The 91035-nt window shown below is 73.0% G+C and carries 71 protein-coding genes and 3 pseudogenes; 36 read left to right on the top strand and 38 right to left on the bottom strand.

Features of this window, described 5'->3' with window-relative positions; genetic code table 11:
• Together ACFC1R_RS04425 and ACFC1R_RS04420 are read right to left on the bottom strand one after the other, a co-directional pair.
• Positions 1-1035: pseudogene (locus ACFC1R_RS04425) on the bottom strand (hypothetical protein); the annotation flags it as partial.
• Between the two features lie 249 nt (positions 1036-1284).
• Positions 1285-1998 carry an AAA family ATPase gene (locus tag ACFC1R_RS04420; protein WP_375932491.1) on the bottom strand — a complete coding sequence of 238 codons (714 nt, stop codon included), beginning with the start codon at positions 1996-1998 and terminating at the stop codon, positions 1285-1287.
• 202 nt (positions 1999-2200) lie between these two features.
• Between ACFC1R_RS04420 and ACFC1R_RS04415 the strand changes: the two genes are divergently transcribed.
• From ACFC1R_RS04415 to ACFC1R_RS04405, 3 genes are all read left to right on the top strand, one after another.
• Positions 2201-3070: a hypothetical protein gene (locus ACFC1R_RS04415; protein WP_375932488.1), complete on the top strand. Its 870-nt coding sequence runs from the start codon at positions 2201-2203 to the stop codon at positions 3068-3070.
• A 323-nt stretch (positions 3071-3393) separates the two neighbouring features.
• Positions 3394-4278: a RimK family alpha-L-glutamate ligase gene (locus tag ACFC1R_RS04410; RefSeq protein ID WP_375932485.1), complete on the top strand. Its 885-nt coding sequence runs from the start codon at positions 3394-3396 to the stop codon at positions 4276-4278.
• Complete coding sequence (locus tag ACFC1R_RS04405; RefSeq protein WP_375932482.1) at positions 4275-5108, top strand: RimK family alpha-L-glutamate ligase; 834 nt, start codon at positions 4275-4277, stop codon at positions 5106-5108. The genes ACFC1R_RS04410 and ACFC1R_RS04405 overlap by 4 nt, the downstream gene beginning before the upstream one ends.
• 108 nt (positions 5109-5216) lie before the next feature.
• Here ACFC1R_RS04405 and ACFC1R_RS04400 read toward each other — a convergent pair whose 3' ends face one another.
• The 3 genes from ACFC1R_RS04400 to ACFC1R_RS04390 all read right to left on the bottom strand — a co-directional run bounded on the left by ACFC1R_RS04400 (position 5217) and on the right by ACFC1R_RS04390 (position 8425).
• Positions 5217-5453, bottom strand: a complete 237-nt coding sequence (locus tag ACFC1R_RS04400) for a ferredoxin (RefSeq protein WP_375932479.1) — start codon at positions 5451-5453, stop codon at positions 5217-5219.
• On the bottom strand, positions 5450-6658 hold the full coding sequence (locus ACFC1R_RS04395; protein ID WP_375932476.1) for a cytochrome P450: 1209 nt from the start codon (positions 6656-6658) through the stop codon (positions 5450-5452). Before ACFC1R_RS04395 ends, ACFC1R_RS04400 begins: the two co-directional genes overlap by 4 nt.
• A gap of 336 nt (positions 6659-6994) precedes the next feature.
• Positions 6995-8425: a DUF2252 domain-containing protein gene (locus tag ACFC1R_RS04390; protein WP_375932870.1), complete on the bottom strand. Its 1431-nt coding sequence runs from the start codon at positions 8423-8425 to the stop codon at positions 6995-6997.
• 189 nt (positions 8426-8614) lie between these two features.
• Between ACFC1R_RS04390 and ACFC1R_RS04385 the strand changes: the two genes are divergently transcribed.
• Both ACFC1R_RS04385 and ACFC1R_RS04380 read left to right on the top strand, forming a co-directional pair.
• Complete coding sequence (locus ACFC1R_RS04385; protein ID WP_045301696.1) at positions 8615-9016, top strand: pyridoxamine 5'-phosphate oxidase family protein; 402 nt, start codon at positions 8615-8617, stop codon at positions 9014-9016.
• A 104-nt stretch (positions 9017-9120) separates the two neighbouring features.
• A complete protein-coding gene (locus ACFC1R_RS04380) occupies positions 9121-9288 on the top strand; it encodes a hypothetical protein (RefSeq protein WP_375932472.1) in 168 nt (55 codons plus the stop codon).
• Between the two features lie 456 nt (positions 9289-9744).
• On the opposite strand, the gene ACFC1R_RS04375 is transcribed toward ACFC1R_RS04380, so the two are convergent.
• Positions 9745-10248, bottom strand: a complete 504-nt coding sequence (locus ACFC1R_RS04375; protein ID WP_375932469.1) for an FBP domain-containing protein — start codon at positions 10246-10248, stop codon at positions 9745-9747.
• Between the two features lie 176 nt (positions 10249-10424).
• On the opposite strand from ACFC1R_RS04375, the gene ACFC1R_RS04370 reads away from it, so the two are divergent.
• From ACFC1R_RS04370 to ACFC1R_RS04360, 3 genes are read left to right on the top strand one after another with little or no spacing between them, the layout of a single operon-like run.
• The gene (locus tag ACFC1R_RS04370; RefSeq protein ID WP_375932466.1) at positions 10425-11270 is read left to right on the top strand and encodes an SDR family NAD(P)-dependent oxidoreductase; all 846 of its coding nucleotides are present in this window, start codon (positions 10425-10427) and stop codon (positions 11268-11270) included.
• The gene (locus tag ACFC1R_RS04365) at positions 11270-12544 is read left to right on the top strand and encodes an aminotransferase class I/II-fold pyridoxal phosphate-dependent enzyme (RefSeq protein ID WP_375932463.1); all 1275 of its coding nucleotides are present in this window, start codon (positions 11270-11272) and stop codon (positions 12542-12544) included. Before ACFC1R_RS04370 ends, ACFC1R_RS04365 begins: the two co-directional genes overlap by 1 nt.
• Positions 12545-12579: 35 nt before the next feature.
• Positions 12580-13311: a tyrosine-protein phosphatase gene (locus ACFC1R_RS04360; RefSeq protein WP_375932460.1), complete on the top strand. Its 732-nt coding sequence runs from the start codon at positions 12580-12582 to the stop codon at positions 13309-13311.
• A gap of 179 nt (positions 13312-13490) precedes the next feature.
• Here ACFC1R_RS04360 and ACFC1R_RS04355 read toward each other — a convergent pair.
• Positions 13491-14264, bottom strand: a pseudogene (locus ACFC1R_RS04355) (helical backbone metal receptor); the annotation flags it as partial.
• 362 nt (positions 14265-14626) lie between these two features.
• Here ACFC1R_RS04355 and ACFC1R_RS04350 point away from each other — a divergent pair.
• On the top strand, positions 14627-15583 hold the full coding sequence (locus tag ACFC1R_RS04350) for an AEC family transporter (protein WP_375932457.1): 957 nt from the start codon (positions 14627-14629) through the stop codon (positions 15581-15583).
• A gap of 220 nt (positions 15584-15803) precedes the next feature.
• Here the strand turns inward: ACFC1R_RS04350 and ACFC1R_RS04345 are convergent, their stop codons facing one another.
• Both ACFC1R_RS04345 and ACFC1R_RS04340 read right to left on the bottom strand, forming a co-directional pair.
• The gene (locus ACFC1R_RS04345; protein WP_375932454.1) at positions 15804-15947 is read right to left on the bottom strand and encodes a hypothetical protein; all 144 of its coding nucleotides are present in this window, start codon (positions 15945-15947) and stop codon (positions 15804-15806) included.
• A gap of 161 nt (positions 15948-16108) precedes the next feature.
• Positions 16109-16504, bottom strand: a complete 396-nt coding sequence (locus ACFC1R_RS04340) for a hypothetical protein (RefSeq protein ID WP_375932451.1) — start codon at positions 16502-16504, stop codon at positions 16109-16111.
• A 182-nt stretch (positions 16505-16686) separates the two neighbouring features.
• On the opposite strand from ACFC1R_RS04340, the gene ACFC1R_RS04335 reads away from it, so the two are divergent.
• The 3 genes from ACFC1R_RS04335 to ACFC1R_RS04325 all read left to right on the top strand — a co-directional run bounded on the left by ACFC1R_RS04335 (position 16687) and on the right by ACFC1R_RS04325 (position 19535).
• A complete protein-coding gene (locus ACFC1R_RS04335) occupies positions 16687-17577 on the top strand; it encodes a DUF6895 family protein (RefSeq protein WP_375932448.1) in 891 nt (296 codons plus the stop codon).
• A gap of 95 nt (positions 17578-17672) precedes the next feature.
• On the top strand, positions 17673-17804 hold the full coding sequence (locus ACFC1R_RS04330) for a hypothetical protein (protein ID WP_375932445.1): 132 nt from the start codon (positions 17673-17675) through the stop codon (positions 17802-17804).
• 252 nt (positions 17805-18056) lie between these two features.
• Positions 18057-19535: an MFS transporter gene (locus ACFC1R_RS04325; protein WP_375932442.1), complete on the top strand. Its 1479-nt coding sequence runs from the start codon at positions 18057-18059 to the stop codon at positions 19533-19535.
• A 76-nt stretch (positions 19536-19611) separates the two neighbouring features.
• Here ACFC1R_RS04325 and ACFC1R_RS04320 read toward each other — a convergent pair whose 3' ends face one another.
• Together ACFC1R_RS04320 and ACFC1R_RS04315 are read right to left on the bottom strand one after the other, a co-directional pair.
• The gene (locus tag ACFC1R_RS04320) at positions 19612-19878 is read right to left on the bottom strand and encodes a hypothetical protein (protein ID WP_375932439.1); all 267 of its coding nucleotides are present in this window, start codon (positions 19876-19878) and stop codon (positions 19612-19614) included.
• A gap of 417 nt (positions 19879-20295) precedes the next feature.
• Positions 20296-21408 (bottom strand): NAD-dependent epimerase/dehydratase family protein, encoded by a 1113-nt coding sequence (locus tag ACFC1R_RS04315; protein ID WP_375932436.1) that lies wholly within the window; start codon positions 21406-21408, stop codon positions 20296-20298.
• 248 nt (positions 21409-21656) lie between these two features.
• Between ACFC1R_RS04315 and ACFC1R_RS04310 the strand changes: the two genes are divergently transcribed.
• Positions 21657-22466 (top strand): DNA-formamidopyrimidine glycosylase family protein, encoded by an 810-nt coding sequence (locus tag ACFC1R_RS04310; RefSeq protein WP_375932433.1) that lies wholly within the window; start codon positions 21657-21659, stop codon positions 22464-22466.
• Positions 22467-22515: 49 nt separating this feature from the next.
• On the opposite strand, the gene ACFC1R_RS04305 is transcribed toward ACFC1R_RS04310, so the two are convergent.
• Entirely contained in the window at positions 22516-23151 is a 636-nt protein-coding gene (locus ACFC1R_RS04305; RefSeq protein WP_375932430.1) for a uridine kinase, read from the bottom strand.
• A gap of 111 nt (positions 23152-23262) precedes the next feature.
• On the opposite strand from ACFC1R_RS04305, the gene ACFC1R_RS04300 reads away from it, so the two are divergent.
• The 3 genes from ACFC1R_RS04300 (at position 23263) to ACFC1R_RS04290 (ending at position 24380) form a co-directional block, all read left to right on the top strand.
• Entirely contained in the window at positions 23263-23805 is a 543-nt protein-coding gene (locus tag ACFC1R_RS04300) for an HD domain-containing protein (RefSeq protein ID WP_375932427.1), read from the top strand.
• Positions 23806-23922: 117 nt separating this feature from the next.
• Positions 23923-24093, top strand: coding sequence for a hypothetical protein (locus ACFC1R_RS04295; RefSeq protein ID WP_375932424.1), 171 nt, complete (start codon positions 23923-23925; stop codon positions 24091-24093).
• Positions 24090-24380 carry a dsRBD fold-containing protein gene (locus tag ACFC1R_RS04290; RefSeq protein WP_375932421.1) on the top strand — a complete coding sequence of 97 codons (291 nt, stop codon included), beginning with the start codon at positions 24090-24092 and terminating at the stop codon, positions 24378-24380. The genes ACFC1R_RS04295 and ACFC1R_RS04290 overlap by 4 nt, the downstream gene beginning before the upstream one ends.
• A gap of 369 nt (positions 24381-24749) precedes the next feature.
• On the opposite strand, the gene ACFC1R_RS04285 is transcribed toward ACFC1R_RS04290, so the two are convergent.
• Positions 24750-26738 (bottom strand): tetratricopeptide repeat protein, encoded by a 1989-nt coding sequence (locus ACFC1R_RS04285; protein WP_375932867.1) that lies wholly within the window; start codon positions 26736-26738, stop codon positions 24750-24752.
• A gap of 164 nt (positions 26739-26902) precedes the next feature.
• Between ACFC1R_RS04285 and ACFC1R_RS04280 the strand changes: the two genes are divergently transcribed.
• Positions 26903-27970, top strand: coding sequence for a tetratricopeptide repeat protein (locus ACFC1R_RS04280; protein WP_375932418.1), 1068 nt, complete (start codon positions 26903-26905; stop codon positions 27968-27970).
• Here ACFC1R_RS04280 and ACFC1R_RS04275 read toward each other — a convergent pair.
• The 5 genes from ACFC1R_RS04275 to ACFC1R_RS04255 all read right to left on the bottom strand — a co-directional run bounded on the left by ACFC1R_RS04275 (position 27874) and on the right by ACFC1R_RS04255 (position 33388).
• Entirely contained in the window at positions 27874-28563 is a 690-nt protein-coding gene (locus ACFC1R_RS04275) for a hypothetical protein (RefSeq protein WP_375932415.1), read from the bottom strand. The two genes, ACFC1R_RS04280 and ACFC1R_RS04275, sit on opposite strands and share 97 nt — an antisense overlap.
• Complete coding sequence (locus ACFC1R_RS04270; RefSeq protein WP_375932412.1) at positions 28560-29864, bottom strand: hypothetical protein; 1305 nt, start codon at positions 29862-29864, stop codon at positions 28560-28562. Before ACFC1R_RS04270 ends, ACFC1R_RS04275 begins: the two co-directional genes overlap by 4 nt.
• Before the next feature lie 210 nt (positions 29865-30074).
• Positions 30075-30836 carry a hypothetical protein gene (locus ACFC1R_RS04265; RefSeq protein WP_375932409.1) on the bottom strand — a complete coding sequence of 254 codons (762 nt, stop codon included), beginning with the start codon at positions 30834-30836 and terminating at the stop codon, positions 30075-30077.
• Positions 30837-31077: 241 nt separating this feature from the next.
• Positions 31078-32694 (bottom strand): D-alanyl-D-alanine carboxypeptidase/D-alanyl-D-alanine-endopeptidase, encoded by a 1617-nt coding sequence (gene dacB, locus ACFC1R_RS04260; RefSeq protein ID WP_375932406.1) that lies wholly within the window; start codon positions 32692-32694, stop codon positions 31078-31080.
• Positions 32695-33061: 367 nt separating this feature from the next.
• Positions 33062-33388, bottom strand: coding sequence for a hypothetical protein (locus tag ACFC1R_RS04255; protein WP_375932403.1), 327 nt, complete (start codon positions 33386-33388; stop codon positions 33062-33064).
• A 154-nt stretch (positions 33389-33542) separates the two neighbouring features.
• On the opposite strand from ACFC1R_RS04255, the gene ACFC1R_RS04250 reads away from it, so the two are divergent.
• Genes ACFC1R_RS04250 through ACFC1R_RS04240 form a run of 3 tightly spaced genes read left to right on the top strand, consistent with a single transcriptional unit; the run spans position 33543 to position 37460 of the window.
• Positions 33543-35879 (top strand): FHA domain-containing protein, encoded by a 2337-nt coding sequence (locus ACFC1R_RS04250; RefSeq protein ID WP_375932400.1) that lies wholly within the window; start codon positions 33543-33545, stop codon positions 35877-35879.
• A 25-nt stretch (positions 35880-35904) separates the two neighbouring features.
• Positions 35905-36432, top strand: coding sequence for a hypothetical protein (locus tag ACFC1R_RS04245; protein WP_375932397.1), 528 nt, complete (start codon positions 35905-35907; stop codon positions 36430-36432).
• Positions 36433-36440: 8 nt separating this feature from the next.
• Positions 36441-37460, top strand: coding sequence for a serine/threonine-protein kinase (locus ACFC1R_RS04240; RefSeq protein WP_375932394.1), 1020 nt, complete (start codon positions 36441-36443; stop codon positions 37458-37460).
• Positions 37461-37632: 172 nt separating this feature from the next.
• Here ACFC1R_RS04240 and lysA read toward each other — a convergent pair whose 3' ends face one another.
• Both lysA and ACFC1R_RS04230 read right to left on the bottom strand, forming a co-directional pair.
• On the bottom strand, positions 37633-38997 hold the full coding sequence (gene lysA, locus ACFC1R_RS04235; RefSeq protein WP_375932391.1) for a diaminopimelate decarboxylase: 1365 nt from the start codon (positions 38995-38997) through the stop codon (positions 37633-37635).
• A 236-nt stretch (positions 38998-39233) separates the two neighbouring features.
• Positions 39234-40586, bottom strand: a complete 1353-nt coding sequence (locus ACFC1R_RS04230; RefSeq protein WP_375932388.1) for a streptophobe family protein — start codon at positions 40584-40586, stop codon at positions 39234-39236.
• 832 nt (positions 40587-41418) lie between these two features.
• Here ACFC1R_RS04230 and ACFC1R_RS04225 point away from each other — a divergent pair.
• Positions 41419-42678 carry a DUF6777 domain-containing protein gene (locus ACFC1R_RS04225; protein WP_375932385.1) on the top strand — a complete coding sequence of 420 codons (1260 nt, stop codon included), beginning with the start codon at positions 41419-41421 and terminating at the stop codon, positions 42676-42678.
• Positions 42679-42692: 14 nt separating this feature from the next.
• Entirely contained in the window at positions 42693-42911 is a 219-nt protein-coding gene (locus ACFC1R_RS04220) for a DUF2277 domain-containing protein (RefSeq protein ID WP_375932382.1), read from the top strand.
• A gap of 205 nt (positions 42912-43116) precedes the next feature.
• Here ACFC1R_RS04220 and ACFC1R_RS04215 read toward each other — a convergent pair whose 3' ends face one another.
• Positions 43117-43863, bottom strand: a complete 747-nt coding sequence (locus ACFC1R_RS04215) for a FadR/GntR family transcriptional regulator (RefSeq protein ID WP_375932379.1) — start codon at positions 43861-43863, stop codon at positions 43117-43119.
• 232 nt (positions 43864-44095) lie between these two features.
• Between ACFC1R_RS04215 and ACFC1R_RS04210 the strand changes: the two genes are divergently transcribed.
• The 5 genes from ACFC1R_RS04210 to ACFC1R_RS04190 all read left to right on the top strand — a co-directional run bounded on the left by ACFC1R_RS04210 (position 44096) and on the right by ACFC1R_RS04190 (position 49972).
• The gene (locus tag ACFC1R_RS04210) at positions 44096-45649 is read left to right on the top strand and encodes an amino acid permease (protein WP_375932376.1); all 1554 of its coding nucleotides are present in this window, start codon (positions 44096-44098) and stop codon (positions 45647-45649) included.
• On the top strand, positions 45646-47004 hold the full coding sequence (locus ACFC1R_RS04205) for a glutamine synthetase family protein (protein ID WP_375932373.1): 1359 nt from the start codon (positions 45646-45648) through the stop codon (positions 47002-47004). Before ACFC1R_RS04210 ends, ACFC1R_RS04205 begins: the two co-directional genes overlap by 4 nt.
• The gene (locus ACFC1R_RS04200) at positions 47001-47720 is read left to right on the top strand and encodes a gamma-glutamyl-gamma-aminobutyrate hydrolase family protein (RefSeq protein WP_375932370.1); all 720 of its coding nucleotides are present in this window, start codon (positions 47001-47003) and stop codon (positions 47718-47720) included. Before ACFC1R_RS04205 ends, ACFC1R_RS04200 begins: the two co-directional genes overlap by 4 nt.
• On the top strand, positions 47717-49090 hold the full coding sequence (locus ACFC1R_RS04195; protein WP_375932367.1) for an aldehyde dehydrogenase family protein: 1374 nt from the start codon (positions 47717-47719) through the stop codon (positions 49088-49090). The genes ACFC1R_RS04200 and ACFC1R_RS04195 overlap by 4 nt, the downstream gene beginning before the upstream one ends.
• 114 nt (positions 49091-49204) lie before the next feature.
• Positions 49205-49972 carry a 3-oxoacyl-ACP reductase gene (locus ACFC1R_RS04190; RefSeq protein ID WP_375932364.1) on the top strand — a complete coding sequence of 256 codons (768 nt, stop codon included), beginning with the start codon at positions 49205-49207 and terminating at the stop codon, positions 49970-49972.
• 127 nt (positions 49973-50099) lie between these two features.
• On the opposite strand, the gene ACFC1R_RS04185 is transcribed toward ACFC1R_RS04190, so the two are convergent.
• Complete coding sequence (locus tag ACFC1R_RS04185; protein WP_375932361.1) at positions 50100-52454, bottom strand: MMPL family transporter; 2355 nt, start codon at positions 52452-52454, stop codon at positions 50100-50102.
• A gap of 176 nt (positions 52455-52630) precedes the next feature.
• Here ACFC1R_RS04185 and ACFC1R_RS04180 point away from each other — a divergent pair, with 176 nt between their 5' ends.
• Entirely contained in the window at positions 52631-53272 is a 642-nt protein-coding gene (locus ACFC1R_RS04180; protein ID WP_375932358.1) for a TetR/AcrR family transcriptional regulator, read from the top strand.
• 125 nt (positions 53273-53397) lie between these two features.
• Here the strand turns inward: ACFC1R_RS04180 and ACFC1R_RS04175 are convergent, their stop codons facing one another.
• Together ACFC1R_RS04175 and ACFC1R_RS04170 are read right to left on the bottom strand one after the other, a co-directional pair.
• Positions 53398-57225, bottom strand: a complete 3828-nt coding sequence (locus ACFC1R_RS04175) for a SpoIIE family protein phosphatase (RefSeq protein ID WP_375932864.1) — start codon at positions 57223-57225, stop codon at positions 53398-53400.
• Positions 57226-57500: 275 nt separating this feature from the next.
• Positions 57501-58436 carry an ROK family protein gene (locus tag ACFC1R_RS04170; protein WP_375932355.1) on the bottom strand — a complete coding sequence of 312 codons (936 nt, stop codon included), beginning with the start codon at positions 58434-58436 and terminating at the stop codon, positions 57501-57503.
• Positions 58437-58886: 450 nt separating this feature from the next.
• Here ACFC1R_RS04170 and ACFC1R_RS04165 point away from each other — a divergent pair, with 450 nt between their 5' ends.
• The 3 genes from ACFC1R_RS04165 (at position 58887) to ACFC1R_RS04155 (ending at position 61776) form a co-directional block, all read left to right on the top strand.
• The gene (locus tag ACFC1R_RS04165) at positions 58887-59288 is read left to right on the top strand and encodes a hypothetical protein (RefSeq protein WP_375932352.1); all 402 of its coding nucleotides are present in this window, start codon (positions 58887-58889) and stop codon (positions 59286-59288) included.
• A gap of 146 nt (positions 59289-59434) precedes the next feature.
• Entirely contained in the window at positions 59435-60505 is a 1071-nt protein-coding gene (locus tag ACFC1R_RS04160) for a hypothetical protein (RefSeq protein ID WP_375932349.1), read from the top strand.
• A gap of 311 nt (positions 60506-60816) precedes the next feature.
• Positions 60817-61776, top strand: a complete 960-nt coding sequence (locus ACFC1R_RS04155; protein WP_375932347.1) for a diiron oxygenase — start codon at positions 60817-60819, stop codon at positions 61774-61776.
• A 40-nt stretch (positions 61777-61816) separates the two neighbouring features.
• On the opposite strand, the gene ACFC1R_RS04150 is transcribed toward ACFC1R_RS04155, so the two are convergent.
• From ACFC1R_RS04150 to ACFC1R_RS04115, 8 genes are all read right to left on the bottom strand, one after another.
• Positions 61817-62713 (bottom strand): C40 family peptidase, encoded by an 897-nt coding sequence (locus ACFC1R_RS04150; RefSeq protein WP_375932344.1) that lies wholly within the window; start codon positions 62711-62713, stop codon positions 61817-61819.
• A gap of 601 nt (positions 62714-63314) precedes the next feature.
• Positions 63315-66275: a non-ribosomal peptide synthetase gene (locus tag ACFC1R_RS04145; protein WP_375932342.1), complete on the bottom strand. Its 2961-nt coding sequence runs from the start codon at positions 66273-66275 to the stop codon at positions 63315-63317.
• 436 nt (positions 66276-66711) lie between these two features.
• Entirely contained in the window at positions 66712-68418 is a 1707-nt protein-coding gene (locus tag ACFC1R_RS04140) for an MFS transporter (RefSeq protein ID WP_375932339.1), read from the bottom strand.
• Positions 68419-68632: 214 nt separating this feature from the next.
• Positions 68633-72916, bottom strand: a complete 4284-nt coding sequence (locus ACFC1R_RS04135) for a helix-turn-helix domain-containing protein (RefSeq protein WP_375932336.1) — start codon at positions 72914-72916, stop codon at positions 68633-68635.
• A 233-nt stretch (positions 72917-73149) separates the two neighbouring features.
• A complete protein-coding gene (locus ACFC1R_RS04130; RefSeq protein ID WP_375932333.1) occupies positions 73150-73929 on the bottom strand; it encodes an SGNH/GDSL hydrolase family protein in 780 nt (259 codons plus the stop codon).
• A gap of 269 nt (positions 73930-74198) precedes the next feature.
• Positions 74199-75701 carry a M1 family metallopeptidase gene (locus ACFC1R_RS04125; protein ID WP_375932330.1) on the bottom strand — a complete coding sequence of 501 codons (1503 nt, stop codon included), beginning with the start codon at positions 75699-75701 and terminating at the stop codon, positions 74199-74201.
• Positions 75702-75841: 140 nt separating this feature from the next.
• On the bottom strand, positions 75842-76255 hold the full coding sequence (locus tag ACFC1R_RS04120; RefSeq protein ID WP_375932327.1) for a YchJ family protein: 414 nt from the start codon (positions 76253-76255) through the stop codon (positions 75842-75844).
• Positions 76256-76448: 193 nt separating this feature from the next.
• Complete coding sequence (locus ACFC1R_RS04115) at positions 76449-77117, bottom strand: hypothetical protein (protein ID WP_375932324.1); 669 nt, start codon at positions 77115-77117, stop codon at positions 76449-76451.
• A gap of 357 nt (positions 77118-77474) precedes the next feature.
• Here ACFC1R_RS04115 and ACFC1R_RS04110 point away from each other — a divergent pair, with 357 nt between their 5' ends.
• Entirely contained in the window at positions 77475-78491 is a 1017-nt protein-coding gene (locus ACFC1R_RS04110) for a hypothetical protein (RefSeq protein WP_375932321.1), read from the top strand.
• A 232-nt stretch (positions 78492-78723) separates the two neighbouring features.
• Here the strand turns inward: ACFC1R_RS04110 and ACFC1R_RS04105 are convergent, their stop codons facing one another.
• Entirely contained in the window at positions 78724-79998 is a 1275-nt protein-coding gene (locus tag ACFC1R_RS04105) for a serine hydrolase domain-containing protein (RefSeq protein WP_375932318.1), read from the bottom strand.
• A 321-nt stretch (positions 79999-80319) separates the two neighbouring features.
• Here ACFC1R_RS04105 and ACFC1R_RS04100 point away from each other — a divergent pair, with 321 nt between their 5' ends.
• Positions 80320-81393 (top strand): protein kinase family protein, encoded by a 1074-nt coding sequence (locus tag ACFC1R_RS04100; protein WP_375932315.1) that lies wholly within the window; start codon positions 80320-80322, stop codon positions 81391-81393.
• Positions 81394-81568: 175 nt separating this feature from the next.
• Here ACFC1R_RS04100 and ACFC1R_RS04095 read toward each other — a convergent pair whose 3' ends face one another.
• The 3 genes from ACFC1R_RS04095 to ACFC1R_RS04085 all read right to left on the bottom strand — a co-directional run bounded on the left by ACFC1R_RS04095 (position 81569) and on the right by ACFC1R_RS04085 (position 84355).
• Positions 81569-81997: a YrdB family protein gene (locus ACFC1R_RS04095; RefSeq protein ID WP_375932313.1), complete on the bottom strand. Its 429-nt coding sequence runs from the start codon at positions 81995-81997 to the stop codon at positions 81569-81571.
• Positions 81998-82519: 522 nt separating this feature from the next.
• On the bottom strand, positions 82520-83158 hold the full coding sequence (locus tag ACFC1R_RS04090; protein ID WP_375932310.1) for a DUF4360 domain-containing protein: 639 nt from the start codon (positions 83156-83158) through the stop codon (positions 82520-82522).
• A gap of 333 nt (positions 83159-83491) precedes the next feature.
• Complete coding sequence (locus ACFC1R_RS04085) at positions 83492-84355, bottom strand: hypothetical protein (protein WP_375932307.1); 864 nt, start codon at positions 84353-84355, stop codon at positions 83492-83494.
• A 426-nt stretch (positions 84356-84781) separates the two neighbouring features.
• On the opposite strand from ACFC1R_RS04085, the gene ACFC1R_RS04080 reads away from it, so the two are divergent.
• Both ACFC1R_RS04080 and dacB (ACFC1R_RS04075) read left to right on the top strand, forming a co-directional pair.
• On the top strand, positions 84782-84934 hold the full coding sequence (locus tag ACFC1R_RS04080; RefSeq protein ID WP_375932304.1) for a hypothetical protein: 153 nt from the start codon (positions 84782-84784) through the stop codon (positions 84932-84934).
• Between the two features lie 317 nt (positions 84935-85251).
• A complete protein-coding gene (gene dacB / locus ACFC1R_RS04075; protein ID WP_375932301.1) occupies positions 85252-86886 on the top strand; it encodes a D-alanyl-D-alanine carboxypeptidase/D-alanyl-D-alanine-endopeptidase in 1635 nt (544 codons plus the stop codon).
• A gap of 546 nt (positions 86887-87432) precedes the next feature.
• Here dacB (ACFC1R_RS04075) and ACFC1R_RS04070 read toward each other — a convergent pair.
• The gene (locus ACFC1R_RS04070) at positions 87433-87636 is read right to left on the bottom strand and encodes a cold-shock protein (RefSeq protein WP_375932298.1); all 204 of its coding nucleotides are present in this window, start codon (positions 87634-87636) and stop codon (positions 87433-87435) included.
• 1160 nt (positions 87637-88796) lie between these two features.
• Between ACFC1R_RS04070 and ACFC1R_RS04065 the strand changes: the two genes are divergently transcribed.
• Positions 88797-90389 carry a phytoene desaturase family protein gene (locus ACFC1R_RS04065; RefSeq protein ID WP_375932295.1) on the top strand — a complete coding sequence of 531 codons (1593 nt, stop codon included), beginning with the start codon at positions 88797-88799 and terminating at the stop codon, positions 90387-90389.
• Between the two features lie 502 nt (positions 90390-90891).
• Here ACFC1R_RS04065 and ACFC1R_RS04060 read toward each other — a convergent pair.
• Positions 90892-91035: pseudogene (locus ACFC1R_RS04060) on the bottom strand (sulfate adenylyltransferase small subunit); the annotation flags it as partial.

Genomic DNA, 91035 nt, shown 5'->3' with positions numbered 1-91035 from the left:
CGTGATGGCGGTGATGGTGCCGTTGTCGTCGATCTCGCGTGCGTGGGCCTGCCAGGTGCCGTCGGGGTTGCGGATCCGGTCCCAGACGGTGCCACCGGTCAGCGTGACGGCATGCAGGCTGTCGTCGGGGAGCGTGGCGGCCGCGGCGGCGGTGAGGCCATGGTTGTTGTCGACGATCCTCGCGTGCGCCTCCCAGGCACCGTTCGCCGAGCGCACCCGCTCCCACAGCGAGCCGTGCGGCGCGGCGGCCGGCGGGGGCGGCGGCGTGGAGGCGTCGACGATCCGGTCGTACCGGAAGGGCAGGTAGTCGTTCGCGTTCAGGTAGGCGCGGGTGTAGGTCGACTGCCGGGCCTTCGTCCCCGGGCGGGCCAACTCCAGTACCACGACGGCCGACTGCGCCGCGTCCGCCCACTGCTCGAACAGGACGACGTGCTGGTCCGTCTTGTCGATCATGTCGCCGGGCTGGAGCTCGTCCAGGCTGTCGAGCCGGGTGGCGAAGTCGGGCAGCGTCCAGGTGGTCTCGCCCCAGTTGTCGGCGCCGCTCGACGGCAGGTTCCAGGCCATGGAGACGTAGCCGGAGCAGTCGGTCCGGTAGGTTCCGTTGCCGTCCGTGTAGTACGCGGACTGGCTGTACGGGACGTTCTCCGCCACCCAGCTCTGCGCCCTGGCGATCACGTCCGCACGGGAGATCGGCTGACCGGCCCGCCCCAGCGGGTCGGTGATCGGACCGGCGGGGAAGCCCGCGGCGGCGGCGCCCGCGGCGAGTTCCTCGGCCGTCGCGGTGTCGGGGTTGGGGACCGTCGGCGTGAACGGGGTGAGCCTGTCCGAAGGCGTACGGACGCCGGGCCCGTCGGACGCCGGGGGCCCGCCGGACCCTGCCGCCCGCGGGGAGGCGGACCGGGAGACCGACGGTAAGTCGGCGGCGGCCCGGCCGGCGGCGGCGTACGAGACACCGGACGCGCCCGCATCGAGGCAGAGGGCGATGGCGACGGCGACCGACAGGGCAGGGGGTTTGCTGGTCATCGGCTTGCGCATGGGAGAGGTCTCCAGTGGCGGTGGCGACGGAGGCCCGTGCGAGGTCCTGCACGCCAACGCCGGGCCGACTGCGTGACCTCCGCCGGACGGGGCTCGAACCACCGGCCGCTGACCCCCGATCGGACTCCCGATGATCGGAGGGCCCGGCCGAGTCCCCCGTCCGGCGCGCCGTCCGACGGAGGATTCGCTCCCGGCAGTAACCCGAACGAACGAACCCGGAGTCGCCCCCGCCCGGCGCGCCGAGCCGGGTCAGCCGCCGAGGTGCCCGGGGGCGCCCGCCGTGAACTCGATCCCGCGCAGACCGCGGGCCGCCGCCCGGTCGAGCAGCACCGTGGAGGCGCAGCCCGCGGCGGCGCCCGAGCCGCCGGCCAGCTCGGCGTGCAGCCGGGCGGCGCTGCCGCGGTGCCGGGCGAAGGCGTACGCGGAGACCCGGCGGCCCCGGGCCTGCTGGCCCTGCCTGGCCTCGGCCGGGGTGCTGTCGAGCAGGACGAGGTGCAACCGGCGGCCCTGGCTCAGTGCTGTCCGGGCCAGCCAGGCGCGCACCCAGGGCAGGGTGCCGCAGTCGTGCACGACCAGCGGGCCGCCGGCCAGCAGCGCCCGGTGCAGCCGCCGGTAGTGGCGCAGCCGGACCAGCGGGCGGTACACCGCGTAGGGCAGGCCGGGCGGGAGCAGCCGGGCGTAGTGCTCGCGGCTCAGCTGGGAGTCGACGATCGGCGCTCGGGCGCACCGCCGCATCAGGGTGCTCTTCCCGCTGCCGGGAAGGCCGGTGACCACCACCAGATCGCCAAACGGGTAGCTCAGCACGGCCGGGCCGGTGGCGGCCGGGCTGCGCCGAAGGTCGTGCAGGCCGTGCGGGTGCAGGACGAACGGCCGCCCGGCGGTGCGGGGCTGCCTCGGTATGGGCCAGGCGCCGGTGTCCGCGGCGACGGGCCGGGTGGTGCTGGATCCGACGGTTCTTTGCACTGCCCCTCCTCGATCTCCCGGATTTCTCCTCAACCCCCGGTTGCTCAAGGGTTCACCAAGGAATGGTAATGCCGTGGTCCGACAGCGCCGGGGTGCGGAAGGAGACTGAGGCCGGGTCAGGTCGGATTCGGGACGGTCCTGTGACGTTTTGACTCCCCGCTGCGTTGATGCCAGCGGGAATCCGGGTGTGCGGAGGTCTTTGATGGTCGCGAGCGAGTGTGGCTGCGCCGGTGGCGAGGGTATCGGGGGCGGCGGTTCCGGCCGCGCGAAGCGAGCCGTGCTGGGCCGGTCCGAGGATGTCCGTTGGGCGGCCGGAGCGCTGGTCGCGGGGCTCGCGGTGGCGCACGGCTTCGGGAACTTCTATGCACTGACCGCCCGTCCGGAGGCGGCCGTGGTCCGGCGGGTCAACCTGATGAAGGGCCGGCCGCCGGGCCGGACCGGCAGCGTGACCACGGCCCCGGCCCGGATCCCGCTGCTCTTCGACTGGGCGCGGCTGCCCGCCGGGATCGGCCACCGGGAGGTGACCGCGCTGATCGACGCGCTGTTCACGCTGGGCCCGTTCGGCTTCCAGGGGCCCGCGCCCGACGACCTGCCGAGCCATCTGACGGCGGACTCGGAGGACGGGCGCACCGTCCAGGTGATCGCCCCCGGCTACTCCTGCCCGTCGAACGACTTCCTCTCCCAGGCCGTCTCGGGCAGCCGGGGGGACCTGCTGTTCATCACCTCGGCCAACCGCTCCCGGTTCGCGACCGGCGCGGCCGAGGAGCCCGCGCACTGGCGGGCGGCGGCCCTGCGGGCCGAGTTCGGCCAGGAGGCGGGCGTGCGGGTGCTGGAGCACGCCGACGAGGAGGCCGCACGGCGCAACCACCCGCTGCACGAGCCGATGTCCACCTCGGTCCTGGCCTTCCACCGGACCGACGGTGTCGACGAGCACGGCCGGCCGCGCCTGGTGCTCCAGCGGCACGGCTCGCTCCCGCTGGAGCAGATCCGGCAGGCCGCCGAGCGCTTCGGCTTCGGCCTCGCGCTCGGACCCGGTGCGCAGCAGCGGTTGGCGAAACGTCAGTACGACTAGGGTCCGTCCGCGGAGCCGCGGCGTCGCCCCGCCGGGAGTCCGGGGGCGGACCCCGGCCCGGCGGTTCCGGTGACGGCCCCGGTCGGCCCGCACGCCGTGCCGGTCCGGCTTCGCCGCCACCGCCCGGCGGACGGCGGCACCACGCGGCCGGGCTCCCGGCGGCTCCTCCATTCGTCGGTCGGCCTAAATCCATCTGTGGCGCGCTTGTTGCCGATTCATTACCGCCTGAGTGATCTTGTCCAGGCAATTCATGGCATCCTGGGGCGCTATGGTCGGCCGAGCCTGGCCGATCGGTGAAATGCGGGGGGACAGGGGTAGTACGCATGAGATTCTGCTTCTTGGTGGAGGAGCAGTACCGCAACGACGGTATGCCGCTCGACGTCGTGCGCCAACTGAAGGCGTGGGGCCACCGGGTGGACGTCCTGCGGCCCGGCGGTTCGCTGCTCGACCTCGGCGAGCTGGTCCGGGGCGGCGACCACGACGCCTGGGTGCTCAAGACCGTCTCCGGAGGCCCCGGCCTCGGGCTGCTGGAGGCCGCCGCCACCGTCGGACTGACCACCATCAACGACGCGCGCGCGATCCGGGGCGTCCGCGACAAGGCGCAGGCGGCCGTTCTCGCCGAGATCGCCGGCCTGCCCGTCCCGGCGACCTGGGCGGCGGCCAGGCCCGAGGACCTGGCCCGAATACCGGCGGACCGCTACCCGTTGGTGGTCAAGCCCGCCGACGGCAGCTCCGGCCGGGCCGTCCACCGGGTCGACCGCCCCGAGGAACTGGCGGCGCTCGGGGCGCTGGGGGAGCGCACCGAGGGCGAGGGCCTGCTGCTCGCGCAGCCGTACGTGCCGAACGCGGGCGTGGACCTCAAGGTGTACTGCGCAGCCGGTGAACTGTTCGGCACCGAGCGCACCTCGCCGCTGGCCGGGGACGGCGCGCCGGTGCGGGAGCGGCCGGTGGCGCTCGGCGCCGAGGTCGCCGCCATCGCCACGGCCGTCGGCGAGGTCTACGGCCTGGACCTGTACGGGGTGGACATCCTGCTCGGCCCCGACGGGCCCGTGGTGGTGGACGTCAACGACTTCCCGAGTTTCCGTCAGGTGCCGGACGCCGTGGCCAGGGTCTCGCGGGCGATCCTGCGGTTGGCGCGGAACGGCTCGTCCTGGCCGTCGCCGCTGCCGGCCGGCGTCCGGATCCCCGAACAGGTGGCCGCGGTATGAGGATCGGCCTGCTGACCGCCGCCCCCGACCACCCGCTGCTGGCGGACACCACGGCCCTGCTCACCGCGGCCGGGCACCGCGTCGAGCAGCTGGCCCCCGGTGACCCGCTGCCCGAACCGCCGTCGCTCGCCGACGTGTACCTGCTCAAGGCCCGCACCCCGGCGGCACTCGCGCTCGCCGGGCAGCTGGAGGACAGTGGCGTACCGGTCGTCAACTCGGCCGCCTCGACCGGGTTCTGCCAGGACCGGGTGCGGATGGCCGACCTCGCCGGGCGGGCCGGACTGCCGTTCGCCGCCACCACCGGGCTGCCCGACCTCGACGCCCTGGCGGCCCGCGGCCCGGTGCGGCACCCGCTCGTGGTGAAGAGCCGGCTGAGCCGGCGGGGCGACCTGGTCGCCCGGGTCGCGGACGACCGGCGACTGCGTGAACTCGCCGACCGGTGGCCGGGCGAGCCGGTGGTGGTCCAGGACCTGGCGCCGGGCTCGGGCTGGGACCACAAGCTCTGGGTGGTCGCGGGCGAGCTCTTCGCCGAGCTGCGCCACTCCGAACTCGCCGAGGGGGAGCGGCAGCCGTCCCGTGCCGTCGGTGAGCTCCCGCAGGGCTGGGCCGAGTTGGCGCTCAAGGTCGGTGCGGTGTTCGGGCTGGACGTGTACGGGGTGGACATCCTGGACGTCGGGGGTGCGCCACTGATCGTGGACGTGAACGCCTTCCCGGGGATCCGGGGGCAGCAGGGTGCGCCAACGGCCCTGGCGGAGCTGGCGGTCGCGGTGGGATCCGGACTCCGCCGGCCGAGCCGGATCGACCGGGCGGCGGCCGGCGGCGCCGCGTGACGGCGCCGCTGCGGGTCGGTGCGAGCCGGTGTCCCGGCAGCGGCACCGCAGGGCGCCGCAGCCGGGCAGCTGTCGTGCCGACCCGCAGCGGCTCGGAGCGGCCACCCGTTACAGCGGGGCCACCACTTCGCCGTCGGCGGCGGAGAGCACCGTGATGGCCTCCACCGGGCACATCTCCGCCGCCTCGGTGAGCCCGGGGCGGTCGTGCGACACCGGCCGCAGCGGCCTGGCCCGGCCGTCCGGTCCCAGGCCGAGGTCCTCGGGAGCGGTCCAGGTGCAGGCGCCGGTCCCCACGCAGCGGGTGCGGTCCACCCGGACGACCAGCTCCTGTCCGGCGGCGCTCACCAGGCCACCAGCAGCGATGCCGGGCTCCGGGTCAGCAGACCCTCCCGCCAGGGGATCTCCTCGAGCGGGCCGGCCAGGCGCAGGCCGGGCAGCCGCCTGGCCAGGTGGTGCAGACCCAACTCCAGTTCCATCCGGGCCAGCCAGGCGCCGAGGCAGTGGTGCGGCCCGGCGCCGAAGGTGAGGCTGGGGGTGCCGAGCGGAGCGAAGTGGTCGAGCGGGCCACCCGCCGGGTAGACCTCGGGGTCGTGGTTGGCCGTCCTGATGTCCGCGGCCACCACGCTCCCGGCCGCGATGGCCACCCCGCCGATCTCCAGGTCGGTCACCGCCCGGCGCAGCAGTCCGGGCAGAGCGGTGGCGTCACTGAGCGGGACGGCGCGCAGGATCTGTTCCGAGGCGGCAGTCGCGTCGGCCGGGTCCGCCGCGATCCGGGCCCACGCCTGGGGGGCCTCGGAGAGCAGCTGGACCAGGGCGTTGCCGAACGAGGTCATCGTGGTCTCGTGCCCCGCCACCACCAGTCCACAGACCAGGGTCGTGAGTTGGCCCTCGGTGACCCCCTCGGTCTCGGCCGCCGCCAGGAGCAGACTGCTGACCAGGTCGTCGCCGGGGTTCTTCCGGCGGTCGGCGATGAGCTGCTCGGAGAACGTGTGGAACTCCCGCATCGCCTGCCGGACCTGCTCGGCCGGGTAGGCGGAGGTGGACATCGCGTGGTCGCTCCAGTGGCCGAGGCGACGGAGGTCGAGGCCGTCCAGGCCCATCAGCCGGCTGATCACCGCGATCGGCAGCGAACGGGTCAGACCGGCGACCACGTCGACCGGCGAGCCGGCGGCCTCCAGGTCGTCGATCAGCTCCTCGACCACCGACTCCACCCACGGCCGCCAGCGGGCGATCGCCCTCGGGGTGAAGGCGCGCTGGACGGTGCGGCGCAGCCGCTGGTGCTCGGGGCCGTCGATGTTCAGCAGGCCGTCCGGGTCGTCCAGGAGGTTCGGTCCGGTGGAGGTCGGCGGCGCGTCCGGCGCGAACAGCGTGGCGCGGTCCAGGCGCGGATCGGTGAGCACCTGCCGGACATCCGCGTGCCGGGTCGCCAGCCAGGCCGGCGTGCCGTTGGGCAGTGCGGTGAGCCTGGGCGGGCCGGGCTCCGCGTGACGGAGGCAGTGCAGCGGGATCAGCGGTTGAGCGGGTGACACCGCACTGTGCTCGACAGTCATTCCGTCCTCCTCGCGGTCGGGGGAGGGCACGCCGTGTCGGCGCGCCGTTACCGACGGTAACTCGCCAAGTCTCCGGCAGGAAGAGTGTGAACAGGCCAATGGATCACTGAATGTCAGCCATTCGGGATCGATCGGGTGGCCCGGGGGACCGGCTGTTCGATGCCGTCGGCGCGTTGTTCGGCAGCGGGTCCCCCGGATCGGTGACGGCCGGTCCTACGGATCGGCGACGGTCGGCGCTATGGGCCGGTGGCGGCCGGCGCCATGGGCCGGTGGCGGCCGGTGCTACTGATCGGTGGCAGCCGGCCCCCCGATCGGTGACGCCCGGTCAGGCGCCGGTCAGACGCCGGTCTCGGCCGGGAGACGGCCGGAGCGTACGGCGGCGAGCAGCGCGGCGTGGTCGGCCTCGCTCTGGTCCGCGTACGCCACCGCGAACGCGGCCATGGCTCGGTCCAGCGCCTCGCCCTTGCCGCAGTACCCGGCGATCACGGCCGCGTCCGCGGTGTGCGCGTGGGCCCGGGCGAGCAGCGCGCCGGTCAGCCGGCCGTAGTCGTCCAGCTGCTCCGGCAGCAGGGCCGCCGGGTCGACGCTGCCCTTGCGGTTGCGGAACTGCCGCACCTGGTAGGGGAGTCCGTCGACCGTGGTCCAGCCCATCAGGACGTCGCTGACCACCTGCATCCGCTTCTGGCCGAGTACCACCCGACGTCCTTCGTGCGTCTCCGCGGGCGCCGGGTACCCCGCCCGGGCCAGGTGCGGCAGCAGGGCGGACGGCCGGGCCTCCTTGACCTGGAGCACCAGTGGCTCCGAGCGCCGGTCCAGCAGCAGCACGACGTACGAACGGGTGCCGACGCTGCCGGTGCCGACCACGCGGAACGCCACGTCGTGCACGCTGTAGCGGGCCAGCAGCGGGTGCAGCTCGACCGGGACCGTCTCCAGGTACCCGGCGAGCGAGTCGGCCACCGCGTCGGCCTGACGGTCCGTCACCTCACTGAGGACGGGCGGCGCCGCGGTGAACCTCCACTGGCCGTCCCTGCCCCGGACGGTGGACTTGGCGGCGAACTTGGCGCTGGTGTTGCGCAGTGCCTTCGCGCTCACCCCGCTCAGCACGTCGACCAACTCGTGGGCGTCGGCGAAGGACACCAGGTGATCGTCGGCGACGGCGTTCCAGGCGTCCTGCGCGGGGAGCCCGGCCAGCAGGCGCATCGTCCGCCGGTACGAGCGCACCGCGTCGAAGGCGGCTTCGCGGCAGACGTCCTCGCCGGCGCCGGACTGGCGACCCGCCAGCACCAGACTCGCGGCCAGCCGCTTGACGTCCCACTCCCAGGGGCCGGGGACGGTCTCGTCGAAGTCGTTGATGTCCGTCACCAGTCGGCCCCTGGCGTCGCCGTACAGGCCGAAGTTGGCCGCGTGCGCGTCGCCGCACAGCTGCGCCGTGATCCCGCTCGTCGGTCCGGCGGCCAGGTCGCAGGCCATCAGGCCGGCCGAGCCGCGCAGGAAGGCGAACGGGGAGGCAGCCATCCGGCCGACCCTGATCGGTACCAGGTGCGGGAGCCGTCCGGCGTTGGCGTCCTCGACGGCCTGCACCACGCTCGGGCGGTCCTCGGGCAGGGTGAACCGCGCGTGCGACTCGCGGGGGACCTGCTCGCGCAACTGCCGTCCGCGCCGCTTCTCCCCGCCCGGCGGCGGCCAGGGCGCGAAGCCCGCCACCGCGAAGGTCCTGGCGCCTTCGCGGACCGCCTGTCCCTCGGTCCCCGTTCTCGGCTCGACCAACCCCACCACTGCCGGACTCCGTTCCGTCACATGCCATCAGTCGGCGTTACCACCGGTGGGAACGCTACCTGTTGGGGCCGGTGGGTGGGGAGGTCAAGGCTGGAGGGTGGTGATGGTGGTGGGGTCGGTCGGTCGGACGGTGGAGAAGGGCGGGCGCGGGCGGCCGGGTGGGGGTCGTAGCATGCCGGTATGCCTCATGACCCGCGTGCGCTGGACGAGAACCTGCTCGACTTCTGGCGCGAGTACCACCTGTGCACCCTGACCACCCTGCGACCGGACGGTACCCCGCACGTCGTCCCGGTCGGTGCGACCCTCGACCCGGAGACCGGCACGGCGCGGGTGATCAGCGGCCGGAACAGCCGGAAGGTCCGCAACGTGCTGGCCGCCGGTCCGGAGGGGCTGCGGGTCGCGGTCTGCCAGGTGGACCGCGCGCGCTGGTGCACGCTGGAGGGCATAGCGGTGGTGCGCGAGGAGCCGGAGCAGGTCGCCGACGCGGTGCGCCGCTACGCCGAGCGCTACCGGCAGCCGAGGGAGAACCCGGAGCGTGTGGTCATCGAGATCACGGTGGACCGGGTCCTCGGGCGGGCCTGAGCCGTGCGGGCGGCGGGCGCTCAGCGATCGTTTATCGGCTGTTGAGGGCCGGGGGCGAGGATGACGGGGTCCGTCAGCCGAAGCCGCGAGGAGATGCCCGCCGAATGCCGTCCAACGACCTTGCCCACCCTGCCGATCACGTCCACGCCGACCACACCGACGCCGGGGACACCGAGAACTTCCGTACGCTGCTGAGCAGGCTGGTCAGTTCACTGGAGGCGGACCGGAAAGCCCTTGCGGGAGGCGGGACTCCCGCCCCGGCAGGACGGTAGTCGCAGTCCGCTGCGTGCCGGCGGACGGGCTCCGCACAACCTTGCCGGAGCCGGAGCCGGAGCCGGAGCCGGAGCCGGAGCCGGAGCCGGAGCCGGAGCCCGGATGTTGTGGCCTCCCGAGATCAGAAGCGGACTGCGGCGGAACCTTTTTGGATGAAGTAGCCGAAGTCCTGCGCACCGGGAGGTGCGGGCTGCGAAGCCGGTCGTCCAGAGATCTGGTTCGGAGACGGTGCCATCACGCGTGCTGCCGTTACACCACCGCCGGCACGGGGCCGGACGGCCGGGATTCGAACCCGGACAACGTCCACCAGAAGGGAAGTAGCCGTCCCCTTCGCACCTGGACGAGGAGAGCCTATCCGACCGCCGGCCCCGTCGGCCTCCGGTTTTCCGCCGGTCGTGGCCGACCGGAACAGAGCGGGATCACAGCGGACGACGGGGTCACAACGGGGCCGGTCCTCAGCCGAGTTGGAGGACCTGGTCCACGAAGGCGTCGAGGTTGAGCCGGGTCCGGAGGATCTGCTCCTCCAGCGTCAGCGACTCGCTGACGCGCTCCGCCAGCTGTGAGCGCTTCTTCCCCCGGACGTACAGCGAGCAGGCGAGGTCCGCGCACATGTAGGCACCAACGGTACTGCCGTCCCGGCCGGCCTGGCCCGCGCGGCGGGCGGCCAGCAGGGCGACCCCCGAACCGGCGTGGGCGGTGATGCACAGCGAGCAGAGGTTGCTCTTCAGCACGGTGCGGCGGATCCCGGTGGTGGCACGCAGGGTGATCCCGACCGGCCCGTCGGGGCGCTCGGCGACCAGGTAGGCCCGGTCGGGGGCGCCCGGGTCGCGCCAGCCCAGGAAGTCCAGGTCGTCCCACGGCAGGTCGGCCAGTCCACGGGGCAGGTGGAGCCGCTGTGCCTCCCCCTTGGTGCAGTTCACGAAGGAAGCGCGGATCTGTTCGTCGGTGACCGGTTTCATGTGTTCGGAAGCTAGCAGCAGGTCCTCCCGGCGTCGCCTGATTTTCCGGGGGGCTGTCGTTATGCTCATGCCGGTGCGATGATCAAGCCGGTCCTTGACCGAGCCGCCCCACGAGGGCGGCTGGATCCTGCCGCGTGCGCCACCCGCGCGGACGGCGGCCGAGCCCGAGGGGGCACATGGAACAGCGGAACGTCCTGATCACCGGCGGATCGGCCGGCATCGGACGCGCGTGTGTGGAACGGTTCGCCGCCGACGGCGACCGGGTCTGGTTCACCTACCACTCGGGGCGGGAGCGGGCCGTCGCCCTCGCCGAGGAGCTGAACCGCAAGCGGCCCGGGGCCGTCCGGGCCTTCCCCTTCCGCCAGGGCGAGTGGGCGGACCACGAGCGCCTGGTGAGCGAACTCCCCGGCCCGGTCGACATCCTGGTCAACAACGCCGGAGCCGGCTCGGCCACCGTCCAGCGCTACGCCGACGGGCCCGAGCACGAGCAGGACGCCGCGCTGCTGCGGATCAACGCGGTCGGGCCGCTCTGGCTGATCCAGCAACTGCTGCCCGGGATGCGGGAGCGCGGCTCCGGCAAGATCGTCAACGTCTCCAGCGTCGGCGGGGGAGTCTCCCAGTTCCCCGGCTTCCGGCTCGCCGACGGCATGAGCAAGGCCGCCATCGGCCACCTCACCCGGCAGTTGGCCGCCGAACTCGCCCACGAGAACGTCGACATCTTCGCCGTCTGCCCCGGAGCCACCGCGACCGGCATGTTCGAGGCCAGCACCCTCACCGGCCTCTCGACCGACGAACGCGCCGGACTGCTCGCCCGCCTGCCGCGCGGACGGCTGATCGAACCCGACGAGGTCGCCGAACTGGTCCACTGGCTGGCCGGACCGCACTCCGCCCTGCTGCACGGCGCCGTGATCGACGCCTCGATGGGGCTGGGCGTCCACCCGGGACTGATCACCGGAGCCGCGAACACGGCCGGCACCGGGCCCGCCGCACAGCCGACCGACCCGAACCCCGGGAGCCACTGATGGTGTCACGGACCGCCGCCGCCCTCACCGCCGCCTCACCGGCCATCGCCGAGGCCCACTTCCGCGCCGAGGCGCGGCCCTACCACCCCGAGCTGCGCCCGGACGGCTACCTCAACCTGGGCACCGCCGAGAACCGCCTGGTCGGCGACCTGCTCGCGGACCGCCTGGCCCGGCCGGGCGCACTGACCGAGGACGACACCCGCTACGCCGAACTCCACGGCAGCCCCGTGCTGCGCGAGCGGATCGCCGACCTCCTCACCCGCACCGGCCACTCCCGGGTCGACCCCGAGAACCTGGTGGTGGTCAGCGGCGCCACGGCCGCCCTGGACATCATCGCCACCATCCTGTGCGACCCCGGCGAGGCGATCGTCGTCCCCGCCCCGTACTACGCGGCCTTCGACACCGACCTCGGCGGCCGGTCCGGCGCCCGGGTGGTGCCCGCACTGATGGACGAGGCCGACGGCTTCGCGCTGTCCGCCCGGGCGGTCGACCGCACGGTCCGCGAGCTGGGCCGGGCGGGAGTCACCGTCCGGGCCGTGGTGCTGGCTTCGCCCTCCAACCCGCTCGGCCAGGTGCACAGTGCCGAGCAGCTGCGCGAACTCACCGAGGTCGCGGCGGCCCACGACCTCGACCTGGTCGGCGACGAGCTCTACTCGCACTCGGTGTTCGGTCCGACCCCGTTCACCAGCCTGCGCGACCCGGCGGTCGGCCCGGCGGGATCGGGCCGGACCCACACCATCTGGGGTTTCGCCAAGGACTTCGGCCTGCCCGGGTTCAAGACCGGTGTGCTCCACGTGACGGACCCCCGGGTCCGCGAGGCCGCCCGTGCGCTCTCCTACTTCGCCCCGGTCTCCACCGGTACGCAGGCCTTCCTCGCCGACCTGTTGGCCGACCCCGCGTGGACGGCCGACTACCTCGCCGAGAACCGCCGCCGCCTCGCCGCCTCGTACTCGGCCACCGCCGAGGCGCTGGCGCAGCAGGGCATACCCCACATCCCGGCCGAGGCCGGCTGCTCGCTCTGGCTGGACCTGCGGGCCCACCTGCCGGAACCGGGCTACGAGGGCGAACGCAGGCTCTGGCAGACCATCCTGGACCAGGCCAGGGTGAGCATCATCCCCGGCGAGATCTTCCATCCGAACGCCCCCGGCTGGTTCCGCCTCTGCCACACGCAGGACCAGGCGACGGTGGCCGAAGCCGTGGCCCGGCTGGGCAAACTGCTCGGTTCCGGTTCCGGTTCCGTTTCCGGGTTCGGCTCGCCGGCGCAGCCCTCCTGATGCCGGACCAGCAACCCGTACTCCGGAGTGACGTGATGACCAGACACCTGGCCTTCGACCGGCTGCACAACTTCCGTGACCTCGGCGGCTATCGCACCGAGGACGGTCGTACGGTGCGCTGGGGCAGGCTCTACCGGTCCGACTCGCTGGCCAAATTGACCGGCGGGCCGGACCGGGAGCGCTTCATGGCTCTCGGCATCCGCACCGTGATCGACCTGCGCTACCCCTGGGAGATCGAGGCCAGGGGCCGGGTGCCGGAAGAGCTCGGGACCGAGTACCACAACCTCAGCATCGAACACCGCCCGTACGACCAGGCGGCACTCGGCCCCGAGACCGACACCGCGCGCTTCCTGGCGGAGCGCTACGCGGAGGTGGCCGAGGACGGGGTCAAGGAGATCCGGCAGGTGCTGGAGGTGATCGCCGCCGACAGCGCGCCGCTGGTCTTCCACTGCGCATCGGGCAAGGACCGGACCGGAATCGTGGCCGCGCTCGTGCTCGACCTGCTCGGCGTCCCGGCGGAGACCGTCGTCGCCGACTTCGCGCTGACCGGGCTCGCCACCGAGCGGCTGGTCGCCGACTGGCGCGGAGCGAACGGCGGCCGCGAGCCGCGCTGGCCCGGGTACGGACAGGCCCCGCCCGAACTGATGCGGCTCTTCCTCGGCGAGCTGGCCGCGCGGCACGGGTCGGTGCGTGGCTACGTCCGCGAAGCACTCGGCCTCGGACCGGAGTTCGGCGCCCTGCTGCGGGAGCGGCTGCTCGACGGGTAGCGGCCGCTGCCTCAGGCGTGCGGGGATCCGCCCGTCCGGTGCGGCACCTCGGCGGCGGGCCGCTCGTGTTGCGCCGCGCGCCCCTCGCCGGTGCTCGGCCGGTCGGGGAGTTCCCCGTGCTCCCGGGCGGCATGCGGCCGGGTGGACGGTTCCCCGTGCTCCCGGGCGGCATGCGGCCGGGCGGCCCGCAGTTGGGCGGCGAGGACGGCGGGGGCCTCGGCCAGCGAGGGGCCGTACCAGGTGAGGTGGCGGCCGCTGACCAGGGCGCAGGGGATCCCCGGGAAGGACTCGGGGCCGTCCGTGGCGGAGAACCGGTACGGCTCGTCCGGCAGGACGGCGAGCCGGGGCTCGGCGGCCAGCAACTCGGCGATGGGGATGGCGGGGTAGCGCTCGGGGTGGTCGGCGTGGACGAGGTCCACACCGAGCCGGTGCAGCAGGTCACCGGCGAAGGTGTCCCGGCCGAGCACCATCCAGGGCCGCCGCCAGATCGGCACCACCGCCCGTACGGACGCCGGTGCGCGGCCCACCGCCTCCCACGCCGCCCCGGCCTCGTCCAGCCAGGCCGGGCGCGGCAGTCGGCAGGCGACGGTGAGCAGCCGGTCCAGCGAGCAGAGGGCCTGCGGCAGCGTACGGACCTCGGTCACCCAGACGGGCACCCCGGCGGACCGCAGGGCCGCCAGGTCGGGGGCACGGTTCTCCTCCTCGTTGGCCACCACCAGGTCGGGCCGGAGCGCCACGATGCGTGGCACGTCCGGGTTCTTAGTGCCGCCGATCCGCTCCACCGCGAGGTCGGCCGGGTGGGTGCACCAGTCGGTGGCACCGACCAGCAGGTGCGGCGCAGTGGCCGCGACGGCCTCCGTCAGCGAGGGCACCAGCGACACCACGCGTCGTACCGGCCCGAGCCGTACGGTCGTGCCCTGGTCGTCGGCCTCGGTGCGGAACGCTGCGTTCATTCGGCCACCGTACTCCGCCCGCTCCGTGCTCCGCCCGCCCTGTACTCCGCCCAACCCGCACTCCGCCCACTCGGCGTTCAGCCGGAGGCGCGGTGCTCCGCCGGGGTCCGCCTGTGCGGAGACTGACGGTCCATCAGTCCGTCAAGGCGTCCGACGTCCGCTCGGGCGGTTGCCGCGCCGACCGGTTGCGGGCCCGCCGACGATGCCTGATTGACTGCGGGGCGACCGAGAAACCCGGATACCCCGGAGACCCCGGAGTCCCGGACAGCGGTCGGACCGACCGGATCGGTCGGATCAGTCGGATCGAACAGATCGGACGGATCGACCCGACCGGACAGACCACCAGGACCAGTCGAGGACCCATGCACACCCTGCACCCTTTGCTCGCCGCCTTCGTCCCCATCTGGTTCATGACCGCCGTCGGCTACCTGGTGGGCCGTACCGGCCTGTTGGGGCCGCAGGCGGAGGTCGTCCTCGGCCGGTTCGTCTTCCACGTGGCCATGCCCGCCGCGCTGTTCACGATGATCGCCCGGACGCCGTTGGACAGCTTCGCGAACACGTCCATGCTGGCCTTCGTGGCCGGCACGGCCGTGGCCTCGCTGCTCGGGGTCGTGGCGGCGCGGTGGTGGTTCGGCCGGAGCCTGGCGGACCGGACCATAGCCGGGATGGCGGCCGGGTACGTCAACTCCGCGAACCTGGGCATCCCGGTGGCCCTGCAGGTGCTGGGCGACGCCTCGTTCATCGCGCCGGTCCTCGTCTTCCAGGTGCTGGTGGTCACGCCGGTGGTCCTGGCGCTGCTGGATGCCGGTACCGGCCGGAGCGAGGGTGACGGGGAGCGCAGGGGCCGGGCGGCCCGGCTGCTGATGCTGCCGCTGCGCAATCCGATCGTGCTGGCCTCGGCGATCGGTGCCCTCGCCTCCGCGGCCGGGTGGCACCTGCCGCCCACCCTGGGCCACTCCTGTGAACTGCTCGGCGGTGCTGGCGTACCGACCGCGCTGATCACCCTCGGGATGTCGCTGCACGGCCGTCGGCCGGCCGACGGCCCCGCCCAGCGCGCCGAGGTCGGTCTGACCGTCGCGATCAAGACCCTCGTACAGCCCCTGGTCGCGCTCGCCGTGGGAAGCCTGGTCCTGCACCTGCCGCAGCACCAACTCCTCGCCGTGGTGGTCTGCTCCGCGCTGCCCACCGCGCAGAACGTGTTCATCTACGCGCGCGAGTACGGTCTGAGCACGGCCCTGGCCCGCGACTCGGTGATGTTCTCCACCCTGCTGTCGATGGGGACGCTCTCGCTGGCCGGCTGGCTGCTCCGACGTGGCTAGCAGCACCGACGGGTAGGGCCCGCAGGAACGAGGGCGGTCGCCGGAAGCCTCGATGGACACCCCGAATGATCACATCCTGGGACACTGTGGGGACATGACGGAAGCTCGGCGCACAGCCGTCCATTCTCGGCGCACAGCCGTCCATTGGGGAGACGAAGAAAGAGGTGGTCGTCGAGCCGAGCGCCGGCGACCAGGCTGAACATCCCTGGGCGTTCCTCGGTCAGCCAGCCCCGCGCAGCCAGGACCGGCGCCCCTCCTTGCCTCCGCGAGGTTCCGCCAGGACCTCGGCCACCGTCTCATGGGCGATCACGAACCGCTCCCACGCGGCCTCCGCCTCCCGCAGCTCGGCCTGAAGGGCCTCCACCGGCTGCCGAGCTGTTCACGCTCCTCTGGCAACCCCCATCACCGACGGCATCCCGGCACCTCCACGAAGGGACGGCACGAGTCCCCGCGTCTGCCGCCGAAGCACCGAGCAAGGCGGCGCCACCGCGTCGGCCGGTGGTGCCGCCTTGCTCGGAGTCGGCTCTAACCGACCTGGTTGATGGCCACGTCGCAGCTGCTCGACGCCGGACAGCCGACGTGCAAATTGTTCATCGTGACCTTCAGAATCACGTCCTTGCCATCGTCATCTGCCGTCAGGTAGCAGTAGAAGTCGTCCTTGCAGGCGAACACGTGGCCGCCGGCCTTGAAGCTCACCCACCAGTAGTCGTGCCCTGTCGTCACGAACCCCGTGCGGTACTTCGCGTCGAACGCGTACTCCTTGCTGCCGTTCGCGAGATTTGTGAAGGTTTTGCTCACCTTGTTGTCACCGTTATACCGGTGAGTGAAGGTAATTTCGCTCAGAGTGCCTCCGGTGTTGTTGACGACGTACACCGGGCAGCTTCTGTCGGTCGCCGTAGCCTCGCTGGTCTGGTTTCCCATATTCGATCAACCGCCTTTCCGCCGATTTGCGGCAGAGTAGATTCGTATGCTAAGCATTACCCAGATCGTGATGTCCATAACTCCGCCAATCGAGGGAAAGTCGCAGGGAAGCCGTTCCCGGCGCCGAAAATCGAGGTACCAGCCCCTGGAACCATCACTTCGGAGGAAGCGTAGGGATCCCGTTGGCTCAACTCGAAGCCGAGCAGGCGCTGTGCGACTGGCTCGAGTCACACCTCGACCGCTTCTTCCCGCCCGGACCCGTTGACTCGGTCGCAGACTGGTCCATCAAGATCCGACCTGCCTGCGAATTGTCCCTCGTCCTGTTCGGATTGACGGGCCCGCGTGCGTCGGCGAGCGGAACCTGGGCTCGCCTCGCCTCCGAGAAATGCCAGGAGCTGCTGCGCCCTGCCGACCAGGCGCTGCCCGAGGTAATCGCGTCCGGAGCAGCCGCAAGCCATAATTTCAAAGCGGCGCTGCTCGTCTTCATCGCCATCGAGCGCATCACCGGCCGCCCGTTCAGGTCACATGGCATCGTCAGGGCCGTTTTCGCGATGCCGCCCCGCAATAATCCCGGCCCCGACCTGGACCACGCCATTGCAGCCGAACTCGCCGGTATCCACGACTACGGCCCGCAAATGACACGAAGGCTTGAGGCGTTGATGCGCCGATACCCGTCCGCTCCGGCCCTCGCCGCCGCAGCCCGCCCAGCCCTCTACGACGTCACCCACGCCTGCTTCCTCGCCACCCGCTTCGGTCGCCGCATCCCACCCTGGGCCGCCCGCCATGCCGCCTGGCTCGCCCAGACCCTCGGCCCCGCCGCCGCCGCCCGCCTGCCGCTGGGTGATCTCGATGTCGCCGCAGAACTGACCGCAGCCGCCCTCTGGTGCGGCCTGCCCCTCAATCCGCGCCATCAGCAGGTGCTCAACACCCTGTCCCGGACCGCCATCGCGATCGGCTGCATCGTCCCCACCATCCACTTCGCCCCGGAGGCGGATCCTTTCGATCGCGCCTACCACCCAACACTGATCGCCCTCGCCGCACTCAGCGCCGCCAGCCGCGCTCAACTCTCCTGAGGAAACCCCGCCACTCGATGTGGAACCCGGCCGGCCCGCCACGACTCCATGCTGAGGGCGCGCCAACGGGGCAGGCGGACCGGAAGGGCGACACCATGAAGCACGTCGCCGTGGTCCATGGCAACCAGGCGAAGTTGGACTCCTTCCCTGCTGGGGAGAGGCCTGAGGTCATCCTGCTGTCGGTGGGGACGCTCTCGCTGGCCGGCTGGCTGCTCGGACCCCGGTAGCACCGGCCGGCGCGTGAGCTGTCGCAGTCGTCGTGCAGTAGCCCGACGGCGGTGCGGTCGGGCGATCGTGCGGCTGGGCAGCCGGGCGGTGCCGTGGGGCAACTACCGCTGGTCGTCCACGAGTTGTCGCACCCGGAGATTCTCACGACAGTCCTTCGACAGTAAGTATCTTGACGTCGAGATTGATCTCGGGCAAGCTGCCACCGAATCTCTTGATGTCGAGATATGTTCCCAGTGGATCGGAGGCCGCCGATGCGGCGCGGCGCGGACACCCAGCGGGCCCGGCGGGGCGGAGACGGTCTGGTGGCGCAGCTGCGCCGTCCGCCGGGCGGGCGTGATGCGCGGATCATGCTGCTCGCCCTGTTCCTGGACCGCACGGGTTCGGGAGTGTGGGCCGCGTCCTCGGTCCTCTACTTCACCTTCGTGGCCGGCCTCGACGCCCGGCAGCTGGGCCTGCTGCTGGGTACGGCCGGGGTGGCGGGCATCGTCGGCTCACCGCTGGCGGGCCGCCTGGCCGACCGCCTCCCGGCGCGCTCGCTGCTGATCGGCTGTCACCTGCTGCGCCTCGGAACCCTCTGCCTGCTGCTCGTGTGCACCGGCTTCGACGTGCTGCTGCCCGTGGTCGCCGTCACCTCCCTGGGCGACCGGGCGGCCAGGACGCTGGAGATGCTCTTCGCCACCCGGGTGGCGGGCGAGCGGAGCTCCACGTACCGGGCGCTGTCGCGCAGTTCGATGAACGCCGGCTACGCGCTCGGCGCGGGGATCGCCGCGGCCGGTCTCGCCGTGGGGACCCGTGACGCCTACCGCGCGCTGATCCTGGCCAACGCACTGTCGTTCCTGGTGGCCGCGGCGCTGGTGTGGCGCACCCGGGAGCCGCGCGGCGACGGGCGGGTGGCGGCGCGGCCCGACGGCGCTGCCACGGCTGACCACTCGGCCGCACCGAGCCCGTGGCGGGACCGCAGGTACCTGCTGTTCGTCCTGCTGGACACCCCGATGTGCCTGGACGACTCGATCCTCAACGTCGGGCTGCCGCTGTGGCTGGTGAACCGGACGGCGGCGCCGCACGCCATCGTCCCGGCCTTCCTGATCGTCAACACCGTGCTCGTCGTCGTCCTGCAGATGCGGGTGTCGGCGAAGGTCGAGGGGCCGCGCCGGGCCGCGGGGGCCGTGGTCCTGTACGGGCTGATGATGCTCGGGTGCTGCACGGTCCTGGCCCTCGCCACCGGAGGCGGTGCCTGGACGGCCTCGGTCGCCATGATCGCCGCAGCCGTGCTGGTCACCGCGGCGGAGCTGATACGTTCGGTGAGTTCCTGGGAGCTGGCGGTCTCGCTCGCCCCTCGTCAGGGGCGGGCCTCCTACCTGGGGGTGGCCGGCATGTCCCAGTCCGTACAGAAGTCCGCCGGGCCGCCGCTGCTGACCGGTGCGGTGATGGCCGCCGGGCCGGTGGGCTGGCTGGTGCTCGGGGCGGCGGTCGCGGGTCTTTCGGTCGTACAACGCCGCTCCAGCCTGCGGCGGCTGGACGCGGTGCTCCCGGCAACCCGATCCGACGCACCGTCAGGGACCGGGCCGGTCGGCGCGGATCCCGGTGCCCACGGCACCGCAACTCCCGTCGGCGCGGCGGCAGCAGGGACCGCCGCCGTCGGCGGGAGCACCGAGGGGCCGGACGCGGACGGGTCACGGCTGCGGCCGGTCGCCGGGACCGGGACACCGCGCCGGGGTGCCTCCGGCTGATCGGCAGGCCGACCGGCAGTCAGGTCCGCTCGTCGACCGATGCGCAGCGCGGTTGCGGTGCAGAGGCTCTGTCCGGCTACTGCGGGGCCCGCAGGCACGCCTCGATCGCGACGGCGCGCGTCGTGCCGGCCTGGGTCAGTCCGCTGACGCAGCCCGGCTGATCTCCCACCAGGCCGTGGTAGCACGCCATATGGACGGCGTCCGTGGCCTCGGTGCCCTGTTCCTGGACGTAGTCCTGGCAGGACTTGAGGTCGGCGTGGGCCGCCGGAGCGGCCGCGACGACGCTGCCCAGGGCGAGGGCCAGGCCGGCCAGCACGCTGGGGATACGAGCCGAAGGACGCATGGGGATGCACCTGCTCTCTCGGTCGGGTCACGCGATCCCGGGTGCGGCGGACCGCGCGCGGGGGCGGTGCCGAGCGAACGCCCGAAGGCAGCTGTCCCCGGAGACCGGAGGCCGAGCACCACGGGGGTCGAGCAGGAGGTGTGCCGCCCCGCCGTGCGGGTGGGTGCACTCTCTCCCGGACCCGGTCGGCCCGGCATCGATCACCCTCGCTCATACGACGCTAGAACACTCGCCGAACCCACGCACTCCCTGATGGACGGAGTCCGGTACGCCGCCCCCTGCCGTAGTCGGCCGCCGCCGTCCGGCCCAGCGCCACGAACGACGGCGAGGTCGTGGGATCACCGGGGCCGGAGCGCACCCGGGTGCTCGGCGGACCGCCGGACCTGCGGTGCCGGGTCGCGCTCCCGCCGCAACTCCTCAGGTCACTCCGGAGCGCTCGGGGTGCGGATCGGCGGGGCACGGATCGGCCGGGTGCTGCGAGCGCAGCGGCGCCGCCGCGAACTCGGCCATGCCGCCGGAGAATCCGACCGTCGGGCGCCAGCCGAGTTCGTCCCGCAGCCGGGTCGAGTCCGCCGTCACATGCCGGACGTCGCCCAGCCGGTACTCACCCGTCACCACCGGGTGCGGGCCGCCGTGGGCCGCCGCCAGCGCCGCGGCCATCTCGCCGACCGTGTGCACCACCCCGCTGCCGACGTTGAACACCCTGGCGCTCCCCGCAGGGCGGTCGCCGACCGCCGCCAGCGCCGCCAGGTTGGCCGAGGCGACATCGGCGACGTGGACGAAGTCGCGCCGCTGCGCGCCGTCCTCGAACACCCGGGGGGCCTCGCCCCTGGCCAGCGCCGAGCGGAACAGCGAGGCGACCCCCGCGTACGGTGTGTCGCGGGGCATCCCGGGGCCGTACACGTTGTGGTAGCGCAGCGTCAGCACCCTTCCGCCGCACGCCCTCGCCCAGGCGGCGGCCAGGTGCTCCTGCGCCAGCTTGGTCGCCGCGTAGACGTTGCGGGGATCCGTCGGCGCCTCCTCACCCACCAGGCCCGGTGTCAGCGGTTCGCCGCAGTACGGACACGGCGGCTCGAACCGTCCCGCCTCCAGGTCGGCGACCCGGCGCGGACCCGGCGCGACGTCCCCGTGCACCGCGCAGCGGTAGCGCCCCTCGCCGTACACCACCATCGAGCCGGCCAGCACCAGACTCCGTACCCCGCCTCGCGCCATCGCCGCCAGCAGGACGGACGTCCCCAGGTCGTTGCAGCCCACGTAGTCGGGCGCGTCGTCCAGATCGAGGCCGAGGCCCACCATCGCCGCCTGGTGGCAGACCGCGTCCACCCCGAGCAGCGTCCGCTCCACCACCGCCCGGTCCCGTACGTCGCCCCGGACGAACTCGACCCCATCCGGCCGGGCCGGCTCCCGCCCGGCCGGATGCACGGCGGGCAGCAGCGCGTCCAGCACCCGCACCGTGTGGCCGGCCCCGACCAGCTGCGCCACCACCGCCGACCCGATGAACCCGGCACCGCCGGTGACCAGAATCCTCATACCCGTGAAGCTAGCCGCTCGGCGGGCCCGGGTGGGCACGCCCCGGCCGGCCGTCAGCACCTCGTAATCTGGTCCACCACGGTCGATCCCGTGCACGACGGCCGGGCCGGGACTGCCTGAACGCCGCGGACGCCCGGATGTCGCAGACCGCCCGGACGCCGTGGACGCCCGGACGCCGTGACACCCCGGCTACCGGGGCCTCCCGGACGGCCCGGGTGGCAGCGGCGGCGGCGCGGCATGATGGAACCGTGCCCGAAGGTGACACCGTCTACCGAACCGCCGCCCGGCTGCACCAGGCCCTCGCCGGCCGGCTGCTGACCGGCGCGGACCTCCGGGTGCCCGCCCACGCCACCGCCGACCTGTCCGGCCACCGGGTCCTGGACGTCACCCCGCGCGGCAAGCACCTGCTGACCCGGTTCGACGGCGGCCTGACCCTGCACACCCACCTGCGGATGGACGGCAGCTGGGAGCTCTACCGGACCGGCGAGCACTGGCACGGCGGGGCCGCCCACCAGATCCGCGCCGTCCTCGTGACGGCGGAGCACACGGCCGTCGGCTACCGCCTCCCGGTCGTCGAACTGCTGCGCACCGCCGACGAACAGCGCGTCGTCGGCCACCTCGGCCCCGATCTGCTCGGACCGGACTGGGACCTCGCCGAGGCGCTGCGCAGGCTCGCCGAACAACCGGAACTCCCGCTCGCCGAAGCCCTGTTGGACCAGACCAAGCTGGCCGGCATCGGCAACGTCTACGCCAACGAGCTCTGCTACCTGGCCGGCGTCACCCCCTGGACCCCGCTGGGCACCGTCCCCACCCTGGAGCGGATACTCGCCCGCGCCCACCAGCTCCTCGACGCCAACAAGCTCAGGCCGGGCCACCCCACCACCGGCGAGACCCGCCCCGACCGCCGGAACTTCGTCTACGGCCGTGCCCGCCGCCCCTGTCTGCGCTGCGGCACCGCCATCCGCACCGCCCCGCACGTGCAGGGCGCGGGCCGCGATCGTCCGGCCTTCTGGTGCCCCCGCTGCCAGCACGGACCGGCTCCGGCAGTCCGGCGCTGAGTCGCGGCCGCCCGACGGTGCTGCCCGGGGGCCGCTCTCCCGGAACGGTTCAGGGCAGCACCAGTGCCGGGTGGCGCGGGTCGTCGGCGCGCACCGTGAGGTCGGCCAGCGCGGACGGGTCGGTCTCGGACTCGTAGCGGGCGAAGGCCGGAAGCGTCCACTGCTCCTCGGGGGGAGTCCGGCGGGCCAGCGCACCCGGGGTGAGCGCGAGGTGCACCGTGAGTTCGAACGGCAGCCAGCGGCCCAGCAGCAGTGCGCCGTCCAGCAACAGCACTCCGCCGGGCGCGAGTTCGGTGTACGGCGCGCGGGTGGCGCGGTCGGTGGCGGCGTCCCGGAGGGAGGGCAGCACGCGTCCGCTCCCGCCCGGTTCGAGCGGGTCGAGCACCTCGCGGAGCAGCGCGCCGTCGTCCAGCCAGGTGTCGTGGAACGCGTCCGGGTCCCGGTGGCCGTACTCCAGGCGCAGCGAGGCCGGGCGCAGGAAGTCCGCGGCGGACACCCGCAACACCGGGTGTCCACGCAGCCGGAGGGGTTCGACCAGGGCGTCGGCGAGTTCGCGGGGGCGGGCGGCCGGGGCCCCGTCGACGGCGATCCGCAGTCGGCGGCCCGCCGTCCCGGATGCGAGGGCGTCGATCCGGTCGGCGAGCAGGTCGGCCAGGCGCTCGGGGGAGATCGGTCTCACCTGCACGGGGTCACCAGCACGCTCTCACCTGCACGGCCGGACGGTTCCTCTCGTGATCGCCAACTCGACTATATTGCAACGCAACTGATCATCATCCAATTCTCCCGGAGGGCCGTTGTGGCCGTACTGACCCTTGCCGATGTCGAGGCCCTCGCGGCCGACGCGCACGCCGGGCAGCTGGACAAGGCCGGTGAACCGTACATCGGGCACCTGCGTGCGGTCGCGGCCGGGCTCGCCCCCTTCGGCGTCGGCCTGCAGATGGCGGGCCTGCTGCACGACGTACTGGAGGACACCGTGCTCGGCGCCGACGACCTGCTGCGCGCCGGGGTGCCGTTCGGTGTGGTCGCGACGGTGCGCCGGGTGACCAAGGCCCCCGGCGCGGACTACCAGGCCATGCTCCAGCAGATCACCACCGATCATTCGGCCACCCTACTGAAGATCGCGGACAACGCGCACAACTCGGTCCCGGCCCGGGCCGCCCGTCTCGCGGCCGCCGACCGGGAGCGGCTCGCGACCCGCTACCGGGCGGCCCGCCGGGTCCTGTGGCCGGTGGCGGCCCCGGCGGACATCCGGGCGATCGTCGAGAGCGTCAATCCGTCGCTGCTCGCCGAACTCCGGGAGTCCGCCGAACCGGAGGAGAGCGCCCGGCTCGGCGGGTGAGTGGCCTGCGCGGCCCGGTAGGGGCAGGCTGGTAGCAGAAAGGTACGTGCCGCCCGGTCGGCCGTGCGCCGCGGCGCCGAGCCGAGGGGGTGCCGGGTTCGAGCAGAGGAGCCCGTGATGTCCGACATGCAGGAGAAGTTCGCAGAGAAGACCGACAGGGACCGGGACGACGTCCGGGCGGTGGACCCGGAGGAGGGCATCACTTCGCTCCAGACCGCGAACGCGCAGTTCGAGTCCCAGGCCGAGGGTGAGCGCCTCGACGAGCCGATGGAAGACAGCGCACGGTGAGCGCCGACCTGGACCGGCAGCCGCCCCACAGCACGGAGTGGACGGTGCGGCTCCGGCTGACCGAGGAGGGCGACCTCACTCAGGCGCACCTCGTGCTGAACACCGGCGCGAACATCATCGAGGCCGCCGCCGAGGCCCACCGCAGCCCCCACGACCCGCCGGTCACCGTGATCGGCGACGAACTCGCGGCGGGCCGCGCCCTGATCGAGCTGGGCCACCGCCTGGTCCACGCGGGTTCGGTGGCCGCCGAGGCAGCGGAGTCGGCCCGGCGGCGGGACGTGGAGTGATTCGACCGCTGTCCCTCGCTCCCGGATGGGCCGGGGAGCGAGGGACAGCCCCTCGTCAGAACATGATGTACCCGTGCGAGCTCACGGCCTGGGCCTGGGTGGCCGTGACGAACAGGAGTCCGGTGACGAGGGTGATCACCGTGGCGAGTTTTCCGCGCATGTTGTGAATGTGTCCTAGGGTCGTAGGGGTTGAAATCCCCGAGCTAAAGCATTAGGTTTGTGCCCAGTGCCTCGCTCGCGAGAGGACCCTATGGTGGCCCGGTGCCGCATGGGCAACCGCGGCGGTATTTCCTCCTACTACCGAAGTATTTTCTCCGGCTCTCGGTGCCTCGTGTTCGGTGGTCTGGTACCGCCCTGCGACCATCCGCGTCATCCGCCTGGTGGCCGGCCGTTCTCCTTCATCTGTTCGGTTGTCGCGTCGAGCATTTCCCGGGCTCGGATCTCCTCGACGGGGGAGCGGATCAACCGGGCCAGCCGCACGGCCTCGGTCAGACTCCTCACCGCGCCCGCGCGGTCCCCGAGTGCGGCCTCGGTCCCGCCGACGCCGCGCAGGGCGATCGCCTCCTCGTGCGCGGATCCGATGGTGCGGGCGAGGTCGCGGGCGGCGGCGTAGTGGCTCCGGGCCTGCCTGTGCCGTCCGGCGCCGGTGCAGGCGTGGCCGAGGGCGATCAGCGCGTTGGCCTCGTTGCGGCGGTCACCGAGCCGGCGGCAGGTGGAGAGCGCGGCCCGGCACAGTGCGAGTGCCCGGGGGAGTTCCGCCGGGATGGTCAGGGTGCCGGCCAGGTTCATCTGGATGGTGGCCAGGTGGTCGTCCGGGCTGTGGCGCGAGGCGAGGGCCAGGGCTTCCTCGAAGGACCTCCGCGCCGATTCCAGGTCGCCCATCTCCTGCTGGAGTTGTCCGATGTTGCTCAGGCTGCCGGCCACCAGGCGGGAATCGCCGATGTGGCGCAGTTCCGACAGGGCCTCCGTGAAGGCGGCGAGCGCCGAGGGCTGCTCTCCCAGAAGCGAGAGCGACACCGCCGTGTTGTTGAGGATGCGAGCCCGGTTCCAGCGGCCTCCGTGGCTGCCGTGGCTGCCGTGGCTTCCGTGACCGCCGTGACCGGCGTGTACGCGCAGGGCGGAGCGCTGGATCATCAGCGCGGCGTCGAACTCGCCGACGGCCCAGTGGAGGGTCGCGAGCAGCAGGTAGGCCTCGATGAGACCGTCCAGGTCGGCCGTGGTCTTGGCGAGGCTGAGGGCGTGCTCGCCGGCGTCGTACGCGGGGGTGTAGCGGGAGCGACGTTCCAGGGTCGCGCCGAGGTTGAGCAGCGCGCGGAGCCTGGCGCGGGTCTCGCCGACCGCCCCCCAGTGGGCGGCAGCGGCCCGGTGCATGGTCTCGGCCGCCGCGAAGTGGCCCTCCTTGTGCAGGAATTCACCGAGGACATGGGCCAGCCAGGCGGCCTCGGCGGGCCGGCCGTGCCGCCGGGCGAGCCGCTCGACGGAGATCAGTGTGCTCGCGGAACGGACGAGCCAGTCGTGGGCCTCCGTCCCGTCGGCCCACTGCGGCTGTGGGGACGGCGCCGGCGGGTGCGGTACGGGAAGCCGCGTGCGCAGCGGGTACAGCAGCCGGTCGGCCCGGTCGGCGGCGAGCAGGCAGAAGGCGGTCAGTCGGTGCAGCGCCTGCTCCCGCTGCTCGGGCGGTTCGTCCCGGGCGGCCAGGTGGGCCGCGTAGTCGGCGAGGAGGTCGTGCGCGCGGAAGCGGTCGGGGGCCGGCTCCTCGAGGAGATGGCAGTCCAGGAGGCTTTCGAGTACGCGCTCGGTGCCGTCGACGTCCAGCCCGACGAGCGCGGCCGCGTCGTGCGGGCGGAAGTCGGGGCCGGGGTGCAGGCCGAGTCTCCGGAAGGCGGTCTGCTGGCCGGGGGCCAGCGACAGGTAGGACAGTTCGAAGGTGCGGGCGATCTCGTCCGATCCGTGCCGGATCTCGCCCAGCCGTCCCGGCTCCCGGGCGAGCCGTTGCGCGAGGTGGTGCAGCGACCACGCCGGATGGGCCTTGAAGCGGCTGGCCACCAGGGTGACGGCGAGTGGGAGGTACCCGCAGCGCTCGACGATCGCGCGGACCAGCTCCGGGTCCTCGGCGCGGTCCGGCCCGACGGGCCGGCGGAAGAGCGCGACGGCGTCGTCCACGGCCAGGGCCTGCACGGAGACCGGTGCGGATCCGGGAAGTCCGGCCAGCCGGTGGCGGCTGGTGACGAGGACGAGGGACGGTGACCGTTCGGGGAGCAGGGGGCGGACTTGATCGGGACCGGCCGCGTCGTCGAGGACGATCACCGCGCGGCGGGCGGCGAGTTCCCGCTGCCAGAGTGCGCCGAGCTCGTCGATCCCGGCGGGGATCGCTTCGGGTGGCAGCCGGAGCGCCCGGAGCAGGGTGCGGAGGGCCGCTTCGGGAGTGAGCGTCTCCTGGGTGGGGGAGTGCCCGCGGAGGTTGAGGTAGAGCTGGGCGTCCGGGAACCGCTCGCGCAGCAGTTCGGCGGCGTGGACGGCCAGTGCGGTCTTGCCTGCACGCGCGCGCGGCCGAGCCGGACCGGGTGGCCGCGGAGGGTGCCGTCCGGCGGGCCGTCGTCTGGTACCTGGCCGCCGCCGGCGCCACCGAGGAGATCATCTCGCCCACTCGGCGCAGGCTCGACCGGGACTTGGGCGAGGGGCCCCTCGGGCCGCCACCGCCGTTCGCGGACGAGCCCGGGGCGCTGCGCTGGCTGGACGTCGAGCAGCGCCACCTGCTCACCGCCGTCCGCACCTGTGCCGAACGCGGCTGGGACGGACTGGCCTGCCAACTCGCTGACGCGCTCTGGCCGCTGTGCCTGCGGCTGCGGCCGTACCAGCTCTGGACCGAGGTGCACCGGATCGGGCTGGCCGCCGCGCGGCGGGCCGGTCACCCGACGGGGGAGCGGCGGATGCTGACCTCGGGCGGCATCGAGCTCTACAACTCGGGCGAGTACGACATGGCGATCCACTGGTTCGAGCAGGCACTGGCGATGGCGCGGACGATCGACGACCGGCGGACCGAGGCCCAGGCGCTGCACGGCATCGGCCAGGCCCACCACCTGGCCGGACGCCCGGCGGAGGCGGTGGCGTTCTTCCGCCGGGCGCTGACGCTGCGTGAGGAGATCGGCCACCGCAGGGGCGCCGCGCTCTCCCGGATCTCGCTCGGCGACGCCTGCACGGAGCTCGGCCGACCGGCCGACGCCCAGCCGCTGCTGGCCAGGGCACGGGCCGACCTGCTCGCACTCCCCGACCGGTACGAGGCCGCCCGCGCCCTCGCCCTGCTCGGCCGGGCCGATGCCGCGCTCGGCCGGTACGAGCTCGCCGACAGCCGACTGGAGGAGGCCATCGGCGAGTTCAGGGCCTGCGGGTCGCGGGCCTGGGAGGCCAGGGTGTTCGGCCTGCTCGGTGAGTCGGCGTTGGCCCAGGGCCGCCCGGACACCGCCCGGGAGCGGTACGAGCGAGCCCTGCGGATCTACGAGTCCATCCCGGGCCCGGACCTGCTCCGGATCACCGAACGGATCGCGGCCCTCCCCGGCGGGTCGCCGCCCCAGCGGAGCGACACCGGCTGAGCGGCTCCGCCGGCCCCGCCCGGCCCGCACCGGTCATCGGCCCCGGCCGGCCCACACGGGTCACCGGCCCCGCCCGGCCCGCACCGGTCATCGGCCCCGGCCGGTTCGGCCGGGAGCGGGTCCGGTTCGGCCGAGAGCGCCAGGACCGGCGGGATCGCCAGTCCCGAGGCCAGCCAGGTGTGCAGCAGCGAGCCGACCAGGTGACCGAAGTCCGTGACGGCCACCAGGTGCAGGGTGCGTGCGGCAGTTGCGGCGAGCACGGCACCGTCGGCGGTCCGGACGGTCGCCACCCGGCAGCCCGGGTGGCGGCGCAGCTCCCACCGGGCCCGGCTGACCGCCTCCTCGACGGTGTCGGGCCGTTCGCTGTGCAGGACGTCGGCGAGCGGCCGCCACCGGTCGGTCGCGGGGCTGTCGAGGCCGACGCTCAGGTGCTCCTCCACCAGCCGGGCGGTGGCGGACACCGAAGGCAGCTGGAGGGCGACCCGAGCGAAGGCCACCCGCTGCGCCGCCGGCTCCGGTGACCCGGCCGCCCCGGGCAGTCCGGTGGCCGCCGGGGGCCCGGTCACCCACGGCAGCGCCCCGAGCGTCGTCAACCGGCCCATGGGAGCGCCCGATCCGCATCGGGGCCGGCCGGCCTGTCCGGCAGCGGCAGCGGCTGAGGCACCGGCTGGGGTACCGGCACCGGCTCCGGCAGTTGCAGGGGTGACGGCAGGGGCAGCGGCGCGGTGGCCGGTTCGTACGCGGGTTCGCCGAGCCCCAGCAGGCGGTACAGCAGCTGCCGGACCTTGCGGTTGAAGCGGCCCGGTTCGGAGGAGATCCGGTCCGCGATCCGGGCGTACGGCTCGGGGCGGTAGTTCTCCCGGGCGTAGGCGAGCTGGTCGGCCAGCGGATGGCCGACCGAGAGCGCGGGGGCGGTGCGGGCCAGGCAGGCGCCGGGCGAGTGGGGGTTGACGTCCTGGAACGGGAAGCGGGCGAGCAGGACCGGCACTCCGGTCATCGAACCGTAGAGGGTGACCGATCCGTGGTCGCCGATCACGGCGTCGGCCGCGACCAGCAGGGTCCGCCAGTCGGCCTCCGGCGGGATCAGGTGGATGCGTCTGCGGGCGGCTTCGGAGAGCCAGGCCTCGATCTGCCAACGGCCGTGCCCGGCCCAGACGTTCGGGTGGAGCAGCAGGGCGGTCCGGTGGCTCCCGGGCGGGAGTTCGGTCAGCAACCGGGGCAGCAGCGCGTCCAGCCGGTTGAACGAGGAGCCGAGGCCCCAGGTGGAGGCGACCAGGACGAAGGTCTCCTCCTCGCCGATCCCCAGTTCCCGGCGGTAGGCGGCGCGTTGCGGCAGACTGGCGGCGATCCGGTCGTAGCAGGCGTCGCCGACGACCTCGGCGAACGGCAGCGCCTCGGGGCACCAGCGGCGCAGCTGGTCGAGGTCGTCGTGGTGGGCGAGCGCGACGGCGGCGGGGACCACCCGCCCCGCCCAAGTGAGGTAGCCGCGGCCGAGTCCGCCGACGGTGCGCTGTCCGCCGTCGGCGGGACGGGAGAGCTTGATGTTCCCGGCGCCGTGCGGGAGCCGGACCACCGGGCCCTGGATCTGCTCGATGCCCTGCGAGCCTGTGGCCAGCGCGAGGTCGAACTCCGACCGCACCGCCTCCTCCCACGGCAGCACGACGGCGCCGAGCCCGCGCAGGAAGGCGTGCACGCCCGGGTTGAAGGCGTGCGGCGGGACGGTGAACACGACCTGGATCCGCAGGTCGGACCGGAGCAACTCGAAGATGTCCTGGAGCCGTTGGCCGTACACCAGGGTGTGGACGGCGACCAGGACCCGCTTGCAGCCACCGAGTGTCGCCCACTGGTCCGGGGCGCGGCGGACGGGCGGGCGCCCCGCACTCTTCGAAGCCATGGATGCATCCCCCTTGATCGGTTGATCGATGCGACCGACTGTCCGGCCGCGCTGTGACAGCACTCCTGCGGCCGTGTCGAGGGGATGCCCGGGGTGCCTGGCGAAAGGCCTGTCGGACGCCTGCGGAAACCTTGCGGACCCGTTCGGGGTCCACCGCGGGCCGTCCCGCCACGGAGCGAGCGCGAGGCGGACGTGGCCGGCGCGGACCGGTCAGCCCGAGCCCGAAGCCGTCGCCTCCCCGTCGGAGAAGGTCCGCCGCCCGCTCCGCTCCCGCCCGCTCCGCTCCCGCCCGCTCCGCTCCCGCCCGCTCCGCTCCCGCCCGCCCCGCTCCCGCCCGCCCCGCTCCTGCCCGTTCCGGTCCCGCTCGGGTACAGGCGCCTGCTCGGGCACGGGTGTCCGAGTGATCCCGACGGCGAGGACCGTCGACACCGAGGGCAGGTCGTCCTCGCTCGCCTGGTGGCCGAAGCAGGTGATCCCGGCCCTGCCGCGCCAGTGGGGATCGGCGCAGACCAGGCCCTCGGGGTACGCGGGATAGCCGTAGCAGTCCACGTAGGCGGACCGGCGCAGGTAGGTGCGCCGGTACACGCCGTCGCCGTTGGCGGAACCGTCGTCGTTGGTGTTCCCGGCGATCACGGTGATGGTGTCCTCGTCGTACGCGATGCAGATGCCGGTGTGCTCAGCGCCGGGCCCGTACGGGTTCCCGGGGGCGCCGAACAGGACCTGCGCACCGATCGCGGGGTAGACGGAGAGTCTGCCGCGCCGCTGGAACCAGGCCCGGGCGGCCGGGCAGGAGGCGGTGTCGGGGAAGACTCCGGTGTTTCCGCTCTCCCTGGCGACGGCGGAGACGAAGTCCGCGCACCACGACTCGGCGGCGCGGCCCATCTCGGCGGAGAAGCGGTTGCTGTTGCCGGGACCTTCGCGGTAGCCGAGGTAGCCCCTGGCCGTTTCGATCATGCGCCGTGCACCGGACATGCTTCCTCCCAGGGAGCCGGGTGAAGAGCGGAAATGGACCGAGCCCTGCCAACGAGTGTCGGCAGGGCTCGGCTACGGCTCCAGCATCGTTCCTGTCAATGCCCGGAAAGAGTGATTCCGACGGTGACGGCTGGACGATCTGGCTTGACGACCGCCCGACCATCCGGGCCGGTGCGGCGCCTGGGCAGGTGATGCGTGCGGGTCAGGTGCGCTGGTCAGGTGCGCTGGTCGGGCGTGCGGGTCAGCAGCGGCCGAGGGTCTCGCACTCCTCCCAGCGGGTGGGCGGCACCTCGGCGGACCGGTCCGAGGGCGCCGGTTCGGATGCGCTCCGCTGCGCGGGCACCTTGCCGGACGGGGCCTTGCCGGACGGGGCCTTGGCGGGCCCGGCGGCGAGGCGGACGGCGATCGCGTCCAGGACCGCGCGCGGGCGGCCGGCCGCGTAGTTGTTCACCAGCACCGTGAACGCCAGCTTGCGTCCGTCCGGCGCGGTGGCGTACCCGGAGATGTTGTCCACGCCGCTCATCGAACCGGTCTTGGCGTGCACGTTGTTGGCCGCGGCGGTGCCCTGCATCCGGGCCGCCAGGGTGCCGCCGACCATCCGGGCGGGGTTGCCGGCGATCGGCAGCGCGTCGTACCAGCTCTTGAACCACGGCTTGCCGGCGGCCACCTTGAGCAGGCCCGTCATCTTCCCGGCGGTGACCAGGTCGTAGCGGGACAGGCCGGAGCCGTCGACCTGGCGGCCCGCCGGGTCGGCCAGGCCGTTGGCCTTGAGGAAGCCGGTGATCTGGTTCACCCCGGCGGCCCAGCTGCCCTGCCCGCCCTTGACCTTGCCCATCTCCTTGGTCAGGTGCTCGGCGATGCCGTTGTTGCTGAGCTTGAGCAGCGGGGGCATCAGCTCGGCGAGCGGACGCGAGTCGTGTCCGGCCAGCGCCTTGGAGGTCTCGCGGCCGGTCGCCGCCGCCACGCCCTTGCCGACGGTGACGCCGTGCCGGGCCAGCGCGCCCGCGAAGACCTGGCCGGTGTAGCGGGTCGGGTCCTCGACGGTGGCCAGGAAACTGGCGGGGGTGCCGCCGGCCGGCACGCTGCCGGTCAGCGCCAGCACGTTCAGGGCGCGCTTGCGCTGGACGTCCGCGCTCTGCGCGCTCCCGGCCGCACCGGTGGTGATCTGCCCGCTGAACTTCATCGGCGCCTCGGCCGGGAACAGCGAGACCTTGGCCGCCTCGCCCTCCTTGCCGGGCGTGACGGTCACCTTGACGGTGTCCATCACGTACTCGCTGTCGGTGGCGATCGTCAGACCGGAGATCTGCGGGCTGTAGGAGTACGGCTCGTCGTCCCAGGACCAGCCCTGGCCGAGCGGCACGTTGTCGTACCGGCTGCCGTCGGCCAGCAGCCGGCCGTTGACCTTGGTGATCCCGGCGGCCGCCACCTTCGCGGCCAGGTCCTCCAGGTCCTGCGGCAGCAGGCTCGGGTCGCCGCCGCCGCGCAGCACCAGGTCGCCGTTGAGCACGGAGCCCTTGCGGGTGCCGGTGGTGCGCACCTCGGTGGTGAACTTGTAGTCCGGGCCGAGCAGGTCGAGCGCGGCGGCCGAGGTGATGGTCTTCATGGTGGACGCCGGGGTGAGGTAGGCGTCGGACTGGTGCTGGTAGACGACCTTGCCGGAGCTGAGATCGACGACCTGGACCCCCGTCTCGTCGCCCGCCATCACCGGGTTGGCGAGGATCGCGTCGAGGTCGGCGGCGAGGGTCGGATCGGCCGGTGACGGAGTGTCCGCCTGGGCGGCACCCGCCAGCACGGAGGCGGCGAGGGCCACGGCAGCAAGGGGCAGCGTACGGCGGTGCAGGCGCGTGGGCAGAGGCAAGATCGCTCCATACGTCGGGGTACGGCGAGGCGCACCCGAACCCCACCGCACCGGAGCAGGGCGCGGCCGAGTCGCAGGCCTCCCACAGACCGGTACGGAGCGGCCGAAAGCCCCCCGCTTGTCGTCAGGCGCAAACTATCATCGGACGGTCGGTCAGATGATCGCCAAACCGTCGGATCCGGCGCGGTGCCGGAACACCGGCACCACCGACCTCCACGCCGCCGCAAGCCGAAAGGTCTCACCCGTCCGGAAGGCTCCGCGGACCCGCCCGCACGCTCCGCGAACCTGCCCCAGCCCAGCCCAGCCCAGCCCAGCCCAGCGCGGATCGGGTCTGCTCCGGCCCGGTTCGATCAGGTCCGTGGCGACCCTAGTGGGGAGCCTGCTCCGGGGCCTGTGCGCCGCCCCCCGCCTTCACGGCGTTCACCATCGACTGGTGGATGTTCCGCGCGGTCGACTCGTCCTCGGCCGGCACCGGACTGCCCTGCACCGTGAACCAGTCCAGCGCACCCGAGTACTGCACCGTGCACCTGGCCTCCCCGTCGATCCACATGGTGTGCACCGTGAGATCCCCGCTGATCGCGCCGATCTCCTTGGTCAGCACCCCGCCCCGCCCGGACAGGATCCCCTGAGTGGTCCAGGTGGCCCAGGAGACCGCGCTGCCGACCGGCGATTGACCCTGCTGCTCGTCGCTCATGCGCCTATCTTCCCCCGGTAGGCCGCCCCCCACCCGGCAGCGACACCACCGACTGCCTCACCCGAACGAGCCGCCGCCGCACCCGAAGGGCCGAACCCCGGACACCCCGGCGGCCCAGCGGCGGCCACCCGCACGGAGGTCTAGCATCAGGAGCATGGGACAGCGACCCGTCGCGTCCACCGCGCCGCAACTGGTGCTGGAGACCGGCGACAGCTCGCAGGTGATGAGCCCGAGCTGTGAGTACCACGTAGGACGTGACCCCGCCGGAGAGATCGTTCTCGACGACCCGAGGGTCTCCTGGCACCACGCCGTGCTCCACACCGACGACGGCCACTGGACACTCGACGACACCGAAAGCACCAACGGCACCTGGACCGGCGGACGGCGGGTCCACCACCTCGACGTCGGGCCCGGCACCACGCTGCGCTTCGGCAGCCCCGACGACGGACCGACCGCGACCCTGCGCGCCGTTCCGACGCCGACCGCCGTCGCGCAGACCACCTCCGGGCTCACCTCGATCACCGGCTCCACCCGGGCACCGACCACCATCCGGCACCTGCCCGCCCGGATCGTCCGGATCGGCCGGGCCACCGACAACGACCTCGTCGTGCCCGACCTCTCCGTCTCCCGCCACCACGCGGAGCTGCGCGCCACCCCCGATGGCCGCTACGAGATCGTCGACCTCGACAGCCACAACGGCACCTACCTCAACGGCCAGCCCGTCCAGCAGGCCCAGGTCGGCGCCAGCGACCTGGTGGGCATCGGCCACGCCATGTTCTGCCTGGTCGGCGACGAACTCCAGGAGTTCGTCGACACCGGCGACATCGACCTCGACGTCGAGGGTCTGGTGGTCACCGTCACCGACGACCGCCGGCTGCTCGACGGCATCACCTTCCCGGTCGCGCAGGACTTCCTGGTGGCGGTCGCCGGACCGAGCGGTTCGGGCAAGTCCACCCTGCTCAACGCACTCACCGGGCTGCGCCCCGCCGACCAGGGCAGCGTCCGCTACGACGGCCGCGACCTCTACCACGACTACGCAGAACTGCGCAGCCGGATCGGCGTCGTCCCGCAGGACGACATCCTGCACACCCAGCTCACCGTCCGCCGCGCCCTGGGCTACGCCGCCGAGCTGCGCTTCCCCGGCGACACCGCCGCAGCCGAACGCGCCGCCCGGGTGGAGGAGGTGATCGGCGAACTCGGCCTCGGCAAGAGCGCCGACCTGGTCATCGCCGACCTCTCCGGCGGCCAGCGCAAACGCGTCAGCGTCGCCCTGGAGCTCCTCACCAAGCCCTCGCTGCTCTTCCTCGACGAGCCCACCTCCGGCCTGGACCCGGGCATGGACCGCTCCGTCATGCAGATGCTGCGCGACCTCGCCGACGACGGCCGCACCGTCGTCGTGGTCACCCACAGCGTGCTCAGCCTCGACCTCTGCGACCGCCTGCTGATGCTCGCCCCCGGCGGCCGGATCGCCTACTACGGCCCGCCCGGCGAGGCCCTCGAGTACTTCGGCTTCAGCCACTGGCCCGAGGCCTTCGAGGCCTTCGAGAACGACACCGGCCGCGACTGGGCGGGCGACTACCGGGAATCCACCGCCCACCGCCGCTACATCGAGTCCGCGATGCACCGGCCGGGCGGGGAGGCACCGCCCACCGCACCCCCGGTGGCGCCGCCGCCCCCGCAGGGCTGGTGGTCCCAGCTCGGCACCCTGGTCCGCCGCTACAGCGCCGCGCTGGCCACCGACCGGACCTTCCTCGCCGTCATGATCGCGCTGCCCTTCGTGATGGGCGCGATGGCCCGTGCCCTGGCGGGCAGCAAGCTCACCGCGAGCGGCGCCACCAGCGCCCTGCTCATCCTCTGCGTCGGCGCCGTCCTCACCGGCGCGGCCAACGCGGTGCGCGAACTCGTCAAGGAACGCGCCATCTACCAGCGCGAACGAGCCGTCGGCCTGTCCAGATCGGCGTACCTCTGCTCGAAGATCGTGGTCCTCGGGACCGTCACCGTGATCCAGTCCGTGGTCCTCACCCTGGTCGCCCTGATCGGGGTACGGCTGCGCCCGCAGGGTGGCAGCGGCGTACTGCTGCCACCGCTCGCCGAGATCACCATCGCCGTCGCGCTGCTCTCCTTCACCGCCATGATGCTCGGGCTGGTGATCTCCGCCCTGGTCCGCCGCGAGGAGGTGACCATGCCGCTGCTGGTGCTGCTCGCCATCGTCCAGGTGGTCTTCTGCGGGGCCCTGCTCACCCTCTACAACGTGCCCGTGCTCAACCAGCTGTCCTGGCTGGTGCCCTCCCGCTGGGCGTTCGCCGCGATGTCCGCCACCGTCGGCACGCCCGAGATCGCGCCCGGTACGCTCACCGCCGACCCGTTCTTCGCCCACCGTGCGGGTACCTGGCTGCTCGACCTGGGCGCCCTGGTGGTGCTCTCGGTGATCTTCGGCATCGTGGTGGTCCGGCTGCTGAGGCGGCACGAGCCCGCCGTCATGCGCCGGTAGCCGGACGGGTCCACAGGAGGCGCCGATGAGCAGCCCGTACCACCCCGACGGCCCGGACCGGGATCCGCACGCGTTCCGGCCCACTCACGTCGTCCCCGAGGACGGCCTGCCGACCTGGGCCGGTCCCGACCCCTCCCGGCCGAGCGCCCGCCTGGACCCGCTGCTGCCCGTCCGGCTCACCGACACCAGCGGCAACTGGGCCCGCATCGTCTGCGCCAACGGCTGGAGCGCCTGGGTCGACGGCCGACTGCTCGTCGCCCTTCCCAACCGCCCGCCGGGCAGCGTCCAGCCGCTCGGCAGCACCGAGGACCCCCGGCCGCTGCTCGACGCCCTGGAGCGCACCATCGCCGCCTACCGCGACCTGGTCGACCGGTTCGCCGCCGGCCACCTGGACCTGGACACCTTCCGGCGCCAGGCGGGCGCGCTGCGGGTCGGCGCGGTGATCGACGGCCCGTCCGCCTGGCTGCTCGACCTCGATCACGGCCGTTGGTACTACTGCGACGGCACCCGACTGCAGACGTACGCCGCGGTCGAGCCGCCCACGACCGGATGACGGACCGGATGAGCACCGCCGCCTTCGAGGACCTGACCGGCCGCCAACTGGCCGGCTACCGGCTCGGGCCGCAGATCGGCCGGGGCGGGATGGCCGTCGTCTACCGGGCGGAGGACCTGCGGCTCGGCCGTACGGTCGCGATCAAGCTGCTCCCGCCGGAGCTGGCCCGCAACGACGTCTTCCGGCAGCGCTTCGCCCGTGAGTCCCGGGCCGCCGCAGCCATCGACCACCCGCACATCGTCCCGGTGTACGAGGCGGGCGAGGTGGACGGCGTGCTCTACATCGCCATGCGCTACGTCGCCGGACGCGACCTGGGCGTGCTGCTGGACCGGACGGGCCCGCTCGCCGTCCCCCAGACGGTGCGGATCATCGCCCAGGTCGCCTCCGCACTGGACGCCGCCCATGCCCACGACCTGGTCCACCGGGACGTCAAACCCGGCAACATCCTGATCGCCGAGGGCCCCGACGCCGAACGCCCGGAGCACGCCTACCTGACCGACTTCGGCCTCACCAAGAAGTCCCTCTCGCTGAGCGGGCTGACCACCGCGGGCCAGTTCGTCGGCACGCTCGACTACGTTGCCCCCGAGCAGATCAGTGGCCGCCCGGTGGACGGACGCTGCGACCTCTACAGCCTGGGCTGCGTGGTCTTCGAGCTCCTCACCGGCGCCCCGCCGTTCCGGCGCGAGGACGACCTCTCCCTGCTCTGGGCCCACCTGAACGACCCCGCGCCGCTGATCACCGCGGCCCGGCCCGAGCTGCCCGGCGCGCTGAACGCGGTCCTCGTGAAGGCGCTCGCCAAGACCCCGGACCAGCGCTACGACAGCTGCCTCGGCTTCGTGGCGGCGCTGCGGGCCGCCGGGGAGTCCGGAACCCGGGCGGCCGTCCCGGTCATCACCACACTGCCCAGGGCGGTACCGGCCCCCGAACCCCCGCCGCAGCCCGAACCCGAACCCGGTGCCGAGGCCGTACCCGTGCCGCCCGCATGGGCCTGGCCGGTCTTCGGCGCCGGGGCCGGTACCGCCGACTGACGGGCCGACCGGCCCACCACGGCGGGCCCGGAGCCACGGCCGGCCCGGAACCCATGGTCAGGCTGCTCAGGGCCGGGCTGCGCAGGGCCGGGCTGCGCCGCCTCGGCGTCCGGCCGGGAAGGAGCCCCCGGTCGTCCGGTTCACCCGGTCGGAGTGCGCCCGGCGTACCGGTCTACCGGCCGACCTCGCGGGCCTGGAAGTCCTCCACCGTCTCCCGGCGGATCAGCAGCCGGGCGCGCCCGTCGCGGACGGCGACGACCGCCGGGCGGCCGACCAGGTTGTAGCCGGAGGCCATGGACAGCTGGTACGCGCCGGCGGCCGGTACGGCCAGCAGGTCGCCCGCACGCAGGTCGGCGGGCAGTTCGGCGGCGTGCACCAGGACGTCGCCGGCCTCGCAGTGCCGGCCGACCACGTCGATGACGGCGGGCGGGGCACCGGAGACCCGCCCGACCAGGCGGACGGCGTACGAGGAGCCGTACAGGGCGGGGCGCGGGTTGTCGCTCATCCCGCCGTCGACGGCGGCGAAGGTCCGGCCGTCGGCGCCGTGCTTCACCGACAGCACCCGGTAGAGCGCCACGGCGGCCGGCGCGGCGATCGCCCGGCCCGGCTCGACGAGCAGGCGCGGGACCGAGAGGCCGTGCTCGGCGCACCGGGCGGCGAGGTGCCCGGCCACCCGGGCGGCGAAGTCGGCGAGGTCGAGCTCCTCCTCGCCGGGGCGGTAGCGCACGCCGTGGCCGCCGCCGAGGTCCAGCTCGGGGAGTTCGACGCCGTGCCGGTCGCGGATCTCCGCCAGCAGCCGGACCAGCCGGTCCAGGGCGGTCAGGTAGGGCTCGACCTCGGTGATCTGGGAACCCAGGTGGCAGTGCAGGCCGGCCAGTTCCAGGCTGGGCTGGGCGAGTACCCGGCCGACCGCCTCCGCCGCGTCACCGCCGGCGATCCCGAAGCCGAACTTCTGCCCGTCGACCCCGGTCCGGACCGCCGCGTGATGCCCCGCCGCGATGCCCGGCAGTACGCGGACCAGGACCCGCTGCGGGGTGTCCGCGATGGCGAGTGCGGCCAACCGGGGGATCTCGGCGAGGCCGTCGATGACGATCCGGCCGACCCGCAGCCGCCGGGCGAGCCGGAGTTCCTCGGGGCTCTTGGCGTTGCCGTGCAGCAGGATCCGCTGCGGGGGGAACCCGGTCGCGGCCGCCAGCCGCAGTTCGCCGGCCGAGCAGACGTCCAGGCCCAGGCCCTCCTCGGCGATCCAGTCGGCCATCGCGCTGCACAGGAACGCCTTCGCCGCGTACAGCACCTGGGCCTGCGGCAGTGCGCTGCGGTAGGCCCGCGCCCGGGTCCGCACCTCGTCCTCGTCCAGGACGTACAGCGGGGTGCCGAACCGGTCGGCGGCCTCCGCCAGGCCGACCCCGCCGACCAGCAGTTCGCCGCCGGTCCCCGCGCGGGCGGAGGCGGGCCACGGGCTGCCGGCCGGTGGCCCTTCGAGCACTCGGCCCGGACGTTCGGCGGGGGCGGCGACGGCGACCTGGGTCTGGGACATGGCGGACGGCTTCCTTCCACGCGCGACGCGGGCCCCTGGCACTTCGGCCCGCCGTCCCAGTGGATGCCCGCCGAAGCCCGGCCGCACCGGGCCTTGACGCGTGGCCTACGCGGATCGCGCCGGCTTTGACGACACCCTGACAGTGCCGGGGCGCCCACCGGCCCCGTACGGCGGCCCGGCCCCGTAGTCGGGGTCCACAGCTCCGGGGTCCTCGACGGCAGGGCCGGAACGGCGGATCAGGTGGGCCCGGTCCGCCGGGGCCGGCCGCGGGTCAGCAGGCCGCCGAGCAGGCCGGCGACCGCACCCCAGAGGACGCCGAGCGGCACGGTGACCAGCAGGTCGGGGCTGAGGTGGAGGCCGCCCGCGCCGCTGTCCAGGCCGAGCAGGGACAGGCCGAACTCGGCGGAGACCGTGGTGAGCAGCCCGATCGCCAGCATGCCGACGGCCAGCGCGACGGCCAGGTTCAGCGCGTAGCGCCACAGCGGCAGCCGGTCGGGGGAGTGGAGCGCGGCGCCGACGCCGGTGAGCAGGACCATGACCACGGCCAGCGCCAGCAGCAGCCAGCTGCGGCCGTCCTGCTGGGAGAGTGAGGACAGGTCGAGGGTGACGTCCCTGGTCCGGGACGCCCGAAGGACCGAGGCCAGCGGCTCGGGGACCGGCAGGCCGATGGTGCCCGCCGAATGGCCGTGCCAGGAACCGCCGATACCGACGCCGAGCGCGATCCAGGCGAGGTTGGGCAGCGCGAGCAGCAGTACCGCGATGGTGTCGCGCGGATGACCGTCGGTGGCGGCCGAGGCCAGCCCGGCGACCAGGCCCACCAGGACGTACCCGGTCAGCAGGGTCAGCACGGCGTGTCCGGCCGGTCTGACGGTGGCGTGCAGGCGCAGCAGGTGCCTGGGCAGCGGCGCGCGCCGGGCGATCAGGAAGGCCAGCAGCAGTACCCCGCAGAGCCAGGCCAGCCCGATGCCCACGGTCGCCGCCGGGGCGGCCCGGAAGCCCACGGTCGGTGCGCCGCCGAAGATGGTGCCGAGCTGGTCCAGCAACGAGTCGCCGGTGGGAACGGTGAAGGTGTGCTGGGCGAACTGCCGTACCAGGAGCAGCAGAGCGAGCCAGAGCAGTGCCGTCCGGACGGCGCGTCCGGCCAGCTCGACGGGCCCGACGAGGGCGCGGTGCCGGAGCGGACGGAGGAAGACGGCGCCGGCCACCAGCGCTCCGACCAGGGTGACCGACAGCGGCAGGCCGGTGATCCCGCCCCGGGCCTGGGCGACGAACGCGGCGGTGCCCGTGAGGTCGAGCGGCACCCCGACGGCCAGCAGCACGGTGGCGGCCACCACGTACGGGAACGCGCCCTCCGGCAGCGCACCGGCCCCGGCTGCCCAGAGCCCGAGTGCGGCGACGGCGGCCATGGCCACCAGCGGGGCGACCGCAGCGGCCAGCGCCTCTGCCCAGAGCCGGAGTTGGCGGCCGGCGGCGCTCTCCGCACGGCCGGGCGGGGGCTGACCCGGTACCGACTCGCCGGCTGTGGACCGGCCGGGCAGCGGCCGGTCGGGTGGAGGTTGGTGACGCGGAGGTTGGTCACTCGGCTGCACGCGGCCTCCCGACGAGCGTGTGTCCCCCGGCACGGGCTTCCTTCCGACTGTTCCAGCTTCGGCCACGTCGCGGGCATCGGCGACCGCTCGGAGGGACCCGGGGTGATCCGCCAGCGGTTGCGGGGTGCTGAGTGGACCAGCAGAGAATGAGGGCCGGGGAGGAGTCCGGCGGACAGGAGCCCGGCGGACGGACGACGAGGACGGACGAGAGGACCGACGAGGCGAGCGAGGCGGAGCGAGACGGGGGGAGACCGGCCAGCCCTGGAGGATTCCCGTGACTTCCCAACCGCCGCCCCCGGAGGGGCCCGACGGACGTCCTGACCGGCACGCCGGCGGGCCGCCGGACCAACCGGCCGCAGATTCGCCGACCGAGTCGTCGGACGTGCCGCCGGCCCTGCCGCCGAAAGGGCGCTCGACAGGGCGTTCGGCGGGGCGCTCGCAGGGACGGCCGCATGAACCGACGCTGGCAGGCCCGTACGGGCCGCCGACCGGTCCGGGCCGAGGAGCGGGTACGGGATCGGGTGCGGGGACGGGGGCCGGCGAAACGCCGTCCGAACCCCCGTCGGGGCCGCCGTCCGAACCGCCGTCCGGACCCCCGTCCGAACCGCCGTCCGGACCCCCGTCGGGGCCGCCGTCCGGGCCGCTCGCGGGGTCGGGTGCCGGGTCCGGCGCTGGGACTGGGGCCGAGTCGGGGCGGCCGGGAACCGAGACCGGGGCCCCGGCCCCGGCGAGTCGCGCGGCTTCCTCGGGGCCGCCGTCCGGGCCGCCGTCCGGGCCCCGTTGGCTGGCAGGCTTCCCCGGCGGACCGGGACGTCGCCGCAAGCCCGGGCCCATGTGGAGCAGAGGCCGGACGATCGCCCTGGTGGCGGCGGTGATCGTGGTGGCCGGGGCGGTGACCTTCGTGCTGACCAACCGCACCACCGGAGGCAGGGCCGCCGCCTCGCAGGTGGTGCTGCAACCCGTGAGCGCCGAGGGCCCCGACCCGTTCACGGGCTCGGTCGCGACGCAGCCGACCGCGCCGTCGCCATCGCCGTCCGGGTACGGGAGTTCGGCGGCCGCAGGAGGCTCCGCGACGGTGACCGCCTCGGTGGGTACCAGTGCCGGCCTGTCGGTCCAGGGCACCCGGACGGGCCTGTACGGGGGCAGTACCTCGGCCGACAGCTGCGACGTCCCCAAGCTCGCGGGCTTCCTCGCCTCCGACACCGCCAAGGCCCGCGCCTGGGCGGGGGTGGAGGGCATCGAGCCCGGTGCGATCGGCACCTACCTGCAGACGCTGACGCCGGTCGTCCTGCGGGCCGACACCCGGGTCACCAACCACGGCTTCAGCAACGGCTCGGCGACGGCGTTCCAGGCCGTGCTGCAGGCGGGTACGGCGGTCCTGGTCGACGCCCACGGCTCACCCAGGGTCCGCTGCGCCTGCGGCAACCCGCTGCTGCCGCCGGCCCTGACTGCGAGGCCCAGTTACCTGGGCACGCCCTGGCCGTCCTTCCGGACCCAGACGGTCGTGGTGGTGATTCCGGCGCCGAGTCCGGTGCCGCAGCTCGTGGTGGTGGACCCGTCCAGCGGCGCGTCGTTCGCGAAGCCGGTCGGTCCCACGGGTGCCGGCACCGCCACCGGTCCGGCCACCGGCAGTCCGCCGGTCACGGGTGCGAGCACTCCGGGCACGGGCGGGAGCACGAATCCGACGGCAGGTGCGAGCGCGAGCCACGGCACGAGTGGGGCCACCGGCCCGGGGACGGGCAGCCCGGGTGAGACCAGTCCGGGTGTGACGAGTGCGAACACGACCGCTCCGAGCACGACCGCTTCCCACACGACGAATCCGGGGACGACGAATCCGGGGACGACGAATCCGGGGACGGCGAGCCCGGGGACGGCGAGCCCGGGCACGACGAGCCCGGAGACGACGAGCCCGGAGACGGCCGGCGGCGGCAGCACCGGGCCCGGTGAGGCTTCGAGCGCCGAGCAGATGCCGAGTGGACTCCCGACCTCGACCGCGCTCCCGAGCCTGCCCCCGAGCCCGGCCCCGCCCCCGAGCACGGGCCCGAGCGCCCCGCAGTCCGGCTCCGGCCGGACCGGTTCCCGGTGGGGGTGAGGGAGACTGGGAGCATGTGTCGGAGTATCAAGACGCTGCGGCCTCCCGTGATGCCCGAAGTCACCCGGGAGGACATCCACGCGGCGGCGTTGCAGTACGTGCGGAAGGTCTCCGGGTTCCGGGCGCCTGCCGCACACAACCAGGCGGTGTTCGACCGAGCGGTGGAGGCGGTGGCCGAGGCCACCCGCGAGCTGCTGGACGACCTGGTGGTCCGCGGTGCGCACACCGGCTGACCCGGACGGACCAGGACGGCCCGCACGGACCAAGGCGACCCGAGGCGACCCGAGGTGAACCAAGTCGACCCGAGGCGGATCAGGGCGGATCAGGGTGGCCCACGGCAGACCGAGGCAGGCCGGGGCAGACCGGCACGCCCCGGGGGCGTCAGGGCTCACGCAGCCGCGCCCGCCGGAGTTCCGGGACGGCGGCACGGGCGATCCGTCAGCCCAGGAACCCCCGGAGCAGTGCGGCGGTGGCCTCCAGGTGCTCCTCCGTCGCTCGCCGGGCGCGGTCGATGTCGCCGGCCAGGATCGCCTCGGCCATCGCGCGGTGCTGCTCGGAGGCGTTCTCGATGTTGCGGTCCAGGATCGGGATGGCGTTGAGCAGGTCGTTGAGCCGCATCCGGATCTCGGCGACGCCTGCGGCGAGTGAGTGGGAGCCGGTGAGTTCGGCGATCGCCAGGTGGAACCGGGAGTCGAGCTGCCGGTACCCGGCCGGAGTGGCCTGCTCCAGGTCGGCCAGACGGCTGCGCAGGTGGTCGACCTGATGCTCCGTCAGCACCCGCCTGGCGGCCTGTTCGGCGGCGCCGGTCTCCAGGACCATCCGGTAGGTCAGCGCGTCCTCCAGCTCGGCGCCCATGTGGCGGACGGCGCGGCGGAGTTCGCCGAGGTCGGGCGGCGGCTGGCGGTAGGTGACGAAGGTGCCGCCGTAGCGGCCGCGGCGTGATTCGACGCAGCCGGCCTGCTGGAGCGAGCGGATCGCCTCGCGCAGCGTCTCGCGGCTGATGTTGAGCCGGGTGGCGAGCTCGCGTTCGGGGGGCAGCCGGTCGCCGTGCTCGAAGACGCCGAGCTTGATGGCCTCCAGGAGCCGCTGGACCGTCTCCTCGAACGCGTTGCCGGTCCGGACGGGCCGGAAGATCGCGCCGCCCTGCCAGTCCGTGCGTATCTCGCGTCTGTCTTCCTGCTCCACACGGGCATCGTACCGAGGGAATCGCACGGACGGGCTCGGCGGACGGGTCGGATTCGGCCCGGGGGAGTTTTCCAGTACCGGTTCAACGCTCGCTCCTGCACGTCCTCTTGACGCGGTGGTGGCGAGGGGTGAACCATGCGCATTACGCCAATGGTCTGTTTCCGGGCCATTGGCGGCCACAGTGCCGTGGGCGCACGTTTCGGAATCCCCCACCGAACCCCCAGGGGTGCGCATGTCCTCCGACCACCACTCACCACATCCGCCCGCTCCCGCCGACGGCTCCCTGTCGGCGGACGAGCGGCGGCTCCGAGAGCTCGGATACACCCAGGAGTTGGCCCGCTCGATGTCGGGCTTCTCCAACTTCGCCGTCTCCTTCTCGATCGTCTCCATCCTCTCCGGCTGCCTGACCCTCTACGGCTTCGGCATGAACACCGGCGGTCCCGCGCTCATCACGTGGGGCTGGCCGGTGGTGGGCGCGATGACGCTGTGCGTCGCGCTCGCCATGGCCGAGATCTGTTCCAGCTACCCCACCGCCGGCGGCCTGTACTACTGGGCCGCCAAGCTCGCCCCCTCGCGTGGACCGGCGTGGTCGTGGGTCACCGGCTGGTGCAACTTCATGGGTCAGGTCGCCGTCACCGCGGGCGTCGACTTCGGCGCCGCCTCCTTCGCCAACGCTTTCCTCGAACTCCAGTGGGGGTACGCCTCCACCCCCGCCCACACCGTCCTGATCTTCGCGGTCATCCTGCTGCTGCACGGACTGCTCAACACCCGGGGCGTCCGGCTGGTGGCCGTGCTGAACAACGTCAGCGTGTGGTGGCACGTCTTCGGCGTCCTGATCATCGTCGGCGCGCTGCTCGCCATACCGTCCCACCACGCTTCCGCCTCCTTCGTGTTCACCCGCTTCGTCAACAACACCGGTTTCCACAGCTCGTTCTACGTGGCCCTGCTCGGCCTGCTGCTCGCGCAGTACACCCTCACCGGCTACGACGCCTCCGCCCACATGACCGAGGAGACCCACGACGCGGCCCGCTCGGGCCCCAAGGGGATCGTCAACTCGGTCGTGGTGTCGCTGGTCGCGGGCTGGATCCTGCTGCTCGGCATCACGTTCGCGATCCAGAACTACGACGGTGCCGTCAACAGCTCGACCGGGGTGCCGCCCGCGCAGATCTTCCTGGACGCGCTCGGCGCGAGCGGCGCCAAACTGCTGCTGCTGATCGTCATCGGCGCCCAGTTCTTCTGCGGGATGGCCTCGGTGACCGCCAACTCCCGTATGATCTACGCCTTCTCGCGTGACGGCGCACTGCCGGGATCGCGGATCTGGCACCGGATCGACCCGCGCACCCAGACGCCCACCAACGCCGTCTGGCTCGCCACCGGTGGAGCGTTCCTGCTCGGCGCCCAGGACCTGTGGAACGCCACCGCGTACGCCGCCGTCACCTCCGTCTCCGTCATCGGGATGTACATCGCGTACGTCATCCCGGTCTACCTGAGACTCCGTCAGGGTGACGCCTTCGAGCGCGGTCCCTGGCACCTGGGCCGCTGGAGCAAGCCCGTCGGTACGCTGGCGGTCGGCTGGACGGTGCTGATCTCCGTAGTGTTCATGCTGCCCACCGTCAGCCCGATCACGGTCACCAGCTTCAACTACACCCCCGTCGCGGTCGCCGTCGTGCTCGGCTCCGCCGGAATCTGGTGGCTGGTCTCGGCCCGGCACTGGTTCACCGGCCCCAAGATCCAGCAGGCACCGACCGAACCGACCGATCGGACAAGCGAATTGGAGCCACGATGAGCGGTACGCGACTCACCCTCGACCGACTGCGCACGCTCGTCGCCGCCGGCGAGGTGGACACCGTCGTCCTCGCCATGACCGACATGCAGGGCCGCCTCCAGGGCAAGCGGATCGCCGCCGAGTACTTCCTGACCGACGTCGTCCCCAACTCCGCCGAGGGCTGCGGCTACCTGCTCGCCGTCGACATCGACATGAACACCGTCGACGGCTACGAGAACTCCTCCTGGGACAGCGGCTACGGCGACTTCGTACTGAAGCCCGACCTGGGCACCCTGCGGATGGTGCCCTGGCACCCGGCCACCGCGATGGTCCAGTGCGACGTGGACAACCACGACGGCACCCCGGTCGCGGTCTCGCCGCGGCAGGTGCTGCGCCGCCAGCTCGACCGGCTCGCCGGATACGGCTGGAAGGCTTACGTGGGAACCGAGTTGGAGTTCATCGTGTTCCGCGACAGCTACGAGGACGCGTGGAACAAGGACTACCGGCAGCTCACCCCCGCCAACCAGTACAACGTCGACTACTCCATCCTCGGCACCTCGAAGATCGAACCGCTGCTGCGCCGCCTGCGCAACGAGATGGCCGGGGCCGGACTCACCGTCGAGTCGGCCAAGGGCGAGTGCAACCTCGGCCAGCACGAGATCGCCTTCAAGTACGGGGACGCGCTGACCACCTGCGACGACCACGCCGTCTACAAGACCGGCGCCAAGGAGATCGCCGGGCAGGAGGACTACAGCCTCACCTTCATGGCCAAGTTCAACGAGCGCGAGGGCAACTCCTGCCACATCCACCTCAGCCTGCGCGACGAGGACGGCGTACCGGTGATGCCCGGCCACGGTCCGCACGGCTTCTCCAAGGTGATGGAGCACTTCCTGGCCGGTCAGCTCGCCTGCCTGGCCGAGTTCGCCCTGCTGCTCGCGCCCACCGTCAACTCCTACAAGCGGTACGTGGCGGGCAGTTTCGCCCCCACCGCGATCGCCTGGGGACGCGACAACCGCAGCTGCGCCCTGCGGGTGGTCGGCCACGGCTCCTCGCTGCGCTTCGAGAACCGGGTGCCCGGTGGCGACGTCAACCCCTACCTCGCGGTGGCCGCCCTGATCGCCGCCGGACTGCACGGCATCGAACAGCAGCTGGAACTGGAGCCGGAGTTCACCGGCAACGCGTACGCCTCCGACGCCCCGCGCGTCCCCGCCACCCTGCGCGACGCCGTGGCCGCCTTCGAGCAGAGCGAAGCGGCCGGCCTCGCCTTCGGCAAGGACGTCGTCCGCCACTACAGCCATGCCGGCCGGGTCGAACTGGCCGCCTTCGACGCGGCGGTGACCGACTGGGAGCGGCGCCGCGGATTCGAGCGGCTGTGACCGGCCGCCGACCGCTGGTGGGGATCACCGGCTACCTCAGCGAGGCCGCCTGGGGCGTCTGGCGCCAGCCCGCCGCGCTGATCCCGCAGCTGTACGTGGACGCCGTCACCCGGGCCGGCGGCACGGCCGTCCTGCTCCCGCCCCAGTCGGACGGCGCCACCGACCTGGTGGCGCGGCTCGACGGACTGCTGCTCGCCGGCGGACCCGACATCGGACCCGCCCGCTACGGAGCCGAACCGCACCCGAGGACCGACCCGCCGCACGAACTGCGCGACGCCTGGGAGCTGGCACTGCTCGCCGCGGCACTCGACCGCGACCTGCCGGTCCTCGGCGTCTGCCGGGGCCTGCAACTGCTCAACGTCGCCCACGGCGGCGACCTGATCCAGCACCTGCCCGACCGGACCGGTGACGACGGGCACCAGATCGCCCCCGCGACCTACCAGCAGCAGGCGGTGACCGTCCGGACCGACAGCCGGCTCGGACGGATCCTCGGCAGCACCGCCAAGGTGCCCTGCTACCACCACCAGGCCGTCGGACGCGTCGGCGCCGGGCTCGACGCCACCGCCTGGAGCACCGACCGCAGTGTCGAGGCCCTGGAACGGCCCGACCGCCGCTTCGTCCTCGGCGTGCAGTGGCACCCCGAGGCCGACCCGGCCGACCTCCGACTCTTCGAAGCATTCGTCCGGACCAGCAGCCGCAAGGAGACCTCCGCATGACCGAACCCGACCTCTTCCAGGTGGTCGACCCGGCCACCGAAGAGGTGATCGAGACCGTCGCCATGGCGGGGATCGCCGAGACCGACGCGGCGATCGCCCGGGCCAAGGCCGCCTTCGACACCTGGCGGCGGGTCGGCCCCGCCGACCGCGCCCGGCTGCTGCGCGCCTTCGCCGCCGCCGTCGACGCCGATCTGGAGAACCTGGCGCAGCTCGAAATCGCCAACGCCGGGCACACGGTGGGCAACGCCCGCTGGGAGGCCGGCAACGCCCGCGACGTCATCGAGTACTACGCCGCCACACCCGAACGGCTCTTCGGACGCCAGATCCCGGTTGCCGGAGGCATCGACGTCACCTTCCAGGAGCCGCTCGGCGTCGTCGGCGTCATCGTCCCGTGGAACTTCCCGATGCCCATCGCCGCCTGGGGTCTCGCACCGGCCCTGGCCGCCGGCAACACGGTGGTCCTCAAGCCCGCCGAACTCACCCCGCTGACCGCGCTGCGGCTCGCCGAGCTGGCCAGGATCGCGGGCCTCCCCGAGGGCGTGTTCCAGGTCCTGCCCGGACGCGGACCGGTGGTCGGCCGGCGCTTCGTCACCCACCCGGACGTCCGCAAGGTGGTCTTCACCGGATCGGGCCGGGTCGGCCGGGAGGTGGCCGCCGGCTGCGCCGAGCAGGTCAAGCCGGTCACCCTGGAACTGGGCGGCAAGAGCGCCAACATCGTGTTCGCCGACGCCGATCTGGCGAAGGCCGCCGCCACCGCGCCGTACGCGGTCTTCGACAACGCCGGGCAGGACTGCTGCGCCCGCTCGCGCATCCTGGTCCAGGAGTCGGTGTTCGGCGACTTCATGGCACTGCTCGAACCGGCCGTCCTCGGCGTACGGGTCGGCGACCCGCGCGACGAGAAGACCGAGATGGGTCCGCTGATCTCGGCCGCGCAGCGCGACCGGGTCGCCTCCTACGTTCCGGCCGGAGCGCCGGTCGCGGTGCAGGGGCTGACGCCGGAGGGCCGGGGCTTCTGGTTCCCGCCGACCGTGCTCGCACCGGTGGACCAGGACTCGCCCGCGTTCACCGAGGAGATCTTCGGGCCGGTCGTCGCGGTGGTGCCGTTCCGCGACGAGGAGGACGCGCTGCGGATCGCCAACCGGACCGAGTACGGGCTCTCCGGATCCATCTGGACCCGGGACGTCGGCCGGGCACTGCGGGTGGCCCGCGGGGTGGATGCGGGGAACCTCTCCGTCAACTCCCACTCCTCGGTGCGGTATTCGACCCCGTTCGGTGGCTTCAAGCAGTCGGGTCTCGGGCGCGAGCTCGGACCCGACGCGGTGCTCGCCTTCACCGAGACCAAGAACGTCTTCATCTCGACCGACGACTGAACCGACGACTGAACCTACCACTGCACCGGCGGCTGAACCGGCGGTCGACCCGACCACTGCACCGATTCACTGCACCGACGACTGAAGCGAAGAGCGAACCGAGGAGTGAGCAGCATGACCCAGCGACTGACCGGCCGAGTGGCCGTCATCACCGGCGCGGGAAGCGGCATCGGACTGGCCACCGCGAAGCGGTTCGCCTCCGAGGGCGCCAAGGTGGTCTGCGTCGACATGAACGAGGACAGCGGACAGAAGGCCGCCGCGGAGGTGGGCGGCCTGTTCATCCAGGCGGACGTCACCGACGAGGACGCCGTCCGGGAGATGTACGCCACCACCGTGCGCGAGTTCGGCAGCCTGGACATCGCCTTCAACAACGCGGGCATCTCGCCGCCGGACGACGACTCGATCCTCACCACCGGTCTGGACGCCTGGAAGCGCGTCCAGGAGGTCAACCTGACCAGCGTGTACCTGTGCTGCAAGTACGCGATCCCGCACATGCAGCGGCAGGGCAAGGGGTCGATCATCAACACCGCGTCCTTCGTGGCGGTGATGGGCGCGGCGACCTCGCAGATCTCCTACAGCGCCTCCAAGGGCGGAGTGCTGTCGATGTCAAGGGAGTTGGGCGTCCAGTTCGCGCGTGAGGGCGTCCGGGTCAACGCCCTCTGCCCCGGGCCCGTCAACACGCCGCTGCTCCAGGAGCTCTTCGCCAAGGACCCCGAGCGCGCCGCCCGCCGACTGGTCCACATCCCCCTGGGCCGGTTCGCCGAACCCGAGGAGATCGCCGCTGCCGTCGCCTTCCTGGCCAGCGACGACTCGTCCTTCATGACGGCGAACACCTTCCTGGTGGACGGCGGCATCTCGGGCGCGTACGTGACCCCGCAGTAGCGGACGGCCCCGGCCCCGGGCCGGGTGAGGACGGTGGGGACCGTTCTCACCGGCCCGGGGCCGGGTGACGCGGTGACGCGGTAGCGCGGCGGTGTCGTGGTGTCGTGGTCGCCGTGCGGGCCCGCAGTCAGGCCCCGGCGCCGTGGTCGGCGGGCTGCGGCCCGCGCAACCCGCGCTCGTCGGACCGGGCTTCGGGGTCGACCGGATCACCGGACCGGTCCGGGTCGTCGAGGTCGGCCGGGGCGTCGGAGCCGGTCGGGAGGAGGCCGGTCGGAGGGGCGTCGGGGTGGCCGTCGCCCTCGATGTCCACGTGCGGCAGCAGACGGTCGAGCAGGCCGGGCAGCCACCAGTTGCGGTCCCCGAGCAGGATCATGCCGGCCGGAACCAGGATGCCCCGGACGACCGTGGCGTCGAGCGCGACGGCGGCGGCCAGGCCGATGCCGAACATCTTCACCACGGGGTCGTCCGACAGCAGGTAGCTCAGGAAGACGCTGACCATGATCAGAGCGGCGGAGGAGATGATCCGTCCGGTACCGGCCAGGCCGTCGACGACGGCACGGCGGTTGTCCCCGCCGCGCAGGTACGCCTCGCGGACGGCGGTCAGCAGGAACACCTCGTAGTCCATGGAGAGACCGAACAGCACGGCGAACATCAGCAGCGGGACGTAGCCGGGGATCGGGACGGCGCCGTCCAGCCCGAGCAGGGTCGCGCCCCAGCCCCACTGGAAGACCGCGGTGAGGATGCCGTAGGCGGCCGCGACGGACAGCAGGTTCATCAGGGCGGCCTTCACCGCGACGACCGGCGAGCGGAAGGCCAGCAGCAGGAGCAGCCCCGCGACGACGAGGACGAAGCCGACGATCAGCGGCATGCGGTGGGCGAGACGCTGGTTGAGGTCGGCCTGACCGGCCGGTGTGCCGCCCACGTGGGCGCTCTGCCCGGTGCCGGCGGTGGCGTCGGGCAGGACGGTGTCGCGCAGCCGGTGTACGAGTGCGGCGGTGGCCGGGTCCGACGGAGCGGTGGCCGGGGTGACCTGCCAGCGGACGTGCCTGCCGTCGGAGCTGAGCTGCGCCTGGCCGGTCGCGGCGATGCCGGGGGTGTCCCGGAGCGCGTCGCCGACGGCGGCGATCCGGGTGTCGGCGGAGCCGGACGCCGGGGAGGGCAGCGTGTCGACGACCTGGAGCGTTCCGTTGATCCCGGGGCCGAAGGCCGCCGACAGCTGGTCGTAGGCGGTGCGGCTCGCCGTGCCGACGGCGTTGTCGCCGGCGTCGAGCTGGCCGAACGTCAGGTCGGTGGCGGGAGTGGCGAGTACGGCGACCAGCGCGAAGGCCACCAGGAGGGAGCGCCAGGGCCGTGCGGCGACCTGCTCCGCGATGCGGGCCCATCCGCGCGGGCGGCTCGGGGAGCCGGGCCCGGCCCCGGCCGGTCCGCCCTCCGGGGCGCCGTCCGGTTCGACCGCGCCCGCAGAGGTCGCGGTGGCGGTTCGGCCGGCGGGTTCCCCGCCCGTCTGTGCGCCGCCCGCCGTCTTCGGGGTCAGCCTCCGGCCGAGCAGGACGAGTCCGGCGGGGAGCAGGGTGAGGGTGACCGCCATGGCGGTCAGGACGGCCATTCCCGGCGCCAGGGCCAGCGCGTACAGCAGGGGGAGACCGCCGAGGGCGAGGCCGGTGAGCGCGGCGACGACCGCGCTGCCGGCGAAGGCCACGGCCTTGCCGGAGCCGGCCACGGTGCGCACGGCCGCGTCCTCGATGCCGATGCCGGCCGCGCGCAGTTCGCGGAACCGGGTGAGGCAGAAGAGGCCGTAGTCGATGCCCACGCCCAGTCCGACCATGGCCGCGATGGTCTCGCCGGAGTCCGGCATGTCGACCAGGTGGCCCACCAGGCCGAGTGCGGACAGTGAGATGCCGAGCCCGACCGCGCCGACGAGCAGCGGGACGCCGGCCGCGAGCAGGCCGCCGAAGGAGACGGCGAGGATGACGAACGCGGTCGTGAGGCCGATGACCTCACTGTGGCCGGTGGAGCCCTTGTCGACGGCGGCGGCCAGGAAGCCCCCGGGGGTGACCTCGATGCCGGCCGCGGTAGCCGGGCGGGCCGCTGCAACGATGTCCCGGGTGATCCCCGGTGTGATGTCCCGCCCGGTGACGTCGAGTTCGACGGACAGGTAGGCGGTGTGGCCGTCGGGGCTCATGGCCGCCCGGCCGGCCGGGTCGTACGGCGTGGTGACGGCCACCACGTGGTCCACCTCGGCGATGGCCCGTGCCGCGGCCCCGACCGCCGTGGTCGCGTCGGCGGAGGTGAGCCGCGGCGCGTTCGCGGCGGTGTGCAGCACGACGGGCTGCCTGCCCGAGGCGGAGCCGGGGAAGGCCCTGGCGGCGTCGCTCGCGGCCTGGCTGTCGCTGCCCGGGATGGTGACCGCATCGGTGGTGACCCGCCCGAACACGCCCACGGCGACGACTGCGGCGGCGAGCAGCAGCAGCCAGGCGGCCACGGTTCTCCTGGGTCTGCGGGCGCACCATCGCCCCACGGTGGTGAACATCGGCGAGTCGCCCTTTCCTACGGCAGCGGTCGCTCCGCGCCCTGCCCGAAAACTAATTGCACTCCGAGTGCAGCCGTACATTTGCATCTGGAGTGCAACAATGTCAACGAGAGGGAGGAGGCCCCGAGGTGGAACAGGCCGCGCAGGAGACCGACCGGCGCGCTCCGGACGGTCGTACGGAACGCGGGCGGCAGACCCGGGAGAAGATCGCCGACGCGCTGCTCTCCCTGCTGGACGAGGGGGAGTCGCGCTTCGTGGCGGACCGGGTCGCCGAACGCGCCGGGGTGTCACGCCGCCTGGTGTTCCACCACTTCGAGGACATCGCCCAGCTGACGGACATCGCCATCACCCGACGCCTGGACCAACTGGGCGCCCGGACCAGGCCGTTGCCGACGGACGGGAGGCGGGAGGTGCGGGTGGCGGCGCTCGTGGAACAGCGTGCGCGGATCCTGGAATGGCTCACACCGACGCGTCTGGCGGTCATGCGCATGGAGAGTCCGTCCGAACGCATCCAGCGGGTCACCCGGGATGTCATGGACTTCGCCCGGCAGCGCCTCGCCGAGGTCTTCGCCGTCGAACTCGACCCGCTGCCCGAGAGCCGCAGGGCCGACCTGCTCAACGGACTGGACGCCGTGACCACCTGGAGCACCTGGCACCACTGGCGCAGCGGCGGCCTCGACACCGAAGCGGCCCGCCGCACCATGGAGGCGACCGTTCACGCCCTGCTCGCCGCCGCCGACCTGCCCGGACCGGCGGCGGACGGACGGTGACCCCGCCTCGCCTCGGCCCGGGTGGAAGGGGCCGCCCGGCCGCGCCCCACGCGGCTGTCCGCGCGGTCTCCGTGCCCCCGGGCAGCGGGCCCCGCGCCCCCCGGACGTCCCCGCGCCCCGAGGGCTCAGTGCGTGCTGCCCGGCGGGATCTCCAGCTCGAACCAGACGACCTTGCCCTCGGGGGTGCTCCGGCTGCCCCAGCGGTGGGCGAGCTCGTTGATCAGGTGCATGCCGCGGCCGCCCTCGTCGGATGCCCGGGCCCGGCGGATCCTCGGCGCGTGACTGTCGATGTCGGCGACCTCCACCGTCAGGTCCGCATTGCGGAAGATCCGCACCTCGGTCGGCGCCCCGGCATGCACCAGCGCGTTGGTGATCAGCTCGCTGGTCAGCAGCTCGGCGTGGTCGATCAGCATGGTGAGACCCCAGGACCTGAGCGTACGGCGGACGAACCGCCGCGCGTGGCCGGCCATCGACGGGTCGCCCGCCAGTGGCAGCACGGCCAGCTGGTCCGAGCCCACCGGACGGGCGTGGGCCATGATCACGGCGATGTCGTCGCCCTGGACGGTGTCCGAGGTCAGTGCGGTGAGCGCGGCGTCGCAGGTCTGCTCCAGCGTGGGCCGCCGGTCGGCCACCGTACGGCGCAGCAGCTCCAGGCCCTCGTCCAGATCCTGGTCCCGGCGCTCCACCAGGCCGTCGGTGTAGAGCACCAGGATGCCGTCCTCGGGCAGGGTGAAGTGCACGGACTCGAACGGCACCCCGCCGACCCCCAGCGGTGCGGCCGGCGGCAGCTCCAGCAGGCGCGCCGAACCCGGCGCCTCGGCCAGCACGGGCGGCAGGTGCCCGGCGCTGGCGGCGGTGCAGCTCCGGTCGAGCGGGTCGAAGACCACGCAGACACAGGTCGCGAACTGCCCCTCGCCGACTGCCGCCGCAGCGTCGTCCAGCCGCCGCAGCACCCGGGCGGGATCCAGGTCGATCGTGATCAACGTCCTCGCCACCGTGCGGAGTTGGCCCATCGTCGCGGCGGCCCGGATGCCGTGGCCCATCACGTCGCCGACGATCAGCGCGACCCGCCCGCCGGACAGCGGCACCACGTCGAACCAGTCGCCGCCCACCTCGCTGATCACACTGCTCGGCAGGTAGCGGTACGCGATCTCCAGACCGAGCGAGCGGTGCACCTCCTGCGGCAGCAGGCTGCGCTGGAGCGTCAGCGCGGTGTCCCGCTCGCGCCGGTACAGCCGGGCGTTGTCGATGGACACCGCCGCGCGCGCCGCCAGCTCCTCCGCGAGCGCCACGTCCGCGATGGTGAACGGCTCCGGATTGGCGGTCCGGACGAACTCCGCCCCGCCCAGCACCACACCCCGCGCCAGCAGCGGCACCATCAGGTACGAGTGCACGCCCGCCGCCAGGCTCGGCACCACCCGCTCCGGCGCGGCCACGATCCGGCGCAGCGCCTTCTCGTCCACCTCCGCCACCAGGATCGACCGCCCGGTCCGCAGACTCTGCGCGTACACCTCGGCGGACTGCGAGAGGCCGCCGACCGGATCCGAGGTGTCGGACATCATGCCGTCCTCCGTCAGGTTGCCGTGCTCGTCCGCCTCGCCGACGGCGACCGCGCGCATCAGCACCGGACCGTCCATCGGCAGCACGGTGAGCTCCTCGCCCTCCAGCACCGACTCCAGCAGGTCGATCGTGGTGAAGTCGGCGAAACGCGGCACCACCACCTCGACCAGCTCCCGGGCCGTGCGGTGGACGTCCAGGGTGGCCCCGATCCGGTTGCTGGCCTCGTTCAGCAGGGCGAGGCGCTGCTGCGCGGCGTGGGCCTCGTCCAGCGCCAGCTGGCGCTGCCGGGCCGCGTCGCGTTCCCGGCTGTACAGCAGGGCGTTGTCGATGGAGACCGCCGCCCGGGCCGCCAGCTCCCCGGCCAGCGCCAAGTCATCCTCGCCGAAGGGTGCTTGGCTCCGGTGCCGGTAGAAGGCCGTCACCCCGATCGCCGAACCCCGGGCGATCAGCGGAACCACCATGCACGAGCCGACCTCCTCCCGCGCGGCGGTGGCCAGCCGCCGCGTGTCCTCGGCGAACCAGCTCAGCGCGGCGCCCTCCAGGACCGGGATCAGTACCGGGCGGCGGTGCGCCAGCGCCCAGGCGTACGGCGTGGACGGGTGGAACCGGTGCACACTGCCGACCTCCGCGATCGGCCGCAGCCGCGAACCCCGCGCGGCGTTGAAGGCCATCCGGCGCAGCACCGCCGACCGGTCCGCCGGGCTCGGCGTGATCGGCTCCTCGCCGCGTACCAGCGCGTCGAGGACCTCCACCACCACCGTGTCCGCCAGTTCGGGCGCCGCGACCTGGGCCAACTCCCGTGCGGTCTGGCCCAGATCGAGCGTGGTGCCGATCCGGGCCGAGGCCCGGTTCACCAGCGCCAGCCGCGACTGGGCCGCCTTCGCGGTACGCAGCGCCTCCGCCCTGGCCAGTGCCGTCTCGTGCTGCTGCTGGTAGAGCCGGGCATTGTCGATCGCCACCGCAGCCCGTGCCACCAGCTCGTCGCCCAGCCGGGCGTCCTCCTCCTCCAGGGAGGGCCGCTCGCCGCGTCGCGCGTACACCACCATGCCCAGCACCGTGCCCCGGGCGACCAGCGGAGTGATCCGCACCGGCTGCGACCGCTTGCCCCGGTAGGCCTCCTCCTGCTCGGGCGGCATGTCGGCGGTGAGCAGCGGGAGTTCCCAGGACGGCACGACCACCGTCCGGCCCGTGGCCATCGCCCGCGCGTACGGCGAGTCCCGCGGTATCCGGTACACCGCCTCGATGGGCAGGTGCTTCAGGGGGTACGCCGGGTCCGTCGTCCCCACCGCCAGCCGACGCACCTGTTGCACGCCTTCCTCGCCCTCCGGCCGTGCGCCAGCCCCTTCTCCGCCGTCCCGCTCCCTGCCGTCCTGCTGCTCCTTCTCCCCGCCGTCCTGCTGCGCCTTGTCGTCCCACGTCTCGGTCTCCGGCTTCTCCGGGCCGGAGACCAGCCGCTCCAGTGCGAACACCCCGGCGACGTCCGCCACTCGGGGCACCATCGCATCGACCAACTCGCGTGCGGTGCGCCGCAGATCGAGTGTGGTGCCGATCGACTCACCCGCCGCGACCAACGCCGAGAGCCGCTCCTGCGCCCGCACGGCCCGCGACTCGGCCCGGTAGCGCGCGGTCACGTCGACGATGGTGGAGCTGACCCCGAGCACCTCGCCGTCCGGTCGCTGGAGCCGGAAGTAGGAGGCCGACCAGGCATGGTCGTGGTCCGGGTCACCCGGCGTCCGGCCGTGCGACCGGGCATCCACCACGGGAGCGCCGTCCGCCATCACCTGCCGCATCACCGCCTCGACCTCGGCGCCGTTGATCCCCGGCAGCACGTCTGTCACCCGGCGGCCCAGGTGCTCGGCCACCGACAGTCCGTTCACCCGCGCCAGCGCCTCGTTGAGCCGGACGAAGCGCAGCTCCCGGTCGTAGACCGCCATTCCCACCGGGGCCTGCGTGAAGAAGCCGTCCAGCACCGCGAGATCGGCCTGCAACCGCTGCAGCGCGGTCACGTCCGAGGCCACCGCGAGCACCAGCTGCTGGCCCTCGGGACCCGCGACCGGATGGGTCCGGAACTGCACGTCCACCAGGTGGCCCGAGCGGTGCCGCACCGGGAACACGCCCGACCACGGCTGCCCGTTCAGGATGCTGTCGAACATGCCCAGCACCTCGGGCCGCCGCTCGTCGGTGACCAGCAGGTCTGCGGCGAAACGGCCGACCGCCTCCTCGGTGGAGTAACCGAGCAGGGCCTCCGCGTCCGGGCTCCAGTGCAGGATCCGGCCGTCGTCGGCGATCAGCGCGGTCGCGATCGGGACCACCAGCAGGTCGTCGTGCTCCTGCGCCCCACCCGTGTTCCTGCGGTGGGGCGCCGCACCAGGTCCCTGCTCCTCGGCATGCATGGCCACGCAACCGCCCGGGGGTCAGTCATCAGCCCTGCCATCGTCCCATGGGCTCCTCCGGTCCCTCCACGCGAGATCCGGGCCGGGAGCCGACGGGAACGTGCGGAAAACCGCCGGAGAACCGCCGGAGAACCGCCATCGGCCGAGGCCCGGGCACCCGGTGGTCCCTGCCCCGCCGGCACGGCGGGAACGCGTCGTCGGCCTTCGGCCGGGAGGGTGCACCCGGCCGAGGGCCGGGGAGCGTATGGCCCAGGGCACGGGCTTGCCCCGTTCGCTCAGAGCCCCATGGCGACCGCAGCAGCGCCGACCAGGCCGGCGTCGGTACCGAGCAGGGCCCGGTGCACGGTGATCCCGGCGGCGAACGGCAGGGCCGCGTAGGTCCGCAGGTGGGCCCGGAGCGGGTCGAGCAGCAGACCGCCGACCTGCGCCACCCCGCCACCGATCACCACCGCGTCCAGCTCGACCAGGGTCGCCGTGGCGGCGATCGCGGCGGCCAGCGCCTGCCCCGCCCGCTCGTACGCCGCCAGTGCGATCGGATCCCCGGCGCGCGCCGAGGCGGCCACGGCGACGGCCGAGGCGTCCTGCGCGGCCGGGCGCCAGCCGGAGCGCAGCGCGTAGCGGGCGATGGCGGTACCGCTGGCCAGCTGTTCCACGCAACCCCGGCTGCCGCACGGGCACGGATCGCCGTCGAGGTCGACGGTGATGTGGCCGATGTGGCCCGCGTTTCCGGTGGGGCCGGTGTGGAGCCGGCCGTTCAGGATCAACCCACCGCCGACGCCCGTGGAGACCACCATGCACAGCGCGTTGTCGTACGGCTGTGCCGCGCCGAAGCGGTGTTCGGCCGCGGCGACGGCGATGCCGTCCCCGGCCAGTACGACCGGCAGCCCCTCGGCGGCGGGGTGGGCCGCCAGCCGCTCCACGATCGGGAACCCGCGCCAGCCGGGGATGTTGACCGGGCTGACGGTGCCTCGGCTGATGTCCACCGGACCGGCGCTGCCGACGCCCAGCGCCCGCACCTCGGACCAGCCAGGGGCGGTGGCCAGTTCGTCCAGCGCGTCGAGCACCGCGCCGAGTACGGTCTCCCCGTCGGAGGCGGCCGGGGTGGGCCGTTGAGTGCGTGTCAGCAGCGTTCCGTCGCCGCCCACCAGCGCCGCAGCGATCTTGGTACCGCCGATGTCGATGGCCGCGATCGGGGCTGCGTCGGTGTGCACGTTTCTCTCCTCCCGAGGGCGCGGCCGAGTGCCGCGCTGTCCAGATTCTGGCATCCCGCGGTCCGGGGGAGTCCGGGGAGTACCGGGGCGTCTCGGGAAGCCCGGGAGGCGTCGTGGAGGTGCCCGGAGGAGGCCCGGGGGCGTCCGAGACCGGCCGGGGTCATCAACGGCAACGGAGGTCATCAGCGGTCATCGGATGTCGTCGGTGGATGCCCGGGGCGGGGGCGTCGGAGGTCGCCCGGGAGAAGACCGACGAGTCCGGTACTCCGCTCGACCCGGGTGGTGGGCCGTTCAGCGTAGGCAGAAAGGATTCGTCCCTACCCGAACGGGTGGTCCTGTCGCCATCAGCCGGGTGGCTGGCGCCGAGGCCCGGTCGGCGCCGGAAGGATGCCCGGCGTTTGGGTCGTTTCGCCCGACTCCCAGGGGGAGCGGGCAGCAGAGGAGGATGTCATGCGCAAGGGCATTTCGGCGCTGGTCGCACTTGCCACAGGCGCCACGCTGGCGCTGGGGGCCGGTTCGGCGGTCGCCGCTCCGGTCGACGCGTACGCACCGCACGCCACCGCGGCGGCCGAGGTGGCGGCCAACGGTGACCTGGTGAAGACCAAGTACGTCGACTACGTCGGACACCCGTCCACCGGCCTCTACTGCGTGCACGTCTCGCAGTCCTGGATCGACGTGGACCGCAGCGTCCCCTCGGCCATCCTGCGGGACTACTCCTCGCACGGTGGTTCCATCCGGGTCGAGACCACGCCGAACTCGGCCTGCGGCAGCGCCGCGCAGACGCTCACGGTCGTCACGTACGACAACTCCGGGAACCACGTGGACACCGGCTTCTACATCACCCTCCCGTAGCCGGCACGGCAGGACCGCAGTGCGGTGGGGTCGCCTTCGGGCGGCCCCACCGCCGTTTCACCACTGGCTGTGAGCGGGGACGGTGGTGGGGTGACGGTACGGGGCGGTGAGGCGTGTCGGCGCGGTGGGCCGGGTAGGCGGAGGGCATGGGATCGTCCTTCCGCAGGTTTCGCCGGGTCGGCCGGGGCGGCGACGGGCAGACGCCCGACCCGTCGGTGGCCACCGCTCGGCCGAACGCCGACGCAGCCGAGCATCCCGGCGCGGCCGAACAGGCCCAGGGGGCCCAAGGCGCCGAGGGGGCCGACAGGGCTCAGGGGTCGCAGGGGGCCGAGGGGGCCCACGAGGAAACCGGGCCGCAGGGGACGGCAGGCCCTGACGAGGCCGCCATCGCCGCCGAGGAGCTGTCCGCACTCGCCGCGGAGATGGAGCGGCAGCTTCCCGGGCAGACCCCCGAGGCCCGTGAGCGGTGGTACCGGCGCAGGGGCGCCGAGCGGGCCACCGCACTGGTGGGTTCGGTGGCCGGACTGCTCGGACGCGGAAGCCTCGCGGCGGCGAAGGGCGCGGGCGAGGGCGGCCGGCTGCTGGCCGACCGACTGGTGCAGTCCGCGCCGCGCATCCCCGTACGGGACCTGGCTACGCTGCGGGCCCACCATCCGGACGCCGCAGGCCCCGAGGACCTCGCCGACCGGCTGGTCGCCGGGGCCTGCCGGGCGTCGGCCGCCGTCGGTGCGAGCGTCGGCGCGGTGGCGATGCTCCCGGTGCCACCCGCGATGGCCGTGGAGATCGCCTCCGAGACGCTGGCGGTGGCGGCGGTGGAGGTCAAGCTGATCGCCGAGCTGCACCAGGTCTACGGGCAGCCCGCCGGCGGCAGCGCCGCGCAGCGCGGCACCGCGTACGTCGCGGCCTGGGCGAACCGGCGGGGCATCGACCCGTCCGCGCTGCTCGGCCCGGCCGGGATCGCGGCGGTGGCGATCGGCGCGGAGGTGCGGCAGAAGCTGCGCAAGCGGCTGGCCCGGAGCACCCTGCGCAGGCTGCCGTCGCTGACACCGCTGCTGGTCGGTGCGGGTCTCGGTGCGGCGGTCAACCGTCGCGACACCCGCAGGCTGGCCGACCAGGTCAGGTCCGACCTTCGACGCCGCGAGCCGATCGACCCCGACTACTGGTCCGCCGTGCCCGCCCCCGTCCTCCCGCCCGAGAAGGGCGCGCCGTCCCACTGACCGGCTGTCCGCACGTCCTGCGTCCGGCGCTGCGCTCGCGGTGTCCGGTACGTCGAGTACCTCCGGTGCGCCCTGTGCGCCCTGTGCGGCCTGTCCGTGCAGGGCGCCCAGCGCATCCAGCGCATCCAGGGCTTTCGTGGCGCCCGCCGGTGGTGCGTTCCGAGCCCCTCCGACACGTCCCGACTCCCTTCCGCACGCTCGCGCGCCGCTTGTCGACACGCTATTGACGCCACGTCTAATAGTCTCTAGCTTCTGAGAGGGAGGGGCCCGCCAGGCCGGCCGCCCCTCGGTGAGCCGAGGAGGAGTTGCCCATGACCGCGACCCAGCGCACCCGCACCGGCCCGGGGGCCCGTACCGGCACCGACAAGCTGGTCCGGGACCGTCAGCGCACGGCCGAGCGGCTGCTCGCCTCGTCCGCGAAGCTCTCCTTCGACCCGCTCAAGGACGTCGACTGGGCCGCCGCCCCGCTGCCCGGCCGCTACTACTCCCCGCCGAGGCACCTCTCCCTCTACGGCACCGAGCTCTGGGAGCAGCTGACGGAGGACCAGCGGATCGAGCTCAGCAAGCACGAGGTGGCCAGCATCGCCAGCGTGGGCATCTGGTTCGAGGAGATCCTGATGCAGATGCTGCTGCGCCACGCCTTCGACCGCGACCCGACCACCGCGCACGTGCAGTACGCGCTGACGGAGATCGCCGACGAGTGCAGGCACTCGGTGATGTTCGCGAAGATGATCTCCTGGATGGGCGTGCCCGCCTACGGGCCCGGTCGGCTCTCGCACGAACTCGGCCGCTTCTTCAAGGCCACCTCGACGCACAGCCAGACCTTCGGCGGCACCATGTACGTCGAGGAGATCCTGGACGCCTTCCAGCGCGAGATGATGAACGACGAGTCGCTCCAGCCGCTGACCCGTCAGGTCTCGCGGATCCATGTGATCGAGGAGTCGCGGCACATCAGCTACGCCCGCGAGGAACTCCAGCGCAAGCACCTCGGCCCGGTCCGTCGCCGCTGGGAGCAGCTGTTCATCGGCCTGATCATCCTCCGGGCGACCAAGAGCCTGATCAACCCTCGGGTCTACGCCGCGGTCGGCATCGACCCGAGGGTCGGGCGGGATGCCGCCCGGGCAAACCCGCACTGGCAGGGCGTCAAGACGGAGATGGCGTCCAAGGTGATCGGGGTCCTGGACCGGGCGGGCCTGGTCGGCCGGGCCAACCGCTGGCTGCTGCGCCGGGCGGGCGTGATGGCACCGGCCGCGGCCCGGTCGGTTTCCTGAACATCCTTGCCCTCCCGGCCGGTTGGAGCCCGTGGAACGCTCAACCGCAGGCCGGGACCCCGTCGAGCCAGTAGCCGCCCTGGAGGTAGATGTTGCTGATCCATGCCCGGTAGTCCGGCAGGAACGACCAGGCGTCGTTGGTGATGCCCTCGGCCGTCACGCTCTGGGCGTGCTGTTGGCAGCCCACCCGCACGACGGTCGGCCCGGCGAAGGCGTACACCCGGGTGCTCTCCGCCGCGGGCTGGGCGTGCGTCCACACACCGGTGCCCCAGGTGCCGACCAGGTGGCCCTGCACCGGGCCCGGATCGATCCGCACCGCACCGAACAGCTCGCTGCCGAACCGTACGTCGTTGACCGCGACGCGTGTCCCGGACTGCCGGGCCTCGACCATCCGCCCGGCGCCCAGGTAGACGGCGATGTGATGCAGGGCGGCCGAGCTGCCGTACGCGATCAGGTCACCCGGCAGCAGTGACCCGGGGACCTGGTCGGCGGTGAGGCGCTGCGCCGCGTGGACCGTGTAGAACTGCTCGGCGGCCGGACCGTTCAGCACGTCCTGGCCGGTCGCCCGGGCATATGCGTACCGGACCAGGCCCGAGCAGTCGAAGCCGAGCCGCTCCGCGTCGTGGTCGCTGGCCGGATCCACCCCGTCCGGGTGGCCGTACGTCGGACCGGGCCGGGCGCCGTGACCGCCACCCCAGGTGTACCAGGTGCCGAGTTGTGAGCAGGCCGCCCGCACCGCGCTCTCGGCGACAGCCGAGGCGCCCGGCGCGAGGACCGCGCAGTCCGCACCGGCGGCGGCGAGCACGAGGTCGCCTTTGCCGGATCGGTCGGAAGCGCCGGTGCTGCCGGTGCTGTCGGCGATGCCGAGCACCGGACCGAGTGCGACGGCGAGGGCGAGGGCGGCGGCGACTGCCGCGGTGGCGAGGCTGACTCTCATGGCGGTGCTCCGGTCCTCGGCGGACGTCGTACCACCCGAGGCCCGGGGAGGAGCCGCACGATCGGCCCGGTGCGGCGGCACCGGGATTCTCGTGCTCCCCCGCTCCTGGGTGGTGCGCGACCGGCGGGTGGCTTCTGGGTCGGCCCGGCGGAGCGCGGCTGGGCCGGCGGAGCCCCTGTGAGCTCCGGCGGGCCGATGGGTCGAGCCTTCCGCACCGGGCGGCCGAAAACCACGAGGCGGCCGTCTCCCAACTCGTCAGGAGACGGGAAACGTTCGGGAAACCCCCGCAGGCCTGCGCAGACCGTCAGACGGTCAGGCAGCCCGCAGCCCGCAGCTCGCAGCCCGCAGCTCGCAGCTCGCAGCTCGCAGCCCGCAGCTCGCAGCTCGCAGCCCGCAGCCCGCAGCTCGCAGCCCGCAGCTCGCAGCTCGCAGCCCGCAGTCCGCAGTTCGCGCAGCCCGCAGCCTGCCGTCCGCCGTCCGGACGAGAATGGCCGCGACACCCGGTTCGGAGCCGTCGCGACTGCCGTCGTCACCGCACCGGCTCCGCCCCGCCCGCCGGTCCAACGGCGGTGCGGGGCAGAGCCGGTGCGTGGCGGCGCGGCTAGCCGCGGGTCGTGCGGGCGAGGGCTGCCACGCGTTCCAGGGTCGGCTCGCCGAGGATGCCGGCCAGCTCGCCCATGAAAGCGCCTTCCTGTTCCGGGGTCAGGAGTTCGCGACAGACGGCCGCGAGCATGGCGAGCAGCGAGACCGAATCCCCGCCGAGCTGGTGGAAGTCGGCCTGGGCGTCCAGCCGGGAGGGCTCCACCTCCAGGATGCGGGCCCAGATCTCCGCCACCGCCTTCTCGACGGGATCCAGCGGGGTGAGTGGGCCCGTCCCGTCTTGCGCGGCGGTGTCCGGCTCGTCGCCGAACGGGTCGGGCAGGGCCTTGGCGTCCACCTTCCCGCTCACCGTGTAGGGCAGCTCCGGTACCACCATGGTGGCGGCCGGCACCATGTAGGAGGGCAGTTTCGCGGTCAGGTGCTCGGTCAACTCCCCTTCCGTCACCGGCGACTTCGTCAGGACGTAGCCGTACAGGGCCTTGCCCGACTGGCCGGGCCTGGTCCTGGCGATCACCACGGCGCGGTCCACGGCGGGGTGTTCCTCCAGGGCCTGGGCCACCTCGGCCGGCTCCACCCGGTGGCCGCGCACCTTGACCTGGTCGTCGATGCGCCCGATGTACTCGATGCCGCCCGAGGGCATGATCCGGGCCAGGTCGCCGGTGCGGTAGACCCGGCTGCCGTCGGCGAGACGGACGAAGCGCTCCGCGTTGAGCTCGGGACGGCCGAGGTAGCCGCGGGCGAGCTGCACGCCGCCCAGGTACATCTCGCCGGTCTCGCCGGGGGCGACGAAACGCCGGTCCTGGTCGAGCAGGAACACCGTGGTGTTGTCGGCCGGCCGGCCGATCGGCACCACGGCACCCGCGCCGTCCAGTTCGGGGTCGAAGGTGTGCGCGGTGCACCCGATGGTGGCTTCGGTCGGGCCGTACTCGTTGATGATCCGGCACTGCGGCCCGAACATCTCCTGGGCCCGCGCGGCGACCTCCACCCGCAGCTGCTCGCCGATCACGATCACCGTGCGGTACCCGGTGGGTGACAGGTCGAGGTGCCCGATCAGGTCGAGGTGGGACGGCGTCAGGTTGAGCGTGTTGGCGCCCGAGTCCTGCAGCAGCGTGCGCAGCGAGAGGTGGTTGGGGTCGTCCCGCATCAGGATCACCCGGCCGCCGGCCAGCAGCGGCAGGTAGACGGAGGTGCCGGTGACGTCGAAGGAGGGCGAGGTCAGCAGCGGCAGCCGGGTGTCCTCGTCCACGCCGAACTCACGGGTGGCCCAGTGGACGTAGTTGAGCAGGTTGCGGTGTTCGATCTGGACGCCCTTGGGGCGGCCGGTGGATCCGGAGGTGTAGATGACGTAGGCGAGGTCGTCGGGGCTGACGGCGGTGTCGTGCCCGTTCTCGGGGACGTCGCAGTCCACGAGGTCGTCCAGGACCAGGACCTTGCAGCCGGAGCGGACGCCCTCGCGTTCGTCGTAGGGCCGTTCCGCCAGGCAGTGGGTGCAGCCGGCGTCGGCCAGCAGGTCGGCGATGCGCGCGTCCGGGTGCCGGGTGTCCAGGGGGAGGTAGCAGGCTCCGGCCCGGAGCACGCCCCACAGTCCGGCCATGCCGGCGACCGTGCGGCCGGCGAGCAGTCCGACCACGTCGCCGGGCCCGATTCCCTGCTTCCGCAGTGCGGCGGCGACCGCGTCCGCGCGGCGGCTCAGCTCCGCGTAGGTGACGTCGCCCTCGGGGCCGCTGAGCGCGATCCGGTCCGGGGTGCGTTCGACCTGCTCGCGGAAGAGCTCGACCACCGAGCGGTCGGAGGGCAGTGACCGCTCGGTGCGGTTCCCCTCCCACTGCCGGTTCTTCCGGGGGGACAGCGCCTCCTCGACGGTGTCCAGGACGGCTTCGGCGCGCTCCGCCACGCCGGGGCTGTCGTGCCAGGCCACGGTGATCTCCGTGCGACCCGCGCTCTCCACCAGGTCGACCTCCAGCGGGCTGCCGGGGCTCGTGGTGCCCAGCGAGTAGACCGTCCTGGCCCGGAAGTCCCCGGCGGAGTAGTCGGCGAGGTCGACGGTGCCCATGTGGGAGAGGTAGGCGGTGCTGTTGTACCGGTTCTTCCAGGTCGCGAAGCGGTCCATCCCGGCGTTGACGGTCCGTAGCACCGGCAGCGGCATGCGCAGCACCGAGTCGGCGAACGTCGTCGCCAGCTCCTCGCCCTCGGCCAGCGCGGTGAGGATCCGCTGCTGGACCTCCTGCCAGCCGTCGCCGGCGCCGACGTCCAGCCGCAGCGCGCGGACCAGCGAAGCCGTGGAGCGCAGGTCCGGACGGTACCGGCGGAGGTCCACCGGAACGAAGAACCGTCCGCGTCCCGAGCCGTACGCCTGCGCCAGGGCCGCGGCCACCTTGGCCGTCGCGGCCGGGTGGCGGCCGTCGACGGTCCGGCGGCGCCAGAGCAGGCCGGCGGAGCCCGTCGAGCGGCGTCCGAGCAGGGAGGGCCACTCCATCTTCGGCGCGGGAAGGGCCGGCGGCAGCCCACCCGGCCGGTCGAGCCCGCGCAGCAGTTCCTCGTCGTTGAGCCGCGAGTCCGCGCCCAGCGGGTCCTCGCCGCGCAGTGCGCGGAACACGTCCGCGGCCCACAGGAGCAGGCCGCGGCCGTCGGTGATGCCGTGGAAGGCGCGGAAGACGACGGTGGACGGCGTTCCGGGAACGAGCACCACCTCGCAGGTCGCGCCCGAACCGTCCAGCGTGCGGCGGAGGAAGGGCGAGTCGAGGCGGTCGCGGTCCAACGGGCCGCCGTCGACCACCTCCAGGGACGGAGCCGTCCCGCTGTCCACCCAACGCCGGTCCCGGCGTACCAGCCGCATGCCGGGGGACGCCTCGGCGGCGACTGCCACCGCCTTGGCGAGCTCCTCGGCGGACAGGCTCCCGTCGCCCTCCACGAGGTGGACCACGCAGTGCCCCGGCCGCATTCCCAGGAAGACCCACTCCATGGGCGAGACGGCTCGGTTGTAGGGCTGTGTTCCGGAAGGGGTTTGCACTCTCGGTGATCTGGATATTGAGCTACTGCTGGGTTGAATACTCAAGATTGATCACAATCTTTTCCAAGGTAAGGTCAAGTCCGCCGATTGGACCCAAGTGGCCTGAGGGGGGCCGTACTTGGCGACGTCGTTGCCTGCAGTCCGCTGAGACTCCGCCGCGCTTCGCCGCGCCGGAGTACGGGACGCTATGACCTCAACCCCTCTCCGGAAACCCCCTATTCGCTTTCTGTGAACCCCAGTTCTTCGCATGGCTCGCAAACGGGACAAATTCCGCTGGGGTAAATCGGGCCGAAACGCGCGGCCGGCCTGCGGGTCAGCTGCTTGTGGGTCAGCTGTCGGTGGGGCAACTGCGGGTGGGTCAGCTGTCGGTGGGGCGACTGCCCGTGGGTCAGCTGCCGGAGTGGCGGCCGGCCGGAGCGGCCGCCACGGTGGTGTCGCTCCCGGACGGGGTGCCGGCGGTGGCCTCGTCGGTGGAACCGGCACTGCCGGAACCCGCGTCGCTGGTACCGGGACTGCCGGGACTGCCGGAACCGGCGGAGTCGCCGTGGGCTGCGGACGGGTCCGCCTTCGGGGCCGGGGCGGCGACCGGGAGATGGCGCATCAGCCGGCCGGCCAGCACTGCCGCCCCGATCATGAAGACCAGGCCGACGACTGCCGCCAGGTGCATCCCGTCCACGAACGCCGCCCGGGAGGCGGTGAGCAGCTCGCTCCCCGTGCGGCCCGGGAGCTGCGCCGCCACGGTGACGGCGCCACCGAGCGTGTCGTGGGCGGCTTTCGCCGTCCCGCCCGGCAGTCCGGCGGGCATCGAGCCGGTCAGCCGGGAGCGGTAGACGGCCGCGCCGGCCGCGCCGAGCAGGGCGATCCCCAGGGAGCTGCCGAGTTCGGTGGCGGTCTCAGAGGTGGCGGCGGCGGCGCCGGCCCGCTCGGCGGGAGCGGCCGAGATCACCAGATCGGCGGTGAGCGTCATGGTCCCGACGGTGCCCGCACAGAGCACCCCGGCCGCGGTGAGCACCAGGGCCAGCGGGGAGAGTGGCCCGACCCGGGTCATCAGACCGAAGCCGGCCGCGCCGATCAGGAACCCGCCGGCGAGCTGGTGGGCCGGGCGGACCCGGCCGGCCAGTGCGGAGGAGAGGCCGACCGCGACGCCCACCCCGGTGCTCGGCACCAGCGCCCAGAGCGAGGCCGCGAGCGGGCTCAGGCCCTTGACCAGTTGCAGGTACTGGGAGGTGAAGAGGGTGAAGCCCATCATGGCGAACATGGCGACGGTGTTGACGGTGATCGCGCCGCTGTAGGTCCTGATCCTGAACAGGCTCAGGTCGATGAGCGGGTGTGCCGTGGTGCGCTGCCGGTGGACGAAGAGGCCGCCCACCCCGAGGCCGGCGACGAGGGTCAGGGCGGGTGCGGGGCTCCAGCCCTCGATCGCCAGGGTCTTGACGCCGTAGACGATCGGCAGCAGCGAGGCCATCGAGAGCCCGGCGCCGAGCAGGTCGAAGCTGCCGCTCTGCGGGGCGCGGTACTCGGGGAGCAGGAACGGGCCGACGAACAGCAGCAGGGCCATCACCGGGATGGAGAGCAGGAAGGCCGATCCCCACCAGAAGTGGTCCAGCATCAGCCCGCCGGCCACCGGCCCCAGTGTGGCGCCACCGGTGATCGCGGCGGTCCAGGCGGCGATGGCGGACTGCCGCTGCTTCGGGTCGTGGAACATGTTGCGGATCAGCGCGAGTGTCGAGGGCATCAGGGTGGCGCCGGTGATGCCGAGCAGGGCGCGCGCCGCGATCAGCTGGGTGGCCCCGGTGGAGTACGCGGCGAGCAGGGAGGCCGCGGCGAAGCCGGCCGCACCGCAGAGCAGTAAGCGGCGCCGGCCGATCCGGTCGCCGAGCGCCCCCATCGGTATCAGCAGCCCGGCCAGCAGGAACGAGTAGGTGTCCATGATCCACAGCTGCTGGGTGCCACTGGGTCTGAGGTCGGTGCTGATGAACGGCACGGCGAAGAAGAGCACTCCCATGTCCATCGAGAGCACCAGGGAGGGAAGCAGCAGGACGAGCAGCCCGGTCCAGGTGCGACGACTGGCGAGGCCGGTGGTGGTGGCGGTCATGGCAGCGACAGTACGGATGTTTGAGACGCTTGTACAGGAGAAGGATCCAGCGTGATCGTCCGGGTCGGCCGAGCGGGCCCGGAGGTCCGTGGCGAACGCTGTCGACTGCTCATCCCCCTTGGCCGGCAAGCGGGTTGATGCACACGGCCGAGTCCTCCGACGGGCCGACGGCCGCTGCCCGCACCGCCGTGACCTGCGGTGGGACCCGGCCGGATCACGGCCTCGCGCACCCGTCGTCGTAGGTCTGGTCGGGAAGCAGTCCGGTCCACCGGGCTCGGTCCACCGCGCCGACCAGGGTGCAGACCGCCCGGGCGCGGCGGACCGGGTCGGTGTCCCAGAGGCGTACGGTGCCGTCGTTGCCGCTGCTGGCCAGCGTCAGTCCGTCGGGGCTGAAGGCGACTCCCCACACCGCGCTGGTGTGGCCGGCGAGGACGGCGACGCCCTGCTGGGTGGCGGTGTCCCAGAGGCGTACGGTGGCGTCGTTGCCGCTGCTCGCCAGGGTGTGCCCGTCCCGGTTGAACGCCAGCCCGCGCACCGAACCGGTGTGCCCGGTCAGCGTGCTGACGGACCGTCTGGTGGTGGTGTCCCAGAGGCGTACGGTGGCGTCGTTGCCGCTGCTCGCCAGGGTCCGGCCGTCCGGACTGTACGCCAGCCCGCGCACCGAACCGGTGTGCCCGGTGAGCGTACCCGCGAGCCGGGTACCGGCGACCTCCCACAGGCTGATCGTCAGATCATCGCTGCCGCTCGCCAGGGTCCGGCCGTCCGGACTGAACGCCAGCGCGTTGACGAAGTCGGTGTGCCCGGTGAGCACCGCCACCGTCCGCTGCTCCCGGACGTCCCAGATCCGCACCGTACGGTCCTCGCCCGCCGAGGCGAGCAACCGCCCGTCCGGGCTGAACGCCACCGCGAGCACCGATCCCTGATGGCCGGTGAGCACGGCGACGGGCTGCCCGCGATCGACGTCCCAGAGTCGTACCGTCCGGTCGGCACCGCCCGAGGCGGCCAGCGAACCGTCCGGACTGGACGCCACCGTGAACACCGAGCCCTGGTGGCCGGAGAGCGAGTGCAGCAGGCGGTGCGGGCCCACCTCCCAGACGCACACGGTGTGATCCGTCCCGGCCGTGATCATCCGCCGTCCGTCCGGACCGAAGGCCACCTGCCACACCTCGGTGAACGGGCGCGGCACCAGCGCGGCCGTCGCCGGATCCCAGAGCACCACCGACTGGTCGAAGCCGGCCGTGGCCACCTGCCCGTGCGAACTCACCGCCACCCCCTGCACGTAGTCGGTGTGACCGGCCAGTGTGCCGATCGTCCGCAGGCCCCGCACGTCCCACAGCCGTGCCGTGCCGTCGCCGCCGGCGCTGACCACCGTGCTGCCGTCCGGGGTGAAGGCGACCGCGTTGAGGTCGTCGGTGTGGCCGGTGAGGGTGGCGGTGTTCCGGTGGTCGGAGGTGTCCCACAGGCGCAGGGTCCGGTCGGCGCTGCCGGAGGCCAGGAGGTGCCCGTCCGGACTGAAGGCCAGGCCGAGGACGTCGTCGGTGTGACCGGTGAGCGTGGCCACCAGCTCGTACGTCGTGGTGTCCCACAGGCGCAGCGTGCGGTCGGCGCTGCCGGAGGCCAGAGTGCGGCCGTCCGGACTGAAGGCGACCGCGTTGATCTCGTCGGTGTGCCCGGTGAGGGTGGTGATGCTCCGGTGGCTGCCGGTGTCCCAGAGCCGGATCGTACGGTCCGCGTCCGCCGAGGCCAGCAGCCGGCCGTCCGGGCTGAACGCCACCGCCCGGGCGCCGCCGCCGTGCCCGGGAAGGGTGACGGACAGCCGACGGGAGGCGACGTCCCAGAGCCGCACGGTGTCGTCCGAGGCGGCCGAGGCCACCGAACCGCCGTCCGGACTGAACGCCACCGAGCGCACCCGGCCCCGATGGCCCGTCAGAGTGGCGACCAGGGTGCGCTCCGAGGCGTCCCACAGCTTCACCACGTCGTCCGACCCGGCGGACGCCAGCAACCGGCCGTCCGGCGCGAAGGCCACCGCGTTCACCGGGCCGGCATGGCCGAGCAGCCGCCCCTGGAACGGCTGCGCCTGGGTGCTCAGCAGTGCACCGCGCGCCTCCACGGTCGGCGAACTCCGGTACGCCGCACGGGCCAGCAGCATCGCCGCCTCGGGACGACCGACCGCCAGCGCCGCCGAACGCGCCGCCATGGCCCGCGACTGTGCCTCCCGCCGCTGCGTCAGCGCGCCCGACCGCTGCTGGAGCGCGAGCACCCCGGCGAGCAGGGTCAGCGCCAGCAGTGCGCCGAGCGTCGCCACCATCCGCCGCTGCCGACGGGACTGCCGCTCGGCCGCCTGCCGCTGGGCGTCCTCGGCAGCGGTGCTCGCTGCGAGGAACTCGGCCTCGACGTGGCCGAGTTCGGCCCGCCTACCACCCTCCTCGGCCCAGTCACGGGCCGCTGCCAGCCTGGTGCCCCGGTAGAGCAGCGCGGGATCCCGGTCCTCGCGAACCCACTCGGCCGAGACCTCGGCCAGCTGCTGGCGGCCCAGCAGCGCCGTCCGGTCGACCTGGATCCAACGCCGCAGCCGGGGCCAGGCCCGCAGCAGCGCCTCATGGGTGATCTCCACCGTCTCGCGGTCGGCCGTCAGCAGGCGCGCCCGGACGAAGGCGTCCAGGACCGCCGCCGCACCGTCCGGATCGGCCGACTGGCACAGCAGCCGGTCGCGCTCGGCCCGCGAACGGGTCTCCTCGCCGCCCTCGCGCAGATGCACCAGCCGCACCAACAGGCGCCGCGCGAGCTGCTGTTGGAGCGGCGCGAGCCGGGTGAACACGTCCTCGGCGGTACGGGCGACGGCGCCGTGGATACCGCCGCTGTGCAGATAGCCCTCGACGGTCATGACCCGGCCCTGGCGCTGCTGCCAGGTGGCGCGCAGCGCGTGCGAGAGCAGTGGCAGTGCCCCGGCCAGCGGTCCGGGCCCGACGCTACTGCCGGACAGCTCGTCCGGGCTGCCGAGGTCGCGCAGCAGCAGTTCGACCAGGCCCGGTTCCAGGACCAGACCGGCCTGTTCGGCGGGGCGGGTGATCGAGGCGCGCAGCTCGGCGGCGTTCATCGGCGGCAGTGCGAGTGAGCCGTGGGTGAAGACCGGGGCGAGTTCGGGGTGCTCCAGGCAGCGCCCGCAGAAGTCGGCGCGGACGCCGAGCAGGACGGCGATCGGCGGCTGAGCGGACGAGTCGCCAACTGTGGTGGAAGGAGGGGAAGTTGCGAGATCGTTCAGGAGGCGGACGAAAGCGCGCTGCTCGGCCCGGTCGGTACAGAGGGTGAAGGTCTCCTCGAACTGGTCCACCACCACGACCAGGCCGGCGGGTCTCGCGCCACCGGGTGTCGCACTGCCGGGTCTCGCGCCATCGGGTGTCGCACTGTGGGGTGTCCCACCGTCGGACGTGTCGCTTCCGGCCGGTCGACCGGTCGGCCCGGTGGTGGGTGGCTGCCGCGCGTGGCCGAGCGCCGCGCGGATCGTGTCGGCCGCCGCCTCCGGGTCCTCACGTACCTGATTAACCGTCAGTTCCGGTACCACGTGGGCCAGCGACGACTCCAGGGACCGCAGCAGGGCGACGAGGGGGCGGCCGGTCGGTGTGCAGACCGCGACGGACCAGGCGGCGCGGGTCGCGGGGGCGGTGCGGTCGGTGGCAGGCCGCGCCGCTTCCGGCAGGGCGCCGACTCGCGGCGGGCCGATGCGCGGCTCGCCGGGCGGTGGTCCGGTGCGGGGTGGCCCGGTGCGGGGCGGATCGGCAAGGGTCGGCCCGGTGCGGGGCGGATCGGCAAGGGTCGGCCCGGTGCGGGGCGGATCGGCAAGGGTCGGCCCGGTGCGGGGCCGCTCGGCGAGCGCTGATTCGGTGCGGGGCTGCTCGCCGGGGACCGGGAACGTACCGCCGCGCAGTGCGCCGTCCCGCAGCGCGGGCAGCAGACCCGCCATCAGCAGCGAGGACTTGCCGGCCCCGGAGGGTGCCACAAGGGCCACCGGACCGTGCCCGATCCGTTCGGCGAGGCGGTCCAGCAGTGCACCGGTGACCGTCTCCCGCCCGAAGAACCAGCGGGCCTCGCGCGAGCCGAAGGAGGCCAGGCCCGGGTACGGGCACTCGGGGCGCGGCCCGCCCGGCTCAGCTTCCTGCGCCCGCTGCCGTGCCTGCGCCTGTGAGTGTGGCTGCGCCGTCGGTCGGGGCGGGCCCGGGACGGCCGTCCGGACCGCCGCCGCGCCGATCAGCCGGAGCAGTGCGCCGCCGCTCTGCAGGGCCTCGTCGCAGCGGCGTGCCACGTCGGGGGTGGCCGGTTTGGTGCCGTTCTCGATCTTGCTGAGATAGCCCTTGCTGTAGTGGACCAGCCGGGCGAGTTCGCTCAGCGAGACCCGCCGGGCTGCCCGCAACTCCCTCAGCTGCGCCCCGAACTCGCACTCCGCGTCCGCCGGTCCGGTCTGCGCCGTACCGTTCCCGCCCGCCTTCGGTCCCCGGTCCATACGTACCCCTGCGGTCCTCGCCCGGACCCGTTCCGCCGATCGGGCCCTCGGTGTGGCACCGTCAGATTACGGTCGGTGGCCGCCCTGGTGGGAACCCGCACCGGGGGCCAACCACCCGAGGGGGTGGCCTCGGTGGGAGGTCGGCCCGTTCGGGGGACGGCTCGGGGCGGAACGGTCGTACGTGGTGCCGGGGGCCGACCGTCCGTGCGGGTTGCCGCAGGGGTGTCGGAGCGTCAGAGCGGGAGCAGGTCGGGGCGCTTGGCCTCGACGTGGTCGCCCGAGGACTCGCCGCGCAGCCGCCGGCCGACCCAGGGCAGCAGGAACTCGCGGGCCCACTGGATGTTCTCCCGGCGGAGGTCGGCCGACGTCGGGGTCGGCTGGAACGGCCAGGGGGCCTCGGGGTCGTCCACGTCGAAACCGAGGGCGCGGGCGGCCAGCAGCGCGACGCGCTGGTGCCCCTCCGGGGAGAGGTGCAGCCGGTCCTCGCTCCAGGCGCGGCGGTCGTGCACCGAGCGCAGCGACCAGAGGTCGGCGACCGCGCAGCCGTTGCGGTCGGCGATCGCCCGCAGGTGCCCGTTGTAGGTCGCGATCTTGCCCCGGAGCATTCCGAGTACCGGGACGCCGCGGGTGTCGAAGCCGGTGCAGATCAGTACCGTGCCCACGTGCTCGCGCAGTTCCACCGCCGCGGCCTCGAAGCGCTCCGCGACGTCGTCCGGGTCGCTGCCCGGCCGGAGGATGTCGTTCCCTCCCGCGCACAGGGTCACCAGGTCGGGTGCGATCCGCCGCACCTGCGGAACCTGCTCGGCGACGATCTGGTCGAGCAGCCGCCCCCGGACGGCGAGGTTGGCGTAGCGGAAGGCGCTGTCGGGGCGGCGTGCGGCCAGTATGCCGGCCAGGCGGTCCGCCCAGCCGGCGAACTGACCGTCCGGGCCCGGGTCGTTCAGGCCCTCGGTGAAGCTGTCCCCGAGGGCTGCGTAGGAGTTGAGGTCAAGGGTCTCCAGGTTGTCAGCCATGACGGCAATAGTTCACTGTGTGAAGTGACCTACGCCACCGTAGGTGGCTCCCGGGGCGGCGTGATCTCGACCACCACCCCGCTGACCTGCGACGATGCCATTCATGGCAACCGATTCCGGCCCCTGTGACCTGACATACCCGGACGGCCCGGCCGGAGCATGGTCCGGCCGGGCCGTCAGCGGGTCAGCGCGTCGGCGGATCGGCGGATCGGCGGGGAGGCAGTCCGGCCGAGTGCCTCAGCGCCTCAGCGCCTCGGTGCCTCGGTGCCTCAGTGCCCGCCCTTGTCGTGGACGTCGTTGGTCGCCTCGATCTGCTTCCACGAGCGCGGCTCCTCGACGGAACCCGCGGCTGCCGCCGCGGACTTCGCCGAACCGCCGGCGGCGGGGGCCGGCTTCGCCGCGGTGTAGAGCCAGGTCTGGAGCAGGTTGCCCAGCTTCTTGCCGGAGATGCGTTCCGCCAGCGCCTGGAAGTCCGCCACGGTCGCGTTCCCGTAGCGGTGCTCGGTCGGCCAGGCCCGCAGGATCTGGAAGAACTTGTCGTCGCCGACCGTGTTCCGCAGTGCCTGGATGGCGGCCGCGCCACGGTCGTACACCGCACTGTGGAACTGGTTCGCCGGGCCCGGGTCGCCGGGCTTGACGGTCCAGAACGGGTCGTCGGCCGGGTGCGAGGCGTAGAGGTAGTCGGCGAGCTCCTGCGCGGTGCCCTCGCCCTGGTGCTCGGACCAGAGCCACTGCGCGTACCGGGCGAAGCCCTCGTTCAGCCAGATGTCGCTCCAGCGCTTGAGCGAGACGCTGTCGCCGTACCACTGGTGGGCCAACTCGTGCACCACCACCGAGCTGTTGGCGCCGCCGGCGAACTGGTAGGGGCTGTAGAAGACACGGGTCTGCGCCTCCAGCGCGAAGTGCGTGTCGACGTTGGGGACGTAGCCGCCGAGCGCGCTGAACGGGTACGGGCCGAAGATGCCGCTCAGCCAGTCCGCCAGCTCACCGGTGCGCTCGACGCTCGCCCGTGCGGCACCGTCGTTGTCGCCCAGGTCCTTGCTGTAGGCGTTGATGATGGGCAGGCCGCCGCTGCTGGTGCCGGTGGTGATGTCGAACTTGCCGATCGCCAGCGTGGCGAGGTAGGTCGCCTGCGGCTTGTTCTCGCGCCAGTTGTAGCGGGTCCAGCCCAACTGGGAAACCTGCGAGGAGAGCACGCCGTTGCTGAGCGCCTGGGTGCCGTCGGGGACCAGGACGGAGACGTCGAAGGTGGCCTTGTCGGACGGGTGGTCGTTGCTCGGGAACCACCACCAGGCCGACTCCGGCTCCCCGGCGGCCACCCCGCCGTCCGGCGTGCGCAGCCAGGCGGTGAACCCGTACCGGGAGACCTTGGAGGGCACACCCGAGTACCGCACGACCACCGTGGCGTTCGAGCCCTTGGCGAGCGGGGCTGCGGGGGTGATCTCCAACTCCTGCTCGCCGGTCGCGGCGAACTTCGCCGGGCGTCCGTTGACCACCACCTCGCTGACGTTCAGGGCGAAGTCGAGGTTGAAGCGGGAGAGGTCCTGGGTGGCGGTGGCGAGCAGGGTCGCCGTTCCCTCCAGCTCGTCCGTCGAAGGCTGGTACTTCAGCCGTAGGTCGTAGTGGGAGACGTTGTAACCGCCGTTGCCGTACGTCGGATAGTACGGGTCACCGATGCCCGGGGCGCCCACGGTCGGGGTGGCGGCCGACGCCGGGTTGGCGAGGAGCAGCAGCGCGGCACTGACGGCGGGGACGATCATCCTCTTGCGCATGATTCCTCCGATGCATGGGGTTATGTGATCTGACGATAAGTCGGATCTTTCTCCCGTTGCGGCGGAGTTCATTCGTGCCGTTATGGAATGTTCATGTAAAGCAACAGGGGGTCGTCAGCCCGCCATCAGGCCCGTTGCCGTCAGTCCACCACGCCGTCGAGGTAGACCCAGGCGCCGCCGACCCGGGTGAAACGGCTCAGCTCCTCCAGCACGCCCTCCTGCCGCCCCTCCGTGTAGTGCGCGCGGAACCGGACCGTCCCCTCGCTGTGGAACGGCCCGCCGTCCGTGGCCGCCAGGATCTCCAGCCGGACCCAGCGCAGCCGCGCGTCCAGGTCGAGCCGCTCGGGCCTGGTCTCCGGGTGCCAGCTGCGCAGCAGGTACGCCTCGTCCCCCACGGCGAACGCGCTGAACCGCGAACGCATCAGCAACTCCGCCGTGGCGGCCGCGGCTTCGCCCCGGTGCAGCCGTCCGCAGCACTCCCCGTACGAGGCGGGCAGCCCGCAGGGGCAGGGCGAGGTGGACACGATCGAGGGCTTCTGGCTGCGTCGAGACATGGACCCCATTCTGCCTGGTCGGCCCGGCCCGCCCGGCCCCGCCCGGCCTGGCCCACCCGGCCCCGCCCGCCGGCCTCCCGGGCCGTGCAGTCGGCCGGCCCGCACGGTCGCCCAGCCCTGTGGAGTTGCCCGCCCTGCGCAGTCGGCCGGCCCCGCGCCGGGGCGGCCCGGGACGTCCGCGAGGTGTGGCCGGTCAGACCGTCCGCTCGCCCTCCGGCGCGGAGTGCCACTCCCAGGACGTCAGCCGGGGGTGCTCGGGGAGGGACACCCGGCCGGTCGCCCAGAGCAGGGTGCGCCAGCGGTCCTCGTACGCCGGGGCGCTCGGGAACAGGCGCGCCAGGACCCGGTCGCAGAGGTCGGCCGGCGGAGCCCAGGCGAGACCGAGGCCCTCGGCCATGTCGTGCACATGGACCAGGGTCTCGACCACGCCCATTGCCGCGAAACCCTCAGGATCGGAGAGGCCCAGGCTGTGGTAAGCCCGGACCTTCGGCGAAGTCACCGCCACCATCGCCGCCAGCAGCGACCCGCTCGCCTCCAGTACCTGGAGCAGCCCGGCGAGGCCGGCCGCACGGTCGGCGAAGACCGTGTTCCTCGGGCCGCCCGGGCGCTCGCTGACGTACCGGAACGGGACGTAGCCGTCCACCGGGGGAGTGGCGGGCCCGAGCTGCGCCGCGTAGGAGAACAGGTCGTCGGCCAGGTGCTCGGCGGTCTCCCAGCAGTCCCACTCCAGCGGGCCCGCCTTGGCGGACCAGCCCGCCTCCGTCCCCGGCCCGCCGCGCAGGGCGGTCAGCGCGAGGTCGACGGCGAGCCGGACGTCGTCGGCGGTGACGGGCTGCGGCGAGTTGTGATCGATTCGCGTCATACCGCCGACCGTACCAACCGGCCATGACACTCCATCACCCGATCGATGCCGCCGACCGGTGCCACCGGCCGCTGCCCCCGCCGGTACCCGGCCGGTCCTCGGTCGCGCGGTCGGGGAGGTGGTCGGGCATGCCGTGAGGAGAGTCGGCCGATGGCACGTCAGCCGACGGAACACCACCCGATGGACCGTCGCCCGGGTGGGCCTACGGCCGGACGGACCGGACACCGGCCGTCGCCTCGACCGACGGCCCGGGAACGGCCCGGGACGGCCCGGGACGACCTTCCGGCCGAGGCCGGCCCGAGGCCCGCCCGGTGCATACCGAAGACCGGGGAAGAGGCGGCGTGCAATGATCGGGGGATGGCGATACGGCGGGCAGTCGCGCTCGTGGCGTCGGGCGTGCTCGCGTTGGCGTCCGCAGCAGCACCGGCGGCGGAGAGCAGCCTCCCACAGCAGGAGTTCACCATCGGGGACCCCCGGATCACCGAGTCCAGCGGCCTCACCGCGAGCATCGCGCACCCGGGTGTGTACTGGACGCACAACGACAGCGGCGACGGCCCGTACGTCTACGCCGTCGACGCGCACGGACGCACGGTTGCCCGGATCACCCTGCGCGGCGTCGAACTGCGGGACGCCGAAGCCGTCTCGCTCGGCCCCGACGGGCAGTTGTACCTCGCCGACATCGGGGACAACCTCGACGGCAGCCGGTCCGAGGTGTGGATCTACCGCTTCGCCGAGCCGGAGCAACTGGAGGACCGGACGGTGGACGCCGTCCGCTACCGGGTCCGCTACGAGGACGGACCGCGCAACGCCGAGGCGCTGATGGTGCACCCGCGCACCGGCCGGGCGTACATCGCCGGCAAGCACGAGCAGAACGGCCACCTCTACCAGGGGACCGAAGAGCTGTCGCCGACCGGCGTCAACACCTTCCGCCGGGTCGCGGACGTGCCCTGGGTGACCGACGGCGCCTTCTCCCCGGACGGCACCCGGCTCGTGCTGCGCGGGTACTTCTGGGCCAACTCCTACCGCTGGCGCGATGCTTCGGCCGATCCGATCGAGCCGCTGGGGTCGGTGGACGTGCCGTTCCAGCGCCAGGGCGAGTCGGTCACCTTCGCCCCGGACGGCCGATCGGTGCTGTTCGGCAGCGAGGGCAAGGACAGCGCGGTGTGGCGCGTCCCACTCCGGGGGGACCAACTCCCCGACACCGTGGCGGAGTCCGGCTCGCCGGCCGCCTCCGCTGCGCCCAGTGGGCCCGCCGTGCCGTCCGGCCAGGGCCAGCAGGCTGCCGCCGGCGCTGCCTCGCGGCTGCTCGGCCTCGGGCTCTTCGTCCTCGCCGCGGCGCTGATGATGCGCAAGCGCCGCAGGCGCGCGGGCTGAGCGTCGCGGAGCGCCCGCATCCGACGGGACATCAGATGCGGGCGCCGGGCGGCCCATGGCCGGGGTGCGCCGCCACGTGGTCCCGGGTGGAGCCGGTCCGGAGCGGTGGGAGTGTCCGCCGCACCCACCCCCTGAGCCGTCGCGGACCTACTCCCGCCGTGCTCCTGCCCGCACCGCCTTCCGCGCTGCCTCCCGCCCTCACCTCCGCTCCCACCGGACGGGGTGGGCCGGGCTATCCGGCGAGCCCGAACGCGGTGATGAGGAGGCGGCCGGCGTAGGGGCTCTCCGCGCCGACGACGCCGGTCGGGTTGAGCGAGTAGACCACCTTGCGGCTGAGGTCGCGGGTGGCGAAGACCCCGCTGGTGTAGCCGGGCCGGGAGCCGGTCTTGCCCCAGGCGACCACGCCGTCCTTCTCGACCCGCTCCAGCCCCATGCTCATGCAGGCCCGGGAGGCCGGCCCCTTGCCGCAGGAGTCGTTCCGGTAGTTCGGCAGGTCCGGGACGGTGAAGAGCTTCTCCTGGACGGAGGGCGGGAGCAGTCGGCCCTTGAAGAGTGCGGAGACGAACCGGTCCAGGTCGGGCGCGCTGGAGATCAGACCGCCCTCGGCCCACGGCCAGGGGCTCTGCTCGGTGACATCGGCCAGGGGGGTCCCACCGGTCGACTGCCGGAGGAGCGTGCCGCCGTCCGGGGTGGTCACGGCCAGGTAGGCGTGCGAACTCGGGTGCGGCAGGCGGACGTCGTCGGCGGCGGGCACGGAGGTGTCGTGCAGGCCGAGCGGGCGGATGATCCGGTTCTGCACCTCGTGCGCGTAGCTGTGGCCGGTGACCCGCTCGACGACCAGACCGGCGAGGAAGGTGTTCATCCCGTTGTACTGCTGCGCGGTGCCGGGATCGAAGCTCATCGACTGGCCGTCCAGCGTGGAGACGACCTGCTGCGGGGTCCAGCTGTCCAGCCGGTGGGCGGCGAACCAGTCGGCGGAGCCGTCCCCCCACATCTCGTCCGAGCCGGTGGGCAGTCCGCTGGTGTGGTTGAGCAGTTCGCCGACCGTGACCGGGGGGAACCCGGCGGGCAGCACACCCGGCAGGTAGTGCTGGACCGCTTCGTCGAGGTCCAGCCGTCCCTCGCCGGCCAGTTGCAGGACGACGGCCGTGGTGAACACCTTGGAGATGCTGCCGATCCGGAACCGGCCGTCGGGGTCCACCGCCCGCCCGGTCGCCAAGTCGCCTGTTCCCGAAGCGCCTTGGAAGCCGCCCGCGCTCCCGGTGACCCGGACGAACGCGCCGGTGACGTCGGCGGTCGGACGCTGGCCGAGAACCGTGCGGATCGCTGCCGGGTCGAGCGGCGGCAGCCCTGCCGTGGTCGCGGGAGCGGTCGCTGCGGTGCCGGTGGCGGTGGCGGTGGCGGATGCGGCGAAGGCGGGTGCGCCCGTACCGACCACAACCGCGGCCAACAGGGCTGCGCCGGCTGCCAGGCCCGCCCAACGCGACGGGTTCATAGAGGTGTTCACGGGTGTGTGCTCCAAACAGGCCGGTCCGTGAGGGGGACCAGCTTCGGTGTGCGGGTCTTCCGGGTACGGATTCGATCCTGCCGACGCTCCGTCAGTCCGTCATCCGGGACCGTCCCTGCCCGCACCCGTAGCTTCTCTCAGGGATCTCCCCGAGAGCGGACCGCACGGCCGTCAGGGTCCGCCGCCGCTCACGAGGCCCGGTCGCCGCGTCCTGCGCTGAGAGGGCAGCCGCCCGGGAACCCTCACAACGGCCGGGGCGCGTAGGGTCGACCGGGTCCGCAGGACCACCAACGCCCCGGCCCGGGGCACGAGGAGCCATCGATGCAGCACCCGGACCCGCAGCACGCCGCGCGCCTGGCCGCGTACGGGACCGTCTCCACCCGGCTGTCGCTGCTCAGCGACCATCGGCTCGGTGAGGCCGTGGCCTCGGCCACCCCGCTCGGATCCGGCATCGGCGGCAGGTCGGCGGAGCTGGACGTGGACGGAACCCGCGTCTTCGTCAAGCGGGTTCCGCTGACGGAGGTCGAACTGCGGCCGGAGAACGTGCGGTCGACGGCGAACGTCTTCGGGCTGCCGGTGTTCTACCAGTACGGAGTGGGGTCCGCCGGGTTCGGCGCCTGGCGCGAACTGGCCGCGCACACCATGACCACCAACTGGGTCCTCGGGAACGAGTACGAGGGCTTTCCGCTGATGTACCACTGGCGGATCCTGCCCGACACCCCTCTCACGGGCATCGCCGACGAGTTCGGGGGCATCGAGGGAGTGGTCGCGCACTGGGACGGTTCACCGGCCGTCCGCGACCGGCTGGAGGCGATCGGCCGGTCCTCGGCCAGCCTGGTGCTCTTCCTGGAGTACGTGCCGCAGACGCTCGGCGCCTGGCTGGCCGACCGCCGGGAGGCCGCTTCACCGGGCGGGGCCGAGGTGCCCTACCGGTGGGTGGACGAGACCCTGGCGCGCGGGACCGCCTTCATGCGTTCGCGCGGGCTGGTCCACTTCGACGCCCACTTCGCCAACGTCCTGACCGACGGCCGACTGGTCTACTTCGCCGACTTCGGGCTCGCGTTGAGTTCCGCCTTCGAACTCTCCCCGGCCGAGGCCGAGTTCTTCTCGGACCATCTCGAATACGACGGCTGCTACGTCGCGAGCCATCTGCTCCGCCACCACCTGCCGGACTCCGTCCGACCCGCCACGGACCACCTGGCGTTCCTGCGGGAGTGGCTCGCGGGACGACAGCCCGACGGCGTTCCGGCCGAGCTCGCCACGGTCCTCGACCGGCACGCCCCGGCTGCCCTCATCATGGACGAGTTCCACCGCCGACTGCTCACGGAGACCAAGCGGACACCGTTCCCGGCCGCCGAACTCGGACGGGTCCTGGACGCCGCGCGGGCACGGTGACGGGCCGCGACCGGATCGAGGGGCATCGAGGGCTGCTCGGGCCGGGACGCGTGCCGCCGTGACCTGCCTCCCCGGCCCCGGTTGTCCTTCTGCTCCAACGGCGCCGGCGGGCCCGGCGGGCGGCCCGGGACCGACCCTGGCGGCTCACCGCGCGCGAAAGCCGGACGCCGTCCCGTCAGCCGTGGTCGGCAAGGTCGCCGTCGAGGCCGGGATCCCGCCGGGGCACCCTGCGACGGAAGGTCTCGGCCACCGCCGTGTTGCCGAGCATCACGGCCGCGAGGACCACGGCGGCGACCGGATGTCCCACCCCGGACAGGGCGGCCGCGCCTGCGCCGAGGACCACCGCCTTGACCAACAGCACGGCCGGCAGCGGAGGTCGCAGCCGCGCCTTGGGGGCAGCGAACAGCCCCCACAGCACGGCGGCCGACAGAGGCGCCCCGAGGCCGAGCAGTACGCGGACGACGACACCGTCGCCGGTGGCCGACCCCCACCAGCACAGCAGGCCCAGCGCGGCCACCTCGAGCAGGAACGCCAAGACTTCGTTGGCGGCGTACCAGAGCCGCCCTCCCGGGGCGGCCTCGGCCGCGCCGTTCTGACCTGCCATGAGCGCCGTCCCTCCCCGTCGAGGCACTCGGACACCACAGCATGGCACGGACGGCGCCGGCCGAGCCTCGGGAATTCGCGGAATGCGGCCGGGGCCGGAGCGGTCACTGATGCCGTCGCTGATGCGGACGCCGGTCGAGGCGCGGCCGTCGGCGCGGTGGACGGCGGGGGAGCGAGCCGATCGTGGTGGAGCCACGGGACGCCGCGCCGGCGGGCCAAGTGGCACCGGATCGGTTCGCGGCCGGTCGGGAGCACCGGTGGGACCGGCAGTACGCGTGCATGGTTGCCCGCCCGCCGGCTGTCCGCACCGGCCGGTGGCCAGGACCCGGTCCCGAGTCCCGGCCGGCCGGTCGGAGTACGGACTCACCCGAATCTCCGGCGTACCCCGCCGGTCCGGCGGGCCCGGCGGCAGCACGGCCCGTCGGGAGTGCGGCGCGACACGGGAGCCCGGGCGAGTGCGCGGCGAGGTCGCCGAAACCTGTTACGGCGGAGGCCGTGGCGCGGTGACGGCGACGCGGGGGTGCTACCGGGGGCACTGCTTCCAGGCGAGGTGGTAGGTGGTGTTGATGCTGCCGTCGGTGGAGTCCATGGTCATGAAGCTGGTGGTCCTGGACGGGTCCGAGGTGCCGGCGCTCACCCGCAGTTCGGTGTTGATGTTGAAGTTGCGCTTCTCCCCGCAGGGTGCGTAGACGAGGGCGGCGACAGCGACCGCATCGGTCGCCTGCCAGCTGTCGTCGAGGCCACCCCTGAACTCGTGGGTGAGCGAGGAGGTCTGGGGCGACCCCTGGAAGTAGTAGTTCGCCTTCTCGGTGCCGGTCGCGCCCGGTTCCAGGTGGGCGAAGCCCCGGTAGTCGGCGGCGGCGATGGCGTAGGTGAAGCCCTGAGGGACGTGCACGTCCAGATCGAGCTGGCAGTTCTTGCGGAAGTCGGTCGGCTTGGAGCCGACGCCCACCTGCGCCAGATAGTTGCTGTACGTCACGGTGAAGGCGGTGTTGTCGGGGGAGACCGCGATGGCGGCCGTGCCCGCCGGACAGCCGGAGCCGTTCACCGTCGCCACATCGATGACGATCTTGTCTGGCGGCGGTGTGGCCGCCGAGGTGAAGCCGGTCGAACCGAGCAGCGAGACGACGACACCGCCGACGGCGAGCACGCGTGACAGCATGGCTTTTTCCTTCCGGTCGTTCGAGGATCCCGGATCGCACCGGGGCTTGGCACGTCCGTGCCGCCACAGCGCGGTGCCCGCTGACAGCGCTGGGGACCTGAAGTCGCAAGGGGGCAGGGCGGGCTGAAGACGAACAGTCGACACGGCAGAGGACTGCTGACGTACCGTCAGATATCGTAGGTGCGCCACTCGGCGACGCAGCAGTCCGACACGGACACACCCTCGTCGTCGGCGGCAGTGGTTCCACCACGTCCCACGGACCGGCCGACCCGCACGCGCCGAGCCCGGCCCGATGACCGGAGCGCCGCCGGGGTGCTGTAACCGGCGTGCCCGTCAGGACGGTTGGGCCTCGTCGGGGTTCCTGCGCTCCTGCCGGTGGGCGTAGGACATCAGGCCGAGGAGGACGGCCAGGAGTACTGCCGAGGAGCCCGGAGTGCCGAGAGCGAGACCGCCCTTGACGACGGGCTTGGTGAGGAAGTCGCCAGCGGTGGCTCCCAGCGGGCGGGTGAGGACGAAGGCGATCCAGAACAGCACGACATTGGGGACGGCCGGCACCCGCATCAGAGCGGCGAGCAGGGCCAGGAGTCCGGTGACGAGCAGGGCTCCGCCGGCGTAGCCCAGGCCGGAGCTGTCGGAGAGGAAGTCGCCCATGGAGGTGCCCAGTGTGTTCGACACCAGGATCGCGGACCAGAAGAGCGCCTCGCCGCGGAAGGTGACGATGTCGCGGATGACGAAGGTCTGTCCGGTGAGCTTCCAGGCGGCGAAGATGGCGATCAGTAGGGAGATCAGGATCGCGGCACCTGCGGGGTATCCCAGTCCCAGGCCCTGCGGGCCCCAGCCCAGTGAGGTCGTGCCGGCGGTGAGGTACTCGGCGCTGGCGTCGCGGTTCATGAAGTCCGACATGGTGGTGCCGGCCATGCTGGTGGACAGGATGACCGTCCAGTAGAAGAACGGGTTGTACCGCTTGGACCGCAGCTGCACCACCAGTGTCACCGCGAACACCAGGAACAGGGCGACCGTGGTGAGGAAGTAACCCAGTCCCAGTGTCTGGGCGAACAGGTCTCCGGCGGTCTCGCCCAGGGTGGTGGCGGCGATCTTCATGATCCAGAAGGCCAGGGTGACCTCCGGCAGCTTCTTCATCACGTACCGGCCCGCACGGGCGGCATCCGCGTCGGTGAGGGACTCCGACTGCCTCAAGGCGCACTCCTGGTCGACCGCTCGGCGCTGCATCGGGTGGGGGAGGGGCCCACTGCCGTACGACAGTGGCGCGCGGCACCAGCTGCCCGGTGCACGCGGTGAACGCGACCGGCGTCCGGTCGCTCGCCGCACCCCTGTGTCTGCAAAACGCGGACAGACTACAGCAAAGCGGATGAAACAGACATGATCTGCCTCGTGAGAGGCGGAGCTGCCGGTGCGGCCGTCGGGCCGCAGCGGTGCAGCGGTCGCGGCGCCTTCGGGTGTTCGGTCTCCAGAACGGACGGCGGCTTCGCGAACCGTTGTGCGACCGGGGTGGGGCGTGGGACTCCGGTGGGAGCGGTCGCGTGCGGATTCCTGTGGGGGTGGTCTTTACCTGGAGCCGGAGGGGGTAGGCGACTTCCACGACCGCCGACCCCGGAGGTGCCTGTGAACACCACGATGACGCTGCTCCTGACTCCGCAGCTGCTGGCGCTGCTCCTTCTCGCGGGTGCCCCCAGGGCTCGCGCCCGCCATCGCGGACACCGCCACCGCGGTGTCCTGCGACCGCACGGCAACCGTCCGCGCCACCGGCGCGACTGACGTTCCATCATTTTCGTCCGACCGCGGCCGCCCGCCCGGCCCGGGCGGGCCCGTCGCCGCGGCCGCCCGTTCGGGGGCTGTGTCCGTGTGCTGGTTCCCGGGTCGCCCGGACGGCTCCCGGGCCTGGACGGCGCACCTCCAGGGGCGGGAGATTCTGTGATCATCTGATGGTCTGTCTGATGATAGGTTGCGGCTGACAAGCGGGGGGCTTTCGGCCGTGCCCGTAGCGGTTTGCACAGGTTCGGGACAGTCATGCCCGTGTCCGCTGCGTGGTGGTGAGGTTGCGCTCCGCCATTCCCGGATGCCTTGGAGTGATCTTGCCTCTGCACGCGCGGCTCCACCGCCGTACGCTGCCCCTCGCCGCCGTGGCGCTCGCCGCCACCATGCTGGCCGGCTCCGCCCAGGCGGACCCCACGCCGTCGGCGGACCCGACGCTGACCTCCGACCTCGACGCGATCCTCGCGAGCCCGGTGCTGTCGGGAGCCGAGGTCGGTGTCCAGGTCATGGATGCCGGCACCGGCCAGGTGGTCTACCAGCACCAGGCCGACGCCTACTTCACCCCGGCCTCGACCATGAAGACCATCACCTCGGTCGCCGCGCTCGACCTGCTCGGTCCCGACCACGTCTTCACCACCGAGGTGCGCAGCACCGGTGACAGCGCGGACGGCGTGCTCAACGGCGACCTGGTGCTGAAGGGCGGCGGCGACCCGAGCCTGCTGCCCAAGGACCTGGACGACCTGGCCGCCAAGGTGGCCGCCTCGGGCATCACGGCCGTCAACGGCCGTGTGCTGGCCGACAGCAGCCGCTACGACAACGTGCCGTTCGGTCCCGGCTGGGCCTGGGACGACGAGCCGTACTCCTACAGCCCGCAGCTGTCGGGGCTCACGGTGGCCACCGACACCGACTACAACATGGACACCGTGAAGGTGACCGTCACGCCGGGCAACGCGGGCGAGCCGGCCTCGGTGGCGCTGTTCCCGGCCGAGGCGCCGATGAAGTTCAGCGGGCGGATCACCACCGGCGCGGCCGGCAGCGCGGGCAGCGCCGTCGTCCAGCGCGAGCGCGGCGTCAACGTGGTCGACCTCAGCGGCAGCCTGCCGGCGGGTGGCGCCCCGGCGACCTTCCTGACCACCGTGGAGAACCCGGCCGACTACGCCGGCCAGGTCTTCGCCGGTGCACTGGCCCGGCACGGCGTCACGGTCCAGAACGGTGTGGCGGCGGCGACCGGCAGCGAGAACTCGCAGCTGCTGGCCGGCCACGACTCGCAGCCGATCTCCCAGCTGATCGTCCCGATGCTCAAGCTCAGCAACAACGGCCTCGCCGAGACCCTGACCAAGGAGATCGGCAAGGTCAAGGGCGGGCAGGGCAGTTGGAACGCCGGGGTGAACCAGATCGGCAGCTTCCTCAAGGCCAACGGAGTGGCCGGCGCGGTCGGCCGACAGGTGGACGGCTCCGGGCTCTCCCGCTACGACCTGGTCACTCCGGGCAGGATGACCGCGCTGCTCAAGCTGGCCCAGGACAAGCCCTGGTTCAAGACCTGGTACGACGCGCTGCCGATCGCGGGCAACCCGGACCGGATGGTCGGGGGCACCCTGGCCGCCCGGATGCAGGGCACCCCTGCCACCAACAACGTGCACGCCAAGACCGGTTCGATGAGCGGCGTGGACAACATCTCCGGCTACGCCACTGCGCCCGACGGCCGCAAGCTGGCCTTCACCGTGATGGTGAACAACTACGCCGGTCCGCGCCCGCGCGCCGTCCTGGACGCCATCGCCGTCCGGCTCGCCGCCGGGCCCGCCGCCGCGCCGTCGGCCGGTAAGACCAACGGCGCCGTCGGCCGGAGCGCCAAGGCCCAGGTCCAGCGCAACGCCCCGGCAGCCGGCCAGGCGCCGGTCACCGCCGAGGCTCCCGCCACCCGCTGGGACGACTGCGAGGCGCTTCACCTCTGCTGACCGGTTGCGCGCCAACTCCGGCTCCGAACGGGCTGGTTGGCAATGCAGCTCCCGTGGCCGGGCCTTGGCGGCACCTGTGGGTGCCGGCGAGGCCCGGCCTTGTGATCTCCCCGAGCGCGGCGTGACGACCACGGGTGAGCGGCGCCCCGACCGCGCTCCGGCCGCCCGACCCCGGCCTGACGGCAGGGGGCGGCCCGGAGACGTACGGTTCGTCAGGAGGCCGGCCCGGTTCGGTCGGCCGCGCACCGGGGCATCGGCCCTCTCGCGCTGGATCTCTCGCGCCGATCCGGCCCTGGCCTGGCCTGGCCCGGCCCTGGCCCGGCCCGGCCCGGCCTGGCCTGGCCTGGTTTGGCCCGGCCCGGCTCTGGTCCCGGCCCGGCCGAGGCCCTGTACCGACTTGACTTGACGTCGCCGAAACCACCGCGTCGGCCGGCGCCCGGGGACTCGACCGGATGGCGGACGGTGCGGTCGGACATCCGAGAGGTCCCGCCAGCATTCTGTCTGGCGGGACGGGGGTCGGCCCACCGGTCGGCGTTCCAGGGGCGACTACTGCCGGACGACGTTCTCCGCCTGAGGTCCCTTGGGGCCCTGGGTGGTGTCGTACTCGACCCGGTCGCCCTCGTTCAGCTCCTTGAAACCGGTGCTCTGAATGGCGGAGAAATGGACGAACACGTCAGGTCCGCCGTCGTCCTGCTGGATGAAGCCGAACCCCTTGTCGGCGTTGAACCACTTCACGGTGCCGGTTGCCATTGGTGTGGATCCTTCTAGACGTTCCACGGCACCGGGGCGCGGTGCCGGCCGGAGCCGCACGAGGCTTCGACCGCCTATGAATGCCCCTCGGGCATCGCCGGTAATCAGTCAAGATCTGCTGATCCGGGCCGTCACCGGGTAGGCGCAACGGCATTCCGCCGACCGGCGCGCCGTCGGCCCGTTCGGCGGGCGGTCCCGGGAGGACAGCCGGACGGAGTGCGGCGGATACGCGGGTGGAAGTCGGAACCCCACGCGACCCCGCCCCCCTCAGTGTCCCGGGCATCGCGCGATCACACCCGGACACTCCGGGAGAACGGCGGAGCCCCGGGCGCTACGGCCGCTCGGCGGCCTTGGGAAGCCTCGTGAGGAAGCCGTCCAGCTCGGGGCGGGATTGGAACGAGACATTCAGCCGAATCGGCTTCGCCTTGCCGGGGAGCCTCAGGAACAAGGCGTTCCAGCTCCGGCCGCGCTTGACACGGCTGACCAGCTCGCCGGCCTCCTTGAGGGGGACGACATGGACCAGCTCAAGGATGTGTGTTCGACCTCGGTACGGGAGCGGACCTTGGTGACGGGGACACGACCACCGGGTCCCCAGGAGCGGCTCTCGCCGACTCGACGCCGAGCGCCGCGATACGGGGTGTAGCGGCAACCGGCCGGGTGCCGGTTGCGACGGATCTCCCGGCCGGGTGCAAAAGGGCTGCATCTTTCAAGACCGGGCCCTACCGGAGCTGCGGGACGGTGACCGGCTTCAGCAAGGGCAGCCACAGTTCTGGCTCTGGTGCAGCGTGCCCGACAACGGCCACGGCAACGCGTGGTACTTCGGCGGTGACGAAGTCGGTGACCTGTGTGCCGTACCTGGTGGGCGTGCCGTTGATGGTGATGTCCCCCGTCGTGAGGTTCTTGTTCGGGGACTTCGCGGAAGGCTCGCGCCGGGTTGTCGGCGCCTGCCGTCATTGAGACCGCGGCGGTTGGGGGCCTCATGGATCTGCTCGCCCGCCCGCCGGTTCCTCGGATCGCTCACGGACACACGTTGCTGCACTCGGGCGTCCCCGGACATCGCCGGATCCGGAGGGGTTGGGCCGGGCGCCTCGCCGTACGTCGGCCCGGACCGGCCTGCAGGCCTACTGGTCAACGCCGCCGCGCCCTGATAGGACGGGCGCATGCAGCCCGAGTTCGCTCCTGGCACCGCACCGTCGCCGCCCGGTCGCTCCAGCTACGACGCCGTCATCGTCGGCGGTGGACACAACGGCCTGGTCGCCGCCGCTTATCTGGCCCGCGCCGGGCGCAGCGTGCTGGTCCTGGAGCGGCTCGGCCGGACCGGCGGCGCGGCCGTGTCCACGCGGGCGTTCTCCGGCATGCAGGCGCGGCTGTCCCAGTACTCCTACCTGGTGAGCCTGCTACCCAGGAAGATCATCGCCGAGCTGGGGCTGAGCTTCGCCGTGCAGCGGCGGCGGATCTCCTCGTACACTCCGACCGTGCGCGGCGGCCGGTCGACCGGACTGCTCGTGGACGGTTCGGACCAGGCGCGCACCGCAGCGGGATTCCGTGAACTGACCGGTTCGGACCGGGAGTTCCGCGCCTGGCGGGAGTTCTACGGCATGACCCGCAGGGTGGCCGAGCGGGTCTTCCCCTCGCTCACCGAACCGCTGCCGAGCCGCGCCGAGTTGCAACGGCGGGTGGCTGACCCCGAGGCCTGGGAGGAACTCTTCGAGCGGCCGATCGGCGAGGCACTGGAGCGCCGCTTCGCGGACGACCTCGTCCGAGGGGTCGTCCTGACCGACGCGCTGATCGGAACCTTCGCGCATGCCCACGATTCGTCGCTGCGGCAGAACCGGTGCTTCCTCTACCACGTGATCGGCGGTGGCACCGGGGACTGGGACGTCCCGATCGGCGGCATGGGCGCGCTCACCGACGCGCTGGCCGACGCGGCGCGGGCCGCAGGCGCTCAGCTGCTCACCGGTTGCGAGGTGACGGCCGTGGCCACCGATGGCACCGTCGCGGAGGTGACCTACCGGACCGGGGGCACCGAGCACAGGGTGGGGGCCCGGCAGGTGCTGTGCAACGCCGCGCCGCAGACCCTGGCCCGGCTGCTCGGCGAGCGGTCCGCGGCCCCCGGGCCGGAGGGTTCACAGCTCAAGGTGAACATGCTGCTGCGGCGGCTGCCGCGGCTACGGGACAGCTCGGTGAACCCTCGGGAGGCCTTCGCCGGGACCTTCCATGTCGCCGAGTCCTACGGCGAGTTGGAGGCCGCGTACCGGGACGCCGTAGCCGGACGGCTGCCTGCGGCCGCTCCCTCCGAGATCTACTGCCACTCCCTCACCGACCCCTCGATCCTCGGCCACGAGCTCGCCGCCCGGGGCTACCAGACCCTCACGCTCTTCGGGCTGCACCTGCCGGCCCGCCTCTTCGCGGACGGCGGCGACGCGATCCGCGACGCGGCGCTCGAATCCGTCCTGGCCCCGCTCGAGACGTTCCTGGACGAACCGCTCGCGGACTGCCTGGCGACGGACGATCACGGGCGCCCGTGCATCGAAGTGAAGAGTCCGTTGGACCTGGAGAACGAGCTCGGCCTCCCCGGCGGGAACATCTTCCACCGGGAACTGGCCTTCCCGCACGGCCATGATGACGGCGACCGCTGGGGCGTGGCGACCGCCCACGCCAACGTCCTGCTGTGCGGGGCGGGCGCCGTACGAGGCGGGGGCGTCAGCGGTATCCCCGGGCACAACGCGGCGATGGCCGCGCTGGGTCGGTAGACCGGAACTGCCCTGCCGCGCGCAGGAGATCAGGATCCGGAGATACCGCGTGGTGCGCCGATCGGTGCCGGGCCGTGTGCTCGGGTGAGTTGTCATCACCACTCGCGAGCTGGGCAGGGGGAGCAGGGCAGAGACGCGGAGAGCGGAGCAGAACAGATAGGGGTGGAGCCGGTCGAGGCCGGCCGCCTGGACCGCGAGCACCGTCACCCGGTGGGTGTGCACGTGGTCCGGACGGCCGGTCACACCGCCGTAGGCGTCGTGGGTGATCACGATTTCCGGGCGGAACTCCCGCAGCTGCGCGACCAGCGCCGACGACCGGGCACGGAGGCCGGCGCAGCGCGTGCGCGACCGACCGGCGGCGGACCGTGTGGTCGTGCGTGCTCCTCGGGGACGACGATGTTGTGGCGGCGGACGGTGAGGGGCGGTGGACGGTGTCGTCGCCCCGCCTGCCGCCGAACCGGGGGTACGTTCGCCCGTGTCTCCGCCTCGCGGGAGGAAGGCGTCAGAAGTACCCCTCGCGCTTGCGGTCTTCCATGGCGGCCTCGGAGAGTTTGTCGTCGGCCCTCGTGGCGCCGCGTTCGGTCAGGCGGCTGGCGGCGATCTCGGTGATGACGTCGGCGGTGGTGGCGGCGTCGGAGTCGACGGC

The organism is Kitasatospora sp. NPDC056138, assembly GCF_042264695.1.
Classification (GTDB): Bacteria; Actinomycetota; Actinomycetes; order Streptomycetales; family Streptomycetaceae; genus Kitasatospora.
This window is presented reverse-complemented; position numbering and strand designations above follow the sequence as displayed.

Excerpts from the sequence above, each read along its gene's own strand:
- ACFC1R_RS04095 (WP_375932313.1), bottom strand. The coding sequence starts at position 81,997 with ATGGCAGGTCAGAACGGCGCGGCCGAGGCCGCCCCGGGAGGGCGGCTC.
- ACFC1R_RS04145 (WP_375932342.1), bottom strand. The coding sequence starts at position 66,275 with ATGGAGTGGGTCTTCCTGGGAATGCGGCCGGGGCACTGCGTGGTCCAC.
- ACFC1R_RS04415 (WP_375932488.1), top strand. The coding sequence starts at position 2,201 with ATGGTCGCGAGCGAGTGTGGCTGCGCCGGTGGCGAGGGTATCGGGGGC.
- ACFC1R_RS04315 (WP_375932436.1), bottom strand. The coding sequence starts at position 21,408 with ATGAGGATTCTGGTCACCGGCGGTGCCGGGTTCATCGGGTCGGCGGTG.
- ACFC1R_RS04295 (WP_375932424.1), top strand. The coding sequence starts at position 23,923 with ATGTCCGACATGCAGGAGAAGTTCGCAGAGAAGACCGACAGGGACCGG.
- ACFC1R_RS04205 (WP_375932373.1), top strand. The coding sequence starts at position 45,646 with ATGAGCGGTACGCGACTCACCCTCGACCGACTGCGCACGCTCGTCGCC.
- ACFC1R_RS04225 (WP_375932385.1), top strand. The coding sequence starts at position 41,419 with ATGTGGAGCAGAGGCCGGACGATCGCCCTGGTGGCGGCGGTGATCGTG.
- ACFC1R_RS04265 (WP_375932409.1), bottom strand. The coding sequence starts at position 30,836 with ATGTCCGGTGCACGGCGCATGATCGAAACGGCCAGGGGCTACCTCGGC.
- ACFC1R_RS04155 (WP_375932347.1), top strand. The coding sequence starts at position 60,817 with ATGACCGCGACCCAGCGCACCCGCACCGGCCCGGGGGCCCGTACCGGC.
- ACFC1R_RS04370 (WP_375932466.1), top strand. The coding sequence starts at position 10,425 with ATGGAACAGCGGAACGTCCTGATCACCGGCGGATCGGCCGGCATCGGA.
- ACFC1R_RS04090 (WP_375932310.1), bottom strand. The coding sequence starts at position 83,158 with ATGCTGTCACGCGTGCTCGCCGTCGGCGGTGTCGTCGTCTCGCTGCTC.
- ACFC1R_RS04255 (WP_375932403.1), bottom strand. The coding sequence starts at position 33,388 with ATGAGCGACGAGCAGCAGGGTCAATCGCCGGTCGGCAGCGCGGTCTCC.
- ACFC1R_RS04150 (WP_375932344.1), bottom strand. The coding sequence starts at position 62,713 with ATGAGAGTCAGCCTCGCCACCGCGGCAGTCGCCGCCGCCCTCGCCCTC.
- ACFC1R_RS04135 (WP_375932336.1), bottom strand. The coding sequence starts at position 72,916 with ATGGACCGGGGACCGAAGGCGGGCGGGAACGGTACGGCGCAGACCGGA.
- ACFC1R_RS04405 (WP_375932482.1), top strand. The coding sequence starts at position 4,275 with ATGAGGATCGGCCTGCTGACCGCCGCCCCCGACCACCCGCTGCTGGCG.
- ACFC1R_RS04100 (WP_375932315.1), top strand. The coding sequence starts at position 80,320 with ATGCAGCACCCGGACCCGCAGCACGCCGCGCGCCTGGCCGCGTACGGG.
- ACFC1R_RS04375 (WP_375932469.1), bottom strand. The coding sequence starts at position 10,248 with ATGAAACCGGTCACCGACGAACAGATCCGCGCTTCCTTCGTGAACTGC.
- ACFC1R_RS04245 (WP_375932397.1), top strand. The coding sequence starts at position 35,905 with ATGAGCAGCCCGTACCACCCCGACGGCCCGGACCGGGATCCGCACGCG.
- ACFC1R_RS04340 (WP_375932451.1), bottom strand. The coding sequence starts at position 16,504 with ATGGGAAACCAGACCAGCGAGGCTACGGCGACCGACAGAAGCTGCCCG.
- ACFC1R_RS04160 (WP_375932349.1), top strand. The coding sequence starts at position 59,435 with ATGGGATCGTCCTTCCGCAGGTTTCGCCGGGTCGGCCGGGGCGGCGAC.
- ACFC1R_RS04190 (WP_375932364.1), top strand. The coding sequence starts at position 49,205 with ATGACCCAGCGACTGACCGGCCGAGTGGCCGTCATCACCGGCGCGGGA.
- ACFC1R_RS04065 (WP_375932295.1), top strand. The coding sequence starts at position 88,797 with ATGCAGCCCGAGTTCGCTCCTGGCACCGCACCGTCGCCGCCCGGTCGC.
- ACFC1R_RS04110 (WP_375932321.1), top strand. The coding sequence starts at position 77,475 with ATGGCGATACGGCGGGCAGTCGCGCTCGTGGCGTCGGGCGTGCTCGCG.
- ACFC1R_RS04360 (WP_375932460.1), top strand. The coding sequence starts at position 12,580 with ATGACCAGACACCTGGCCTTCGACCGGCTGCACAACTTCCGTGACCTC.
- ACFC1R_RS04195 (WP_375932367.1), top strand. The coding sequence starts at position 47,717 with ATGACCGAACCCGACCTCTTCCAGGTGGTCGACCCGGCCACCGAAGAG.
- ACFC1R_RS04365 (WP_375932463.1), top strand. The coding sequence starts at position 11,270 with ATGGTGTCACGGACCGCCGCCGCCCTCACCGCCGCCTCACCGGCCATC.
- ACFC1R_RS04320 (WP_375932439.1), bottom strand. The coding sequence starts at position 19,878 with ATGCGTCCTTCGGCTCGTATCCCCAGCGTGCTGGCCGGCCTGGCCCTC.
- ACFC1R_RS04395 (WP_375932476.1), bottom strand. The coding sequence starts at position 6,658 with ATGACTGTCGAGCACAGTGCGGTGTCACCCGCTCAACCGCTGATCCCG.
- ACFC1R_RS04250 (WP_375932400.1), top strand. The coding sequence starts at position 33,543 with ATGGGACAGCGACCCGTCGCGTCCACCGCGCCGCAACTGGTGCTGGAG.
- ACFC1R_RS04070 (WP_375932298.1), bottom strand. The coding sequence starts at position 87,636 with ATGGCAACCGGCACCGTGAAGTGGTTCAACGCCGACAAGGGGTTCGGC.
- ACFC1R_RS04175 (WP_375932864.1), bottom strand. The coding sequence starts at position 57,225 with ATGCATGCCGAGGAGCAGGGACCTGGTGCGGCGCCCCACCGCAGGAAC.
- ACFC1R_RS04125 (WP_375932330.1), bottom strand. The coding sequence starts at position 75,701 with ATGCGCAAGAGGATGATCGTCCCCGCCGTCAGTGCCGCGCTGCTGCTC.
- ACFC1R_RS04330 (WP_375932445.1), top strand. The coding sequence starts at position 17,673 with ATGAAGCACGTCGCCGTGGTCCATGGCAACCAGGCGAAGTTGGACTCC.
- ACFC1R_RS04120 (WP_375932327.1), bottom strand. The coding sequence starts at position 76,255 with ATGTCTCGACGCAGCCAGAAGCCCTCGATCGTGTCCACCTCGCCCTGC.
- ACFC1R_RS04115 (WP_375932324.1), bottom strand. The coding sequence starts at position 77,117 with ATGACGCGAATCGATCACAACTCGCCGCAGCCCGTCACCGCCGACGAC.
- ACFC1R_RS04270 (WP_375932412.1), bottom strand. The coding sequence starts at position 29,864 with ATGGCTTCGAAGAGTGCGGGGCGCCCGCCCGTCCGCCGCGCCCCGGAC.
- ACFC1R_RS04210 (WP_375932376.1), top strand. The coding sequence starts at position 44,096 with ATGTCCTCCGACCACCACTCACCACATCCGCCCGCTCCCGCCGACGGC.
- ACFC1R_RS04380 (WP_375932472.1), top strand. The coding sequence starts at position 9,121 with ATGCCGTCCAACGACCTTGCCCACCCTGCCGATCACGTCCACGCCGAC.
- ACFC1R_RS04130 (WP_375932333.1), bottom strand. The coding sequence starts at position 73,929 with ATGGCTGACAACCTGGAGACCCTTGACCTCAACTCCTACGCAGCCCTC.
- ACFC1R_RS04325 (WP_375932442.1), top strand. The coding sequence starts at position 18,057 with ATGCGGCGCGGCGCGGACACCCAGCGGGCCCGGCGGGGCGGAGACGGT.
- ACFC1R_RS04220 (WP_375932382.1), top strand. The coding sequence starts at position 42,693 with ATGTGTCGGAGTATCAAGACGCTGCGGCCTCCCGTGATGCCCGAAGTC.
- ACFC1R_RS04410 (WP_375932485.1), top strand. The coding sequence starts at position 3,394 with ATGAGATTCTGCTTCTTGGTGGAGGAGCAGTACCGCAACGACGGTATG.
- ACFC1R_RS04140 (WP_375932339.1), bottom strand. The coding sequence starts at position 68,418 with ATGACCGCCACCACCACCGGCCTCGCCAGTCGTCGCACCTGGACCGGG.
- ACFC1R_RS04350 (WP_375932457.1), top strand. The coding sequence starts at position 14,627 with ATGCACACCCTGCACCCTTTGCTCGCCGCCTTCGTCCCCATCTGGTTC.
- ACFC1R_RS04240 (WP_375932394.1), top strand. The coding sequence starts at position 36,441 with ATGAGCACCGCCGCCTTCGAGGACCTGACCGGCCGCCAACTGGCCGGC.
- ACFC1R_RS04165 (WP_375932352.1), top strand. The coding sequence starts at position 58,887 with ATGCGCAAGGGCATTTCGGCGCTGGTCGCACTTGCCACAGGCGCCACG.
- lysA (WP_375932391.1), bottom strand. The coding sequence starts at position 38,997 with ATGTCCCAGACCCAGGTCGCCGTCGCCGCCCCCGCCGAACGTCCGGGC.
- ACFC1R_RS04385 (WP_045301696.1), top strand. The coding sequence starts at position 8,615 with ATGCCTCATGACCCGCGTGCGCTGGACGAGAACCTGCTCGACTTCTGG.